General features: G+C 61.9%; 130 protein-coding genes and 3 tRNA genes (1 of these 133 running past the window's edge). 77 read left to right on the plus strand and 56 right to left on the minus strand.

Annotated features, from left to right (window positions below):
- Positions 1-354 precede the first annotated feature (354 nt).
- The 28 genes from rpsJ to J5N58_RS06440 all read left to right on the plus strand — a co-directional run bounded on the left by rpsJ (position 355) and on the right by J5N58_RS06440 (position 15,866).
- Positions 355-663 carry a 30S ribosomal protein S10 gene (gene rpsJ / locus J5N58_RS06305; RefSeq protein WP_006728688.1) on the plus strand — a complete coding sequence of 103 codons (309 nt, stop codon included), beginning with the start codon at positions 355-357 and terminating at the stop codon, positions 661-663.
- A 173-nt stretch (positions 664-836) separates the two neighbouring features.
- Entirely contained in the window at positions 837-1,475 is a 639-nt protein-coding gene (gene rplC / locus J5N58_RS06310; RefSeq protein ID WP_112830283.1) for a 50S ribosomal protein L3, read from the plus strand.
- A 12-nt stretch (positions 1,476-1,487) separates the two neighbouring features.
- Entirely contained in the window at positions 1,488-2,108 is a 621-nt protein-coding gene (rplD, locus tag J5N58_RS06315) for a 50S ribosomal protein L4 (RefSeq protein WP_112830282.1), read from the plus strand.
- On the plus strand, positions 2,105-2,398 hold the full coding sequence (locus J5N58_RS06320) for a 50S ribosomal protein L23 (RefSeq protein WP_112830281.1): 294 nt from the start codon (positions 2,105-2,107) through the stop codon (positions 2,396-2,398). The genes rplD and J5N58_RS06320 overlap by 4 nt, the downstream gene beginning before the upstream one ends.
- Positions 2,399-2,414: 16 nt before the next feature.
- A complete protein-coding gene (gene rplB / locus J5N58_RS06325) occupies positions 2,415-3,251 on the plus strand; it encodes a 50S ribosomal protein L2 (RefSeq protein ID WP_112830280.1) in 837 nt (278 codons plus the stop codon).
- Positions 3,252-3,267: 16 nt separating this feature from the next.
- On the plus strand, positions 3,268-3,546 hold the full coding sequence (rpsS, locus tag J5N58_RS06330) for a 30S ribosomal protein S19 (RefSeq protein WP_112830279.1): 279 nt from the start codon (positions 3,268-3,270) through the stop codon (positions 3,544-3,546).
- A 2-nt stretch (positions 3,547-3,548) separates the two neighbouring features.
- On the plus strand, positions 3,549-3,938 hold the full coding sequence (rplV, locus tag J5N58_RS06335; protein ID WP_112830278.1) for a 50S ribosomal protein L22: 390 nt from the start codon (positions 3,549-3,551) through the stop codon (positions 3,936-3,938).
- The gene (gene rpsC / locus J5N58_RS06340; RefSeq protein ID WP_099057561.1) at positions 3,938-4,660 is read left to right on the plus strand and encodes a 30S ribosomal protein S3; all 723 of its coding nucleotides are present in this window, start codon (positions 3,938-3,940) and stop codon (positions 4,658-4,660) included. The genes rplV and rpsC overlap by 1 nt, the downstream gene beginning before the upstream one ends.
- A 38-nt stretch (positions 4,661-4,698) precedes the next feature.
- A complete protein-coding gene (rplP, locus tag J5N58_RS06345) occupies positions 4,699-5,112 on the plus strand; it encodes a 50S ribosomal protein L16 (protein WP_009109534.1) in 414 nt (137 codons plus the stop codon).
- Between the two features lie 11 nt (positions 5,113-5,123).
- Positions 5,124-5,324 (plus strand): 50S ribosomal protein L29, encoded by a 201-nt coding sequence (rpmC, locus tag J5N58_RS06350; RefSeq protein WP_099057562.1) that lies wholly within the window; start codon positions 5,124-5,126, stop codon positions 5,322-5,324.
- Between the two features lie 13 nt (positions 5,325-5,337).
- Positions 5,338-5,574, plus strand: coding sequence for a 30S ribosomal protein S17 (rpsQ, locus tag J5N58_RS06355; protein WP_046792687.1), 237 nt, complete (start codon positions 5,338-5,340; stop codon positions 5,572-5,574).
- A 236-nt stretch (positions 5,575-5,810) separates the two neighbouring features.
- Positions 5,811-6,179, plus strand: coding sequence for a 50S ribosomal protein L14 (rplN, locus tag J5N58_RS06360; RefSeq protein WP_007770138.1), 369 nt, complete (start codon positions 5,811-5,813; stop codon positions 6,177-6,179).
- A 13-nt stretch (positions 6,180-6,192) separates the two neighbouring features.
- Positions 6,193-6,501 carry a 50S ribosomal protein L24 gene (gene rplX, locus J5N58_RS06365; protein WP_244710134.1) on the plus strand — a complete coding sequence of 103 codons (309 nt, stop codon included), beginning with the start codon at positions 6,193-6,195 and terminating at the stop codon, positions 6,499-6,501.
- Positions 6,494-7,051, plus strand: coding sequence for a 50S ribosomal protein L5 (gene rplE / locus J5N58_RS06370; protein ID WP_112830276.1), 558 nt, complete (start codon positions 6,494-6,496; stop codon positions 7,049-7,051). The genes rplX and rplE overlap by 8 nt, the downstream gene beginning before the upstream one ends.
- A gap of 33 nt (positions 7,052-7,084) precedes the next feature.
- Positions 7,085-7,390, plus strand: a complete 306-nt coding sequence (gene rpsN, locus J5N58_RS06375; protein ID WP_112830275.1) for a 30S ribosomal protein S14 — start codon at positions 7,085-7,087, stop codon at positions 7,388-7,390.
- A gap of 12 nt (positions 7,391-7,402) precedes the next feature.
- The gene (gene rpsH / locus J5N58_RS06380; protein WP_112830274.1) at positions 7,403-7,801 is read left to right on the plus strand and encodes a 30S ribosomal protein S8; all 399 of its coding nucleotides are present in this window, start codon (positions 7,403-7,405) and stop codon (positions 7,799-7,801) included.
- A 42-nt stretch (positions 7,802-7,843) separates the two neighbouring features.
- Positions 7,844-8,377, plus strand: a complete 534-nt coding sequence (gene rplF, locus J5N58_RS06385) for a 50S ribosomal protein L6 (RefSeq protein ID WP_112830273.1) — start codon at positions 7,844-7,846, stop codon at positions 8,375-8,377.
- Between the two features lie 12 nt (positions 8,378-8,389).
- The gene (rplR, locus tag J5N58_RS06390) at positions 8,390-8,752 is read left to right on the plus strand and encodes a 50S ribosomal protein L18 (RefSeq protein ID WP_112830272.1); all 363 of its coding nucleotides are present in this window, start codon (positions 8,390-8,392) and stop codon (positions 8,750-8,752) included.
- Between the two features lie 144 nt (positions 8,753-8,896).
- Positions 8,897-9,466: a 30S ribosomal protein S5 gene (gene rpsE / locus J5N58_RS06395; protein WP_112830271.1), complete on the plus strand. Its 570-nt coding sequence runs from the start codon at positions 8,897-8,899 to the stop codon at positions 9,464-9,466.
- Positions 9,467-9,480: 14 nt separating this feature from the next.
- Positions 9,481-9,684, plus strand: coding sequence for a 50S ribosomal protein L30 (gene rpmD / locus J5N58_RS06400; protein ID WP_112830270.1), 204 nt, complete (start codon positions 9,481-9,483; stop codon positions 9,682-9,684).
- A gap of 16 nt (positions 9,685-9,700) precedes the next feature.
- The gene (gene rplO, locus J5N58_RS06405) at positions 9,701-10,180 is read left to right on the plus strand and encodes a 50S ribosomal protein L15 (RefSeq protein WP_112830269.1); all 480 of its coding nucleotides are present in this window, start codon (positions 9,701-9,703) and stop codon (positions 10,178-10,180) included.
- Between the two features lie 231 nt (positions 10,181-10,411).
- Complete coding sequence (gene secY / locus J5N58_RS06410) at positions 10,412-11,752, plus strand: preprotein translocase subunit SecY (protein ID WP_112830268.1); 1,341 nt, start codon at positions 10,412-10,414, stop codon at positions 11,750-11,752.
- Complete coding sequence (locus J5N58_RS06415) at positions 11,749-12,399, plus strand: adenylate kinase (protein ID WP_112830267.1); 651 nt, start codon at positions 11,749-11,751, stop codon at positions 12,397-12,399. Before secY ends, J5N58_RS06415 begins: the two co-directional genes overlap by 4 nt.
- 228 nt (positions 12,400-12,627) lie before the next feature.
- Positions 12,628-12,996, plus strand: coding sequence for a 30S ribosomal protein S13 (gene rpsM, locus J5N58_RS06420; RefSeq protein WP_112830266.1), 369 nt, complete (start codon positions 12,628-12,630; stop codon positions 12,994-12,996).
- 135 nt (positions 12,997-13,131) lie between these two features.
- Positions 13,132-13,521 (plus strand): 30S ribosomal protein S11, encoded by a 390-nt coding sequence (gene rpsK / locus J5N58_RS06425; protein ID WP_007598338.1) that lies wholly within the window; start codon positions 13,132-13,134, stop codon positions 13,519-13,521.
- 100 nt (positions 13,522-13,621) lie between these two features.
- Positions 13,622-14,632: a DNA-directed RNA polymerase subunit alpha gene (locus tag J5N58_RS06430; protein ID WP_112830265.1), complete on the plus strand. Its 1,011-nt coding sequence runs from the start codon at positions 13,622-13,624 to the stop codon at positions 14,630-14,632.
- 125 nt (positions 14,633-14,757) lie between these two features.
- Positions 14,758-15,183 (plus strand): 50S ribosomal protein L17, encoded by a 426-nt coding sequence (rplQ, locus tag J5N58_RS06435; protein ID WP_112830264.1) that lies wholly within the window; start codon positions 14,758-14,760, stop codon positions 15,181-15,183.
- Between the two features lie 221 nt (positions 15,184-15,404).
- Positions 15,405-15,866, plus strand: a complete 462-nt coding sequence (locus J5N58_RS06440) for a GNAT family N-acetyltransferase (RefSeq protein ID WP_244710136.1) — start codon at positions 15,405-15,407, stop codon at positions 15,864-15,866.
- 124 nt (positions 15,867-15,990) lie between these two features.
- Here the strand turns inward: J5N58_RS06440 and J5N58_RS06445 are convergent, their stop codons facing one another.
- From J5N58_RS06445 to J5N58_RS06455, 3 genes are read right to left on the minus strand one after another with little or no spacing between them, the layout of a single operon-like run.
- Complete coding sequence (locus J5N58_RS06445) at positions 15,991-17,250, minus strand: RNA polymerase sigma factor (protein WP_244710139.1); 1,260 nt, start codon at positions 17,248-17,250, stop codon at positions 15,991-15,993.
- 50 nt (positions 17,251-17,300) lie between these two features.
- A complete protein-coding gene (locus tag J5N58_RS06450) occupies positions 17,301-17,723 on the minus strand; it encodes a VOC family protein (RefSeq protein ID WP_244710141.1) in 423 nt (140 codons plus the stop codon).
- A gap of 25 nt (positions 17,724-17,748) precedes the next feature.
- On the minus strand, positions 17,749-18,186 hold the full coding sequence (locus tag J5N58_RS06455) for a YciI family protein (RefSeq protein WP_113426788.1): 438 nt from the start codon (positions 18,184-18,186) through the stop codon (positions 17,749-17,751).
- 370 nt (positions 18,187-18,556) lie between these two features.
- Between J5N58_RS06455 and J5N58_RS06460 the strand changes: the two genes are divergently transcribed.
- Positions 18,557-19,129: a DoxX family protein gene (locus J5N58_RS06460; protein ID WP_113426787.1), complete on the plus strand. Its 573-nt coding sequence runs from the start codon at positions 18,557-18,559 to the stop codon at positions 19,127-19,129.
- Positions 19,130-19,188: 59 nt separating this feature from the next.
- Here the strand turns inward: J5N58_RS06460 and msrQ are convergent, their stop codons facing one another.
- The 3 genes from msrQ to J5N58_RS06475 all read right to left on the minus strand — a co-directional run bounded on the left by msrQ (position 19,189) and on the right by J5N58_RS06475 (position 21,448).
- The gene (msrQ, locus tag J5N58_RS06465; RefSeq protein WP_113426786.1) at positions 19,189-19,842 is read right to left on the minus strand and encodes a protein-methionine-sulfoxide reductase heme-binding subunit MsrQ; all 654 of its coding nucleotides are present in this window, start codon (positions 19,840-19,842) and stop codon (positions 19,189-19,191) included.
- 1 nt (position 19,843) lies between these two features.
- Positions 19,844-20,791 (minus strand): protein-methionine-sulfoxide reductase catalytic subunit MsrP, encoded by a 948-nt coding sequence (gene msrP / locus J5N58_RS06470; RefSeq protein ID WP_113426785.1) that lies wholly within the window; start codon positions 20,789-20,791, stop codon positions 19,844-19,846.
- A gap of 168 nt (positions 20,792-20,959) precedes the next feature.
- Positions 20,960-21,448, minus strand: a complete 489-nt coding sequence (locus tag J5N58_RS06475; protein ID WP_244710144.1) for an RICIN domain-containing protein — start codon at positions 21,446-21,448, stop codon at positions 20,960-20,962.
- A 226-nt stretch (positions 21,449-21,674) separates the two neighbouring features.
- On the opposite strand from J5N58_RS06475, the gene ilvD reads away from it, so the two are divergent.
- Entirely contained in the window at positions 21,675-23,510 is a 1,836-nt protein-coding gene (gene ilvD, locus J5N58_RS06480) for a dihydroxy-acid dehydratase (RefSeq protein ID WP_113442883.1), read from the plus strand.
- A 115-nt stretch (positions 23,511-23,625) separates the two neighbouring features.
- On the opposite strand, the gene J5N58_RS25925 is transcribed toward ilvD, so the two are convergent.
- Complete coding sequence (locus tag J5N58_RS25925) at positions 23,626-25,965, minus strand: calcium-binding protein (protein WP_113467245.1); 2,340 nt, start codon at positions 25,963-25,965, stop codon at positions 23,626-23,628.
- A gap of 245 nt (positions 25,966-26,210) precedes the next feature.
- Between J5N58_RS25925 and J5N58_RS06500 the strand changes: the two genes are divergently transcribed.
- Positions 26,211-26,603: a GFA family protein gene (locus J5N58_RS06500; RefSeq protein WP_112830254.1), complete on the plus strand. Its 393-nt coding sequence runs from the start codon at positions 26,211-26,213 to the stop codon at positions 26,601-26,603.
- A 42-nt stretch (positions 26,604-26,645) separates the two neighbouring features.
- Here J5N58_RS06500 and J5N58_RS06505 read toward each other — a convergent pair whose 3' ends face one another.
- A complete protein-coding gene (locus tag J5N58_RS06505; RefSeq protein ID WP_244710465.1) occupies positions 26,646-26,966 on the minus strand; it encodes a lysozyme inhibitor LprI family protein in 321 nt (106 codons plus the stop codon).
- A 200-nt stretch (positions 26,967-27,166) separates the two neighbouring features.
- Here J5N58_RS06505 and J5N58_RS06510 point away from each other — a divergent pair, with 200 nt between their 5' ends.
- Positions 27,167-28,573 carry a DegQ family serine endoprotease gene (locus J5N58_RS06510; protein ID WP_113340546.1) on the plus strand — a complete coding sequence of 469 codons (1,407 nt, stop codon included), beginning with the start codon at positions 27,167-27,169 and terminating at the stop codon, positions 28,571-28,573.
- Positions 28,570-29,880, plus strand: a complete 1,311-nt coding sequence (locus tag J5N58_RS06515; protein WP_244710146.1) for a replication-associated recombination protein A — start codon at positions 28,570-28,572, stop codon at positions 29,878-29,880. Before J5N58_RS06510 ends, J5N58_RS06515 begins: the two co-directional genes overlap by 4 nt.
- 11 nt (positions 29,881-29,891) lie before the next feature.
- On the opposite strand, the gene J5N58_RS06520 is transcribed toward J5N58_RS06515, so the two are convergent.
- Complete coding sequence (locus tag J5N58_RS06520; protein ID WP_112830250.1) at positions 29,892-30,203, minus strand: DUF1883 domain-containing protein; 312 nt, start codon at positions 30,201-30,203, stop codon at positions 29,892-29,894.
- Positions 30,204-30,385: 182 nt separating this feature from the next.
- Between J5N58_RS06520 and J5N58_RS06525 the strand changes: the two genes are divergently transcribed.
- The 3 genes from J5N58_RS06525 (at position 30,386) to J5N58_RS06535 (ending at position 32,401) form a co-directional block, all read left to right on the plus strand.
- Positions 30,386-30,640 (plus strand): hypothetical protein, encoded by a 255-nt coding sequence (locus J5N58_RS06525; RefSeq protein ID WP_112830249.1) that lies wholly within the window; start codon positions 30,386-30,388, stop codon positions 30,638-30,640.
- A 994-nt stretch (positions 30,641-31,634) separates the two neighbouring features.
- Positions 31,635-32,066, plus strand: a complete 432-nt coding sequence (locus tag J5N58_RS06530) for an OsmC family protein (protein ID WP_112830248.1) — start codon at positions 31,635-31,637, stop codon at positions 32,064-32,066.
- 131 nt (positions 32,067-32,197) lie between these two features.
- The gene (locus J5N58_RS06535) at positions 32,198-32,401 is read left to right on the plus strand and encodes a DUF1059 domain-containing protein (protein ID WP_113442880.1); all 204 of its coding nucleotides are present in this window, start codon (positions 32,198-32,200) and stop codon (positions 32,399-32,401) included.
- A gap of 404 nt (positions 32,402-32,805) precedes the next feature.
- Here the strand turns inward: J5N58_RS06535 and J5N58_RS06540 are convergent, their stop codons facing one another.
- The 3 genes from J5N58_RS06540 to J5N58_RS06550 all read right to left on the minus strand — a co-directional run bounded on the left by J5N58_RS06540 (position 32,806) and on the right by J5N58_RS06550 (position 38,069).
- Positions 32,806-33,093 carry a GIY-YIG nuclease family protein gene (locus J5N58_RS06540; RefSeq protein WP_113442898.1) on the minus strand — a complete coding sequence of 96 codons (288 nt, stop codon included), beginning with the start codon at positions 33,091-33,093 and terminating at the stop codon, positions 32,806-32,808.
- Between the two features lie 464 nt (positions 33,094-33,557).
- A complete protein-coding gene (locus J5N58_RS06545; RefSeq protein WP_244710148.1) occupies positions 33,558-37,370 on the minus strand; it encodes a vitamin B12-dependent ribonucleotide reductase in 3,813 nt (1,270 codons plus the stop codon).
- 393 nt (positions 37,371-37,763) lie between these two features.
- On the minus strand, positions 37,764-38,069 hold the full coding sequence (locus J5N58_RS06550; RefSeq protein ID WP_113425704.1) for a hypothetical protein: 306 nt from the start codon (positions 38,067-38,069) through the stop codon (positions 37,764-37,766).
- A gap of 87 nt (positions 38,070-38,156) precedes the next feature.
- Between J5N58_RS06550 and J5N58_RS06555 the strand changes: the two genes are divergently transcribed.
- The 3 genes from J5N58_RS06555 to J5N58_RS06565 all read left to right on the plus strand — a co-directional run bounded on the left by J5N58_RS06555 (position 38,157) and on the right by J5N58_RS06565 (position 41,125).
- Entirely contained in the window at positions 38,157-40,061 is a 1,905-nt protein-coding gene (locus J5N58_RS06555; RefSeq protein WP_113425705.1) for a methyl-accepting chemotaxis protein, read from the plus strand.
- Positions 40,062-40,226: 165 nt separating this feature from the next.
- Positions 40,227-40,595 (plus strand): ArsR/SmtB family transcription factor, encoded by a 369-nt coding sequence (locus J5N58_RS06560; RefSeq protein WP_113339643.1) that lies wholly within the window; start codon positions 40,227-40,229, stop codon positions 40,593-40,595.
- A complete protein-coding gene (locus J5N58_RS06565) occupies positions 40,592-41,125 on the plus strand; it encodes an SRPBCC family protein (RefSeq protein WP_113339642.1) in 534 nt (177 codons plus the stop codon). Before J5N58_RS06560 ends, J5N58_RS06565 begins: the two co-directional genes overlap by 4 nt.
- Positions 41,126-41,210: 85 nt before the next feature.
- On the opposite strand, the gene gpt is transcribed toward J5N58_RS06565, so the two are convergent.
- From gpt to J5N58_RS06580, 3 genes are all read right to left on the minus strand, one after another.
- The gene (gene gpt, locus J5N58_RS06570; protein WP_112830241.1) at positions 41,211-41,708 is read right to left on the minus strand and encodes a xanthine phosphoribosyltransferase; all 498 of its coding nucleotides are present in this window, start codon (positions 41,706-41,708) and stop codon (positions 41,211-41,213) included.
- Between the two features lie 230 nt (positions 41,709-41,938).
- Positions 41,939-42,781 carry a universal stress protein gene (locus J5N58_RS06575; protein WP_113487611.1) on the minus strand — a complete coding sequence of 281 codons (843 nt, stop codon included), beginning with the start codon at positions 42,779-42,781 and terminating at the stop codon, positions 41,939-41,941.
- Positions 42,782-42,876: 95 nt separating this feature from the next.
- Entirely contained in the window at positions 42,877-43,665 is a 789-nt protein-coding gene (locus J5N58_RS06580) for a competence/damage-inducible protein A (protein WP_244710150.1), read from the minus strand.
- Positions 43,666-43,991: 326 nt separating this feature from the next.
- Between J5N58_RS06580 and wrbA the strand changes: the two genes are divergently transcribed.
- Positions 43,992-44,588, plus strand: coding sequence for an NAD(P)H:quinone oxidoreductase type IV (gene wrbA / locus J5N58_RS06585; RefSeq protein WP_112830305.1), 597 nt, complete (start codon positions 43,992-43,994; stop codon positions 44,586-44,588).
- Positions 44,589-44,733: 145 nt separating this feature from the next.
- Positions 44,734-44,991 (plus strand): PilZ domain-containing protein, encoded by a 258-nt coding sequence (locus J5N58_RS06590; RefSeq protein WP_112830238.1) that lies wholly within the window; start codon positions 44,734-44,736, stop codon positions 44,989-44,991.
- A 94-nt stretch (positions 44,992-45,085) separates the two neighbouring features.
- Here the strand turns inward: J5N58_RS06590 and J5N58_RS06595 are convergent.
- From J5N58_RS06595 to J5N58_RS06610, 4 genes are all read right to left on the minus strand, one after another.
- Positions 45,086-45,171, minus strand: a tRNA-Leu gene (locus J5N58_RS06595).
- A gap of 88 nt (positions 45,172-45,259) precedes the next feature.
- The gene (locus tag J5N58_RS06600; RefSeq protein ID WP_244710153.1) at positions 45,260-47,476 is read right to left on the minus strand and encodes a putative bifunctional diguanylate cyclase/phosphodiesterase; all 2,217 of its coding nucleotides are present in this window, start codon (positions 47,474-47,476) and stop codon (positions 45,260-45,262) included.
- Positions 47,477-47,610: 134 nt separating this feature from the next.
- Complete coding sequence (locus tag J5N58_RS06605; RefSeq protein ID WP_113442877.1) at positions 47,611-48,207, minus strand: hypothetical protein; 597 nt, start codon at positions 48,205-48,207, stop codon at positions 47,611-47,613.
- Positions 48,208-48,292: 85 nt separating this feature from the next.
- Positions 48,293-49,747, minus strand: a complete 1,455-nt coding sequence (locus J5N58_RS06610) for a TrkH family potassium uptake protein (protein WP_113442876.1) — start codon at positions 49,745-49,747, stop codon at positions 48,293-48,295.
- 100 nt (positions 49,748-49,847) lie between these two features.
- On the opposite strand from J5N58_RS06610, the gene ilvA reads away from it, so the two are divergent.
- Positions 49,848-51,098: a threonine ammonia-lyase gene (gene ilvA, locus J5N58_RS06615; RefSeq protein WP_113339661.1), complete on the plus strand. Its 1,251-nt coding sequence runs from the start codon at positions 49,848-49,850 to the stop codon at positions 51,096-51,098.
- On the opposite strand, the gene J5N58_RS06620 is transcribed toward ilvA, so the two are convergent.
- Both J5N58_RS06620 and J5N58_RS06625 read right to left on the minus strand, forming a co-directional pair.
- Positions 51,091-52,026: an alpha/beta hydrolase gene (locus J5N58_RS06620; RefSeq protein ID WP_113467253.1), complete on the minus strand. Its 936-nt coding sequence runs from the start codon at positions 52,024-52,026 to the stop codon at positions 51,091-51,093. The genes ilvA and J5N58_RS06620 overlap by 8 nt on opposite strands.
- Before the next feature lie 68 nt (positions 52,027-52,094).
- Positions 52,095-53,105, minus strand: a complete 1,011-nt coding sequence (locus tag J5N58_RS06625) for a glycerophosphodiester phosphodiesterase family protein (protein WP_113425837.1) — start codon at positions 53,103-53,105, stop codon at positions 52,095-52,097.
- A gap of 103 nt (positions 53,106-53,208) precedes the next feature.
- Between J5N58_RS06625 and J5N58_RS06630 the strand changes: the two genes are divergently transcribed.
- The 3 genes from J5N58_RS06630 to J5N58_RS06640 all read left to right on the plus strand — a co-directional run bounded on the left by J5N58_RS06630 (position 53,209) and on the right by J5N58_RS06640 (position 58,307).
- A complete protein-coding gene (locus J5N58_RS06630) occupies positions 53,209-53,532 on the plus strand; it encodes an HlyU family transcriptional regulator (RefSeq protein ID WP_112830233.1) in 324 nt (107 codons plus the stop codon).
- 180 nt (positions 53,533-53,712) lie between these two features.
- Complete coding sequence (gene amt / locus J5N58_RS06635; RefSeq protein ID WP_244710155.1) at positions 53,713-56,907, plus strand: ammonium transporter; 3,195 nt, start codon at positions 53,713-53,715, stop codon at positions 56,905-56,907.
- A 137-nt stretch (positions 56,908-57,044) separates the two neighbouring features.
- Positions 57,045-58,307, plus strand: coding sequence for a GGDEF domain-containing protein (locus tag J5N58_RS06640; RefSeq protein WP_244710157.1), 1,263 nt, complete (start codon positions 57,045-57,047; stop codon positions 58,305-58,307).
- Here J5N58_RS06640 and J5N58_RS06645 read toward each other — a convergent pair.
- Positions 58,304-58,918, minus strand: coding sequence for an FMN-dependent NADH-azoreductase (locus tag J5N58_RS06645; protein ID WP_112830231.1), 615 nt, complete (start codon positions 58,916-58,918; stop codon positions 58,304-58,306). The two genes, J5N58_RS06640 and J5N58_RS06645, sit on opposite strands and share 4 nt — an antisense overlap.
- Positions 58,919-59,055: 137 nt before the next feature.
- Between J5N58_RS06645 and J5N58_RS06650 the strand changes: the two genes are divergently transcribed.
- Positions 59,056-60,063, plus strand: a complete 1,008-nt coding sequence (locus J5N58_RS06650; protein WP_244710159.1) for a LysR family transcriptional regulator — start codon at positions 59,056-59,058, stop codon at positions 60,061-60,063.
- Positions 60,064-60,067: 4 nt separating this feature from the next.
- Here the strand turns inward: J5N58_RS06650 and J5N58_RS06655 are convergent, their stop codons facing one another.
- On the minus strand, positions 60,068-62,056 hold the full coding sequence (locus J5N58_RS06655; RefSeq protein ID WP_244710161.1) for a bifunctional 2',3'-cyclic-nucleotide 2'-phosphodiesterase/3'-nucleotidase: 1,989 nt from the start codon (positions 62,054-62,056) through the stop codon (positions 60,068-60,070).
- A 207-nt stretch (positions 62,057-62,263) separates the two neighbouring features.
- Between J5N58_RS06655 and J5N58_RS06660 the strand changes: the two genes are divergently transcribed.
- Positions 62,264-63,034 carry a hypothetical protein gene (locus J5N58_RS06660; protein WP_244710163.1) on the plus strand — a complete coding sequence of 257 codons (771 nt, stop codon included), beginning with the start codon at positions 62,264-62,266 and terminating at the stop codon, positions 63,032-63,034.
- Between the two features lie 74 nt (positions 63,035-63,108).
- Here the strand turns inward: J5N58_RS06660 and J5N58_RS06665 are convergent, their stop codons facing one another.
- Positions 63,109-63,444, minus strand: a complete 336-nt coding sequence (locus tag J5N58_RS06665; protein ID WP_244710165.1) for a PilZ domain-containing protein — start codon at positions 63,442-63,444, stop codon at positions 63,109-63,111.
- A 104-nt stretch (positions 63,445-63,548) separates the two neighbouring features.
- On the minus strand, positions 63,549-64,010 hold the full coding sequence (locus tag J5N58_RS06670) for an Lrp/AsnC family transcriptional regulator (protein WP_113339612.1): 462 nt from the start codon (positions 64,008-64,010) through the stop codon (positions 63,549-63,551).
- A gap of 157 nt (positions 64,011-64,167) precedes the next feature.
- On the opposite strand from J5N58_RS06670, the gene ald reads away from it, so the two are divergent.
- Complete coding sequence (gene ald / locus J5N58_RS06675) at positions 64,168-65,286, plus strand: alanine dehydrogenase (protein ID WP_113425712.1); 1,119 nt, start codon at positions 64,168-64,170, stop codon at positions 65,284-65,286.
- A 103-nt stretch (positions 65,287-65,389) separates the two neighbouring features.
- On the opposite strand, the gene J5N58_RS06680 is transcribed toward ald, so the two are convergent.
- From J5N58_RS06680 to J5N58_RS06710, 7 genes are all read right to left on the minus strand, one after another.
- Positions 65,390-65,860, minus strand: a complete 471-nt coding sequence (locus J5N58_RS06680; protein ID WP_244710167.1) for a DUF1203 domain-containing protein — start codon at positions 65,858-65,860, stop codon at positions 65,390-65,392.
- Positions 65,861-66,032: 172 nt separating this feature from the next.
- Positions 66,033-67,466 carry a 3-mercaptopyruvate sulfurtransferase gene (gene sseA / locus J5N58_RS06685; protein WP_113425713.1) on the minus strand — a complete coding sequence of 478 codons (1,434 nt, stop codon included), beginning with the start codon at positions 67,464-67,466 and terminating at the stop codon, positions 66,033-66,035.
- Between the two features lie 39 nt (positions 67,467-67,505).
- The gene (locus J5N58_RS06690) at positions 67,506-68,243 is read right to left on the minus strand and encodes an alanyl-tRNA editing protein (protein WP_113425714.1); all 738 of its coding nucleotides are present in this window, start codon (positions 68,241-68,243) and stop codon (positions 67,506-67,508) included.
- Positions 68,244-68,247: 4 nt separating this feature from the next.
- Complete coding sequence (locus J5N58_RS06695) at positions 68,248-69,288, minus strand: cysteine synthase A (protein WP_112830221.1); 1,041 nt, start codon at positions 69,286-69,288, stop codon at positions 68,248-68,250.
- A 215-nt stretch (positions 69,289-69,503) separates the two neighbouring features.
- Entirely contained in the window at positions 69,504-70,946 is a 1,443-nt protein-coding gene (locus J5N58_RS06700; protein WP_113437818.1) for a cryptochrome/photolyase family protein, read from the minus strand.
- 208 nt (positions 70,947-71,154) lie between these two features.
- A complete protein-coding gene (locus tag J5N58_RS06705; protein WP_113448615.1) occupies positions 71,155-71,376 on the minus strand; it encodes a hypothetical protein in 222 nt (73 codons plus the stop codon).
- Positions 71,377-71,524: 148 nt separating this feature from the next.
- A tRNA-Asn gene (locus J5N58_RS06710) sits at positions 71,525-71,599 on the minus strand.
- A 161-nt stretch (positions 71,600-71,760) separates the two neighbouring features.
- Here J5N58_RS06710 and J5N58_RS06715 point away from each other — a divergent pair.
- Together J5N58_RS06715 and J5N58_RS06720 are read left to right on the plus strand one after the other, a co-directional pair.
- Entirely contained in the window at positions 71,761-72,045 is a 285-nt protein-coding gene (locus tag J5N58_RS06715; protein ID WP_112830218.1) for a hypothetical protein, read from the plus strand.
- Between the two features lie 177 nt (positions 72,046-72,222).
- Positions 72,223-72,296 (plus strand) — tRNA-Cys (locus J5N58_RS06720).
- Between the two features lie 31 nt (positions 72,297-72,327).
- Here the strand turns inward: J5N58_RS06720 and J5N58_RS06725 are convergent.
- From J5N58_RS06725 to J5N58_RS06820, 20 genes are read right to left on the minus strand one after another with little or no spacing between them, the layout of a single operon-like run.
- A complete protein-coding gene (locus tag J5N58_RS06725) occupies positions 72,328-72,945 on the minus strand; it encodes a hypothetical protein (RefSeq protein WP_244710169.1) in 618 nt (205 codons plus the stop codon).
- A 37-nt stretch (positions 72,946-72,982) separates the two neighbouring features.
- A complete protein-coding gene (locus tag J5N58_RS06730) occupies positions 72,983-74,116 on the minus strand; it encodes a tyrosine-type recombinase/integrase (RefSeq protein ID WP_244710171.1) in 1,134 nt (377 codons plus the stop codon).
- On the minus strand, positions 74,113-74,391 hold the full coding sequence (locus J5N58_RS06735) for a helix-turn-helix transcriptional regulator (RefSeq protein WP_244710173.1): 279 nt from the start codon (positions 74,389-74,391) through the stop codon (positions 74,113-74,115). Before J5N58_RS06735 ends, J5N58_RS06730 begins: the two co-directional genes overlap by 4 nt.
- Positions 74,375-74,584: a hypothetical protein gene (locus J5N58_RS06740; protein WP_244710175.1), complete on the minus strand. Its 210-nt coding sequence runs from the start codon at positions 74,582-74,584 to the stop codon at positions 74,375-74,377. Before J5N58_RS06740 ends, J5N58_RS06735 begins: the two co-directional genes overlap by 17 nt.
- Complete coding sequence (locus tag J5N58_RS06745) at positions 74,581-75,699, minus strand: phage Gp37/Gp68 family protein (protein ID WP_244710177.1); 1,119 nt, start codon at positions 75,697-75,699, stop codon at positions 74,581-74,583. Before J5N58_RS06745 ends, J5N58_RS06740 begins: the two co-directional genes overlap by 4 nt.
- Complete coding sequence (locus J5N58_RS06750) at positions 75,692-76,150, minus strand: ASCH domain-containing protein (protein ID WP_244710179.1); 459 nt, start codon at positions 76,148-76,150, stop codon at positions 75,692-75,694. The genes J5N58_RS06745 and J5N58_RS06750 overlap by 8 nt, the downstream gene beginning before the upstream one ends.
- Before the next feature lie 13 nt (positions 76,151-76,163).
- On the minus strand, positions 76,164-76,616 hold the full coding sequence (locus J5N58_RS06755; protein WP_244710182.1) for a nucleoside triphosphate pyrophosphohydrolase family protein: 453 nt from the start codon (positions 76,614-76,616) through the stop codon (positions 76,164-76,166).
- 11 nt (positions 76,617-76,627) lie between these two features.
- The gene (dnaN, locus tag J5N58_RS06760) at positions 76,628-77,737 is read right to left on the minus strand and encodes a DNA polymerase III subunit beta (RefSeq protein ID WP_483314051.1); all 1,110 of its coding nucleotides are present in this window, start codon (positions 77,735-77,737) and stop codon (positions 76,628-76,630) included.
- On the minus strand, positions 77,734-78,075 hold the full coding sequence (locus tag J5N58_RS06765; RefSeq protein WP_244710186.1) for a hypothetical protein: 342 nt from the start codon (positions 78,073-78,075) through the stop codon (positions 77,734-77,736). The genes dnaN and J5N58_RS06765 overlap by 4 nt, the downstream gene beginning before the upstream one ends.
- Before the next feature lie 48 nt (positions 78,076-78,123).
- A complete protein-coding gene (locus tag J5N58_RS06770; protein WP_244710188.1) occupies positions 78,124-79,041 on the minus strand; it encodes a DUF2303 family protein in 918 nt (305 codons plus the stop codon).
- A 27-nt stretch (positions 79,042-79,068) separates the two neighbouring features.
- Entirely contained in the window at positions 79,069-79,428 is a 360-nt protein-coding gene (locus tag J5N58_RS06775; protein WP_244710190.1) for a hypothetical protein, read from the minus strand.
- 53 nt (positions 79,429-79,481) lie between these two features.
- Positions 79,482-79,988, minus strand: a complete 507-nt coding sequence (gene ssb / locus J5N58_RS06780; RefSeq protein ID WP_244710192.1) for a single-stranded DNA-binding protein — start codon at positions 79,986-79,988, stop codon at positions 79,482-79,484.
- Positions 79,988-80,212, minus strand: coding sequence for a Lar family restriction alleviation protein (locus tag J5N58_RS06785; RefSeq protein ID WP_162760627.1), 225 nt, complete (start codon positions 80,210-80,212; stop codon positions 79,988-79,990). The genes ssb and J5N58_RS06785 overlap by 1 nt, the downstream gene beginning before the upstream one ends.
- Complete coding sequence (locus J5N58_RS06790) at positions 80,212-80,562, minus strand: hypothetical protein (RefSeq protein WP_244710195.1); 351 nt, start codon at positions 80,560-80,562, stop codon at positions 80,212-80,214. The genes J5N58_RS06785 and J5N58_RS06790 overlap by 1 nt, the downstream gene beginning before the upstream one ends.
- Entirely contained in the window at positions 80,559-80,714 is a 156-nt protein-coding gene (locus tag J5N58_RS06795; RefSeq protein WP_244710197.1) for a hypothetical protein, read from the minus strand. The genes J5N58_RS06790 and J5N58_RS06795 overlap by 4 nt, the downstream gene beginning before the upstream one ends.
- Positions 80,714-80,965 (minus strand): hypothetical protein, encoded by a 252-nt coding sequence (locus J5N58_RS06800; protein ID WP_244710199.1) that lies wholly within the window; start codon positions 80,963-80,965, stop codon positions 80,714-80,716. Before J5N58_RS06800 ends, J5N58_RS06795 begins: the two co-directional genes overlap by 1 nt.
- The gene (locus tag J5N58_RS06805; protein ID WP_244710201.1) at positions 80,958-81,689 is read right to left on the minus strand and encodes a hypothetical protein; all 732 of its coding nucleotides are present in this window, start codon (positions 81,687-81,689) and stop codon (positions 80,958-80,960) included. Before J5N58_RS06805 ends, J5N58_RS06800 begins: the two co-directional genes overlap by 8 nt.
- Positions 81,686-82,009, minus strand: a complete 324-nt coding sequence (locus J5N58_RS06810; protein ID WP_244710203.1) for a hypothetical protein — start codon at positions 82,007-82,009, stop codon at positions 81,686-81,688. The genes J5N58_RS06805 and J5N58_RS06810 overlap by 4 nt, the downstream gene beginning before the upstream one ends.
- Entirely contained in the window at positions 82,009-82,212 is a 204-nt protein-coding gene (locus tag J5N58_RS06815) for a hypothetical protein (protein WP_244710205.1), read from the minus strand. The genes J5N58_RS06810 and J5N58_RS06815 overlap by 1 nt, the downstream gene beginning before the upstream one ends.
- 1 nt (position 82,213) lies before the next feature.
- Entirely contained in the window at positions 82,214-82,450 is a 237-nt protein-coding gene (locus tag J5N58_RS06820; protein ID WP_244710207.1) for a hypothetical protein, read from the minus strand.
- 336 nt (positions 82,451-82,786) lie between these two features.
- Between J5N58_RS06820 and J5N58_RS06825 the strand changes: the two genes are divergently transcribed.
- Positions 82,787-83,275 carry a hypothetical protein gene (locus tag J5N58_RS06825; RefSeq protein ID WP_244710209.1) on the plus strand — a complete coding sequence of 163 codons (489 nt, stop codon included), beginning with the start codon at positions 82,787-82,789 and terminating at the stop codon, positions 83,273-83,275.
- Position 83,276: 1 nt separating this feature from the next.
- Positions 83,277-83,411 carry a hypothetical protein gene (locus tag J5N58_RS25930; protein ID WP_280520045.1) on the plus strand — a complete coding sequence of 45 codons (135 nt, stop codon included), beginning with the start codon at positions 83,277-83,279 and terminating at the stop codon, positions 83,409-83,411.
- Here J5N58_RS25930 and J5N58_RS06830 read toward each other — a convergent pair.
- Positions 83,408-84,058, minus strand: coding sequence for a LexA family protein (locus J5N58_RS06830; RefSeq protein WP_244710211.1), 651 nt, complete (start codon positions 84,056-84,058; stop codon positions 83,408-83,410). The genes J5N58_RS25930 and J5N58_RS06830 overlap by 4 nt on opposite strands.
- Before the next feature lie 85 nt (positions 84,059-84,143).
- On the opposite strand from J5N58_RS06830, the gene J5N58_RS06835 reads away from it, so the two are divergent.
- On the plus strand, positions 84,144-84,365 hold the full coding sequence (locus J5N58_RS06835; RefSeq protein WP_244710213.1) for a hypothetical protein: 222 nt from the start codon (positions 84,144-84,146) through the stop codon (positions 84,363-84,365).
- A 77-nt stretch (positions 84,366-84,442) separates the two neighbouring features.
- Here J5N58_RS06835 and J5N58_RS06840 read toward each other — a convergent pair whose 3' ends face one another.
- Positions 84,443-84,979: a hypothetical protein gene (locus J5N58_RS06840; RefSeq protein ID WP_244710215.1), complete on the minus strand. Its 537-nt coding sequence runs from the start codon at positions 84,977-84,979 to the stop codon at positions 84,443-84,445.
- Between the two features lie 269 nt (positions 84,980-85,248).
- Between J5N58_RS06840 and J5N58_RS06845 the strand changes: the two genes are divergently transcribed.
- The 7 genes from J5N58_RS06845 to J5N58_RS25935 all read left to right on the plus strand — a co-directional run bounded on the left by J5N58_RS06845 (position 85,249) and on the right by J5N58_RS25935 (position 90,129).
- Complete coding sequence (locus tag J5N58_RS06845) at positions 85,249-85,707, plus strand: phage regulatory CII family protein (RefSeq protein WP_244710217.1); 459 nt, start codon at positions 85,249-85,251, stop codon at positions 85,705-85,707.
- Positions 85,704-85,895, plus strand: coding sequence for a hypothetical protein (locus J5N58_RS06850; RefSeq protein ID WP_244710219.1), 192 nt, complete (start codon positions 85,704-85,706; stop codon positions 85,893-85,895). The genes J5N58_RS06845 and J5N58_RS06850 overlap by 4 nt, the downstream gene beginning before the upstream one ends.
- On the plus strand, positions 85,892-86,467 hold the full coding sequence (locus J5N58_RS06855) for a winged helix-turn-helix domain-containing protein (RefSeq protein ID WP_244710221.1): 576 nt from the start codon (positions 85,892-85,894) through the stop codon (positions 86,465-86,467). Before J5N58_RS06850 ends, J5N58_RS06855 begins: the two co-directional genes overlap by 4 nt.
- Positions 86,467-89,154 carry a DNA methyltransferase gene (locus J5N58_RS06860; protein ID WP_244710224.1) on the plus strand — a complete coding sequence of 896 codons (2,688 nt, stop codon included), beginning with the start codon at positions 86,467-86,469 and terminating at the stop codon, positions 89,152-89,154. The genes J5N58_RS06855 and J5N58_RS06860 overlap by 1 nt, the downstream gene beginning before the upstream one ends.
- A gap of 65 nt (positions 89,155-89,219) precedes the next feature.
- Complete coding sequence (locus J5N58_RS06865; protein WP_244710226.1) at positions 89,220-89,687, plus strand: hypothetical protein; 468 nt, start codon at positions 89,220-89,222, stop codon at positions 89,685-89,687.
- On the plus strand, positions 89,684-90,004 hold the full coding sequence (locus J5N58_RS06870; RefSeq protein WP_244710229.1) for a hypothetical protein: 321 nt from the start codon (positions 89,684-89,686) through the stop codon (positions 90,002-90,004). The genes J5N58_RS06865 and J5N58_RS06870 overlap by 4 nt, the downstream gene beginning before the upstream one ends.
- Positions 90,001-90,129 (plus strand): hypothetical protein, encoded by a 129-nt coding sequence (locus tag J5N58_RS25935; RefSeq protein WP_280520046.1) that lies wholly within the window; start codon positions 90,001-90,003, stop codon positions 90,127-90,129. Before J5N58_RS06870 ends, J5N58_RS25935 begins: the two co-directional genes overlap by 4 nt.
- A gap of 180 nt (positions 90,130-90,309) precedes the next feature.
- Here the strand turns inward: J5N58_RS25935 and J5N58_RS06875 are convergent, their stop codons facing one another.
- The gene (locus J5N58_RS06875) at positions 90,310-90,735 is read right to left on the minus strand and encodes a type II toxin-antitoxin system HicB family antitoxin (RefSeq protein ID WP_113437845.1); all 426 of its coding nucleotides are present in this window, start codon (positions 90,733-90,735) and stop codon (positions 90,310-90,312) included.
- A 57-nt stretch (positions 90,736-90,792) separates the two neighbouring features.
- Positions 90,793-90,987: a hypothetical protein gene (locus J5N58_RS06880; protein WP_113437846.1), complete on the minus strand. Its 195-nt coding sequence runs from the start codon at positions 90,985-90,987 to the stop codon at positions 90,793-90,795.
- Between the two features lie 134 nt (positions 90,988-91,121).
- On the opposite strand from J5N58_RS06880, the gene J5N58_RS06885 reads away from it, so the two are divergent.
- The 17 genes from J5N58_RS06885 to J5N58_RS06965 form a co-directional block, all read left to right on the plus strand.
- Positions 91,122-92,477 (plus strand): DUF7146 domain-containing protein, encoded by a 1,356-nt coding sequence (locus tag J5N58_RS06885; RefSeq protein WP_244710231.1) that lies wholly within the window; start codon positions 91,122-91,124, stop codon positions 92,475-92,477.
- On the plus strand, positions 92,470-92,649 hold the full coding sequence (locus tag J5N58_RS06890; RefSeq protein WP_244710233.1) for a hypothetical protein: 180 nt from the start codon (positions 92,470-92,472) through the stop codon (positions 92,647-92,649). The genes J5N58_RS06885 and J5N58_RS06890 overlap by 8 nt, the downstream gene beginning before the upstream one ends.
- On the plus strand, positions 92,646-94,448 hold the full coding sequence (locus tag J5N58_RS06895; protein ID WP_244710236.1) for a DNA primase family protein: 1,803 nt from the start codon (positions 92,646-92,648) through the stop codon (positions 94,446-94,448). The genes J5N58_RS06890 and J5N58_RS06895 overlap by 4 nt, the downstream gene beginning before the upstream one ends.
- A 313-nt stretch (positions 94,449-94,761) precedes the next feature.
- Positions 94,762-95,559 carry a hypothetical protein gene (locus tag J5N58_RS06900; protein ID WP_244710238.1) on the plus strand — a complete coding sequence of 266 codons (798 nt, stop codon included), beginning with the start codon at positions 94,762-94,764 and terminating at the stop codon, positions 95,557-95,559.
- Between the two features lie 186 nt (positions 95,560-95,745).
- Positions 95,746-96,279: a phage tail protein gene (locus J5N58_RS06905; protein ID WP_244710240.1), complete on the plus strand. Its 534-nt coding sequence runs from the start codon at positions 95,746-95,748 to the stop codon at positions 96,277-96,279.
- Positions 96,280-96,452: 173 nt separating this feature from the next.
- Positions 96,453-97,103 (plus strand): hypothetical protein, encoded by a 651-nt coding sequence (locus J5N58_RS06910; protein ID WP_244710242.1) that lies wholly within the window; start codon positions 96,453-96,455, stop codon positions 97,101-97,103.
- Complete coding sequence (locus J5N58_RS06915) at positions 97,100-99,079, plus strand: phage terminase large subunit family protein (protein WP_113450972.1); 1,980 nt, start codon at positions 97,100-97,102, stop codon at positions 99,077-99,079. Before J5N58_RS06910 ends, J5N58_RS06915 begins: the two co-directional genes overlap by 4 nt.
- Entirely contained in the window at positions 99,076-100,689 is a 1,614-nt protein-coding gene (locus J5N58_RS06920) for a phage portal protein (RefSeq protein ID WP_244710244.1), read from the plus strand. Before J5N58_RS06915 ends, J5N58_RS06920 begins: the two co-directional genes overlap by 4 nt.
- Positions 100,686-100,955, plus strand: a complete 270-nt coding sequence (locus J5N58_RS06925; RefSeq protein WP_113437855.1) for a hypothetical protein — start codon at positions 100,686-100,688, stop codon at positions 100,953-100,955. The genes J5N58_RS06920 and J5N58_RS06925 overlap by 4 nt, the downstream gene beginning before the upstream one ends.
- 10 nt (positions 100,956-100,965) lie before the next feature.
- Positions 100,966-102,051 (plus strand): head maturation protease, ClpP-related, encoded by a 1,086-nt coding sequence (locus J5N58_RS06930; protein WP_244710246.1) that lies wholly within the window; start codon positions 100,966-100,968, stop codon positions 102,049-102,051.
- Positions 102,052-102,053: 2 nt separating this feature from the next.
- Positions 102,054-102,437, plus strand: coding sequence for a head decoration protein (locus J5N58_RS06935; protein WP_244710249.1), 384 nt, complete (start codon positions 102,054-102,056; stop codon positions 102,435-102,437).
- Between the two features lie 11 nt (positions 102,438-102,448).
- Positions 102,449-103,459 (plus strand): major capsid protein, encoded by a 1,011-nt coding sequence (locus J5N58_RS06940; RefSeq protein ID WP_244710251.1) that lies wholly within the window; start codon positions 102,449-102,451, stop codon positions 103,457-103,459.
- Positions 103,460-103,558: 99 nt separating this feature from the next.
- Entirely contained in the window at positions 103,559-103,903 is a 345-nt protein-coding gene (locus J5N58_RS06945) for a hypothetical protein (RefSeq protein ID WP_244710253.1), read from the plus strand.
- A gap of 3 nt (positions 103,904-103,906) precedes the next feature.
- Positions 103,907-104,308: a hypothetical protein gene (locus tag J5N58_RS06950; RefSeq protein ID WP_244710255.1), complete on the plus strand. Its 402-nt coding sequence runs from the start codon at positions 103,907-103,909 to the stop codon at positions 104,306-104,308.
- Entirely contained in the window at positions 104,295-105,026 is a 732-nt protein-coding gene (locus J5N58_RS06955; RefSeq protein ID WP_244710257.1) for a hypothetical protein, read from the plus strand. The genes J5N58_RS06950 and J5N58_RS06955 overlap by 14 nt, the downstream gene beginning before the upstream one ends.
- 23 nt (positions 105,027-105,049) lie before the next feature.
- On the plus strand, positions 105,050-105,220 hold the full coding sequence (locus tag J5N58_RS06960; RefSeq protein WP_162760626.1) for a hypothetical protein: 171 nt from the start codon (positions 105,050-105,052) through the stop codon (positions 105,218-105,220).
- A protein-coding gene (locus J5N58_RS06965) for a phage tail sheath subtilisin-like domain-containing protein (protein ID WP_244710260.1) crosses the window boundary here: on the plus strand, positions 105,210-106,247 show its 5' portion. Its footprint extends 447 nt past the window's final position; only the first 1,038 of its 1,485 coding nucleotides appear in the window; its start codon is at positions 105,210-105,212; its stop codon lies beyond the right edge, outside the window. The genes J5N58_RS06960 and J5N58_RS06965 overlap by 11 nt, the downstream gene beginning before the upstream one ends.

A 106,247-nucleotide genomic window follows, 5' to 3' on the forward strand; every position in this document is an offset into this window, starting at 1 on the left:
ATCCGCGAAGGCGGCCGCACCGTCGGCGCCGGCATCGTCGCATCCATCATCGAGTGATTGAATGCGGAGCGGCGGGAAATCGCCGCTCCGTTTCTCAATATTCGGTTGACGAATCTCCGCTGGCATTGTATGTGCCGGCCACGAAGAAAACGGACGGTGTTATCGTCGCCCGTTTTTCGCTGCGTTGAGTCGATCTCGCGAAGATCGAGACCTGGCAGGTTTCTGAGAATAGCAAGTGACAGGGGCGCCCCCGCGGTGTCCCTGTGATTTTTGATAATCCGGGGCCGGCCAGTAATTGGTAATTCACTGTCTCTGCGTATGCGGGACGCAAGAAAACGAACAAGGACAAGTCGAATGAACGGCCAGAATATCCGCATCCGCCTGAAGGCGTTTGATCACCGGGTTCTCGATGCCTCCACGCGGGAGATTGTTTCGACCGCAAAGCGCACCGGTGCGAGCGTTCGCGGCCCGGTACCGCTTCCGACTCGCATTGAAAAATTTACTGTTAACCGTTCGCCTCACGTCGACAAGAAGAGCCGCGAACAGTTCGAGATGCGCACCCATAAGCGTCTTCTCGATATCGTTGATCCGACCCCGCAGACCGTTGACGCTCTGATGAAGCTCGACCTGGCTGCCGGCGTAGACGTCGAGATCAAGCTTTAAGAAGGAATTCCGGCGAGAGCCGAAATAACAAGGAAGGTACGTGGCAAGACCTGCCAACGACTTCTCGAAACGGGAAACCTGATGGTCCGGAAGGGCCTGAACGGAATCCTTAAACAAAGAGGCAAGGGAAGGGGCTTTCGGGCTCTGACTCGACTCTCAAGAGGAATGAACCAATGCGTTCAGGTGTGATTGCACAGAAAGTGGGAATGACCCGCGTCTACAACGACGCCGGCGAGCATATCCCGGTAACAGTTCTGCGGCTGGATAACGTACAGGTCGTTGCCCAGCGCACCGTCGAGAAGAACGGCTATACGGCCGTGCAGCTCGGCGCCGGTCAGGCGAAGGTCAAGAATACTTCGAAGGCCATGCGCGGCAACTTCGCTGCTGCCAGCGTTGAGCCGAAGGCGAAGCTCGTTGAGTTTCGCGTTTCGGAAGACAATCTGATCGATGTCGGCTCCCAGCTTACCGCAAGCCATTTTGCGGCTGGCCAGCTGGTTGACGTCACCGGCACGACGATCGGTAAGGGTTTTGCCGGTGCGATGAAGCGCCACAATTTCGGTGGTCTGCGCGCAACCCACGGCGTTTCGGTTTCGCACCGTTCGCACGGTTCGACCGGTAACAACCAGGATCCGGGTAAGGTCTGGAAGGGCAAGCGCATGGCTGGCCACATGGGCCAGACCCGCGTCACTACTCAGAATCTCGAAGTCGTTTCGACCGATGAAGATCGTGGTCTGATCCTTGTGAAGGGCGCTGTTCCCGGTTCGAAGGGTTCCTGGATCATCGTGCGCGACGCCGTGAAGTCGGCGAAGTAAGGAGCCAAACCAATGGAATTGAACGTCAAGACCCTCGAGGGCAAGGACGCCGGCAAGGTTTCTCTGTCGGATGCGATTTTCGGCCTTGAGCCGCGCGAAGACATCATTGCCCGTGTGATCCGTTGGCAGCTGGCAAACAAGCGCCAGGGCACCCACAAGATCAAGACCCGTGGCGAAGTCTCCCGCACCGGCTCCAAGATGTACAAGCAGAAGGGTACGGGCCGCGCTCGTCACCATTCGGCTCGCGCTCCGCAGTTCCGCGGCGGTGGTAAGGCTCATGGCCCGGTTGTCCGCAGCCATGCCCACGACCTGCCGAAGAAGGTTCGCGCTCTCGCTCTGCGTCACGCGCTCTCGGCCAAGCTGAAGTCTGAGGACCTCATCATCGTCGACCAGCTCGTCGCTGCTGAAGCCAAGACCAAGGCGCTGATCGGCAGCTTCGCTTCGCTCGGCCTCACCAATGCTCTCCTGATCGGCGGCGCCGAGATCGATGGCAATTTCAAGCTCGCTGCCGCAAACATCCCGAACGTCGATGTTCTGCCGGTTCAGGGCATCAACGTTTACGACATCCTGCGTCGCGGCAAGCTCGTGCTTTCCAAGGCTGCGGTTGAAGCTCTGGAGGAGCGGTTCAAATGACTGATCTTCGCCACTACGACGTGATCGTCTCTCCGTCGATCACTGAAAAGTCGACCCTGGTATCCGAACAGAACCAGGTCGTCTTCAACGTCGCCAAGGGTGCGACCAAGCCTGAAATTAAGGCTGCGGTCGAAGCGCTCTTCGGTGTCAAGGTCACCGCCGTGAACACGCTGCTGCGCAAGGGCAAGATCAAGCGTTTCCGCGGCTTCGCCGGCAAGCAGAAGGACGTCAAGAAGGCGATCGTAACGCTCGCCGAAGGTCAGTCCATCGACGTGTCGACGGGCGTCTGAGGTAGGGAACAAGAACATGGCATTGAAAAGTTTCAATCCGATCACTCCGAGCCAGCGTCAGCTCGTCATCGTCGACCGTTCGGGCCTTTACAAGGGCAAGCCGGTCAAGGCGCTGACGGAAGGTCTCTCGAAGAGCGGCGGCCGTAACAACCTCGGTCGCATCACTGCCCGCTTTATCGGCGGCGGTCACAAGCGCTCCTACCGTCTCGTTGACTTCAAGCGTCGCAAGTTCGATGTCGAAGGCACCGTTGAGCGTCTGGAATACGACCCGAACCGCACTGCCTTCATCGCGCTGGTCACCTATGCCGATGGCGAACAGGCCTACATCCTCGCTCCGCAGCGCCTCGCTGCCGGCGACAAGGTCATCGCCTCCGAAAAGGCCGTCGATGTGAAGCCCGGCAACACCATGCCGCTGCAGTACATCCCGGTCGGCTCGATCGTACACAACGTCGAGATGAAGCCGGGCAAGGGTGGTCAGATCGCCCGTTCGGCCGGTACCTACGTACAGCTCGTCGGCCGCGATGCCGGCATGGCGATCCTGCGCCTGAACTCGGGTGAACAGCGCCTCGTGCCGGGCTCCTGCCTGGCCACCGTCGGTGCCGTATCCAACCCGGATCACGCCAACATCAACGACGGCAAGGCCGGTCGTACCCGCTGGCGCGGCAAGACCCCGCATAACCGCGGCGTCGTCATGAACCCGGTCGACCACCCGCACGGCGGTGGTGAAGGCCGCACCTCCGGTGGCCGTCATCCGGTTTCCCCGTGGGGCAAGCCGACGAAGGGCAAGCGCACCCGTTCGAACAAGTCGACCGACAAGTTCATCATGCGCTCGCGCCACCTGAAGAAGAAGTAAGAGAGGTTAGTCAGAAATGGCTCGTTCAGTATGGAAAGGCCCGTTCGTCGACGGCTATCTTCTCAAGAAGGCTGAGAAGGTTCGTGAAGGCGGTCGCAACGAAGTAATCAAGATGTGGAGCCGTCGCTCCACCATCCTGCCGCAGTTCGTCGGTCTCACCTTCGGTGTCTACAACGGCAGCAAGCATGTTCCGGTCAGCGTCAACGAAGACATGGTCGGACACAAGTTCGGTGAATTCGCTCCCACCCGGACCTACTACGGTCACGGTGCGGACAAGAAGGCGAAGAGGAAGTAATCATGGGCAAGGCAAAAGCCGAACGCCGGCTGAAGGACAACGAGGCGCAGGCCGTTGCGCGCACGCTCCGCGTCAGCCCCCAGAAGCTCAACCTAGTTGCCGCGCTGATCCGCGGCAAGAAGGTCGACCGCGCTCTGGCCGATCTCGAATTCTCGCGCAAGCGCATCGCCGGCTCCGTCAAGAAGACGCTGGAATCGGCAATCGCAAACGCCGAGAACAACCACGACCTCGACGTTGACCAGCTCATCGTTGCGGAAGCCTATGTCGGCAAGTCGATCGTCATGAAGCGTTTCCACGCTCGTGGCCGCGGCCGCGCATCGCGCATCGAAAAGCCGTTCTCGCACCTCACCATCGTGGTGCGCGAAGTCGAAGCCAAAGGGGAGGCCGCATAATGGGTCAGAAAATCAATCCGATCGGTTTCCGTCTGGGCATCAACCGCACGTGGGACAGCCGCTGGTTCGCCGATAATGCCGAATACGGCAAGCTGCTTCACGAGGATCTGAAGATCCGCGCTTACCTGATGGAAGAGCTGAAGCAGGCCGGCATTGCCAAGGTGGTCATCGAGCGTCCGCACAAGAAGTGCCGCGTCACGATCCATTCGGCTCGTCCGGGTCTCATCATCGGCAAGAAGGGCGCAGACATCGAAAAGCTCCGCAAGAAGCTTTCCGAAATGACGAGCTCCGAAACGCACCTCAACATCGTTGAAGTGCGCAAGCCGGAAGTCGATGCAACCCTGGTTGCCCAGTCGATTGCCCAGCAGCTCGAGCGCCGTATCGCTTTCCGTCGTGCGATGAAGCGCGCCGTTCAGTCGGCCATGCGTCTTGGCGCCGAAGGCATCAAGATCACCTGCGCCGGCCGTCTCGGCGGTGCGGAAATCGCTCGTACCGAATGGTACCGCGAAGGCCGCGTTCCGCTGCACACGCTGCGTGCGGACATCGACTACGGTACGGCTGAAGCCGAAACCGCTTACGGTATCTGCGGCGTGAAGGTCTGGATCTTCAAGGGCGAAATCCTTGAGCACGATCCGATGGCTTCCGAGCGTCGTGCACTTGAGGGTGACGCGCAGGGTCCGGCAAGCCGTGAACGTGGCGAACGTCGCCGCGAGAACGCTTGATTGTCGCTGGCGAAAGATAAGTTCGGAGAAACAAGAAAATGTTGCAGCCAAAGCGTACAAAATACCGCAAGCAGTTCAAGGGCCGCATCAAGGGTGTTGCCAAGGGCGGTTTCGACCTGGCATTCGGTGAGTTCGGTCTTAAGTCTCTTGAGCCGAACCGCGTCAACGCTCGCGAAATCGAAGCTGCTCGTCGTGCAATCACGCGTTACATGAAGCGCGCCGGTCGCGTCTGGATCCGGGTATTCCCCGATGTTCCGGTAACGGCAAAGCCTACCGAAGTCCGTATGGGTAAGGGTAAGGGCTCCGTCGAATACTGGGCATGCAAGGTCAAGCCCGGCCGCATGATGTTCGAGATCGACGGTGTTTCCGAGGAGATCGCCCGCGAGGCGCTTCGTCTCGGCTCGGCCAAGCTCTCGGTCAAGACGCGCTTCGTACAGCGCATTGCAGAGTAAGGATCAAGCCCATGAAAGCCGCAGACGTTCGCGCCATGAGCGCCGATCAGTTGAATGACGAGCTTGCCAAGCTGAAGAAGGAGCAGTTCAACCTGCGCTTCCAGAAGGCGACCGGCCAGCTCGAGAAGTCGTCGCGAATCAACGAAGTCCGCAAGGATATCGCCCGCGTCAAAACCATCGCCCGCCAGAAGGCGGCAGAAGCCAAGGCCTAAGGACCAGAAGAACATGCCTAAACGCATTCTGCAGGGCGTTGTCGTCAGCGACAAGAACGAAAAGACTGTCGTTGTACGTGTCGAGCGCCGTTTTGCTCATCCGCTGCTTCAGAAGACCGTTCGCCGGTCGAAGAAGTACAAGGCGCACGACGAGAACAACCAGTACAAGGTAGGTGACGTGGTTTCCATCGAGGAATGCGCACCGATCTCCAAGGACAAGCGCTGGACGGTTATCGCCGCCCAGGCTTAATTTTCACAGAGTTTTGCGCGAGGGCTTGAACCTTGCGCAAAAACCTGTATGAAGCAGGCCATTGGCGCAGGAACGCTCCGGCAACGGGCGTTCTTTTGCTTTGAGCGCACGGAAGGTCCCTTGAGGGGAAACCACCCTGGCAACATCTTTCCGCGCGACAATCGAAATTTATCATAAGCCGGGATAGGGGGCCGTTGTGCCCAACCGTTCCGGTTACAACAAGAAGGCGACCTGACATGATTCAGATGCAGACTAACCTCGACGTGGCGGATAATTCCGGCGCACGTCGTGTCATGTGCATCAAGGTGCTGGGCGGCTCCAAGCGCAAGTACGCTTCGATCGGCGACATCATCGTCGTCTCGATCAAGGAAGCCATTCCGCGCGGCCGCGTCAAGAAGGGCGATGTAATGAAGGCGGTTGTTGTGCGTACCGCCAAGGACATCCGTCGTCCCGACGGCAGCGTCATCCGCTTCGATAACAACGCTGCCGTTCTTATCGACAACAAGAAAGAGCCGATCGGCACCCGTATCTTCGGACCGGTTCCGCGCGAACTTCGCGCCAAGAACCACATGAAGATCATCTCGCTGGCTCCGGAAGTTCTGTAAGGGAGCGACGACGATGCAAAAGATTCGTAAGGGCGACAAGGTCGTCGTACTGACCGGCAAGGACAAGGGTCGTTCCGGTGAAGTTATCCAGGTTATGCCGAAGGAAGGCCGTGCGGTCGTCCGTGGCATCAACGTCGTGAAGCGCCACCAGCGCCAGACGCAGAACCAGGAAGCCGGCATCATCAGCAAGGAAGCTTCGATTCATCTGTCGAACCTCGCGATTGCTGACAAGGACGGCAAGCCGACCCGCGTCGGTTTCAAGGTTGTCGATGGCAAGAAGGTTCGTGTGGCCAAGCGTTCGGGAGATGTGATCGATGGCTGAGGCAAAGTATGAGCCGCGGCTCAAGAAGGACTACGTTTCCCGGATTCGCGCCGCTATGCAGGAGAAGTTCTCCTACGCTAACGAGATGCAGATCCCGAAGCTGGAAAAGATCGTGATCAACATGGGTGTGGGCGAAGCCACCGGCGACTCGAAGAAGCCGACCGTTGCTGCCGCCGACCTGGCTGCCATTGCTGGTCAGAAGCCGGTCATCACCCGTGCGCGCAACTCCATCGCTGGCTTCAAGGTCCGCGAAGGCATGCCGATCGGTGCAAAGGTCACCCTGCGTGGCGCCCGGATGTATGAATTTCTGGATCGCCTGGTCAACATCGCGCTGCCGCGCGTTCGCGACTTCCGTGGCCTGAACCCGAAGAGCTTTGACGGCCGTGGCAACTTCGCCATGGGCATCAAGGAGCACATTGTGTTCCCTGAGATCAACTACGACAAGGTTGATCAGATGTGGGGCATGGACATCATCGTTTGCACGACGGCAAACACGGACGACGAAGCACGGGCTCTTCTGAAAGAGTTCAACTTCCCGTTCCGTCAGTAACCGTAACGACGAGCGTAGAAGAGGAACTTCGATATGGCGAAGACAAGCGCAGTTGAAAAGAACAAGCGCCGCCGCAAGACAGTTGCCCAGCAGGCCGCCAAGCGCGCCGCGCTGAAGGCAACGATCATGAACCAGTCTCTTCCGATTGAAGAGCGGTTCAAGGCAACCCTGAAGCTGGCAGACCTGCCGCGCGATGGCTCCAAGACCCGCATTCGCAACCGTTGCGAAGTGACCGGTCGTCCGCGTGCGTTCTACCGCAAGCTCAAGATGTCGCGTATCGCGCTTCGCGAGCTGGGCAACCTCGGCAAGGTGCCGGGCGTTGTGAAGTCGAGCTGGTAAGGAGACGGGCAAATGACGATGACTGATCCGTTGGGCGATATGCTCACCCGTATCCGTAACGGCGCCGCCCGCCGCAAGAGCTCGGTATCCACTCCGGCCTCCAAGCTGCGTGCACGCGTTCTCGATGTCCTGCAGGCCGAGGGTTATATCCGCGGCTACTCCCAGGTCGATTATGGCAATGGCAAGTCCGAGCTGCAGATCGAACTGAAGTACTACGAAGGTGCTTCGGTCATCCGCGAGATCGGCCGTGTCTCCAAGCCGGGCCGCCGGGTCTATGTCTCGGTGAAGTCCATCCCGCAGGTCGCGAACGGCCTCGGCATCACCATCCTTTCGACTCCGAAGGGTGTGATGGCCGATCACCAGGCTCGCGAACAGAACGTTGGTGGTGAGGTTCTCTGCTCCGTCTTCTAAGACAGGGCAGGGATCTCCAGAACGAACAGACAGGATTAAACAATGTCTCGTATCGGTAAGAAGCCCGTTCCGGTTCCTGCAGGGATCACGGCCACCGTTGATGGCCAGAAGGTTACTGCCAAGGGCCCGAAGGGCGAACTTTTCTTCGTCGCAAATGACGAGATCTCCGTGAAGCTCGAAGACAACGCCGTTGTCGTCCAGCCGCGCAACGCTACCAAGGATGCTCGTTCCAAGTGGGGCATGTCCCGCACCATGGTCGAGAACATCTTCAAGGGCGTCAAGGACGGTTACGAGCGCAAGCTCGAAATCAACGGCGTCGGTTACCGTGCCGCCATGCAGGGCAAGAACCTGCAGCTCGCGCTCGGCTTCAGCCACGACGTGGTTTATGAGCCGCCGGTCGGCATCACCATCGCCGTTCCGAAGCCGACGGAAATCGTGGTTTCCGGCATCAACAAGCAGCAGGTCGGTCAGGTCGCTGCCGAGATCCGCGAATATCGCGGCCCCGAGCCCTACAAGGGCAAGGGCGTCAAGTATGCCGAAGAGCGGATTGTCCGCAAAGAAGGCAAGAAGAAGTAAGGAACGCGCGAAATGGCAAGCAGGAAAGAAGCACTTGTACGTCGTGCCAATCGCGTACGGCGTCAGATCAAGGCGGTGGCCAATGGCCGTCCGCGTCTGTCGGTACATCGCTCGTCGAAGAACATCTACGCTCAGGTCATCGACGATGTCGCTGGTCGTACGCTCGCTGCCGCATCGACCCTCGATACGGATCTGCGTTCTTCGCTGAAGACCGGTGCGGACGTTGCAGCCGCAGCAGCCGTCGGCAAGCTCGTTGCAGAGCGCGCCGCCAAGGCTGGCGTCAAGGAAGTTGTATTCGACCGTGGCGCCTTCATCTATCACGGCCGTATCAAGGCCCTGGCGGAAGCAGCTCGCGAAGGCGGCCTGAACTTCTGATCTCGAATATCCGTCCGGGCCTGCCCGGACGGATTTCCGGCGTTTGCCGGTTTCCCGGATTTCGCTGCTGACCCCGGAAAAGGGGCAGGGCGGAATTTTTCGTAATCTGCCGATTGCACCCGGAAAAGAAAAAGGAAAAGGACAATGGCACAGGAAAAGCGTGGTTCTCGCGAAGATCGCCAGAACCGTGAAGAGCGTGACAGCGAGTTCGTCGACAAGCTGGTCGCTATCAATCGCGTCGCCAAGGTGGTGAAGGGCGGCCGTCGTTTCGGCTTTGCTGCTCTCGTCGTCGTCGGCGACCAGAAGGGTCGGGTCGGTTTCGGCCATGGCAAGGCACGCGAAGTGCCGGAAGCTATCCGCAAGGCGACTGAATCCGCCAAGCGCGACATGATCTTCGTACCGCTGCGCGACGGCCGTACGCTGCATCACGACGTCAACGGCCGCCACGGCGCCGGCAAGGTTCTGCTGCGCTCCGCCAAGGCCGGTACCGGTATCATCGCCGGCGGTCCGATGCGCGCCGTCTTCGAAACGCTCGGCATGCATGACGTTGTCGCCAAGTCGACCGGCTCGTCGAACCCTTACAACATGGTTCGCGCCACGTTCGACGCCCTGAAGCATCAGGTGCATCCGAAGGACATCGCAGCTCAGCGCGGCATCAAGTATGCAACGCTGCAGGCTCGCCGTGCCGCTTCCGGCAATGCCTCTGAAGAATAAGGAGAGCTGGAATCATGGCAAAGAAGTCTGAAGCCAAGAAGACGATCACGGTCGAGCAGATCGGTTCGCCCATTCGCCGTCCGGAAGTGCAGCGCAAGACGCTCATCGGTCTGGGCCTCAACAAGATGCACCGGGTCCGCACCCTGGAGGATACGCCTTCGGTTCGCGGCATGATCCGTGCTGTCCAGCATCTCGTTCGCGTCGTCGACGAGAAGTGAGACGGAGGAAGTCATCATGAAACTGAATGAAATCAAGGACAACGAAGGCGCCTCCAAGGACCGTATCCGCGTAGGTCGCGGTATCGGCTCCGGCAAGGGCAAGACCGGCGGCCGCGGCGTCAAGGGTCAGAAGGCTCGTTCGGGCGTTGCTGTCAACGGCTTCGAAGGCGGCCAGATGCCGATCTATCGTCGCCTGCCGAAGCGCGGCTTCAACAACATCTTCGCTTCTGAATACGTCACCGTTTCGCTCGGCCGTATCCAGACCGCGATCGATGCCGGCAAGCTCGACGCAAAGGCAACGGTCGACGCAGCTGCTCTCAAGGCAGCCGGCGTTATCCGTCGCCCGAAGGACGGCGTTCGCATCCTGTCCGACGGCGAACTGAAGGCAAAGCTTTCGATCGAAGTTGCCGGCGCCTCCAAGGCTGCCGTCGAGAAGATCGAAAAGGCCGGCGGCTCGATCAAGCTGCTCGCCGCTGCTGCGGAAACCGCTGAATAACTGACAGATCGATCGCCCGGGGTGCTTCACACCGGGCGATCTTGCTCGCATATGTGAGCCTCACTGCCCATGGGCGGGCTTTCGTCCGTCTTCCGGGACATTCTGGAAAACAAGGGTGAGGCATGCGATTGCACCGCAATCTCTCCCGCGCCCGGTTTTCTTTTAAAACAATTGGACGAATGACCTCCGGTCTGGCAAAGCTCAGCCGGATTTGGTTTTGCGGAGAATTTCATGGCTTCTGCAGCGGAACAATTGGCCTCGAACCTCAACTTCTCGACCTTCGCCAAGGCGGAGGATCTGAAGAAGCGCTTGTGGTTCACTCTGGCCGCCTTGCTGGTCTATCGCCTGGGCACCCATATTCCGCTGCCCGGCCTCAACCCGGAGGCCTATGCCGCCGCTTTCCAGGGACAGTCCGGAGGCATTCTCGGCCTGTTCAACATGTTTTCGGGCGGCGCCGTCGAGCGCATGGCGATCTTCGCCCTCGGCATCATGCCCTATATCTCGGCTTCGATCATCGTGCAGCTCATGACTTCGGTCGTTCCGGCGCTCGAGAACCTGAAGAAAGAGGGTGAGCAGGGCCGCAAGATCATCAACCAGTACACCCGTTACGGCACGGTGCTGCTCGGCACGCTGCAGGCCTATGGCATTGCGGTCGGCCTGGAAAGCGGCAACGGTCTCGTGATCGATCCGGGCTGGTTTTTCCGTATTTCGACCGTCATCACGCTGCTTGGCGGTACCATGTTTCTGATGTGGCTCGGCGAACAGATCACCTCGCGCGGCATCGGCAACGGCATTTCGCTGATTATTTTCGCAGGCATCGCCGCCGGTCTTCCGACCGCGCTTGCCCACACCCTCGACCTCGGCCGCACCGGCGCGCTGTCGACGGCACTGATTCTGACCGTTATCGTCGTTGCTATCGGCGTTATCGCCCTGATCGTCTTCGTCGAGCGTGCCCAGCGCCGGCTTCTGATCCAGTATCCGAAGCGCCAGGTGGGCAACCGCATGTTCCAGGGCGATACCTCGCACCTGCCGCTGAAGCTCAACACGTCGGGCGTTATCCCGGCGATCTTCGCGTCGTCGCTGCTGCTGCTGCCGGCCACCGCCGCGGGTTTTGCCGGAACCACCACGCTTCCGGCCTGGGCGACCTCCATCATTTCGGCGCTTGGCCACGGCCAGCCGCTCTACATGGTGCTCTACGCCGCGCTGATTGCCTTCTTTGCCTTCTTCTACACGGCGATCGTCTTCAGCCCGAAGGACACGGCCGACAATCTGAAGAAGCATGGCGGCTTCATTCCGGGCATTCGTCCGGGAGAGCGTACCGCCGAGTACATCGACTACGTGCTGACCCGTATCACGGTCATCGGCGCGATCTATCTCGTTTTCGTCTGCATCCTCCCCGAAATCCTGGTCTCCCAAACCGGTGTGCCATTATCCCTTGGTGGTACGTCGCTTTTGATTGTTGTCAGCGTCACCCTCGATACTGTAGCACAGATTCAGGGTCATCTGATCGCACAGCAGTATGAGGGCCTGATCAAGAAGTCGAAATTGCGTGGAGGAAAGAGGGGACGATGAGACTTATCCTTTTGGGTCCGCCGGGAGCGGGCAAGGGGACGCAGGCCCAGAGAATTGTTGAGAAGCATGGCATTCCGCAGCTGTCGACCGGCGACATGCTCCGTGCGGCTGTCAGCGCAGGCACGGAGGTGGGCAAGCGCGCGAAGGCCGTGATGGATGCCGGTAAGCTCGTTTCCGACGAGATCGTGATTGCCATCGTCTCCGAGCGAATCGATGCTCCGGACTGCGCGAACGGTTTCATCCTCGATGGCTTTCCGCGCACGCTCGTTCAGGCCGATGCGACCGAAAAGATGCTTTCCGACAAGGGGATCGATCTTTCGGCGGTCATCGAAATCCGTGTCGACGACGAGGTCCTCGCAGACCGAATCGCCGGTCGTTACACCTGTGCCAATTGCGGCACCGGCTATCACGACACGAATCTGAAGCCGAAGGTCGAGGGCGTGTGCGACAAGTGCGGTTCGACCCACTTCAAACGCCGTCCGGACGATAACCGGGATACGGTTCGTACCCGCCTGCAGGCCTATTACAAGGAAACCTCGCCGCTCATTGGCTACTACTATGCCAAGGGCAAGCTGCATTCCGTCGACGGCATGGGCGAGATCGACAACGTTACGGCGGATATAGAAGCCATCCTGGCCGGGCTCTGAACCCGGCGGGATACAAGAATTTTCACGGGGCCGGTTGCTTTTCGTCGCCGATTCCGTTAAACAGCGCGCCAACTCGCGACATTGAAGCGATCGGCGCGTTCTTCCATAGTGGAAGACCGGGTTCGATCGTTTTGACTTGTTGAGAACCTGATTTGTAATTGCGGCCGTGATTGGCCGTGTAACGAGACACCACTTGCCGGATGGCAACTGGAAGCAAGGAGAACAGGCGTGGCACGTATCGCTGGCGTCAACATCCCGACCGCGAAGCGCGTAGTAATTGCGCTCCGCTACATCCACGGGATCGGTCCGAAATTCGCGCAGGAAATCATCGAAAAGGTTGGTATTCCGGCCGACAAGCGCGTCCATCAGCTCACGGACGCCGAGGTTCTCGCGATCCGCGAAGCGATCGACCGTGACTATCAGGTCGAAGGCGATCTGCGTCGCGAAACCGCAATGAACATCAAGCGTCTGATGGACCTCGGCTGCTATCGCGGCCTGCGTCATCGTCGCGGTCTGCCGGTTCGCGGTCAGCGCACGCACACCAATGCCCGTACCCGCAAGGGTCCGGCCAAGGCGATCGCCGGTAAGAAGAAGTAAGTTTCCGGTTCTGTCCGGAGGGAAGGCTGGCGCGTCAGTGCCGGCCTTCTTTGAGTTTGGTAAGGGCTGTCGCTGGCCCTTCCTGGGTGTAGCCGCTGGTATTACGGCGGTGTCAAGATCAATGAAAGGGAAGTTATGGCCAAGGAAGCCACCCGCATTCGCCGTCGCGAACGCAAGAATATCTCGTCGGGCGTTGCCCACGTCAACTCGACGTTCAACAACACGATGATCACCATCACCGACGCACAGGGCAATGCCATTGCCTGGTCGTCGGCTGGCGCCAAGGGTTTCAAGGGTTCGCGCAAGTCGACCCCGTTTGCCGCCCAGATCGCTGCTGAAGACTGCGCCAAGAAGGCTCAGGAACACGGCATGAAGTCTCTCGAAGTGGAAGTTTGCGGTCCGGGTTCCGGTCGTGAATCCGCTCTCCGCGCCCTCCAGGCTGCCGGCTTCATGATCACCTCGATCCGTGACGTGACCCCGATCCCGCACAATGGCTGCCGTCCGCGCAAGAAGCGCCGCGTCTGATCATCGTTAATCACACCGATGAGCGCAGGGGCGCTCCTCTCGGTGCTTCTAAAGCTCGGTCGCCACGATTGGATGGTGGCGACGAACGGAAGGTAAAGTCATGATCCAGAAGAATTGGCAGGAACTGATTAAGCCGAACAAGGTGGAGTTCACCTCGTCGGGCCGCACCAAGGCGACGCTCGTCGCCGAACCGCTGGAACGCGGCTTCGGTCTGACCCTCGGCAACGCGCTCCGTCGCGTTCTTTTGTCGTCGCTTCGCGGTGCGGCCGTCACGGCTGTCCAGATCGACGGCGTGCTGCATGAGTTCTCGTCGATCCCGGGCGTCCGGGAAGACGTGACCGACATCGTGCTCAACATCAAGGAAATCGCCATCAAGATGGATGGCGACGACGCAAAGCGCATGGTCGTGCGCAAGCAGGGTCCGGGCGTTGTCACCGCCGGCGATATCCAGACGGTCGGCGACATCGAGATCCTGAACCCCGCTCATGTGATCTGCACCCTCGATGAGGGCGCCGAGATCCGCATGGAGTTCACGGTCAACAACGGCAAGGGCTACGTCCCGGCCGAGCGTAACCGCGCGGAAGATGCTCCGATCGGCCTTATCCCGGTCGACAGCCTCTACTCGCCGGTCAAGAAGGTGTCCTACAAGGTGGAAAACACCCGCGAAGGACAGGTTCTCGACTACGACAAGCTGACGATGACCATCGAAACCGATGGTTCTGTCACCGGTGAAGATGCGGTCGCTTTTGCTGCCCGTATCCTTCAGGACCAGCTGTCGGTCTTCGTCAACTTCGACGAACCGCAGAAGGAAGTCGAAGAAGAATCGGTCACCGAACTTGCGTTCAACCCGGCCCTCCTCAAGAAGGTCGACGAACTCGAGCTTTCGGTCCGTTCGGCAAACTGCCTGAAGAACGACAACATCGTCTATATCGGCGACCTCATTCAGAAGACGGAAGCAGAAATGCTCCGCACTCCGAACTTCGGTCGCAAGTCGCTGAACGAGATCAAGGAAGTTCTCGCTTCCATGGGCCTGCACCTCGGCATGGAAGTGCCGGCATGGCCGCCCGAGAACATCGAAGATCTCGCCAAGCGCTACGAAGACCAGTACTAAGCGTCAGAAAAAGGCAGGTTCACCTCTGCCTTTCCAGTCAAACTGCAGGCGAATGCCTGTATGTGTCAGGAAACGGCAGGGCCGCTCGAAGTGCGAAGCGAAGCCTGCATTAAAGGAGAATAGCAATGCGCCACCAGAAAGCCGGTCGCAAGCTGAACCGTACCGCCAGCCATCGCAAGGCGATGTTCGCCAACATGGCTGCTTCGCTCATCACCCATGAGCAGATCGTCACCACGCTTCCGAAGGCGAAGGAAATTCGTCCGATCGTCGAGAAGCTCGTCACCCTCGGCAAGCGCGGCGACCTGCACGCTCGTCGTCAGGCCATCTCGCAGATCCGCGATCAGGATGCCGTCAAGAAGCTCTTCGACGCCATCGCTTCGCGTTATGCCAACCGCAACGGCGGCTACCTGCGTATCATGAAGGCCGGCTTCCGCCAGGGCGACAACGCCGCTCTGGCCGTCATCGAATTCGTCGAGCGCGACGTCAATGCCAAGGGCGCAGCCGACAAGGCTCGCGTCGCCGCTGAAGCCGACGCTGCCGAAGCCGCATAAGGTTCTTCCCGCAAGGGAATGAATGAAAAAGCCGGGTGGGCGATCACCCGGCTTTTTGCGTTACCGTTGCTCCGCCGAGCGACGATTATTTCGCCTGTTGCGGGGGCTCGCCATTTGCCGGAGACCATCCTGGTTGCGAAGACTGCAGGAAACTCACAGCCAGAAGCGGTTGTGAGCATCCGTCGGTTACAACAAGGTAGAAATTGAAAAAGCGGACGCACATGCAGATTGAGATTACTTTAGCCGAGCACAGCGACATCGATCCCTGGATGTTGCTGGCTGAGCAGGTGACTCCACTGTTCGGTCCGATGCCCCACTTCGAAGCAATCCTCTTACGAAAGATCGCGCAGAAACAGGCATATTGCGCTCGGATAGGCGCAAACATCACGACGTTGATCGGCGGCGTTTTGATCGGTGGCGCGGGCCGAGAGCACTGGATACGATGGCTGGCAGTCTCGTCGGAGTACAGAAGGCTTGGTGTTGGCCGGATGCTGGTGGAGAAGGCTATTTCTGTCATCCCTGCGAACTCGTCTATCTATGTGGACACCTTCGTAGGAGGAAGCGCCGAAGCGGATGCAGCCAACCGCTTCTACCAAACTTGCGGCTTCGCACCGACGGAAGTCTGTCAAATGAATGATTTACCTCGCCAGCGATATATGCGGCCACCTTCCGTCTACGTGTGAGACGAACAACGGTTACGTCGAGGCAGAAGGTGGGGATAAACCGCAACCTCGTCGCTTGTTGTCGTGCGCTGTCGCCCCGTTTTCATCGGAAATGCTCCGGCGCATCGCGGCTTGACGGGCCGGTTCAGCCGCCGCCTGCGGCTCTTGCCAGGAGAAAGGCTCTTTCCTGTTCGTTTCCCGAGAGTGCTGCCGCCCGTTCGAAGGCGGCCTTCGCCTCCGGCCTTCTGCCGACTCGCTGCAGAAAATCCCCTCTTGCCGCATGCAGCGGAGCATAATCCTTGAGCGCCGGCTCGCTTTCCAGTTCGGCCAGAAGGACGAGCCCGGTCTCCGCTCCAAAGGCCATGGAATGGGCAATTGCCCGGTTGAGGCCGACGACGGGCGATGGCCAGGCATTGAGCAGCCGGTCGTACAGCGTGGCGATCCGCATCCAGTCGGTGTCCTCGTAGCGCGCCGCGCGGGCATGGCAGGCGGCCACCGCCGCCTGAAGCGCATAGACGCCGTTTGCGCCGCCGAGATGTTCCGCCCGTTCCAGGCTTGCCAGCCCGCGATGCAGCAGCAACCGGTCCCAGCGTGCGCGATTCTGGCGGGTGAGGGGGACCGGCATGCCATCGGCACCGATGCGAGCCGGCAGACGCGAAGCCTGGATCTCCATAAGCGCCAGCAGGCCATGCGCTTCCGGCTCGTCCGGCGCCAGCGCTGCGAGAATGCGGCCGAGCCGCATGGCCTCATGGGAAAGCTGCGGCCGGATGGCGTCCTCGCCGCTACTGGCCGCATAACCCTCGTTGAAGATGAGGTAGACCACCTCCAGGACGGAGGCGAGCCTCGATTCCCGCTGTTCGCCGCGCGGCACTTCATAGGCGATGCCGGCATTGCCCAGCGCCTTCTTTGCGCGGACGATGCGCTGGGCGATCGTCTGTTCGCTGGAAAGAAAAGCCCGGGCGATCTCACCCGTAGTCAGCCCGCCTATCAGCCGCAGCGTCAGGGCCACCCGGGCATCGGTGGAAAGCGCTGGATGGCAGGCGGTGAAGATGAGGCTCAGGCGCTCATCGCCTATGTCGTCGTCCATCTTCGCTTCGATCTCCCCGAACGCGTCAAAGCGTTCCTCCTCCAGATCGCGGCCGATCTCCGCATGCTTGCGGTCGATCATCCTTCGCCGGCGCAACTGATCGATGCCGCGCCGTTTGGCGGCCGCCATCAGCCAGGCGCCGGGATTGGCCGGAATTCCGTTCTTCGGCCAGTCGGAAAGCGCGCTGACCAGGGCATCCTGCGCCAGCTCCTCCGCGAGCCCCACGTCACGCAGCATCCGGGCGAGCCCGGCGATCAGCCGGGCGCGCTCCATGCGGTAGACGGTCTCGATCGTTCTGTGGGTGTCCGAAGCCTCCATCGGCCGCGATTATGGAGGCGGTCCCGTATCAGTCAAGGAAAGGTCGCTCGTCAGGTCGTCGGCTTTTCGCCGGATGCGACCGCCGGGTCCATCCAGAAGACCTCCCAGACATAGCCATCCGGATCCTCAATGCTGCGGCTGTACATGAAGCCGTGGTCCTGAAGGGGATTGGGGTCGGCCCTGCCTCCGGCGGAAGCGGCGCGATCGACTGTGGAATCCACATCCGCGCGGCTGTCGACGTTGATGGCCAGCAATGTCTGGGTTTCGCGGCGCGCGTCGCCGATCGGCCGGCTGGTGAACTGGCCGTAGCGCTCATGCGTGAGCAGCATCACCCCTATGGCCTCCGACAGAAGCAGGCAATTGGATTGCTCGTCGGAGAATTGCGGGTTCATCGTGCCGCCGAGCGCGATATAGAACTCCCGCGATGCCGCCAGGTTTCTGACCGGCAGATTGACGAAGATCATCCTTGTCATGGTTTTCCTCCTTCCCGTGTCGGGGTCAGTTTTTCTGGCCGTCCTGCTGCGCGAGCTTCGCGCCGGTGCGTTCATGCAGTTCCATGACCTCGGGCGTCAACGCATCGGCAAAGTCGGAAAGCTCATAGACGGGGCGGATTTCGATTTCGCTCGGGCCGGGCATCGGGTTCGGGCAGCGTTTCACCCATTCCACCGCCTCGTCCATGTCCTTGACCTCCCAGAGCCAGTAGCCGGCGACCAGTTCCCGCGTCTCGGCAAAAGGCCCGTCGATCACCCGGCGGCTTGCCCCGTCGAAGGCGACCCTCTTTCCCTTGGATGAGGGCTTCAATCCATCGCCCCCGAGCATGATACCGGCATTGACCAGTTCCTCGTTGAACTTGCCCATCGCCTCGCCGAGCTCGTTCGTGGGCATGATGCCCGCTTCGCTGTCTTCCGTGGCCTTTACGAATACAACTACACGCATTGCTCATTCTCCTCTTTATGAACCTGCGCACCGGGTTTCGATCGGGTGCGTGATTTTACGACGAACGAAAGACGCCCGAATCGACAAGGGCATGAATTTTTCCTCGCCATGCCTCCAAACAACGGGTCACAGCCGCCGCGGCTTTCCACGGCAATGCTCGCACGGCCCGGGAAGGCGCGTGTTTCGGTTCTGGAGCGCTCCCTTCCTGGGTCGGCAAAAGGCACATCACGCAGATGTGAACACTGGAAGTTGAACGGACTGTTCAACTTTAGTAGCGATTTTAGCGCTGTGAACTTGACCTGAGTCAAGCGTTTTTCGCCCGCCGGACCTACCCTCCAATCATTGCAACGCGCAAATTGTGAGGCATGAAATGTCCATTGAAGTCTTTGATAATTCGAAAGAAAGACTGCTCATCCCGGCTTTGGGGCCGTTCTATGACAAGGTTGCCCAGCCCATGGCCTGGAGCATATTCCGGCTGGCGGTCGGCGGCATGCTTGTCATCGAAGGATGGCCGAAGATCACTGCGCCGCTGGCGCAGGTCGGTTTCGTCGAAAATCTCGGTTTCTACCCCGGTTGGCTGTGGTCGCCCTTCCTTGCGATCCTCCAATTCTTCGGCGGCATGTTCATCGTCCTCGGCCTTTTCACCCGTCCGATCGCTCTCGCAAACGGCGTCATGCTGGCGATCACCCTGCTGTATCATTTCACGCATCCCTACGGAGACGCCTTCCTGACCCAGGCCGGCATCGATGCGCTGAAGGCCGGCAGTGAGTTCTTTACTCCGGAGGCCAAGGTCAGGCTGATCGACGGTGGTGCGAAATTCCTGCATCAGGTTCAGGGCAAGGCCGAACTTGCCTCGCTTTTCTGGACGGGCGGCGTCTTCCTCGCCGCGGCCTTCGGCGGCGGCTATCTCTCGCTCGACCGGTTGTTCAGGAAGCAGTTTTGATCTGCCCGCGGGCGAATGCAGGAGAGCAGGGGCCGGCGTTCGCGCCGGCCTTTCGATGTTCAGGTGCCAGCGGAGCGCTGTGGTCGCATGACTGCACCCTTTCTGCCGCGCTTCCAGTCCAGGATGCGCCGCCGGACCAACCGGTAGGCGAGCAGCAGCGTTACCGCGCCGAGATAGAAGGCGGGTTCGGCCGTTATGGCTTTCAGCGAAAGCGAATAATGCAGAACGGCGGCCGCGGCGACCGCGTAGACGAGCTTGTGCAGCGTGTTCCAGCGGCTCCCCAGCCGGCGGATCGACCATTTGTTCGAGGTCAGCGCCAGCGGGACGAGCATCAGCAGTGCCGCCATGCCGAGCATGATATAAGGTCGTTTGGCGATGTCGCCGAAGATCGAGGAAAGGATCAGTCCCCGGTCGAGCGTCAGGTAGACGGTGAAGTGGGCGAGCACATAGTAGAAGGCGAGAAGCCCCAATGCACGCCTGTAGCTAATTAGGTTAATGCCTAACAGGTCGCGAACGGGCGTGACGAGCAGGCCGAGACAGAGGAAGCGCAGGGCCCATAGACCGAGCATATGCTCGAAGGCGCGCACCGGATCGGCCCCGAGCCCGCCATAGATGCCGAGATAGAAGGCATAAAGGCCGGGAACGAGCCCGATGACATAGAGCGCCCAGATGGAGGCCGGTTTCAGCCGTGCGGAAAGTGCCGACGTTGCCATCTCAATAGAATTTCGTCAGGTCCATGCCGGAATAGAGGCCTGCGACCTCGTCGGCATATCCGTTGAAGGGCAGGGTGTTGATCCGTGCGCCGCCGAACAGGCCCTCGGCTTCGCCGATGCGCCGCTCCGTCGCCTGGCTCCAGCGTGGATGGTCGACCGCCGGGTTCACATTGGCGTAGAAACCGTATTCGTTTGGTGCCGCAATGTTCCATGTGCAGGGCGGCTGCTTTTCGGTGAGGGTGATCTTCACGATCGACTTGATGCCTTTGAAGCCGTATTTCCACGGAACCACCAGCCTGATCGGCGCGCCGTTCTGGTTCGGCAGCGTCTCGCCGTAAAGCCCTGTCGCGAGAATGGCCAGCGGATGGCGCGCCTCGTCGAGACGAAGCCCGTCGACATACGGCCAGGGCAGGGACTGGAAGAAGCCGCTCTGGCCGGGCATTTCCTCCGGCCGGACGACGGTCTCGAAGGCGACGTACTTGGCGCTGCCGAGCGGTTCCACGCGATCCAGCAGCGCGGAAAGCGGAAAGCCGATCCAGGGGATCACCATCGACCATGCCTCCACGCAGCGCATCCGGTAGATGCGCTCCTCCATGGTAAAGTCTTTCATGATGGTTTCGATGTCGATCGTCTGCGGCTTTGCGACCAGTCCGCCGATGTCGATTGTCCAGGGGCGAGGCTTGAAACGGCCGGAATTGGCGGCCGGATCGGCCTTGCCGGTGCCGAATTCGTAGAAGTTGTTATAGGTCGTGGCGTCCTGCTTGGTCGTCAGCTTCTCGCTCAGGGTATAGGGCCCCGGTTTGGCGGAAAGCGCGGCGGCATAGGCCTGAGGCGCGGAGCCGAGCGCCAGCCCGGCCGCCGCCGCCCCGAGAAAGGAGCGCCGGTTCAGGTAGAGCGCCTGCGGGGTGATTTCGTTGCCTGCAATGTGTGGCGGACGGTAGCGTGACATGGTGCGGGTCCTTCGTTTTGACCATCGGCTTTCATTTTACCAATACGCGGCATTGCAGAGCAGAGTTTCAGGCCGGTGAAAATAATCCCGCCCGCCACTTTTTCGTGTTTGCGCCGTGAGCCGGGCGGAGCAAGGACGGCCGCAGCCCGCAATATTCTTTGGGATGTTTCACCAGCTCCAGCTCTGGCCCGCGCTGGCGCGGCATGGCCACTGCACGATGGCGATGCCGACGCGCCGCACGGAGTTCGGAACATTGAGGCAGAGATTGCTCTTCATATTGGCGAGCGAGTAACCGTTGCTGGATGGCGCGATGCGCCAAAGCTGGTTGGTCGTGTCGTCGCAGTTCGACTGAACGGTCGGAGTGCCGTTCGCACGGCTGCCGCCGCGCACGTCGAGGCAGAGATTGCTCTTCTTGTTGACGATGCGATAGCCGCCATCGGCCTGCTCGATACGCCAGGCCCGGCTGTCGCCATCCTTGCATTCCGACTGCACGACGCCTGCGCCGGCTTCCTGGCTTTCGTCCATGACGTCGAGGCACAATCCGCTCGCGCCGTTCTTGATGGAAACCGGATCCTTCGGGAGATCCTCGGCGAGTGCGGCGCCTGCGCCAAGGATGGCGGCGAGGCAGAGGGCAATCGGTTTCTTGATGTTTGTCATGTCGATAACTTCTCCGGGCAAAGGATTTTTGATAACATGAATATCGGGAGGCCACGCTCCGTATGCTGGCGGATGCAGGCAGATGAAACGTGTGCGTCGACGTCTGCCGACAACCGTACCACTTTTTCGGCTTGTGATAGTGTCGATCTGCGGGAAATCGGCTAGAAGTGACGCCCAAACTCCTGCCGGTGGCAGTTTTTCATAGAAGCAAGCAAGAGATCACAAGATGCCAGCCTATCGTTCGAGAACCACGACCCATGGCCGCAACATGGCCGGTGCGCGCGGCCTTTGGCGCGCCACGGGCATGAAGGACAGCGATTTCGGCAAGCCGATCATTGCCGTGGTGAATTCGTTCACCCAGTTCGTTCCCGGTCACGTGCACCTGAAGGATCTCGGTCAGCTCGTCGCCCGCGAAATCGAGGCGGCTGGCGGCGTCGCCAAGGAATTCAATACCATCGCGGTCGACGATGGCATCGCCATGGGGCATGACGGCATGCTCTATTCGCTGCCCTCGCGTGAACTCATTGCCGATTCCGTCGAATACATGGTCAATGCCCATTGCGCCGACGCCATGGTCTGCATCTCCAACTGCGACAAGATCACGCCCGGCATGCTGATGGCGGCGCTGCGTCTCAACATCCCGGCCGTCTTCGTCTCCGGCGGCCCGATGGAAGCCGGCAAGGTCGTCCTGCATGGCAAGAAGCATGCGCTCGACCTGGTCGATGCCATGGTTGCCGCCGCCGACGACAAGGTGTCGGACGAGGACGTTCAGGCAATCGAGCGCTCGGCCTGCCCGACCTGCGGTTCCTGCTCGGGCATGTTCACCGCCAATTCCATGAACTGTCTGACCGAAGCGCTCGGTCTCTCGCTGCCGGGCAACGGCTCGACGCTTGCCACTCATGGCGACCGCAAGCGGCTGTTCGTCGAGGCCGGCCATCTGATCGTCGATCTCGCGCGTCGCTATTACGAGCAGGACGATGCGACGGCCCTGCCGCGCACCATTGCGTCCAAGGCCGCTTTCGAGAACGCCATGGCGCTCGACATCGCCATGGGCGGTTCCACTAATACCGTCCTGCATATCCTCGCTGCCGCCCACGAAGCTGACGTCGATTTCACCATGGACGATATCGACCGGCTCTCCCGCAAGGTTCCCTGCCTGTCGAAGGTCGCACCCGCCAAGAGCGACGTTCACATGGAAGACGTGCATCGTGCCGGCGGTATCATGCGCATCCTCGGCGAACTTGACCGCGGCAATCTCATCAATCGCGACTGCCCGACGGTGCACGCCACGACGCTGGGCGATGCCATCGACCGCTGGGATATCACCCGCACCAATTCGGAGGCCGTCCGCGAGTTCTTCAAGGCGGCGCCGGGCGGTATTCCGACCCAGACGGCTTTCTCTCAGAACGCCCGCTGGGACGATCTGGACATCGACGGCGAAAAGGGCGTCATCCGTTCGGTGGAGCATCCCTTCTCCAAGGATGGCGGTCTCGCAGTGCTGAGGGGCAATATTGCGCTCGATGGCTGCATCGTGAAGACGGCCGGCGTCGACGAGTCGATCCTGAAGTTCACCGGCCCGGCCGTCGTGTTCGAAAGCCAGGACGCCGCCGTCAAGGGCATCCTCAACAACGAGGTCAAGGCCGGCGACGTCGTCGTCATCCGCTACGAAGGCCCGAAGGGCGGCCCCGGCATGCAGGAAATGCTCTATCCGACGAGCTATCTGAAGTCCAAGGGCCTCGGCAAGGAATGTGCGCTGATTACCGACGGCCGCTTCTCCGGCGGCACCTCGGGTCTCTCCATCGGTCACGTCTCGCCGGAAGCCGCAAACGGCGGCACCATCGGTCTGGTGCGCCAGGGCGATACCATCGAGATCGATATCCCCAACCGCACGATCAAGCTGCTGGTGGCCGAAGACGAGCTGGCAGCCCGCCGCGCCGCCCAGGACAAGGCCGGTTGGAAGCCGGAACATCCCCGCAAGCGCAATGTCACCACTGCGCTCAAGGCCTATGCTGCCTTTGCAAGCTCGGCCGACAAGGGTGCCGTGCGCATTCTGCCGGAATAACGCCGGCTCGAGGCTAAGATACCGAACGCCGGCAACCCATGTTGCCGGCGTTCGTGTTTTCCGGATCTTGAAACCTGCGACCCGCGGATTGAGACTCGGCCGTTCCTTGCCGAACCTAAAGAAGCAGGATGTGCCCGATGTCGAAGTAGGTTTTCGCGGTCGGAAGGTTGACCACGGGTTCGGCTGCCTTCGTCCCCACCCCGTCGCTGTCGTAGTAGAGCTTGCCGTCACTGTTGTTGTAGATCATCTGCGGTCCTTCCGTCGTGGCGGCTGAGGCGACCACGAAGGCGTCGGCATCCAGAACGCCGTCGCCGTCATCGTCCAGCCCGACGAAGAATCGGCTTTCCAGAGCGATCCGGTCGTCTGCGCTGTAATCCCAGATATTGTCGGCATTTGCCTTGCCGGCTTCGGCAAAGACAAAGGTGTCGGCGCCGCCCTTGCCGTAGAGACTGTCGATGCCGAGGCCGGCGACGATGGTGTTGGACTGGCTGTTTCCGGTAATGAGGTTGGCTGCGTCGTTGCCGAAAACCGTGGCCTCGCCCGCTTCCGCCCTCAACCGGATGTTCTCGATCTCGTTATGCCCGCGCAGGTCGACGCCGAGATATGCCCAGACGGAATCCACACCGTCATCGGTTCCTCCGGCAACCTGGTCGAGGGTATTGTTGAAGACATAGGAATCGTTCCCCGCCGACCCGTGAAAGGTGTCCGCACCGGAGGAGCCGTTCAGCCAGTTATCGCCGGTGGTGCCGTAATAATGCGTCGACGAGGTCACAGGATCGGGTAGCGGTTCGGAGAGCCTGACCTGCAGATTGGCCGCGGTAAAGGAACTGGCGAGAACGTTGTCGAGCGTTGCGAGTGTCGTCCAGCCATTGTCGCCATCGCGTGCCTGAACCACGGAGTCGGTGCCGGATTGCACGACCCGGACGAGACCCTGTGCGAGATAATCGCCCTGGTCCCAGCCGAGCCTGAGGCCGAGGACGGAGACATCGATCACGTCACCGCCATCCCCGGTGGCGAAGCCGGTAATCACGTCTCCGCCTTCGTCGAGCGCATTGTAGGCGAACCGGTCGCGTCCGGCGCCGCCTTCGAGGGCGTCGGTCCCGACGCCGCCCCACAGATAATCGTTGCCGGCCCCGCCGGACAGGGCATCCAGGCCTTGTCCGCCAAGAAGCTTGTCGTCCTCGCCGGTGCCGATGAGCGTATCCGCATTGCCGACGACATTCTCCTTCACCGTTGTATTGATAAACTCGACGGCATCCGGCGAGATGCTGTAACCCTTGCCATAGCTCTCGAAGTGGCTGTCGATCACGACGTTGTCGCGGGGCTGGCCGCTGATGATGAAGCTGTAATTGGTCGTTTCGCGCAGGGTCAGATTGTCGACTGTCGAATTGCGGCCGTCGCCGTCGCCATATTCGTAAAATTGGACACCATAGGTGTTTCCGGCCCCTGCGCTGTCGGAGAACGTGTTGCCGATGCCGCGAAGGTCGCCGAACATCCGGGAATCGAAGGCGAGCACATCGGTATAAAGCCCGTCGCGGCTTTCCGAATGGAAGTCATAGGCCGCCTTTGCGGCATCGTAGACAACGGAGTTGGTGGTCACAAGCTGGATATCGGCGCCATAGTTGGAGGCGGATGCGGCATCCGGCGTGGTGCCGGTCGTATGCACCAGAACGCCGTGATTGACATGCTCGGCGAAGAGACCGTCGATCGTGGTGTTCAGCGAGGTCGCCGACTGGACGACGGAATGCAGGGTCGAGCCAGAGACGTCGGTCGCGCTGGCATTGACGTTGTTGATGAAGGCAATGCCGTTTGAAGCGTTCTGGACTGTGATATCACTGATCTCGGTATCCGTCATCGAGCGTATGCGCACGAGTGCCGGCCCGCCTTCGACGATCTCGTCGTCGTATATGCCCTCGAAATGGCCGTTGCTGAGGCTGAAGCTGCCCTCGGCATAGAGACCGGCACGGACATTGGTGGAGTAGAGTTCCTGCTCCACCAGCGAGCCATCGAGAATGACGGTATTTCCCTCGATGGCGATCACCCTGGCCGCCTGGCCGAGATTGGTGTTGAGCCCCTTGTCGCCGCCATCGATGTGATCGCCCGGCAAGGCGTCGTCCGAGACGACCTTCAGCCAGCTTCCGACCTCGATACCCGCCGGCAGGCTGTCATAGGTTATGGTCGCATTTCCAGACCCGTCAGAGCCGAGCGCCACGTCCTCGAGCGGCTTTTCCTGCCCGTAGACGTCGATGGCGCTGAAATTCCCGGTGGTCGTCAGCGTACTGCCATTCAGGTCGATTTTGATGTCCTGCGCATCTATCCGCACGACGATCGGTGCCGTGACGGTGATGTTGGCGTTCTCGGGGAGGACCACGGTTCCCCCCGAGGTCAGGCTCGCGATGGCTGTCGCGATGTCTTTGTCGGTGGCATTTTCCGGCAGATGGATCGTATCAGTCATGGTCTGGCCTCGGTGTTGCCCCAGCTCCCCCGAAACCCGCGATTGCATCAGGCTCTTCCAAACCTTAACGATGACTTAATGTTCCGTCCAGAATCTATCTATGGGATGTTGCGAGGGCATCAATATCCATATGTAGATTTTAATGTGTGTATGGATCTGTCCTGTCCGCGTCGCAAGCAGGTGTTGGCTTGAGATCTGCGCCTGGTGCAATTGCCGCGGAGGGCCGTTTTGAGGAGGAGGTAAGCATGGAGAGTTTCAGCGGCGGTTGCCTGTGCGGCAATGTCCGCCTTGTCGCGACGGGACGTCCTTACCGGGTGGGGATCTGTCACTGTCTCGACTGCCGCAAGCATCACGGGGCGCTTTTTCATGCCTCGGCGATATTTCCGCACGATGCGGTGACGGTTGACGGCGAAACGGGCGAATATGCCGGACGCCATTTCTGTCCTCGTTGCGGCTCGCCGGTTTTCGGACGCAGCGGAGACGAAGTCGAGGTGAACCTCGGATCGCTCGACGCTCCCGATCAGTTCATGCCGACCTACGAACTCTGGACCGTCCGGCGGGAGTCCTGGCTGCCGCCGTTTCCGCTCAGGAGGCATTACGAAGGCAATCGCAGCTCTTCCGGCCGTTCCGAGGAATAGCCGGCTGCGAGATGGAACGCTCCGAAACTCGGAGCCGGTATCCTAGAGCGGTTTGCCGAGATTGTTGTAGGTGTCCTCGAACTGTTTCAGCCGCTCGTCATAGACGTTGCGCAAGCAGGTCGCATCGCCGCCGCAGGCCTGTCTTTTCTTCAGCCACGCGGACTGGTCGTCCTGCAGCTTTCCGCGATTGCCCATCGGTAGCAAACCGCTGATGAGCTCGAAGGTGGTCGCCATCTTCACGTCGAGATCGTTGAGAACACGGTTGCCGCAGATCGCGCTTTCGTCGGCCGCAAGGTCTATCCGATCGCAGTCGAAGCTTGCGGCGTTGGTCGGTGTGGTGGTGATGAAGCAGGCGTATGCCATCGTCAGGATCGTGGCGGCGGTAAAAGGGCGCATTTCGTCTTCCTCGCAAAGTCTCCGACATTACCGACTTGTAACGGTCAATGCCTTGGTTTTGTTCGATTCACGTCTAAATCATCAGCGCGAGACACAAGCGGCCATATTTCCATTCCCTTCGCCCGTCGGCCGCACTAAAACACGATCGACAACAGCAGGAGACTTTCATGCAAGGCATTGTTCGGTATGCGGCGGTTACGCTGCTGGCGCTGTCTTTGGCCGCTCCCGGCATCGCATTTGCCCAGGATGCCAAGACCGTTCCGCAGTCGCAGCTCGAGATGCAGATGTCCTTTGCGCCCCTGGTCAAGCAGACCCATGGCGCCGTGGTGAACGTTTATGCCGAACGCATCGTGCAGCGGCGGCTTTCGCCCTTTGCCGGCGATCCCTTTTTCGAACAGTTCTTTGGCCAGCAGATGCCGAACCGCACCGAAAAGCAGTCGTCGCTCGGCTCCGGCGTGATCGTCGAGGAGAACGGCACGGTCGTTACCAATAACCACGTCATCGACGGTGCCGACGACATCAAGGTGGCGCTGGCCGATGGCCGCGAGTTTCCGGTCAAGGTCGTGCTGAAGGACGAGCGGCTCGATCTCGCGGTGCTGCGCATCGACGCCCACGAAAAGCTGCCGACGCTTCCGATCGGCAACTCGGATGCGATCGAGGTCGGCGATCTCGTGCTTGCGATCGGCAACCCCTTCGGCGTCGGCCAGACGGTCACCTCGGGCATCGTCTCCGCGCTGGCGCGCAATCAGGTGACCGAAGGCGATTTCGGCTTCTTCATCCAGACGGACGCCGCCATCAATCCCGGCAATTCCGGCGGCGCGCTGATGAACATGAAGGGCGAGCTGATCGGCATCAACACCGCCATATTCTCCAAGGGCGGCGGGTCGAACGGTGTCGGCTTCGCCATTCCCGCCAATCTCGTAAAAGTGTTCCTCGACGCCGCCGATCGCGGCACGACCAGCTTCGAGCGCCCCTATGTCGGCGCAAGCTTCGATCCGGTGACCTCCGACGTCGCCGAGGCGCTCGGTCTCGACAAGGCGCGCGGTGCGCTGGTTGTGCGCGTGGTGGACGGTGGGCCCGCGGCCAAGGCCGGCCTCAGGGCCGGGCAGGTGGTGGTGGCCGTCGACGGCGTTCCGGTCGAGCATCCCGATGCGCTCGGCTACCGGCTGACCACCGCCGGTCTCGGCAAGGCGGTCAAGCTCACGGTTCGCGAGAACGGCGAGGAAAAGCAGATCACCCTGACGCTTGCGGGGGCTCCGGAAACCACGCCTCGGGACGAAAGGCTGATCGAGGGCCGCAATCCCTTTGCCGGCGCCAAGGTCGCCAATCTTTCGCCCAAGCTCGCCTACGAACTGCAAATGCCGTCGGAGGTGACCGGCGTGGTGATTACCGATATCGCCCAGGGATCGCCCGCCGCCCGTCTCGGCTTCGCACCCCATGACATCATCGTCTCCGTCAACGGTGTCTCGGTCGGCTCGGCCGCCGAGATGGCGAAGATCGCCGACGGCGATCCCGGCTTCTGGCGCGTCGAGGTCGAACGCAACGGCCAGCGCATAAGACAGGTCTTCCGATGAGTGATCTCTTCGCGCCGCAGGTCCCGCAGGAAGTGGAGGCGCGGCGGCCGCTCGCCGACCGCCTGCGGCCGAAGACGCTTGCCGACGTGACCGGACAGGAGCATCTGACGGGCGAGGACGGCGTCCTTGCCCGCATGATCGCTTCCGGCTCGCTCGGCTCCATGATCTTCTGGGGCCCTCCGGGCACCGGCAAGACGACGGTCGCCCGGCTGCTTTCGGGCGAGGCCGGGCTCGCCTTCGAGCAGATCTCGGCGATTTTCTCGGGCGTCGCCGACCTCAAGAAGGTGTTCGAGGCGGCCCGCATGCGCCGCATGGAAGGCCGCCAGACGCTGCTCTTCGTCGACGAGATCCATCGTTTCAACCGCGCCCAGCAGGACAGTTTCCTTCCCGTGATGGAAGATGGCACCGTGATCCTTGTGGGCGCCACGACCGAGAACCCCTCCTTCGAACTCAACGCCGCTCTTCTCTCCCGGGCGAGGGTGCTGACCTTCAAGCCCCATGACGAGCAGAGCCTCGGTACGCTCCTGAAGCGGGCGGAGGAAACGGAACACCGGCCGCTGCCGCTCGACGAGGATGCCCGCGCCGCCCTGATCCGCATGGCCGATGGCGACGGTCGCGCGGTGCTGACGCTGGCAGAGGAGGTCTGGCGCGCCGCCCGTAAGGACGAGATCTTCGACACCGACGGCCTGACGCGGATCGTTCAGCGCCGGGCGCCGGTCTACGATAAGGGGCAGGACGGCCATTACAACCTGATCTCGGCGCTGCACAAATCGGTGCGCGGTTCCGATCCGGATGCCGCGCTCTATTATCTCTGCCGCATGTTCGACGCGGGCGAAGACCCGCTTTATCTCGGCCGCCGGCTGGTTCGGATGGCGGTCGAGGATATCGGGCTTGCCGACCCGCAGGCGCTCGTCATCTGCAATGCCGCCAAGGACGCCTATGACTATCTCGGCTCACCGGAGGGAGAGTTGGCGCTGGCCGAGGCCTGCGTCTATCTCGCCACCGCGCCGAAGTCGAACGGCGTCTATCTCGCCTACAAGGCGGCGATGCGGGCGGCGAAGGAGAATGGCTCGCTGCTGCCGCCGAAGCATATCCTGAACGCCCCGACCAAGCTGATGAAGGGCGAGGGTTATGGCGAGGGCTATCGCTACGACCACGACGAGCCGGACGCCTTTTCCGGCCAGGACTATTTCCCCGAAAAGATGGGCCGCCGGACCTTCTACGATCCGCCGGAACGGGGCTTCGAGCGGGAAATCCGCAAGCGGCTGGACTGGTGGTCCAAGCTGCGCCGCGAGCGCAACGGCTGAAGCCTGAAAGTTCAGGAGGCCTTGCTCACCCGCGGTGCCGAGGGTGCCGCGATCATCTTTACCGAGGAATCGGCAAGGCCGTGATGGCCTTCCATGTCGACGATCAGGTGCCAGTGGCCGCTTTCGGGAATGGTGAGCTTGATCGGCGACTTCTTGGCGACGCCGCCGAGATACTTGAAATCGAGCGCTTCCCTGAACCGCTGGAAATTGCCGGGCGTCATCAGCCGCACATTGGCGACCGCCGACAGCGTCACTTCGATGATGGTGCCGGCGCGCTGTTCCTTGAGGTCGTAGTGGCTAAAGCGGAAGGTCGGCCTGGACATTCGGCTCCTCGTCTCGATGTCATCAATTCAACTTCGCTAATCTACATCATCGGGGTTAAGGAAGGGTTCGTGGCGCATGGCGGTTCACGAGGTCACGACCCGGAACAAAGTCCGCCGCGGGGCGTTTTCCGGCTGAAGAAAGACTGAAGGCAAGATACACTTAAGCAGAGAAGGAGACCCCGATGAAGACCGATCTTTTCATCACCTTCGTGGTCGCCCTGATGGTCAATGCCGTTCTCTTCGGCGTAGGCGCGATCACCGTGCTTTCGGTGCCGGCGCTCGCCGAACAGGCGAAATATCTGCTGCCGGCGGTGATCGTCGCGGCCTTTGTCGCCACACCCTTCATCGCCCGGCTTCTGGCGCCGCGTCTGCGCCTGCGCTACTGGCGCGAACGCGACGAACTACCCCTTCCTGCACGGAAGGCCGGCACGCCATAACCGCAAAAAGAACAGACAACGACATTCCCCTCCGACCTCCACCTGATCCCCCGTCTTCCCTGGACGGGGGATTTTTTTCCTCGTGACGGGCAGGCATGCGTTCTCCTTCACGCGAGCCCTGCGGCCCCGCGGCTTGAGGTATTGTCTTGGTCCTCCATCGCCACCTTGCGGAGACCTCCGGCTGAAGGTCGGCCGGGACACGATCGCGTGCCGCGAATGAAATAAAAACGATGACACCCGATCGTGTCCCGTTCGGCGGTTTTTATCCGCGCGGTCGGTCCCTCTGCTCCGGCGGTTCCCGGGAGTTTCCGTCCATCGGGCTGCGGCTCTTGCCGCCGGACGCCCGGGACCACCCGACACCGCCGGTCTCTGACGCCTTGCAGGCGCGTCCGGCGCGCCGTCAGGGCCGACATGGGGTTCAGCCGTCCGAAGCCTTCCCATGTCCCCACGTCGCCGGAGGGAGACCAGTTTGCGCGGACCCGGATCGTGAGATCTTGCGTCTCTCCCTCACGACCCGCGCCGGCCCCGCCTCGCCGGCACGCCTGCCGGTGTATCCGCGACGGGACGAGGAGATTGTAGGCATGAGGCATGAGGACGGGGATTTTGCGGGAAAACGGGGAAGAGCGGATAGATTGGGGGTGAGGGGCGCTGTTTCTGCCCGCTCCGGTGATACTTCTTCATTTTTTCCCGCTGTCATCTATCTCCGAAAGCTTCCCTTGGTCCACCCAATGCCACTCATTCCCCTTTATGCCGGCCCCTTCATGCCGGGCCTGACCCGATATCCCGCCGCGGGATGTCCATCGCACGGGGACGCCGGCCTTCATCGGACCCCTTGAGAGACTGGCCCCGAGGTCAGCCCGGTTTGCGGACCCCCCGGCGGGGGCCGGAACGGGTCAGGGATAACGGAGGGCAAAATCGGGTGAACGCGGAACAGATGTCGTCTTCGCGCATTAGACTTCGGGTCGAATTCTGACTGAACCCAGGGAGAAAGAGAATGGCCATTGAAAAGCGTGGTTCCGCCCACTGGAGCGGCGGACTGAGGGACGGGCGCGGAACGGTTTCCACCGAAAGCGGCGCATTGAAAGAGCACCCCTATGGCTTCAAGACCCGTTTCGAGGGCGTTCCGGGCAGCAATCCGGAGGAACTGATCGGCGCGGCGCACGCCGCCTGCTTCACCATGGCGCTCTCCAAGGAACTCGGGGATGCCGGCTTCACCGCGGAAGCCCTCGATACGACGGCCAAGGTAACGCTCGATCAGGTCGGCGGCGGCTTTGCGATCACCGCGATCGAACTCAGCCTGCGTGGCAAGGTGCCCGGCACGGACGAGGCGACCTTCCGCGGCATTGCCGAAAAGGCCAAGGCCGGCTGCCCGGTCTCGAAGGCGCTGGCCGCCGTTCCGATCAGCCTCAATGTGACCTTCGGCTGAGGGGCTTTTCTCCCGATTGCGAAAGATTTGACGGGGCCGGCGGGCAGCGTTTGTCGTTTGCCGGTCCTCGATAATGGGCGTATGATTTCGCCTTCCGGCCGCCCCGGCCGGAGCTTCGTGAGGAGGAGAAAATGTCACGCCAATACATCGATTGCCGTGAATTCCCGAGCGAAATGAAATGCACCGTCGCCATCTCGGCAGACACCACGGAGGAACTCGTCAACGCCGCCGTGCAGCATGCCGTTGCCGTTCATGGCGAACACGACACCCCCGCATTCCGCCAGGAAATCAAGAAGGCCATCCACAAGATGGAACCATCCCGCAACGTCGCATGACGCTGGGGTGATGGGAGCCAAGCGCCACCTCCTTTGCGGAGGGGGTGGCGAGGGGGAACCCGGTAAGAACCGAGGCTGGATAGGAGTTCACGTTTCCCCGTCATCCCGGCCTTGTGCCGGGATCCAGCAGCGCGATGTCCATCGCGCGGAAGACATTTGAAGATATGGCCGGATGAAGACTATTGTCTTTTCGGCTCGCAGACGCTCGCCGGCTGGATTCCTGTGACAAGCACAGGAATGACGGCTGTGGGAACGATCTTCACACACTTGCCGCCTGCGAATTCGCGGCGAATTTCCCCGCGGAGCTCGGCGTTTAGGTAAAGGCTCTGCTATTGCCGGGCCCGCTTCGATCTCCCGAATTCCTTCATATTTTCCCGCCCGCCTGCAGCATTAAGGAAACGGGATCACAGCAGATAGTGGGAGATGTCATCCCAGTCGGGATTCACGCTCTCGATCAGATTGAGTTTCCATGCCCTTGGCCATTTCTTGATGGTCTTTTCCCGCGTCAAGGCTGATGTAATCAGGTCATGGACCTCGAACCAGACAAGCGTCTTGACGCCATATCGGCTCGTGAAGCCCGGTGTGAGGTCATGCCGGTGTTCATGGAGACGGCGCGCGAGGTCGCTCGTCACGCCCGTGTAGAGCGTGCCGTTCCGTCTGGAAGCAAGGATGTAGACATAGCCCTGACGCATGTGGGCAGGATGGCATGACCGGCCGAACAAGCAAAGGCCGTGTGATGCCGTGCCAACGTTTCTCCGTCATCCCGGCCTTGTGCCGGGATCCAGCAGCGCGATGTCCATCGCGCGGAAGACATTTGAAGACACGGCTGTATGAGACTGTTGTCTTCCCGGCTCGCAGACGCTCGCCGGCTGGATTCCTGTGACAAGCACAAGGAATGACGGAGAAATAGCGAAGCCGTCGGCGCGTTCTTACAAAGATGCAGATAGAACAAAGCCCGGAAACCATGTTTCCGGGCTTTGCCAGTCGAAATTTGCTCAATCGGGCCTAGAGATCAGCTGCACCCGCTCGTTGCGNAGGAATGACGGAGAAATAGCGAAGCCGTCGGCGCGTTCTTACAAAGATGCAGATAGAACAAAGCCCGGAAACCATGTTTCCGGGCTTTGCCAGTCGAAATTTGCTCAATCGGGCCTAGAGATCAGCTGCACCCGCTCGTTGCGCCGCAGGTGTCGCACTTCTCGCAGGTGCCGTTGCGGACCATGGTGAAGTTCTGGCACTCGGAGCACATGTTGCCGGTGTAGCCCTGGGCGATCGAGCGCATGCGGCGGTCGGCCTCGAGCTTCTTGGCTTCCGTCTTGGCGGCAGCGGCGTCGGCTGCGGCCTTGTCGGAGAAGAGCGCGGTCTTTTCCTGTGCCGGCTCGCTTGCCACTTCCTCGGCGATCTCTTCCGCCAGTTCGGCTGCGCGTTCCTCGTAGTCGCGCTTGAAGGCGACGATTTCGGAGGTCGAGATGGCGGTCGTCACTTCCAGCTTGCGGGCCGCGTTGCCGGAAAATGCCGTCACGTTGGCGCCACCGGATGCCTTGGCGGGGGCGGCGGTCGCCGCGCCCTTCGGCTCGGCGAGCGAGCGGTCGACATTGCCGCCGGAAACCAGCGTCGGCTTGTAGCCGCGGGTCCAGCCGGTGGAAATCAGGTTGGTCTTGCCTTCCTGAATACCCTTGCCGAGCGCGGTGTTGGAAAAGTCCGACGTGTCGACATGGGCGAGGTCGTGACGGCCGAGATAGGAGACGGCAAGTTCGCGGAACACGTAGTCGAGGATCGACGTGGCGTTCTTGATCGCGTCATTGCCCTGAACCATGCCGGCCGGCTCGAACTTGGTGAAGGTGAAGGCCTCCACATATTCCTCGAGCGGAACGCCGTATTGCAGGCCGAGCGAGATCGCGATGGCGAAGTTGTTCATCATCGCACGGAAGGCGGCACCTTCCTTGTGCATGTCGATGAAGATCTCGCCGAGGCGGCCGTCGCCGAATTCGCCGGTGCGGAGATAAACCTTGTGGCCGCCGACGGTGGCCTTCTGGGTGTAGCCCTGACGGCGGTTCGGAAGCTTCTCCCGCTCGCGCACGACCCGCTCGATCACCCGTTCGATGATCTTTTCGGTGACGGTGACCGCCTGTGCGGCAACCGGCTGCTGGATCAGGTCGTCGAGTGCATCCTCTTCATCCTCGTCCTCGATCAGCGCGGCGTTGAGCGGCTGCGAGAGCTTGGAGCCATCGCGATAGAGCGCGTTGGCCTTGAGCGCCAGACGCCATGACAGCATGTAGGCTGCGCCGCAATCCTCGACGGTCGCCTCGTTCGGCATGTTGATCGTCTTGGAGATCGCGCCCGAGATGAACGGCTGAGCCGCTGCCATCATGCGGATATGGCTTTCGACCGAAAGGTAGCGCTTGCCGATCTTGCCGCAGGGATTGGCGCAATCGAATACGGCCAGATGCTCGGGCTTGAGGAAGGGTGCGCCTTCCAGCGTCATCGCACCGCAGACATGGATGTTCGCGGCTTCGATTTCCTTCTTCGTGAAGCCGAGATGCTCAAGCAGGTTGAAGCTCATGTCGGAGAGCTGCTCGTCGGAAACCTTGAGCGTGCCCTTCAGGAAGTCGGCGCCGAGCGTCCACTGGTTGAAGACGAACTTGATGTCGAAGGCGGCCTTCAGCGCGCCGTTGACGGCTTCGATCTTCTCGTCGGTGAAGCCCTTGGCCTTCAGCGTCGACGGATTGATGCTAGGTGCCTGGTTCAGGTTGCCATGGCCGACGGCATAAGCGTCGATTTCGGCGATCTGGCTTTCGGTGTAGCCGAGGGTGCGCAGCGCTTCCGGAACGGCGGCGTTGATGATCTTGAAATAGCCGCCGCCGGCGAGCTTCTTGAACTTGACCAGCGCGAAATCGGGCTCGATGCCGGTCGTGTCGCAATCCATGACCAGACCGATCGTGCCGGTCGGGGCAATAACAGAGACCTGCGCATTGCGGTAGCCGTGCTGTTCGCCAAGCGCCAAGGCCTTGTCCCAGGCAGCCTTCGCATGAGCGATCAGGGCCGGGTCGGAGCAATCGGCGTGGATGAGTGCGACCGGATCAACCGACAGGCCTTCATAACCCGAGGTCTCGCCATGGGCGGCGCGGCGATGGTTGCGGATGACGCGCAGCATGTTGTCGCGGTTCGGCGCATAGCCCGGGAACGGACCGAGTTCGGAGGCGATCTCGGCCGAGGTCGCGTAGGAAACGCCGGTCATGATCGCGGTCAGCGCGCCGCAGATGGCGCGGCCTTCAGCCGAGTCGTACGGAATGCCCGAAGACATCAGCAGGCCGCCGATATTGGCATAGCCGAGGCCGAGCGTGCGGTATTCGTAGGAGAGTTCGGCGATCTGGCGCGACGGGAACTGCGCCATCATCACCGATATCTCGAGAACGACGGTCCACAGGCGAACGGCGTGTTCGTAATCGGCGATGTTGATCTTCTTCGTCGCAGCGTCCTTGAACTGCAGGAGGTTCAGCGAAGCGAGATTGCAGGCCGTGTCGTCGAGGAACATGTATTCCGAGCACGGGTTCGACGCACGGATCGGGCCGGCGGCCGGGCAGGTGTGCCAGTCGTTCATCGTCGTGTTGAAATGCAGGCCCGGATCGGCCGATGCCCAGGCGGCATAGGAGATCTTGTCCCAGAGGTCGCGCGCCTTCAGCGTCTTCATGACGCGGCCGTCCTTGCGGGCGGTCAGGTTCCAGTCGCCATCGGCCTCGACGGCGCGCAGGAAGTCATCCTTCAGCGAGACGGAGTTGTTGGAGTTCTGGCCGGAAACGGTGAGATAGGCTTCCGAATCCCAGTCCGTGTCGTAGGTCTTGAACTCCATGTCCTTGTAGCCCTGCTGGGCGAACTGGATGACCCGCTTGATGTAGTTTTCCGGAACCTGATCCTTCTTGGCGGCGCGGATTTCACGCTTCAGCGCCGGGTTCTTGGCCGGATCGAAGCATTCGTCGTTATCCGCTTCGCAGTTGACGCAGGCCTTCATGATCGCCTTGAGGTGCTTGGCAACGATCTTGGAGCCGGTGACCAGCGCTGCGACCTTCTGCTCTTCCTTCACCTTCCAGTCGATATAGGCTTCGATATCCGGATGGTCGATGTCGACCACGACCATCTTCGCCGCACGGCGGGTGGTGCCGCCCGACTTGATCGCGCCGGCGGCGCGGTCGCCGATCTTCAGGAAGCTCATCAGGCCGGAGGAGCGGCCGCCGCCCGAAAGCTTTTCGCCTTCGCCGCGCAGATAGGAGAAGTTGGAGCCGGTGCCGGAGCCGTACTTGAAGAGACGGGCTTCGCGGACCCAGAGGTCCATGATGCCGCCCTCGTTGACGAGGTCGTCCTCGACGGACTGGATGAAGCAGGCGTGCGGCTGCGGATGCTCATAGGCCGACTTGGACTTGACGAGCTTGCCGGTGAAGGGGTCGACGTAGAAATGGCCCTGGCCGGGGCCGTCGATGCCATAGGCCCAGTGCAGGCCGGTGTTGAACCACTGCGGGGAATTCGGGGCGACGCGCTGGGTGGCGAGCATATAGGCAAGCTCGTCCCGGAAGGCGAGGGCATCTTCCTCGGACGTGAAATACTTGCCCTTCCAGCCCCAGTAGGTCCAGGTGCCGGCGAGACGGTCGAAGACCTGACGGGCATCGGTTTCGGAGCCGAAGCGCTCGTTTTCGGGCAGCGCCTTCAGGGATTCGGTGTCGGGTACGGAGCGCCACAGGAAGGAGGGGACGTCATTCTCCTCGACCTTTTTCAGGGCCTTCGGCACGCCGGCCTTGCGGAAATACTTCTGGGCGAGAACGTCCGTCGCGACCTGGCTGAACTGCGCCGGCACGTCGATATCGGCCGCCCGGAAGACGATCGAACCGTCGGGGTTCTTGATCTCGCTCACAGCCTTGCGGAATTCGATCTCCGCATAGGCTGATTGGCCTGGCTTGGTAAAACGTCGTTCTATACGCATCTTCGTCCCTCGCATCTGGCGCGCCATTATAGGCGCAAAAAGCCCCGTCCGTCTGCAAGCGCTTGCCGCGCAGCCGGTTGTCATTCGTCCGTCAGTTGATTCACCCGGAGATGAGTGACGGTCTATATTGTGTTGATTACGGCTGCAAGCCTACTAGATATAGTGTTAACAAATTCTTGCTGCCAGTCCCCACTTGCGTTTTGGCGGCAGAAAATCGCACACAAGACCGGTTCGGGCAGGCCGATTCCTCATGAATCGCATCCCGTGCTCAAGCCATCGATTTTCAGAAACGAACCGGCCTCGTTATCGTCCGGTCCAGTCGCCGCCGCAACATAAGAAAGCATTAACTTTGAAACGGCCGAGTCCGTCAAGGGCTGGTTTGAGACGAAATGGTTAACACCACATCTTGTGGCTCGCATCTGTGGAAAACGGGGAAAGAGACGAGACCAAGGAAATCAGCGATTTGCCGGGAAAGCCTGAGGTGAAGCCTGTGCCGGGGCCGAATTTTTTCCACTGTTTTGCCACATTGCGGCCGAAGCAGGGAAAGGCGTGCACGGCATCCGCTTTGCGTCGTGACTGGAGGGAAAGACGGTCTGGCGATTCGCGCAGAAGCCCGTCAAAACGCCCGGATGCGGCGGTCTCGTGCGAATTATCTGTGCCGTCTGCAACCAATTTGAAACAGATTCCGGTCAAAATCATCGCAAATGGACCCCAAATGACTTGCGGGTTTTACGGGACGGGTAGCCGCCGCGCATGAGCCGGTTCGCGCCCCCACGGGATTTCCACATGAACATCGTCAACCTCTCTATCCTGAAGAAGATCAGTCTTCTGGTCGTTCTCATGGGCTGTGCCGCGGGCATCATTGCGGCTGTGGGAGCGCAGAGCCTCTTCTCCCTCGGTGCGTCCCTCAAGGACACAGGCGCGCGCGAGGAAGTGGCCCGCGAAGCCATGGACCTGCGCGTCGACATCATCGCCATCAGCCGCATGACCTACCAACTCGCGCTCGCGCCGGAAAAGGCCGCCGACTTCGCCGCCGAAACGGACAAGCGCTCCAAGGAAATGCTGGACCGCCTGCCGAAAATCGCCTCGACGGCGGACGCCAACGAACAGAAGCTGCTGGAAGACATCCGCACCACGCTGAGCGCCTATTTCGGCAAGATCCGGGAAATGGTCGCGGTCGCTGCAACCGACGCCGGCAAGGACCGGGCGATCATGGCCGCCGAACTCGACAAGGTCCTGGAAGCCCAGAAGACCGTCACCAGCACGGTCAAGCTCTACAGCACGTCGTCCGCCGAATCGCTTGCCAAGTCCCGCGCCGCTGCGCTTGCCGCCTCGAGCTTCACCGTCGTCGTGCTCTTTGCCACGGCCATTTTCTGCATCGTTGCCGGCGTCGCCGCGAGTTTCCTGCTGGCAAGCCGCGGCATCGTAAAGCCGATCCGGAACCTCACCGACGTTATGTCGAAACTTGCATCCGGCAAGCTGGGTGAAGTCATTCCCGGCACCGACCGCAAGGACGAGATCGGCGCGATGGCGCGCGCGCTGGAAGTCTTCCAGGCCAACGAGCGGCAGATGCGCGAGATGGAAGCTCAGGAAGCCGCACTGCACGCCCAGAGCAAGGACCTGCAGACCAGCATCAGCGGCATCGTCGCGGCAGCCGTTGCCGGCGATTTCAGCAAGCGTATTTCGAAGGCCTACGAAGACGAGGACCTGCAGCGTTTCGCCGCTAGCGTCAACGAACTCGTGGAAAGCGTGGACCGCGGCATCACCGAGGTCCGTCGCGTCATCGCCGCACTGTCCGACGCCGACCTGATGCAGGAAATGCAGGGTCAGTTCCAGGGCGCCTTCGCCGAGCTTCAGGCAAACGTCAATACCACCATGGGCACTCTGCGCAGCACCATGCTGAACATCCGCTCCGTGGCCGGCACGATCACCTCCAACTCCGGCGAGCTGAGCTCGGCCGCCAACCAGCTTGCCCGCCGCACCGAGCAGCAGGCGGCGGCACTTGAGGAAACCGCAGCCGCGCTCGAGGAGATCACCACGACCGTCCGCACCTCCAGCGAACGGGCGAACGAAGCGAGCCGCATGGTGCATGAGACGAAGGAAAGCGCCGGCAAGTCGGGCGCCATCGTCCGCAGCGCCATCGACGCCATGGGCCGTATCGAGCAGTCCTCGCAGAAGATCAGCCAGATCATCTCGGTGATCGACGAGATCGCGTTCCAGACCAACCTGCTGGCGCTGAATGCCGGCGTGGAAGCCGCGCGTGCAGGCGAGGCCGGGCGTGGCTTTGCCGTTGTCGCCCAGGAAGTGCGCGAACTCGCCCAGCGTTCCGCCAATGCCGCCAAGGAAATCAAGACGCTGATTACGGCGTCGGCCGAGGAGGTGAACGGCGGCGTCTCGCTGGTGCTGTCGACCGGCAAGGCACTGACCGAGATCGAGGAACTGGTCAACCGCGTCAACGACCATGTGGCGAGCATCGCCCTTGCGGCTCAGGAACAATCCTCGGCGCTCGGCGAGATCAACACCTCGGTCAACCATATGGACCAGATGACCCAGCAGAATGCCGCCATGGTGGAAGAAACCACTGCGTCCAGCGAGATTCTGGCCGGCGAAGCCCGTCAGTTGCAGGAACAGCTCGGCCGCTTCCGCCTGGAAGGCAGCGCCTATGCCGGCCAGTCGCGCTACGCGGCATAACCCGGCTATCCGACTCCCGATCAGAAAAAGGCGCCGCAGCGATGCGGCGTCTTTTGTTTTAGATGTCCTCTTCTTCGCGAGTCGGAGCGGTGGCACCGCGCCGAAGGTCTGTTTTTATTTAACCGTTCGGTTGACTATTGACTCGGATGCCGTATATTCAACTTTATGGTTGAATATCTTGAGCAGTCTCTGGACAATGTTTTTCACGCGCTCGGCGACGCAACGCGCCGGCGCATGCTACGCGAGTTGACCTCCGGTGAACGCACCGTCGGCCAGCTTGCCGAACCCTTCGACATGTCGCTTGCGGCAGTCTCCAAGCATATCAAGGTGCTGGAAGCCGCCGGTCTGCTCCGGCGGGAGGTGCGCGGCCGCACCCATTTTTGCCGGATCGAGCCGGGACCGCTCGCCAGCGCCCATGAATGGCTCGAATTCTACGAACGCTTCTGGACCAGCCGTCTGGATACGCTCGAACGCCTGCTTCGTGAGGAGGATGGGCGGCAAACCCGAACCAGTGAAAGAGGAGAAGAGCAATGACCGAACTTGCAGGCATGCACACCTTTGGCGAACTGATCGAGCCCGCCACGCTGAAGATCGAACGAATTCTGCCTGGATCGGCAGAACGTGTCTGGTCCTATCTGACCGATGGCGAGTTGCGCAGAAAATGGCTCGCTGCGGGAACCATGCAAATGAATGCGGGCACGCCTTTCGAACTTGTCTGGCGTAACGACGAATTGACCGATCCGCCGGGAAAGCGCCCGGACGCCTTTCCTGAGGAACAGCGGATGCAGAGCCGGATCATCGAGGTCGATCCGCCGCGGCGCCTGGTGTTTTCCTGGGGCGAACGGGGCGAGGTGTCCTTCACCCTGGAACCGAAGGGAAGCGAGGTGCTGCTCACCGTCATCCACCGCCGCATCAGCGACCGGACCAACGAGATCATGATCGGCGCCGGCTGGCACATGCATCTCGAAGTGCTCGCCGCGGTACTTTCCGGTGGCCGCAGCGAGCCCTTCTGGGATGGATGGGCCCGGCTGTGCCGGGAATACGAGCGCCGGCTGCCGGGCTGAATAGCCGGATGCAATCCCCGCTGTCGACGAAAAAGCCCGCCGGATGGCGGGCTTGGAAGATGCGACCGTATATCGTTGAGGTGGATCAGCCCTTGCTGCCCTTGGCGATCGGCTCCTGATAGGTGAAGCCCATGTCCCAGGGGAAGTAGATCCAGGTATCCTGCGAGACCTCGGTGATGAAGGTGTCGATGGTCGGGACGCCCTTCGGCTTGGCATAGACGCAGGCGAAGTGTGCCTTCGGCAGCATTTCGCGGACTTCAAGCGCCGTCTTGCCGGTGTCGGTGAGGTCGTCGACCACGAGGACGCCCGCACCGCCATCGGTGGCAAGATCGGGCACGATGCCCTTCAAAAGCTGCGTCTCTCCCTGATTGACATAGTCGTGACGGGTCGCGATGCAGACGGTGTCGATCAGGCGGATGTTGAGTTCCCGCGAAATGATCGCTGCCGGCACGAGGCCGCCGCGGGTGATGCAGACGATGCCGCGGAATTCCTGATTGAGGCTGGCCAGCCGCCAGGCAAGGGCGCGCGCATCGCGGTGGAACTGATCCCAGGAAACGGGAAAGGCTTTATCGGGCAGGGACATCAGACTAAGAGCTCCGCAAGGGCGAGGGTTTCGTGTTCGCCGGCCGGCCGGCATCCTTTGAAGACCGGTCCGTTGCGGAACGGCGCGTCGCATGCGGCGCGCCGATGCCAAAAACGGCAAACGCGCGGACATGCCGCGCGAGTGTCGCCCGCAAGGGGCTCTGGTCTCTGGCCGCTGCTATTAGCGGCATTTCGGGGCCGAGCGCAAGAGCTTGTCGGCCCCTCGTATTTTCAGCGGGACAACAGCGTCAGTGCTGTCATCGAATCGAGCACGGTGCGGGTTACGCCGCCGAACAGGGCTTCCCACCAGCGCTTGTGGCCGTAGGCTCCCATGACGAGCAGGTCGATGGAACTGTCCGAGAGACGGTTCTCGATTGCCGCGGAAGCCGGAAGATTGTCCGATTCCTGAAGCACCACGGTGACGTTGACGCCGTGACGGGCAAGCGTTGCCGCGATCTCGGCACCCGCCATCGAGGCGGACTGGCTGACAGTCTCCGGCGGATCGACCGAAAAGACCTCGACCGCCTCGGCGGCCTTCAGGAAGGGCAGGGCGTCGAACGTGGCGCGGGCGGCTTCCCGCGAACCGTTCCAGGCAATCAGGACCCGCCTGATCGGCTTTGGCTGTTTCAGGATATAAGGCACGAGCAGCACGGGGCGTCCGCTTTCGAACAGGAAATTCTCAAGATCGGCGCGGCTTTCCGAAAGCAGCCCGCTCTCGCCCTGGCCGGCCACCACCAGATCGACCGACCGGGCGCTGTCGATCAGCGAGGCGGCGCTGTAGCCGGCGGAAGACACGAAGCTTCGCCATTCGTGAGAGGTCCCGTTCCGCTCGGCTGCGGCGCGAAAGACCTGCTCCACTGCGAGGGTTTCCTTGTGGGCCATGTCCTGCAGCGCCTGAACGGTGGCGGGATCCGGAATTTCCATCGGCGCGACCAGCGGCACGGCGGCAAGCGCCTCGGCGTGCAGTCCGACGATGTGGGACCCGAATTTTTCGGCAAGGAAAATAGAAAAATCAGTGATTTGTTGCGCGTCTTTCTGCGTGTCCAGGACGGCAAGAAGTGTCTTGTAACCCATGGTGGTCTCCTCGGCGGTGTTTAAATCGGTCCCGCTTCAACATACTGCCGCCGGAGACTGGTCCCTTCCTTGACTTCGGTCAATAGCGTGCAGCATCAGGCGAGTTCACCGGTGCCGAGATCCTTCCGGCGGTCGGCATTCTTCTCGGCGGTGATCGCCGCGATCATGGCCAGGATGTCGGCCGCCGCCGCGTCGACGGCTGCCGCATCGCGGGCGCGCACCACGAGTTCCGTCGAAAAACGCTGTCCGTCGAACTGCGGATAGGAGCCGATCGAGGTATCGGGATGCACCTTCTGTACGCCGGCGAGAAGTGTTCCGATATCGCCCTCGCCGAAGGGGCAGGCGATGGAGCGGGAAATGACCCTCGCGCCGGCTGGAAGGGCTGAAATCACGGCGTCCAGCATCGCCTGGAAGACCTGCGGAACACCGGCCATGACATGCACGTTGCCGATGATGAAGCCCGGCGCGGTCGACATCGGATTGGGAATGTGGCGCGCCCCCCGCGGCATGCGCGCCATGCGCTGGCGCGCCTCGGTAAATTCGAGGCCGCGGCGCTGATACATCTCGCCGAGCAGGCGCATCGCGTCGGCATCGTGTTCGCAGGGCACCCCGAACGCCTTCGACACCGCATCGGCGGTGATGTCGTCGTGAGTAGGCCCGATGCCGCCCGACGTGAAGACATAGTCATAACGGCTGCGCAGCGCATCCAGCGCCGAAACGATCGCATCCTCCTCGTCGCCGACAATGCGCACTTCCTTGAGATCTATGCCTGCGACCGTCAGCATGTCGGCGAGGTGGCCGATATTCTTGTCCTTGGTGCGGCCCGAAAGCAGTTCATCGCCGATGGCGAGCATCGCCGCGGTCTTGATGGCTTGTTGTGTCATGAAATCCTGAGGTCCCGATTGTCCGCGGCGAAGGTAGTCCGCCGCCCGTCGAAAGCAAGAGGCAATCGAAAACCGGAGGCCAATCGACAGTGGCAGGATAGTGGAGGCGTCGCACGGCGATGTGCAACGGAATTGCGAATGCAAGGGAAAAACGTTCACCTGGAATGAACACTGCGTATCAGTGTCGTCATCTGGTGAACGACCGACCGCCGCTATAGATTACCTCCATCGATCACGACGGAACATCGGGCATGATCCTCGACTTTATCAAACGGCTTTTCGGCGACCAGCCGCAAACGGCCATCCCAACCAAGGAAAGCAAACCAATGGCAAAGGTACTCGTTCTCTACTACTCCTCCTACGGGCACATCGAAACCATGGCTTATGCCGTGGCGGAAGGCGCAAAATCGGCCGGTGCCGACGTCACCGTCAAGCGTGTTCCGGAACTCGTTCCGGAAGAGGTCGCCAAGAGCTCGCACTTCAAGCTTGACCAGAAGGCCGAGATCGCAACCCCGGCAGAACTCGAAAACTACGATGCCATCATCGTTGGCGCCGGCACGCGCTTCGGCACGGTCGCCTCGCAGATGCGCAACTTCTGGGACCAGACCGGCGGTCTGTGGTTCGCCGGCAAGCTGGTCGGCAAGGTCGGCTCCGTCTTCACTTCGTCCGCAACCCAGCACGGCGGCCAGGAATCCACCATCCTCGGCTTCATTCCGACCCTGCTGCACCACGGCATGGTCGTCGCCGGTCTGCCCTATGCTTTCCAGGGCCAGATGGGCGTCGAAGCGGTCAAGGGCGGCTCGCCCTACGGCGCATCGACCATCACCGACGGCGACGGTTCGCGCCAGCCTTCCGAAGTCGAACTGGAAGCAGCCCGTTTCCAGGGCGCCCACGTCGCCAAGCTTGCCGCAAAGCTCGCCTGATCGGTCTTTTTATCTCAATGAACGGATGGGGCGGAGGATTTTCCTCCGCCCTTTTCGCTGGCGTGGCCAGTATTCGCCTCTTACGGCAATGAAACCTTAGGGATTTTCCGTATTCAATTCTGTCGAATGGACAGGATCGACGGCCATGGAAGAGAAAAGGGCACAACCAAGGGCGCGGGCGCTGAAGGCGGCTCGGATCATCCTGCCGGGCGGGTATTCCACCTTCGACTGCATGGTCCGCAACCTTTCGGCGGGCGGAGCCAAGCTGGTGATGGAAACGACCGTCGGCGTGCCGGATGAATTCAGCCTGAGATTCGAGGACGGAAGCATTCGTCCCTGCCAGGCGAAATGGCGCAACGCCAAGGAACTCGGCGTCGCCTTCGTCGCCACGAACGCTGCCTGACAGGCGCGACAATCATACGAAACCGGGGCGGACCAAGCGCCACCGCGTTGTGGCATGTCATATTCCCCTGACAGATTGAAACGCAGCGTCGGAGTGGTGCGGACGACGGGGGTCGAACCCGTATAGCCTAAGGCTGAGGGATTTTAAGTCCCTTGCGTCTACCAGTTTCGCCACGTCCGCGCGGGCTTCTATGTCCAGCACTTGGCGGATTCGGTCAAGGGCCGATGCCGGGGAATGTGTTCGCCGGGTGAATTCGGCGCCGGCGGCCTCATACAGCCTTGCGGAGCGGCCCCTGCGGCGAATGCTGGAGCATGCGCCAGATGTCTTCGCCGGGAACGGCCTGGGAATAGAGATAGCCCTGCAATTCGTCGCATCCGCTGGCAACCAGGAAATCCCGCTGTGCCGCCGTTTCGACGCCTTCGGCGGTGATCGAGAGGCCGCGGGCATGGCCGAGCTGGGTGATGGCGCGGATGATCGCCTCGTCGCCCGTCGACTTGCCGACGCCGGCGACGAACATCGCGTCGATCTTGATGCGGTCGGCGCCGATCTCCTGCAGGCGTCCGAGCGAGGAAAAGCCGATGCCGAAATCGTCCAAGGCGATCCTGACACCCAGTGTGCGCAGCGCCGCGATCGCCTTTGCGCAGGATTCGCGATCCTGCATGACGGCGGACTCCGTGATCTCGAGTTCCAGTTTCGAGGGAGGCAGCCCGGTTTTGTCGAGAATGCCGGCAACCTTGAGCGGGAAGGCGGGATCGCGCAACTGGGAAGGCGACACGTTGACCGCAATGGTGTCTATCGGCCAGTCCCGCGCGTCGCAGCAGGCCCGTTCGAGAACGAAGAAGCCTATCGATGCAATAAGATCGGAGTCTTCCGCAATCGCGATGAACAGGTCCGGCGACAACAGGCCGCGGTCCGGATGATGCCAGCGCACAAGCGCCTCCACGCCGACCATCCTGCCGGTATCGCCCTCCACCTTGGGCTGATAATACACCTTCAGGTTCTCGCACGTATCCAGTTCCACACGGAGATCCTTTTCCAGCCGGGCTGTGTCCGCGATCAGCGCGTCCATGTGCTGGCTGTAGAAGGCATGCTGGCTGCGGCCGAGCGCCTTGGCGTGATAAAGTGCCAGATCCGCCTTGCGCACGAGGGCAGGGCGGTTGTCGGCATGTTCCGGCGCAAAGGCGATCCCGATCGATACCCCGATATGGGCGGTGTTGTGGCCGAGTTCGAAGGGGTTCTGGATGGCCGCCACGATTGCTGTCGCAAGAGCCTGCGCCGCGCCGTGATCGACGCTGCGCGCGATGATGACGAATTCGTCGCCGCCGATACGATAGAGCTTGTCGCCCTCGCCAAGCAATGTCCGCACGCGCCTCGTTGCTTCCAGGATGACCTTGTCGCCTTCGCCGTGCCCGAGCGTGTCGTTCACCTTCTTGAAGCGGTCGAGATCCAGATACATGACCGCCAGCGGTATCGGCCGTTTCTCATCGCCGGCAAGGGCCCTGTCGAGATCCAGTTCGAAGCTGTAGCGGTTGGGGAGCGACGTCAGGGGGTCGTGATGGGCAAGGAAGCGGATGCGGTCCCGGTGTTCGGCGGCGTTCACCGATTTCCGATGGAGCGCGACAAGCGCCGTCACCACGGCGACGGCCAGAAGTCCGGCGGCGCCCGCGACGAGCGGCCAGATGGAATTCAGGAACTGCGAACCCGGCGCATCGGACCGCCACTGGATATAGCCGATGGTGTCGCCCGCGCCGCTGGTAAGGTCTGCATGGCCGAAACCCGCTCCGGCTGCGAACTGGCGAACGAAGGCGGGCGCGGCGAACTGATAAACGCTGGCAAGTTCGGAAAGAGAGCTTCCGTCCATGTAACGCACGGAAATGTGCAGGAATTCCTCTCCCGGCGCCTGCTCGATGTCGCCGCTGTCGGAAACGATCGGCTTGAGGCTGACGATCGCCGGATGCCCGTTGACAAAGGCATAGTCCTGTTTGCCCACGGTTTGTTCCCGCCGGTCCTTGTCGGGCTCCATGCCCTGTCGCAACATGGTCCTGAGGTTTTCGGCAAGGGGAACGGCGACGGATGCCACGGTCTCGAAATAGGTGGGCTTCTGGCGGATTTCACGGGCGAAGGCATAGACCGGAGCGTTCCGTGTATCGACGATGTAGAGTTCGTCATGGCCGAAATAATCGTGCATCCAGCGGCCCAGATTGCCGTCGATCCACCCGGCATCATATTCGATGCTCGTCTTGCGGACGGCTTCGTCCCATACCGTGACGCTCTCCTGATTGTGGGAGATCTCCTTGCGCATACGGTCGAGCGCCACCCGTGCAACGATGTCCTGCCGTTCGGCGGTGGCGCGGTCGATGTTGGAGGAGGCCCATACCAGGGTGTAGACCGCAATCAGTATGGCGCAGATCGTGCCGAGCGCTGCCGGCAGCGCGACCGCGAACAAGAAGCCGATGCTTGTCCGCCGCTCATGAATCTCTGTCACGCATGTCCCCCTGTCCCGATACAATCTCTATGACAGGGGAATATGTATGCTTGCTTAAACTCTGAATTCGAATTTAGCGATATATCACAAGTCGCGGTGCCTGTCCGTCCGGCTGGAAAACGACTACGGAGGGATCAGTTGCGCGCTGCGACGGTGAAGGGCTGCTCGAAGCTGGTCGATCGCCGGCCGAGCGTGTCGTTGACCGTATACCGCAGGCGATAGGCTCCCGGAGCGGCGCCGTCGACGTCGAGCGTCAGATGCGTATAGATTTCCTGGTTGCGGACAAAGCCGGCGAAAGAAAAGGTGCCGAAATTCTTCTGGCCGGCCAGGATTTCACCCTTGCTGTCGATCAGTTCGAAATCGACCGTGAAGGCGGAATGCTGCAGGCCGTCCTCCTGCCGCTGCCAGGTAAGGCCGATAAGCTCGATATAGGTAATCAGCGGTTCGCCGGCTTCGAAGACAGGTTCCGCTTTCGGCCGGTAGGAGCCGTAGGCCTTCGGCTTTTCCGTCACGAAGGCGGCCTTGCCGATGGTTAGGGGCATCATGGCGGTAAAATCGCCGAGCGCGTCGCGCATGGTCTCGAAGGCCCGGATGAAATCGCCCTTGTCCGCCGTCTTCTCGGCCTCTGCCGCGGCCGTGGCGAGCATGCCGGCCAGAGCGCCCGACGCGGCGAGGCTGAGACACGCGGCAATCGCCAGCCGCTTCAGCCCGTTGTGAATGATCTTCCCCATGTGCACGACATCCCCGCCTGCGAGTCACCGGTACCCAGTCTGGAAAAAAGCGGCGTGCCGTCAAGCGGGCGTGATTGCGTTTCCGTCAGTTGCGCCAGAAGAGCGGCATCAGCAGGACGAGGACCGTCAGAACTTCCAAGCGACCGAGCAGCATCAGAAGGGACAGGAGATACAGTTCAGGATCGTTGAGGCTCGCGAAATTGCCCACCGGGCCGATAAGCGGGCTGACGCCGGGACCGACATTCGAAAGCGCGGTGATGACGGCGGAAACCGATGTCGCCATGTCGTGGCCGAGGGCTGCCATGGCGAGGCTCCCAACGACCCAGAGGAAGATATAGGCGCTGAAGAAAAGGAAGATCGTCCGTTGGGTTTCGGCATCGACCGTCTGGTTGCCGTAGCGCACCGAGTAGACTGCGTTCGGATAGATGAGCTTCTTGAGGCCGGTTGTGACGATATTGAACAGGATGACGAATCGATATGCCTTGATGCCGCCCGCCGTTGACCCTGAGCATCCCCCCATGAAGGTGGCGAAAAACGCCGCCATGACGGTGAATGGCCCCCAGCCGAGATAGTCCTGGCTGGAAAAGCCGGTCGTCGACAGGAGAGAGGAGAAGTTGAAGAAGCCGTGGGTTATGGCGTCCCGCAGCGGCTCGCCGTTGCGCAGGTGGTTGTAGAGCGACGTGGAAAGGGAAAAGGCGCAGAGATAGCCGAGAAACACGCCGATCTGCGGGTCGCGAAGCGCGTCGAGGCGACCGCGGACCACGAAGACGATGAGAATGGAGAAGGGCAGGCTCGAGATTGCCATGAAGAAGGTCGAAACCCACAAAACGGCATCGCTCTTGAAATAGTCGAACGAGGCGTCGTGCGTGGAAAAGCCGGCGGTGGCAACCGTGGTGAAGGCGTGGTTGATCGCATCGAAGCGGCTCATGCCGGCGAGTGCGTAAGAGATGGCGCAGGCGAGCGTAATGCCGACATAGATGGCCATGAAGGCGCGGGTGAAGGTTGCCAGCCGGGCGAACGGCTTGTCGCCGGTATCGGAGGATTCCATCTTGAAGAAGGACATGCCGCCGACCCTGAGGAAAGGCAGCACGAACAGCCCGAGTGCGACGATGCCGATGCCGCCGAGCCAGGCGAGCAGCGAGCGCCACATCAAAAGCCCCGGCGGCATCGAATCCAGCCCGACGATCACCGTCGAGCCGGTGGTGGTGATGCCGGAGATGGATTCGAACAGCGCCTGCGCGAAATCGAGCCGCGGGCCGGAGAACATGAGCGGTATCGCGCCGACCAGCGAGAAGACGGCCCACAAGACGTTGACCAGAAGAAAGCCGAGCCGCTTGGTAAACGTGGGCGGGGCGCCGCGCGTTGCCATCGCCGCGAGCAGGGACAGTCCGCCGACCATGAAGGCGCAGGTGGTGAAAACCCGCCAGTCCGGATGGCCGTAATAGAGATCGACCATCGCCGGAACCAGCATAGCCGTCGAAAGATAGAGCCCGCAAAGGGAGGCGATATAGACAACGGATCGCAGAGTGCTGGCGTTCAAGGATCGAAGCTTCCATTTCGTCGTCGGACAAACAGGCTTTGTCTCCGCCGCCTGTCTATGCCATAGCGAGACGGACCTGAAAATTCAACGGATGGAAAACGTGACGCACAAGGACGTCGATGCAGCGCTCGAAGCCATGCGGGGCCTCTTTCCCGCCACGCCGCTGCAGTTCAACGAGCATCTGAGCGCCCGGCACGGGGCGAATGTCTACTTGAAGCGGGAGGATCTGACGCCGGTGCGGTCCTACAAGATCCGCGGCGCCTTCAACTTCCTGCGCAAGATCGTGGCGGACGGCGCCGGGGGCAAGACCTTCGTTTGCGCCTCCGCTGGCAATCATGCCCAGGGCTTTGCCTTCGTCTGCCGGCATTTCGGCGTGCCGGGCATCGTCTTCATGCCGGTCACGACACCGCAGCAGAAGATCGACAAGACCCGCATGTTCGGCGGCGAATTCATTACGATCCGGCTGTTCGGCGACATTTTCGACCAGTGCTACGCCGCAGCCCGCGAACATGTCGAGGCAATCGGCGGCTTCATGGTGCCCCCGTTCGACGACAGCGACATCATCGAGGGGCAGGCGACGGTGGCGGCCGAAATCGCCGAGCAGTTGCCGGAGGGCGTGACGCCTGACCTCGTCGTCGTGCCGGTCGGCGGCGGTGGCCTTTCCGCCGGGATGACCGGTTATCTGGCCGACCGTCTGGAGCCCGGAACCTTCCTCTTTGCCGAACCGGCCGGCGCGCCGAGCCTGAGGACGAGTCTCGAGGCAGGAGAGATCGTTACCCTGTCGAAGGTTGACAACTTCGTCGATGGTGCGGCCGTCGCCCGTATCGGCGACCTGAATTTCGCCGCGCTCAAGGGGTTTTCGCCCCAGCAGGTGATGATCGTGCCGGAGAACGCGATCTGCGTGACCATCACCGACATGCTCAATGTCGAGGGGGTCGTGCTGGAGCCGGCGGGCGCGCTGTCGATCGCCGCGCTTGACCTTCTGCCGCGTGAGCGGCTCGAAGGCAGGACGGTTGTCGCCGTGGTTTCCGGCGGCAATTTCGACTTCGAACGCCTGCCGGACGTCAAGGAACGGGCCATGCGCTATGCGGGACTGAAGAAATACTTCATCCTGCGCCTGCCGCAGCGGCCGGGCGCGCTCCGCGATTTCCTCAATCTGCTTGGGCCGGACGACGATATCGCCCGCTTCGAATATCTGAAGAAATCCGCCCGCAACTTCGGCTCGATCCTGATCGGCATCGAGACGAGCCGGCGCGAGAATTTCGCCGAACTGGCGGTCCGTTTCGAAAAAGCCGGCCTCGGCTACGAGGACATCACCGAAAACGACATCCTCGCCAACCTCATCATCTGAGCGCCGGCAGTCCGCCGAGCCAGTCGACGATGGCGCGGGCAAGCGGCGCGGTCGTTGCCGGCGACAGCGCATCGCCGGCGACCACGTGCCGTTCCGGGTCTTCGACCGGGCCGGGGTCGAGAAGCCGGTGGGGGGCGCCCCAGCGGCTTGCGACAGCCACGGTCTTGTCGAAGCGGACGACGCGGTCGAACGGCGACTGGATGAAGAGGGCCGGCACCGCGATGCTTTCTACCGGGCAACGGACGGCAAGCTGCACGATACGCGCCATCGGCAGCAGCGCTTCGACCGGGTAGACCGTCGTCCAGAGCGCTGCGTGGGCAGCATTGACCGGTTCGAACCGCCGGTGCGATCCGAGCAGCAGACGAGCAATCCCACGGGCGAAGGGGAGCGTCAGCAGGAAGGCTCCGCGATTGGCGATGCCGTAGTTCGGGGACAAAAAAACCGCCGCCGCAACGCGCCCGGAAAATCGCGGCAGCGTCATGGCGTAGGTGGCAAGCGAGGCGCCGGTCGAGCAGGCGATCAACACGACCTTCTCCCCAAGACTTTCTCCGATCGCCAGCGCTTCCGCATAGTCGTCCAGCCATGCTTCGACGCTGGCATCCGCCATGGCGTCGCCCGAGCGTCCATGACCGGTGAGCCGGGTAAGGAAGAGATTGGCGCCAAGCGAAGTGGCGATCAGGTCGGGCAGGGGACGCAGTTCGCCGGCCGTCGCGGAGAAGCCGTGGATATAGACAATGGAGATCCCCGTTCGCGTCCGGTTTGCCGGGTCCGCTCGGACGATCTGTTTCATCGCATGCGGCCGGATATCCGCAAAACGCGCCTCGGACGATGCGAGATAGGCCTCGGGATCGCCGCCGATTGCCGCCGGATCGAAATGCTGCGCGAAATCGCCGGATGGGCGGGAAATCGGCGGGAGAAGCTTCGGCATGGGGTAGCCCGTTCCGCTTGCTGGACACGCTCGACGGTAGCCCAGCGGCGCAGAAAGACAAGACCGTGTCAGCGGTTGCACAGCCGCGATGCCGGGCTTCTGTCGCAATAGCCGCTTTCCCGCGCGAGCGCCGCCGTCTTTTCGATACGGTTGGTCCATACATAGCCGGCAAAGCCTGCGGGTACGCTTTTCCATTGTGCGATATCGTCGATGCCGCTGGAGCCGGGATCGCCGGCAGCGATCGGCCCGAGCAGCAGGACTTCGGAACCCGCCGCGGCCATGCGGTTGTAGAAGCGTTCCGGCCATCCCCACAGGAACGGTGCATAGTTGACCGGTACCGGCACCAGCGCATTGCGGCAGGCCTCCGGCACATACCCGCTCCAGCCCGTCGCCAGGTAGCCGAGCAGGCAGGACTTGGCGGAGGACTTGCCGTAGCCTCTGAGTCCGGCGACGCTGGCGACCGCTTCATTCGTCGGTTCCTCGCCGCCATAGACGCCGAAAATCCTTTCGCGCAGCGCCGGGTCACCGAGCAGCCGCGCCAGTTCCGCACCTTCTTCCGTGCGGCGGCTTTTGAAGTTGATGAGAAAACGGCCCTGCGGCAATGTCGTCAACACCTCGTCGAGCGTCGGCATCAGGCCGATACCGGTGCCGCGAAACGGAAAAGTCCGGCCTCCGTCGAAGGTGTAGCCGTAGCCGATATCCAGCGTTTTCAGGAGGCTCATCGGCGTCTCTTCCGTGATGCCCGAGCCGTTCGTCCGGCAGTCGAGCGTCCAGTCGTGGAACACCGCGAATTCGCCATCCGGCGTCAGGTGCACGTCGAGTTCCACCACATCGGCACCCGAAGCGAAGGCAGCCTGCATGGAGGGCAGGGTGTTTTCGAGAAGCGGATGCTCCGGCTTGTAGATCCGGCTCGCCGTGCAGCTTTCGCCATCGAGGCCGGTGCGGTCGAAAAGCTGGTGTTGGCCGCGATGGGCGATCAGTCTCGGGCCGTCTCCCGCGGGGAAATGGCTGAACAGGCTGGTATTGCCGACGAAAAGGCCGATGACGAGAAGAAATATCGCGAAGATGAAATAGCGCATGTCCATGCCTTTGAGACCGAAAGCGCGAAGGCTTCATTCGCTTTCCGGCGAATCCATGGCCGCGGGACTTTTTCTCCGGCGAGCGATGTGATAGCCAATCGCCATGGCTTCCTTTCTTTCCAGCATCCTGTCCGTTTTCACCGGTGGCTCCAAGGGACCGGCACCTGTCGCTCCGGCCGCCGAGCCTCAATCCTATCAGGACTGCCTGATCCACGCGGCTCCAATCCGTGAAGGCAGCCAGTACCGGCTGGCCGGACGGATTGAAAAACAGGTGAACGGCGAGACGCTGGAACGTTCCTTCATTCGCGCCGACATCTTCACCTCGCTCGACGACGCGCTCGAATGCACCTTCCGCAAGGCGCGCCAGATCATCGACCAGAACGGCGCGTCCCTTTTTTCCGACGGCGAGAAGTCGCGTTCGGTCTGAACCGGAAATGCCCCGCCCGCCTGGGGGCGAAACGCCTGTCCTGATTGCGTTTTGATCCTGGACCGCCCGGTGCGCCGGCAGCGCGTCCTTATCCTGAAAAAACATTAAGATCGATCACGCATTTTTAAGTGATTGCCGCTTGTATTGACCGATCAGGATACTTTCGAATCGGTTCGCGCCTTGCGATTTTCGCCTTTTTTCCGCCCGCTGTTTCGTCTCGTGACGGCGCTTCCCGTCGTTGTCATGACGCCCGGAGCGGTGTTTGCGGGCGATGCCGGCGCCGGAATGGATTTCCCGGCGGCCGATCTTGCCTGGATGATGGCGGCGGCCGGCATGGTGATGATGATGCAGGTGGGCTTCCTTCTGCTCGAAGCCGGCATGGTTCGTTCCAAGAATTCGATCAACGTCGCGCAGAAGAACCTTCTCGACTTCGTCTTCGGCGCGGTCGCCTTTGCCGCGGTCGGTTTCATGTTCGCGTTCGGGCGCTCGGCATGGCTGCCGATCGGCATTGAAGACAGTTTCTTTTTCCTGCGGAGCCTCGATAGCCGAGAGGCTGCCTTCTTTGTGTTCCAGGTGATGTTCTGCGGCACGGCCGCAACCATCGTCTCCGGCGCCGTCGCCGAGCGCATGAAGCTTGCCGCCTATGTCCTTGGCTCCATTTTCCTGTCGGCTTTCATCTACCCGGTCTTCGTGCATTGGGTTTGGGGCGCCGCCATGGCTCCCAATTCCGGGGCGTTCCTCGCCAATCTCGGTTTCATCGATTTTGCCGGCTCGACGGTGGTTCATGCGACCGGCGGCTGGATATCGCTTGCCGCCTGTATCGTGATTGGTGCGAGACATGGCCGTTACGATGACGCGGGGAGGCCGGTGCGCATCGCAGGACACAGTCCTGTTCTGTCGACGACCGGGGCTCTCATCCTGTTCTTCGGCTGGATCGGCTTCAATGGCGGCTCGACGCTGTCGGCCAATGCGGACGTCGCGCCGATCGTCCTGAATACGGTGCTTGCCGGCGGCATGGCCTGCTGCGTCGGCTATGTGCTCGGCTATATGCAGGATCGCATCGTGCTTCCCGAGAAATCGCTCTGCGGCATGCTGGGCGGCCTTGTGGCCGTTACTGCCGGCTGCCATGTGCTCGAACCCGGCGGCGCGTTGATCGTCGGCGCTCTGGGCGCGGTGGTCGCGATCCTCGGCAATGACTTCCTCGAGCGCAGACTGGGCGTCGACGATGCCGTCGGTGCTGTCGGCGTTCACGCCTTCGCCGGGGTCGCGGGCACGATTGCGCTGGCCTTTCTGGCTCCGGTCGAGCGTCTGCCGGCCGGAGGCCGTTTCGATCAGTTCTACGTCCAGGCCTTCGGCGCCGCGCTGAATTTCTACTGGGCATTCGGTTTCGGCTGGCTCTTCTTCAAGCTCCTCGACCTCACGATGGGGATCCGCGTGTCGGGCGAGGTCGAGGAAATCGGCCTCAATGTTGCCGAACACGGCAGCCGTCTGGGCGTCGGGCATGTCGAACAGGCGCTATCCGATCTCGTCACCGGTACGGCGGATCTCAGCCACAGGTTGCCGGTGGAGGCGGGTGACGAGGCGGAAAAGCTGACGGCACTCTTCAACCGGCTGATGGACAAGATAGAGGTCGGCGAGCGGGCGCGGGAAGAGGCGCAGGCCCTGAAGCGCGACGATGAGGAGGCCGAAAGGGTGACCGCGCTCGCCAACGCCACGTTCGAGGCGATCGTCATTCACTGCGACGGCGTGGTGGTCGACGGCAACGACCAGCTTGCGGAACTGGTGGGATCGCCGCTGCAGGATCTCCTCGGATACCCCATCGACCGCCTGCTCATAGTGCGCGGTCCCGATGACGCCGGCGAGATCGCCCGTGATGGAAGCGACTTCGACGGGGAGATCGGACTGCTTCGCGTCGACGGCGAACTCGTGCCGGTCGAGGCCAAGGGGCGCGAGATCGTCTATCGCGGCCAGACGATGCGGATCGTCTGCCTGATCGATCTTCGCGAGCGCAAGCGCGTCGAGAACCAGATCCGCTATCTCGCCCAGCACGACCCGTTGACGTCCCTGCCAAACCGGGCGCTGTTCAACCAGAAACTTGCCGAGAGCGTTGCCGACGTCAGGCGGCTCGGCGGATGCGCCGTCCTCATGATCGACCTCGATCATTTCAAGGACATCAACGACATTCATGGTCACCCGGCCGGCGATGCCGTGATCCGCGAAACGGCCGACCGGCTGCAAAGGCTTCTGGGACGCAATGACATAGCGGCGCGTCTCGGCGGCGACGAATTCGCCATCATCCTTTCCCGGGTGAATTTCGTGGCGCAGGTGGAGGATTTCTGTCACCGGCTGGCGCAGTCCTTCCGCAAGCCGTTCGATATCGGCGCGGGCGACCTGGTCAAATGCGGCGCGAGCATCGGTGCAGCCATGTGCCCGGACCATGCCGAAACCGTTGAAGAACTGGTCGGCCGGGCGGATGTCGCGCTCTATCACGCGAAAAACGCCGGTCGCAACATCTGGCAGATTTTCAAGCCGGGCATGAACGCGCTGATCGAGAAACGTCGCGCGCTGGAAGTCGATCTCGACGCAGGCATTGCGAAGGGTGAATTCGAACTCTTCCTGCAGCCGCGTGTCGACGTCGTTTCCGCGGAGGTTACCTCCTATGAGGCGTTGCTGCGGTGGCATCATCCCGAACGCGGCATCGTCAGCCCGGTGGATTTCATCCCCGTGGCCGAGGCATCCGGTAATATCATCGCCCTGGGCGAATGGGTGATCCATGAAGCCTGCCGCATTCTGGCGCTGGAGGAGAACGTCGAGAAACTTTCGATCAATGTCAGCCCGATCCAGTTCCGTCATACGGATTTCCATCGCCGTCTCGACGATATCGTGCGCAGGGCCGGAGTCGACCCGCGGCGGCTGGAACTGGAAATCACCGAGAGCGTGCTGATCGACGACGACAAGCGGGCGCTGAAGATCCTCAAGGAACTCAAGACGAGCGGCTATGCGATTGCGCTCGACGATTTTGGAACCGGCTATTCCTCGCTGAGTTATCTCAGCCGCTACCCCTTCGACACGATCAAGATCGACCGCGGTTTTGTCGCCAATCTCGGGGATGAGGGCAGCGCCGAAGCGATCGTCCATTCGATCATCGATCTCGGCGGACGGCTGGGCATGACGGTGGTGGCCGAGGGGGTAGAGACGCTGGAACAGGCCTCGTTCCTCGCGCGATCGGGTTGCGACGAACTGCAGGGCTACCTGCTCGGCCAGCCGCAGCCGTTGGAGCGGATCGCGGTTTCCGTTCCGGCCGAGGTGGTTGCCGGCCTTGCGCGCGAAAAGCGCAACGGGGGTGGAAGGCCGTCGGTCCTGGCGTCGTCGTGACGTCTCGACGTCCGACGGATGTCGAAGCTTGGCCCGGCGGACATGCCGGACCGGATCTCGGCAGATCTTGTTGAAGTGCCGAAATGCCTGATAATACAAAGCTGCAGCATCGTCCCCATGAATGAGGAACCGTGAGTATGGAGACGTGGAACCTGGCATTGTTCGTCAGTGAAGCCGTGCTCTATTTCGTGTTGATGACGGCCCTTCTCCATTTCCGTCACAGGATCGGGCTTGGCGTGTTTCTGACAGCGCTCGGCGTCATGCATTTCGTCGAGACGTATCTCGCAGCCGTTTTCTACATCGCGCTCCCCTTCGGCGTGGTATCGCCGGGCTCCTCCGTATTCTTCGCTGGCAAGCTGATGATGATCCTGATGCTCTACATCAAGGAGGACGCCTCGACGGTACGCCAGCCGATATACGGGCTCTTCCTCGGCAATCTGGTGACGGTTGCGGTGGCGCAGCTTCTCCTGTTGCACCAGACGATCGAGCCGACGCCCGCCCAGGCTGCCGACATGCAGTTCCTGCGGGATATGGGCCTGCTGATGATCTGGGGAACGACACTGCTCTACCTCGATTCGCTCGGCATCATCCTGCTCTACGAGCGGCTCGGGCGACCGATGTCGCGTCTGCCGGTGATACGGTTCTGGCTCTGCGGCGCCGTGGTGCTCACCTTCGACCAGGCGGGTTTCTTCTTGCTGCTGAGCTATCTCTTCAACGCACCGATGGAGGTCTTCTGGGGCGGCTGGAAGGCGAAAATGGTTTCCGTCGCGCTTTATGCGGCGATGTTTGCGCTTTACCACCGGCTGTTGCGCGGCGTCGGCGCGACGCAGGCGAGGCGTCCGATCCGCGATATTTTCAGCGACCTGACATTCCGGGAGCGCTACGAGGATCTGCTGGCGCGGACCGGACGCGACGTGCTGACCGGTGTCTTCGATCGGGGCCGCATGGAGATCGAGGGCCCGCACATGCTGCGCGATTCGCTCAAGGAGGGCGCGCCGGCCAGTCTGATAATTCTCGATGTGGACTATTTCAAATCGATCAACGACCGTTTCGGCCATCTGCGCGGCGACGATCTGTTGAAAACCATCGCGGGCTGCCTTCAGTCCGAGATAAGGCAGCAGGATCATCTCTTCCGCTTCGGCGGCGAGGAATTTGTGGTGATGTGCCCGCGCACGGGTTATGCGGAGGCCATGGTTATAGGCGAGCGGCTGTGCGCGATCATCCGCGACACGGTGCGCAATCCCTCTGGTGAGACGGTGACCGTCAGCCTCGGCATTGCTGCCGCCCCGGAGGACGGCAACAGTTTCAACGGCCTGCTATCGACCGCTGACGAGCGGCTCTATCGGGCCAAGGGCGAGGGCCGGAACCGGATCGTGGGCCGGCCGGCCGCCGAGGCTTAGGCAGCCTGCGCCAGTTCCTGGGCGCGGGCCTTTGCAGCGCCGATCGCCTTTTCGGCCGCTTCCGGACCGTAGGCGACACCTTCGATGCGAATCGCTTCGATGTCGGTGATGCCGATGAAGTTCAGCACGCGACGGAGATAGGGTTCGGCGAAATCGAAGGCGGCTGCGTCGCCGGAGTAGATGCCGCCGGACGCGATGACGAGATAGGCCTTTTTGCCGGAGAGGAGGCCGACCGGGCCGTTCTCGGTATAGCGGAAGGTGCGGCCAGCGCGGGCGACATGGTCGATCCACGATTTCAGAATCGAGGAAATCCCGAAATTGATGAAGCCGGTGGAGATCACGATCGTGTCGGCATCGAGCAGTTCATCGACCGCAGCATCGGAAACGGCGATGACTTCGGCCTGGGCCGGAGTGCGGTCTTCGGGTGTCAAACGGATCGCGGCCGAGAAATCGGCGCCGATATGGGGCAGGGGAGCAAGCGAGAGATCGCGGTCGACAACGGTCATGTCCGGCGTCTTGCGGCGCAGTTCGTCAACAAGCTGCAGCGCGATCTTGGTGGAGAGAGAATCGTCGCCGCGGGTGCTGCCGCGGACAAGAAGGAGATTCGACATTGTTTGCCTCTTGATCTGGAATGGTTAGCCGCAGGTCCAGGGAGGAGACGTGTGCGGTGCAAGACAGATAAGTCGCGCGACCAATCGAAAAAACTGTGATAATATCGATCCGTTCAATCGATGAATTGGATGGAGTTATGCTGCCGAATCCCACGCTCGACCAGTTGCAGGTCTTTGTCGCCATTGCCGAAACCGGTAGCTTTTCCGCTGCCGCCAGACATCTCAACAGGGCGCAATCCGTCATCAGTTACACGATCGGCAATCTGGAGGCGCAACTACAGTTGACGCTTTTCGAGCGCAGCGGCGTACGCCAGCCGGTACTGACGGAGGCCGGCAGGGCGGTGCTGGAAGATGCCAGGCGCATCATTGCGGATCTCGACGGGCTGCGCGCCCGCACCAAGGCGCTGACCGAGGGGCTGGAGCCGCAATTGTCCGTGGCCGTCAGCGTCATGGTGCCGGAATTCACGGTGCTCGAGGTGCTGACCCTGTTCCAGCGGCAGTTTGCCACCGTGCCGTTGCACCTGACGGTCGGCTCGCCCTTCCTCGTTGCCCGGATGGTGGAGGACGGGACGGCCGACATCGGCATCGGCGGTGCCACCAAGGAGGCCGTGAGCGGCGTTTCGGAACTCAAGATCGGCCATTCCTTCATCGTACCGGTCGCCGCCCCGAAGCATCGGTTGGCGACGCTGCGCAGGCGCCTGACGCTCGCCGACGTTCAGGAAGACGTTCAGATCATCGTTTCCGACACAACACGTCCGCTCGACAACAGCGGCTTCAACATCATCTCGCGGCGCAGATGGCGCGTGAGCGACATGGGCACCAAGCATCGACTGGTGCTGGCCGGTCTCGGCTGGGGTGGGGTGCCGCTTCCGATGGTACGCGACGATCTTGTCGAGGGGAGGCTGGTCAGGCTCGACGTCGAGCCCTACGAGCACTTCGAATATCCCCTGGCCGCGCTGTGGCGGGTCGCCACCCCGCCCGGCCCGGCGGGGCGATGGCTGGTCGACCGCATGGCAGAGCGACTGTCGAACTGCCCCAACAACATGGCTGACGCCATGGCCCGCCTGGTGGACGGCAATGAAACGGCGCCTGCCGCACCCATGGGCAGGCCCGCTGCGGCGTCGCTGCGCGAAGTGGCCTGCTGAGCGGTCAGAGAATGAGCCGGAACCTGGCGAAGCCATCGGCGCCGTTGCCGGCATCCTCGATCCTTGCGCCCTTTACGGCAGCGGCATAGTCGCGGCCTTTCGGACCTGTCTCGAAGACCGCCGTCGTTCCTTCCATCGGTGCGAAGGTCCAGTTGCCGTCGGCGGAGGGATTGATCGTGCCCTGTTCGACGATGTAGCGCACGACGACGTCGCGGTTGGTGTCCGGCGCGACGAGGATCACCTTGTCGGCGGCGATTTCCGGGAACTTTCCGCCGCCTCCAGCGCGATAGTTGTTGGTGGCGACCACGAACTCCTGGCCGGGATCGATCGGTTTTCCGTCGTACATCAGATTGACGATACGGCTCGTTTCCGGATGCACCGGCTTGCCGTCCTTGTCGAAGCGGGCGGGCTTCGACAGGTCGATCTGGTAGGAAACGCCGTCGATCACGTCGAAGTTGTAGGACGGGAAATCCGGATTGATTAGCGGCTGATCCTTCTCACCGGGCTTCAGCTGGTTGAATATGCCAGCCGACATTTCCAGCCAGTTCTTCACCTGCTCGCCCGTCACCTTCACCGCCTGTACGGTGTTGGGATAGAGATAGAGATCGGCGACGTTCTTGATGGCGATATCGCCGGCGGCGACGTCGGTATAATAATCGGCGCCGCCGCGTCCGCCCGCCTTGAAGGGAGCTGCGGCCGAAAGCAGAGGCAGATCCTTGAAGGCGCTCTCCTTCAGCATGTCCTTCACATACCAGGTCTGGGCATTCGAGACGATCTGCACGGAGGGATCGTCCGCCACCAGCGCGAAGTAGGAATAGAGCGGCGCCGAGGTCTTGCCGACCGGCGTGCGCACATATTCGAGCGTTGCCTGATGCTCGGCCGCGACGCTGGCCTCCACCTCCGCCTTGTCGGTGACGTTGGCGACGATCTTGCGGCTTTCGTCGCGATGGTAGATCGGGCGCGCCTCCGAGGTGAAGTCGATGATCTTCCAGCCGTTGCCGTCCTTTTCGAGGAGCAGGTCGATGAGGCCCATATGCGATCCCCAGAAGCCCGCCATCACCGCGGGCTTGCCGAGCAGCGAACCCTTGACCGGGTCGGCGCCCGGCACATCGGTGAAATCCTTCGGCCCCGGGAAAACGAGGTGCTGGTGTCCGGTGAAGACCGCATCGATGCCCTCGACGCCGGCGAGATAGAGCGAGGCGTTTTCCATCCGCTCCGTCTGTCCGTGTCCGTCGATGCCCGAATGGGAAAGCGCAACGACGATGTCGGCGCCTTCCTCCTTCATCACCGGCACCCATGCCCGTGCGGCCTCGACGATGTCGCGCGTCTGGCCCTTGCCCTCGAGGTTCTTGGCGTCCCATACCATGATCTGCGGCGGCACGAAGCCGATGAAGCCGATCTTGATCGGGCTCGTCTGCCCGGCGCCGTCGCGGATCGATTTCTCGAGGATCACATAGGGTTTGAAATGCAGCTCGTCCTGTTTCGGATCGCTGGCGAGCTGGCCCTTGGTGAAATTCGCGCAGACGATCGGAAAGTTCGCCCCCGCCAGGGTGTTGACCATGAAGTCCAGCCCGTAGTTGAACTCGTGATTGCCGAGCGTGCCGCAATCATAGCCGAGTACGTTCATCGCCTTGATGACCGGGTGGAGGTCGCCCGCCTTCATGCCCTTCTTGTAGGCCATGTAGTCGCCCATCGGATTGCCCTGGAGCAGGTCGCCATTGTCGACAAGGATCGAGTTGCCAGCTTCGGCCCGGATCGAATCGATCAGCGTTGCCGTGCGCGCCAGCCCCATCGTGTCGTTCGGCTTGTCGGCATAGTAGTCGTACGGCATCACGTTGACGTGGATGTCGGTGGTTTCCATGAGGCGCAGATGCGCCTGATTGCCGTTGGCCCGAGCTGCGAAGGGGTGCAGCGCGATCAGCGCGGTGGAGGCTGCGATGCCGCCCATGAACGAGCGGCGGGAGATCGGATGGAGGTCGATCAAAGACGGCATGGGGGGCTCCTTCATGAAAATCCTCTCGGGCCGGGAGAGTATGTCTGTTTTGCGAGAAGTGCATCCCGAAAATGACAGGGATGTGATGCCTTTGCGATCCCCACCGACATATGCGATCGGTCACATTTATCTTTGGTTGTCTTTAAGAATAAAAGCAATTATAAGGTGAGTAATGGAGTGTAGGACAACTGCTTATAGGGGGACAGGATGCAGTGGTGGAGTTCCATCTTTGTGGCTGGAGCCGTCGGGGGAATGTCGCCGGAACTGGCGCGTATGGCCGTTCGGGCGCAATCAGGCGAATTCGCATTATGGTTGGCGAAGCTGGTTAACGAGCCGTCCTTTTCCATAGCCGTTCCGGTGATCGCTTCGCTCGGCATTCTGTTGTTGCTTGCCCTGATCGGCGGGCTCGTTGCGCACTACGTGCGCGAGGAAAGCAACGGCAAGGCCTTTCTGCTCGGTATCGGGGCTCCCGCCTTTGTCCTCTCCACCCTGGGTGCTGCGTCTTCGAACGATGATGTGACCAAGTTCACTTCTGTCATCCCCGCCGGGACGGCGATGAACGGCAGTTCCTTCCCGTTTTCCAGCGCTTTCGCCCAGTCAAAAACCGAGGCGCCGCCGGCCACGGTCCTGCTCGATGTCGGGGCGATCTCGGGTCCATGCGTTGAATGTCGCGTTGTCCTGCAGGACGCAGCCGGCCAGCAGCTGGCCACCCAGCCCATCGGCGCCGGTGAGAAACAGGTCGAGCTGGTCGTTCCCTCCGGTGCGGCGACCGCGACGATCGAGGGCGTCGGCGATACCAACAATGCGCAGTTTTCGCTGAGCGGCCTTGCGGAGAACCAGCCTGGAGCGGGCGGCACCGTCGACATCGAGGTTTCCCGCTCACGTAACTATCTGAACGATTTCCGCTATCTGCTCGGCAATGCGAGCATACAGCCGTTCGACATCGAATTGAAGCAATCCGCCCCCGCGACGCAATAGAGCGGGGGCGATTCCTCTCGCAGAGCACGGCGAACTCCCCGTCGCCAACAGGATTTTTCGCCGCCGTCGCTGGCTCAGCGGGTGAGAACCGGCCTAACTTCCTGGTGGAAATTGCGGAAATAGGCCGATATCTGTGCCAGCGAATTGGAATTCTGTTGGATCTGCACACCGAGATAACCGCCATAAGCCCAGCGGACGGTCCCCTCGATCAGGCCGATGTCATCGGTCTGGATAATGACGTTGCTGCCCTTTGCCACGTGCAGGCGCCCCATCAGTTCGAGCCCTATCCCGGTCCGGGAGATGTTGTAGATACGTCCCTCGGCTTCCTGATTGAGATGCCTGACCTTGCCCCTCATCCGCACGCGGCTGCGGTTGGCCTTGCGCCCTTCGACGTGAAGTCTGTGCTCCATCGCATACCCCCTTGATGTTCGGTTTCGGGGCAGAATGCAGGCAAGGCGTCGCCACCGGTTGAAAACGATCGCTAAAATCCGATCCGTTCTGCATTTTTCCCGCATCAGAGACCGACATTCGGGCGGTCCATGACCTCGCGCAGCGCAAAGCTGGAATTGATCTTGACCACATGCGGCAGGGCCGAGAGCCAGTCCCGGTGAATCCGTTCGTAATCCTCCAGATCCTTGGCCGCGACCCTGAGGATATAGTCGTATTCGCCGGACATCAGGTAGCAGACGAGCACGTTGGGGCAGCGTTTGACCGCCGCCTCGAACTCGTTGAGCGTCTTGGCGAACTGTCCCGACAGTGAGATATGGACGATCACCATCATCCTGTACTCGATCGCCTTGTTCGACAGCCGCGCGTGATAGCCGCTGATGACACCCGTCTTTTCGAGAATATCGTGCCGCCGAGAACAGGCCGAGGGACTGAGCCCCACCTTCTCGGCGAGTTCGGCATTGGTGATGCGGCCGTTTTTCTGAAGCTCCTTCAGAATGGCAAGATCGATGCTGTCGAGTTCACTCATTCGTGTAACCTTCGAACTTCATAGGTATCTACGCAATTTTCTGCGAATAAGCCCTTCTTGGCAATCCGATTTTGCAAGGACATTCCACCCGTTCGATGCTTCAATTTCTCGCCTTCAACCACAGACCGGCGCGAGGCCGGCAAGAAGAGAGGAACCCATGCGCGTAGGCTGCCCCAAGGAAATCAAGAACCATGAATACCGGGTCGGACTGACGCCCGGCGCCGTACGGGAATACGTGGCCCATGGTCACGATGTTCTGATCGAAACGGGGGCGGGGGCCGGCATCGGCGCCGACGACGGCGCCTATATGGCAGCCGGCGCCAGGATCGCGGCAAGTGCGAAGGACGTGTTCGACAAGTCCGACATGATCGTCAAGGTCAAGGAGCCGCAACCCTCCGAATGGGTGCAACTGCGCGAAGGCCAGATCCTCTATACCTATCTGCACCTCGCGCCCGATCCGGAGCAGACAAAGGGGCTTTTGGAGAGCGGCGTGACGGCGGTCGCCTACGAGACCGTCACCGACGATCGCGGCGGCCTGCCGTTGCTCGCGCCTATGTCGGAAGTGGCGGGACGTCTCGCTATCCAGGCAGGCGCGACGGCGTTGCAGAAGGCGAATGGCGGTCGCGGCATCCTGCTCGGCGGCGTCCCGGGTGTCCTGCCGGCGAAAGTGACCGTGATCGGTGGCGGCGTGGTCGGCCTGCATGCCGCCCGCATGGCCGCCGGCCTCGGTGCGGACGTGAGCATTCTCGACCGTTCGCTACCGCGCCTTCGCGTGCTCGACGAACTTTTCGCCGGTCGGGTGCACACCATCTATTCGACGATCGACGCGCTGGAACAGGAAGTCTTTTCTGCCGATCTCGTGATCGGCGCAGTGCTGATCCCCGGAGCGGCCGCGCCGAAGCTCGTGACCCGCGAGATGCTGTCCGGCATGAAGAAGGGAGCGGTTATCGTCGACGTGGCGATCGACCAGGGCGGCTGCTTCGAAACGTCCCACGCCACCACGCACTCCGATCCGACCTATGAGATCGACGGCGTCGTACATTACTGCGTCGCGAACATGCCGGGCGCCGTTCCCGTGACATCCGCCCATGCGCTCAATAATGCCACGCTGGCGCATGGTCTTGCTCTCGCCGACAAGGGCCTGCGCGCGATTGCCGAAGACCGGCACCTGCGCAATGGCCTCAATGTGCACAGGGGTCGTGTCACCAACAGGCCCGTCGCGGAAGCGCTCGGCTACGATCTTCAGGCGCCGGAGCTGGCGTTGAACGTCGCCTGAGAAAAGACTGCCACGGCAAGCGCGATGTCAGGTCCGCTTCTTCGGCGTGGCCGTGGCCGAAAGGGCCGGCTCTTCCATCGGCCGGCCCTTTTTTCGTTCCCGCTCAGGCCCGGTCGATGCGGCACTGATAACAATTGTTACGGGCGGAGCGGACATGCACATAGGCAATGTCCGGCCGTGCCAGAAGTTCGGCGGCGCGTGCGCTGACGTTCTCGCGAAGGGTGACGGCGCCCGTGCCGTAAACGATGCGGTCGTCATGACCGTAGCCGCGCAGGATGTAATCCGGACTGCTTTCGAGAATTGGCGGTACGTCTTCCCCGGCATGGCGAGGGCATTCCTCGGCATGCAGGAAAATCGGCCCGGTCTCGGCATAGGGCTGGAGAGCAGGGAAGGGGCGATAGGCAAGCGTGAGGTAGGGCTCGCCGTCCGCGATCTCGTCGAGGCAATGGCGGCAGGGATAGCCGGAGCCGGTCGTCATGCGCCGCTCGGGCGCAAGACCGTAGGCATCCGCTTCCCCGCGTCGGTAGGACGAGGCCTGATCGCTTGGCATGGCGGTGAACGTGATGGTCGTCATGAGTGTGCTTCCTTGTGATGGAACCCCATTGTCCCGTTCGCAAGGAACCTCGCCCACCCGATTCTTGCCGTGCTGGCCGATATCCGCCAGGATTTCGCGGCTCTCCCTCTCTGCCCGCCCTCCTGGTTTCGACAACTCCGTCCGTCGCGGCTTTTTCGCGTTCAGGCCTGGATCAGAGCGCGGTGTTGTCGCGCTTGAGGAGCTGCAGGAGTTCGGTTTCGCTGATCGGGTCGACCAGCGCGCTGGAGGTCTCGACCGGAGAGAAGCCGAACTGCTGGTAAAGCTGCAGGGCGCGCGGATGATCCAGCGAGTTGGTGGTCACGACCACTTTCTTCGGGTTGGCCTGCCAGGCGGAATAAAGCGCCTGCAGGAGGAACCACTTGCCGAGCCCGAGCCCGAGCGCATGTTCGATCAGCCCGAAATAGGAAAGCTCCACGAGTTCCTCGGTCTGCTGGGAAAGCTCGAAAAAGCCGGCCGGCGCTCCGTTGACGTAAAGCACGGATATGCTGACCCGGGGATCGTGGATCGTCGCTTTGAGTTCGGCGTCGGTCATCCTGAGCCGGGTATACCAGTGCCACCGGGCTCCGACCTGACGATGCAGGAAACGGTAGAAGGGCAGCGGAATCTCGTGCGTCCGCATGATGGCGGTCTGGATGTTGACCGGAACCGGCAGGCTGGCCTTCGGCGGCGCCGTCATTTCCAGCTTGGTCACGTGTGCGGTGAGGGGGCCGTGGGCCGAGGCGGCGATCGGCTCGGCGGGACCGGTGACGACAGGCGTTTCCTCCTTCGAGCCCCACTCCGACCATGAGCCGTCATAGAGCGTATTGTCGGTATGGCCGAGCGATTCCAGCGCCAGCGTGATGACCGCCGCCGTGACGCCCGATCCGCAGCTCGTGACCACGGGCGCGGAAAGATCGACGCCAGCGGTGGCGAAGATCGAGCGCAGGGTCGCCAGATCCTTCAGATGGCCGTTTTCCGACAGCACCGAGGAGGGAATGCTGCGGGCGCCCGGCATGTGGCCGGAGCGCATTCCGGCGCGGGGTTCCGCTTCCTGTCCGGTGAAGCGGCCGGCCGAGCGGGCGTCCGCGATCTGCCGCGAGCCGGTCTCGACGATATCCTGCATCTGCTGGAACGAGGTTACGCGCTTGCGGTCGAAGCTGATCTCGAAAGTGGCGGGTTTCGGTTCCGGCAGGTCGGTTTCAAGCGGCCGGCCGCTCGCCTTCCAGCCGTCGAGGCCTCCGTCGAGGACATAGACGTTCTTCGCGCCCATGACGCGGAACATCCACCAGGCCCGCGGGGCAGCAAGGAAGCCGGGACCGTCGTAGACGACGATGGTGTCGCTGGCGGAAATGCCGAGCTTGCCGACTTCCTCGGCAAAATAGGACGGTGTGGGCAGAGTATGGGGCAGCTTGCTCGACTGGTCGGCTATCGCATCCTGGTCGAAGAACACGGCGCCCGGAATATGACCGGCGGCATATTCCGCCGCGCCGTTGCGATTATGGGCGGGCAGATACCAGGAGGCATCGACAATTCGGAATTCCGGCGCGCCGAGTTGTTTTTCCACCCAGTCGGCGGACACGACGAAACGGCTTTTCTCCGCGGGCATGCTCTTCTCCCAATGTTGAATGAGTCTCGACCCTTTGTGTCAGGCGGAAGCGTCCGGAGTGCCGAAGCGGATACGGAACCGCCGGTTTTCCCTGCCCTTTTTCTCGATCTTGGCGATATGAATCGCCCCGACCTCCTGGGTCTCCGAAACATGTGTGCCGCCGCAGGGCTGGCTGTCAACGCTCGAATTCTCGCCGATGCAGACAAGGCTGACGCGCCCCATGCCGACAGGCGGGCGAACATTCTTCGACTTGACGATGCCGGGATTGGCGATCAGTTCCTCGTCGGTGATCCACTGCACGTAGATAGGGTGGTTTTCCGAAACGAGCCGCATCAACTCTGCGGTTACCTGATCCTTGTCGATCGTCTCCGTCATGTCGAAGTCGACCCGGCTCTCGTCTTCGCCGACCGCCGCGCCGGTGATCGGATAGGGGCAGACGACGGAGAGAAGATGGCAGGCGGCATGCATGCGCATCAGCTTGTAGCGCCGTGGCCAGTCGATATGCAGCACCAGCTTTTCTCCGACCGATGGCAGGGCCTCCCCCTCGGCGACCTGATGCAGAATGATGTCCTTGGTCTCGCCGTGGCGGGTGAGGGCGACGGCGATCTTCGAGCCGTCGGCGCGCTCGAACATACCGCTATCCCCGGGCTGGCCGCCCGAGGTCGCGTAGAAGCAGGTCTGATCGAGTTCGACCGCCCCACCTTCATGAACCGCCGTCACCACCGCTTCGCATGTCGAGAGATAGAAGTCGTCGCGGTAAAGAGCGGTGGTCGGCATGAGGTCACTCTGGAGATTCGAAGGGCAACGGGAACTGTGCCTTGTGCCCGATCCAGCCCGGTGCCGGCAGGTTCTTGGAACGCAGGAAATCCGGGTTGAAGAGCTTCGACTGATAGCGGGTGCCATAGTCGCAAAGCACGGTCACAATGGTATGGCCCGGACCGAGGTCGCGCGCAAGCCTGATTGCGCCGGCAATATTGATGCCGGAGGAGCCGCCGAGGCACAGCCCCTCGTTCTCGACGAGGTCGAAAATGATCGGAAGCGCCTCTGAATCCGGGATCTGGTAGGCGAAATCGGGGGTGAAGCCCTCCAGATTGGCGGTGATGCGACCCTGGCCGATGCCCTCGGTGATCGACGAACCCGACGACTTCAGTTCGCCGTTCTTGTAGTATTCGTAAAGTGCCGCTCCCTCCGGATCGGCAATGCCGATCTTCACCTCCGGCTTGAGGTTGCGAAGGCCGGCGCCGGTTCCGGCAAGCGTGCCGCCGGAGCCGACGGCGCAGATGAAGCCGTCCACCTCGCCGTTGGTCTGCTCGTAGATCTCGCGGGCCGTGGTGGCGATATGCGCGTCGCGGTTTACGGTGTTGTCGAACTGGTTCGCCCAGATCGCGCCGTTCGGCTCGCTCTTGGCGAGCTGTGCGGCGAGCCGTCCCGAAAGCTTCACATAGTTGTTGGGGTTCTTGTAGGGGACAGCCGGAACCTCGACCAGTTCGGCGCCGAGCAGCCTCAGCGCGTCCTTCTTTTCCTGGCTCTGGGTTTCCGGGATCACGATCACGGTGCGATAGCCGAGCGCCCTGGCGACCAGCGTCAGGCCGATACCGGTATTGCCGGCCGTACCCTCGACGATCACCCCACCCGGACGAAGCAGGCCGCGGCGCTCCGCATCGCGGATAATGAAGAGCGCGGCGCGATCCTTCACCGACTGGCCCGGATTGAGGAACTCGGCCTTGCCCAGAATGGTGCAGCCGGTCGCCTGCGAAGCAGCCTTCAGGCGGATAAGCGGCGTATTGCCGATGGCTTCGATGACGGATGGATGAAATGCCATGGAGGATCTGCCTTCTCTTGCACGGAAGATAGGGCCAAAACCCTGATCGAATTTTTGACCCTAAGGGGGGACTTTTCCGGCCACAAGCGCACGATGGCAAGAAAACGCATTTCAACGCGGTCCCTGCTTCTGAAAAACCATGCCAAGCCGGAGGCGGTTTTGCCGGGGGCTCGATTGACGGCCCTCAAGGACCGAAATTATCGAAGGAGGTATTCTTAAGGCAGGGATTGATAGGCGGCCATCGCGATCTCCCGCGCCTTCCGGTGATCGACGATCGGAAGCGGGTAGCTCTCACCGAGCCTGATGCCCGCCTCGACAAGTACGGCCTGCGGTGCCTCGAACGGTTTGTGGATGTATCTGGCGTCGAGGCCGGCGAGTTCCGGCACGAAGCGGCGCACGTAATCGCCGTCCGGATCGAATTTTTCGCCTTGGGTGATCGGGTTGAAGATACGGAAGAACGGGGCCGCATCGGCGCCCGAGCCCGCAACCCATTGCCAGCTCGCCGCATTGGAGGCGGGATCGGCATCGACAAGTGTGTCGCGGAACCAGCGTTCGCCCTCCCGCCAGTCGATCAGCAGGTCCTTGATGAGGAAGGAAGCCGCAATCATCCGCACACGGTTATGCATTGTGCCGTGCCGCCAGAGTTCGCGCATTCCGGCATCGACGATCGGATAGCCGGTCCGACCCTCGGTCCATCGCCGGAAGAAATCCGGCGAGCCCGACCAGTAAAAGCGATCGAATCGTGGATTCCAGTTTCTCGTCGAGAGATGCGGGAAATGGAAAAGCAGGTGATAGGAGAAGTCGCGCCAGGCGAGTTCCTTGCGGAAATGAACGACGTCCTCCGCATCGATGCGTCCGCCAAGCCCCCGCGTGGCATGCCAGACCTCCGCCGGCGAGATTTCGCCGAACGCCAGATGGGGTGAAAGCTTCGAGGTGTGCGGCCGTGCCGGAAAGTCGCGTCCGTGACGGTAACCCGCAAGCCCCTGCTCGATGAAAGAGGCCAGTCGCTTGCGCGCGCCGGGTTCGCCGGGCTGCCAGACGTCGGAAAATTCCGCCGCCCAGTCGGGCTGCCTGGGCAGCAGCGTCCAGCACGCGATATCCTCGCTCCGCGGCCACACGGTCGGCCCCGCCAGGGAGATTGGCGCCGAAAGGGGCTCAGGCGGTTCGCCGGAGGCATCGAGTGCTTTCCAGAACGGCGTGTATACGCGGTAAGGCGTTCCGCCGCCGGTCCGCATTCTGGATGGCTCGTGCAGCAGCTGACCGGAGAAGCTGCGCACCGTCAGCCCATGCGTGGTCAGCGTTTCCTTGAGCGCGGTATCGATAGCGACGCCCGGCGGGTCGTAGCGGCGGTTCCAATAGACTGCGGTCGCGCCGGTTTCCGCAATCAGCGATCCCAGCACGGCCTCGGCTGAACCGTGGCGAAAGGTGAGCCGGCTGCCGATCTCCTCGAGCGAGGTTGAAAGAGACACCAGGGAATGATGGAGCCACCAGGCCTGGGCCGCTCCGAGCGGCCCGGTTCCGGCCGCTTTGGGTTCCAGAATATAGACGGGAATGACCGGCCGGCCGCTTTCCCGCGCGGTGGCCAGTGCTAGATTGTCATGGAGCCGGAGATCCTTGCGGAACCAGACAAGGATCGGCGCCTGGCTGCGGGAAGTCATGAGGTATTGCCCGAATCTGCTGCGTCTCCATGAGTCTACGCAGTCGCGCGGCAGTGGATCAGAGCCATATGCAATTTTCCGCCTGCAACGCCGTCGGCGACCGCCAGGGCGATCCGCACGAGGGTTGCCGAGGCGCAAACAGCAAAGCGGGCGGACCGGCTCCGGCTCCGCCCGCAATGTTTTATCTCCGAAATGACGAAGGGTTTCGTCAGGCAGCCGTAAGGCGCGCCCTCCGCACCTGCTGCTCGCTAATCATTTTCATGATTTCTGCCGCACTTTCCCGGACATAGAGCCGATGAAGCTTTTCCGCGACCGGCGCGGTCGTCAGGAGGCAGGTGTATTTTTCCCGTTCGTACCAGCGGAAGTCCACCACATTGTCCATGTTCACGAAGAAGGGGAAGCCATCCCCGTCATGAAGCTGGAGCCACATATGTCTTTTCTCCTAATCAGAATATTATGGCTGTTTTGATATCAGGCAAAAATGAAGAGGGGGTTTCGCACTGCCAAAAAGAGATGCCGCCAGCGGTCGGGGCGAAACGAAAAAGGCCCGCGCATCTCTGCGCAGGCCTTGAATTCTTTGGCTCCCCGGGTCGGATTCGAACCGACGACCTATCGATTAACAGTCGAGTGCTCTACCGCTGAGCTACCAGGGAACAACCGCTTGCCGCGGCGTGAGCGGGGTAATACAAATGCGCGTTCGATTTGCCAAGCGCTTTTTTGAAAAAAAATGTGACAGCTTGCATAATTTCTTCCGCTACCCATTTCTTGCGGGACGCCTTCCGGTGCGTTTTTCGATGAATCCAAAGGGTTTCGAATGGCTGGCAAAGGGAATTACCGTATCGATGGCGAGCGTGGAAAACTTGTGCTCGGCCGTTTCGAACTGCCGTTTCCCCGCTCTCGGGCCGGTCGCATCGCAACCGGGTCCCTGCTGATCGGCGGTGGCATACTGGGCTTCCTGCCGGTGCTCGGATTCTGGATGGTGCCTCTCGGTCTTCTCGTGCTTTCGCACGATCTTCCCGCCGTCCGCCGGAAAAGACGCCGGATGGCGATCTGGTGGCGCAAACGTTATCCACAGGTGAACCGGGCCGGGCGGGGTTGAGGACCGCTGCATGCGGCTCGCCGCTTGCTCGGGGAGCCTTCTCCCGCTGTTACATCGGTCATCTCGACGTGAGCGTAGTTTCGAACAATTAAAAGGTAGAATTTCGGAAAATCCCTCTTGCGGTTTCCCGGTATCCCGTCTAAATCCGCGCCACCACACGCTTTTAAGTTTGGAAATGGCCTCGTGGCGGAGTGGTTACGCAGAGGACTGCAAATCCTTGCACCCCGGTTCGATTCCGGGCGAGGCCTCCAACCATACACACAGCATCTTCTATGCCTTTGATTATTCTGCAAAATAATCTAGGTGTGGCAGATTGGAACCGGACCCTTTTGGTGGTGTGGCAGCAGTCTGTTCCTGCACCGTTCTCGTCGCGATCTCACGAAAGACTTTTTCCCCCCAAGTATTCATCGCTAAATTGACCGCCAAAATCACAAGGCGGCAGTTTGATGGTTCATATCCCCGATTATGGTCGATGCGATCCACGCTCACCTGATAGGGCGACTTAGGTCCTTTGTCCGCTTTGAGGGTCATCGGTATCCCACTAACGGCGCGTTTCCCTTCCTGCTTCTCCAGTGTCTTCCGAAACCAATGGGCCGAAAGGTGAAAAGGAATGCCTTTCCTCTGCGCTCTTTGCTTGCAGTAGGAGGCGTATTGGGGAAACGGGTTCAAGGGGAAGGGGCGAGCGCGTCGCTTTTTCTCGGGCTTGCCGAAGACGCGCTGCTGTTCCGCCTTTAGCTGCCGCAAACATTTTTTGTATATCGGCAGAAAATGGTCATGGTCCGAGTATGGATCTGGAAGCCTGATGCGGCCAATGAGAGGATGTCTAAAGTAATACCTAACACTTTCGTGTCTGTTGATGTTTCTCTCAATGTATTTGAGCTTTTTGCTTTCAGTTTCCACCGTCATATCCTTGATTTAGTGGAAAATATAGCGCCTCTCATCCATCCGAGGCTAGCAGTTTCGCGCCAATGCCATCCCAGTTGATCTTTGACACGGCGAGGCGGGCGAGGCGGGCGCGTTCGGCGTTGCGGGTGTAGATCTTCGAGGTCTTTCCGTCGCGCCAGCCGAACATCGCTTCGAGCATCGAATCGGTTGCTTCGTTGTGGGCCTGATCGGTCGCAAGCCCCTTGCGAACGGAATGGGCGGTGCAGTGGGGCAGGCCTGCCTGCTCGAACCATGCCGAGATGCGATTTCCGAGACCCTTGACGGAGAACGGTTTGCCGTATTCCGTCTGGAGATAGGTCAGGCCCTTGACCTTGTGGCTGTCGAGGACCGCCTCGAGGATCGGATGCAGCGCGATCTCGATATCGACGGGCGTGCGGTTGCGATTCTTGAACAGGCGTAGCCTGAACATGTCGTTGCGGCGATGCTGCGGACCGATGACGGCCAGATCCGACACGCGGAAACCGGTGAACATCATCAGAGCCATGGCCAGAACCGCTTTCGATTGTGGCCCATGGCGGGCGATGTACTGTGCAATCTCGTCTGACGTGATGGTGTGGTGGCCGTCGGAATGGACGCGGAACGAATCGACCAGGCGGGCCGTGTTCTCGACATAGGGTTTCCCGTCCGGTCCCGTGGTATCCATCACCTGCCGCAGGATCTTGAGGCGTTCGTCGGCGGCGAACGGTGTATCGCGCTTCCTGTCGCGCAGGACTTCGATGTTTCCGCGGTCGAGCCTAATCATCGGCATATCCGCGAACTTCGCGCCGTCCGGCTTTGACCGGTCGAGAGGTTCGTCCCACATCGATTCGATGATAGCCCGCCGCTTCGCCTGGGTCGTTTCGTCCAGCATGGTGAAGGCGGATGCCTTCATATAGGCCATGGTGAGCCATTTGAAGCTTTCCGGCCTGACGGTCACGGATATCGGCCGAGGGCGCGAAACGCTCTCAGCGGGCTTCCCTGCTGCCTTTCTGGCCGCCCAATAGGCGCTGGAGAACTCCTCGCTATTGATATCGTCGGGCAGACGGCAGATGCGCTTGCCGGCGATGCGCAGGAAATAGCGCACCTTGCCGTGACGGCTCGGGTTTTTCTCCACATAGGGAAGGTCGATATTGGCCACGTCCATCATGGGGTGGCCCGCCACTCATCGACGTGTCCGCCCCCATCTCCCTTGGTCACCGTCGCCTTGCGGCCGGTCTCATCCTCGGGCCAAGCCTGCATTGCGGCGGCGATGTCGGCGACCAGCCAGACCTTGCGCCGGTGGAAGCGACGCGGTTGGGGCAGGAAACCCTCCTCAACCATCTGGTCGACCGTATTGCCGCAAACGCCGATCGCAATCGCAACCTCGGCCCTGCTCAAGGCAAGGCGCGGCACGGGTCGCTGCATGTCAATGCTGGTCGACATGATGTCCTTCCTTTTCCCCGCAATCCACAGAGACGGCGCGGTTTCGCATCAGCGCATTCCGGCTGGTGACCATGGTGTAGCCATCGGCGAAGCGGACGCAGCACGAATTCATCGTTCCGCGTGCCAGCACGTCACAGGGCTGGCCTTTGCGGCCCTGCCGGTTCCAGCGATAGATATAGGGCAGGGCCGTCATCGTCCGGTCACCGGGAAGGCGTTGTGCTCGACGCCGTCGAGAAGGCGGCCGGTGGCGCGCTTGCCGATACGGCTCATCAGGCGACCGAGAGTGTCTTCCGGAAGTGTCTCCGGCGTAAAGCGTCGGCCGTCGTGGGTTATGAGGCAGTCGAAGTGTTCGTCCCACAACTCCGAGGCTTCGTGACTGTCTGCGTCTACAACGAGGTGGTTGCCGTTCTCGTCTCGCATTTCGGACCAGACTTCCCACCACTCTCCCCATTGCTTGAACAGGAACGGTACCGCGGCCGCCTTGCACTGGTCCCGCAGGGATCTCACCCAGTCCGGATGCATCGGCCGAGCGCCGGGGCCGCTCTCGCCGCCGGCGACGACCCAGTCGATATGGTTCCGTGGCGGGTTGAAGAAGAGCGGCTTGTTGTCGTCGGAAAGCAGTAGTGCAGCCCTCAGGTCCACCGGCCCGAGCAGCGGCTCGGCGCTGATCCAGCGGATTGCGGCCGGGGTGTCGAGCAGGATCGGGATGCGTTCGTCGGCGCGCTTCTGGTCTTCGACGGAGACGCCGAGCCAGACGTTGGGAAGAGGCCAGCCTGCGCGCAGGCGTCTTGCTACCGGCGCAGGAATGAACGCCTCGATTTTGCACTCCGGCCACTGGCGATAGAACTCCTCCCGTGAATTGGGCTCATCGCGCGTGGCCAGAATGGCAACAGCGTTATGGATTCGAGAGATTGGCCGGCGCAGATAGTCCCGCATCCGCTCCGGCCGCTTGGTCAGCACCTGAAACGTGTGCTGCGGGGCGAGCGCCATGACGGCGAAGACCTGGTCGATCCATTCGTCCGGCACGCCCTCGGCGAACAGGTCGCCGTGGGCGCAGACGAAGATCATGCGGGGTTTCGTCCAGCGCAGCGGTTGCTCCAGCCATTGCTCGTTGAAGCGTACCTCGCCGGTCCAGACGGGGCCGGCCTTCGATTCCTTCGTGAGGCCAGCGCGGCTCTCATGGTGCTTCAGGCGCGTGCCGGCGAGCTTCATGGCGTAGCAATTGGTGCAGCCGGGCGAGACGACGGAACAGCCGGTGATCGGGTTCCATGTCGCATCGGTCCATTCGATCCTGGTTCCGTCAGACATCGAAGAGGCCTTTCCCATCACGAGATTTGGAGGTGGCGTCGCGGATCGCGCGCGGGCGCCACTCGAAGAAGCCGAGCGCGCCGACGACGGGGATGAAATCGACCGGGTGGCTATCCTCGAGGACGAGGCCGACGGGGCCGAAGAACCAGTCGCTGTCATGGGCCGTCACGACATCGACGATGTTGGTGGCGCCGACGATGCCGCCGCGCTGGAGATCCTCGAAGGCGGGAACATCGGCAATACCGATCGACAGGATGAAGTGACGGGCATCGGCATATTCGGCCCGCGTCATCCCGGCCGAGGCATGCAGGCAGACGGGGCCGCGAAATTTCAGGCCGGGATTGCCGCGCTTCCAGTCACGGTTCTCGATCGACTTGCCGGCGTGGACGATAGCCCATGTCCAGGGCTGGCGAACGGAGAGGGCGAGTTTGGGAAGGGTGGGGTCGGTCATGCTTCGCCGCCCCCTATCGCTCGTCACCGGAGCCGGAGAGGGCGTTGCGTTGCCCGCGGTCGTAGAGCTTCTCGATGTTCATCTGCGCAACTTCAGAGAGGTTGACGCAAAGTTCGTTGCAGGCGGCGGAGAGATACCAGAGGACATCTCCGATTTCCTTGATGATGAGGGTGCGACGGGCTTCGGTGAGATTTTCGAATTCGACGCCATTGCCGAAACCGATGGGCGCGGTTAGGCCGTCGTCGCGCATGGCCTTGCCGACATGTTCGGCAAGCTCGCCGGCCTCGCCGTTCATTTTCAACGCCACGTAGACGAGGCCGAGCGGCGTTCCCTGGCCGGGATAGATGGCGCTACGGGTGGCGATCTGCTGATAGACGTCGAGCGCATTCTGTGGATGGTCTGCCTTTTGTTTCATCCTCAGAACGTGGTCCGCGCTAATCCGATTGATTGCTTTGTCGTTTTCCATAGCTCTTCTCCTCAAATCCGCATCGGCATCAGGACGATCAGGTTTTCGGCATGATCGCCGTCGGCGCGCAGGACGGCGGGGGAGCCGGGGTCGCCGAGATAGAGATTGACCGTCTGTTCCGAGAGGTTGGCCAATGCGTCGTTGACGTATTTGGCGTTGAAGCCGACCTCGAGTTCGGCCTCGCCCCCATAGGGGACATCGTCCTCGGCATGGCCGGCGTCTGGGTTGTTGACCGTGAGTTTCAGCCGGCCTTCGGAAAAGGTCATCTTCACGCCGCGGCCGCGGTCGCTGGAGACGGTCGAAACGCGGTCGATTGCGGCCGAGAGCGCCTCGCCCTCGACTTCGACGAAATTGGTGCAGACGGGGATGACGCGGCGGTAATCCGGAAACATGCCGTCGATCAGCTTCGATATCAGCACCATATCGCCGATCATCAGGCGGATCTTGGCGTCGGAAACCTGCAGGGTAATGTCTTCCTTCGGCAGATGCTTCAGCAGGACCTCGACGGTCTTCTTCGGCACGATGACGCCCGGCATGTCCTGCGGCACGCCTTCGAGCGGGATGAAGCGTTTCGACAGGCGGTGTCCATCGGTTGCGACCAGCGTCAGGCCGCCCTCGGAGGGGTGGAGATAGATGCCGTTGAGGTAGTAGCGGGTCTCCTCCGTCGAGATGGCGAAGCGGACTGCGCCGATGGCGCGCTCCAGGGCGGTGCCCGGAACGGCCAGCGCAAACGGCATTTCCGCGCCGTCGAGCGAGGGGAAATCGGTCGGCGGCAGAACCTGAAGGCTGAAACGGCTGCGCCCGGATTTGAGGGTGACGCCCGACAGGCTGGCATCGGTGGCCTCGACGCGGATCTCGGCGCCTTCAGGCAGCTTTTTCACGATATCCATCAGCAGATGCGCCGGCACGGTGAAGCCGCGAAAATCGGTATCGACGGCGGCGCTGAACGGAACCGTCGCCTCGATGTCGAGGTCTGTCACTTTCGCGATCAGCTTGCCGGTGGCGCCCAGCCTGTCGAACAGCACGTTCTGCAGGACGGGAATGGTGCTGCGGCGCTCGACGATCCCTCCCACCAGCTTCAGGGCGTCGAGCAGGGCGGATTTGCTTGCGGTAAACATCAGGGCTTCGCCTCCTCGTCTCGGAGGCTGGTCGTGATGGCCGTGGATATTTCCGCCTTGGCCTTTTCGGTGAGGATTTCGATGGCCGCCCGCTGCGTGGCAATGTGGGCCTTGATGATCGGTTCCGCCAAATTCCAAGGTACGTTGAACAACCGGCGGCCTCCGCCGGTAGATGGCACTCCAAGCTCCAAGCCGGCGACCTGGCGACCGAAGGCGTCGCGAATATCGGGAACTGTTCCGCGTGATACCTCTTTGGTAACCTGCTCCAGAAGCTCTTCGGCTATTTCGATCTCACGATACGCCAGGGCAATATCCGTTGCAGTGTCCCTGCTGATTGGCATGGCTCTCTCCTTTGAGTGGTGGCGGCGCGCGAGGCGCCGCCTGATGGATCAGGCCGACATTTCCGGCGCGCCGACGAACTTCGGCAGCTCGGTCTCGGCCGCGGCGGTCTGGAGGTTGCGCAGCACTTCCTGGGTGATGAACACGTCGGGGCGGTAGAGCAGCACGGTCCAGCTCAATGCGCCGGCGCGGACGCGGTAGCGCAGGCGCACGGGGATGCGCATGGTCTCGCCCATGTGGAAGGCCGGGATAGACAGGATGAACATGCCAGGCACGGTCAGCTTGTTGCCGCTCGCGTCCTTGTGCTCTTCGTCCCAGGTGATTTCGCCTTCGCCGGACTGCAGCACGAGATTGGATTTCACCCGCGTCTCGGTGTGGACGGCGAGGCCGCGCGACAGCGCCACCAGCTCGTTGGGATAGGCGACCTTGAAGCCGAACTTGGTGCGGAAATCCTCCTCCTCCATCGTATCCGGCGCGGAGAGATCGGCGATGTGATCCTCGATGAACTCGGCGAAGGTCGCCTGGTCGAGCGGCTGGCCATGGATGCCGGACCACGCATCCCATTCCTGCGAGCGCGGGAACTCGTAGAGAACCCGGTGCCTGCCGTTGTCCGCCTGTCCGCCAGACAGGTTTTCGTGATAGTCGATGACGGCGGTGAGCGAGGGGTTCTGCCAGTCGGTTTCGGCGAAAATGACGCTTTCCGGCGTCTTGTGGCGGTTGACGAGGTCGACGAAGCTTTCGAGCGTGGTCACCCTCGCCGTGCCGGACTTGCGCAGCGGGGCCACGCGCCATTCCTCGATGAGGCCCTTCATGCTCTTGGCTGAGCCCGTCTTCGGATCGAGGATCACGGGGACAGTGCCGGGCAGGCCGGGAATTTCGGCTGGCGGGTTGACGGCGTAGACGGTCGTGCCGGCGTCGCGCGTGAGGTCGGCAATCGCCTTGACCGCGGTTTCGGAGAGCTGGTCCATGGGAATGGTTCCTTTTGCTTGAGGGGATTACTGGCTGGTGAGGGGATTGCGGCTGCGGTCGATTTCGCGCGGGCCGGGGAACATGTCGTGCTGCTGGGGATGCTCGGTCGAAAGGCGACCGCCCTCGACCACCCAGTACATCGAGGACTTGCGCGGCAGCTTGGGCAGCTTCGGCGGCGGGATCTCGGCATTGATCTCGACCATGCCGTTCTTGACGGCGAGGCTGAGTTTCAGGGCGACCTCGCCCTTGTAGGTGATGTTGGGCCGCTCGTTGGAAAGATCGAGCAGCTTTTCCAGCACGGTCTGGAGCGTCTCGGTCACCTCGTTGTTGAGGTCGCCGCTCTCCAGCATGCCGAGCAGGGATTGCGCATCGCGAATGAGTTGCATGGGGTTTCTCCGTTAAAGGGTCGTCAGAAGGGCCAAGCGCCTGCGGCTATCTCCTAGAAGGGAATGTCGTCGTCCATGTCGCGGGAGAAGGAACTCCCGCCCTGGCTGCCGGACTGGGTTCGCGAGCCGGACGTGGTTCCCGAGGCGCGCTCGCCGTCGAAGCCGTAATCGCCGGGGTCGTCGCTGCCGGCGCGGTAGCCGGAGCCCTCGGCGCGATCGAGCAGGAGCAGGTGTGCGTTGAAGCCCTGCAGTACGATCTCGGTCGACCAGCGGTCCTGCCCTTTATTGTCCTGCCACTTGCGGGTGGCGATCTGGCCCTCGACCATGACCTTCGAGCCCTTCCTGAGGTGTTGCTCGGCGATTTTGGCCAGCGCCTCGTTGAAGATGACGACGGTGTGCCACTCGGTCTTTTCCCGACGCTCTCCGCTGTTGCGGTCGCGCCAGGTCTCTGAGGTGGCGAGCCGGATATTGGCGATCGGGCGGCCATCCTGCGTGCGGCGGATTTCCGGATCGGCGCCGAGATGGCCTATGAGTTGCGCCCTGTTGAGAGAACCGGCCATTACACAGCCTCCTTGTTTTTCGAGGCGCGCTTGCGCTTGTTCCATGCGTGGATGGCCGCCCGCTCGCCGGGCGTTTCCTCATAGTCACTCTCCTGACACTCGGTGGGGCCTTTGCCGCTGCAGCTGTTGCAGAAGACATAGGCGCTGCTGAAATCGGCGCGCTCGACGAACGCATCGCGCTCGCCGCAGAACGGGCAGGGTTTCAGTTTCGGAAGGCGCGCCATTACACGGCCTCCGCGACTGCCGGCAGGGGCGCTGTGGGCAGCGGCCATGCCATGGATGCGCCGATGAGCGCCGTGGCGAGCAGCAGGACGCAGCCCGGCTCGGTGATGGCGCGCTGGTCGCCCTCGACGATGCGCTCGGCGAACTCGACCGCGGCCCAGAAATCCACCGGGCCGGCAGCGCAGCTTCCGTCGCTGTTTTGCAGCGCGACCGCGCCGTCGGAGAAGCTGCGGGTCAGCGGCGCGCCATCCTTGTGGACGCCGCCGGTGAGGCTGCCGGCCTCGTCCGTCAGGCAGAGGCTGCGGCCGGAAACCGGGAACGTCTTGATCACGGTGACGACGATCTTACTCATGCCGCCTCGCTTTCGCGGACCAGCTTCACCTTGCGGATGATGCCGTCATAGGCGGCCTTGGCCTTGTCGGTCGCTGACTTGGCGTTTGCGGCGGAAATATCGAGCTTGTGGCCGTCCTCGAAATGGACACGGAAGGGGAGAGGCTTTTCCATCAGGTGGTCCTTTCTGTGGGTGCCTGTTCCGCCCCGATAGGGAGGTCGGCGCTGGAATTGACGATGTTCATGAGGAGGAGGGCGATCGCTTCGACATCGCTGTCGGGGCGAGCGGCATTGACGTCGATGGTCAGGATGTCCCGGCCATCGGCATCGACCAGCGTGGCGGAGCACTCGGCGCAGCGGCGAAGCGGCAGCGTCACGTCGTGCGCGCTGAAGGCGAGGACAATATTCGTGCAAGGGTCAGCCATGTTTGTCTCCGTTCGCGGTTGCAACATGGGCCGCATGCAGCGCGCGGGCGCCGGTGCGGCGCTCGATGCCGATCAGGCGGTCGAACAGCTCGAGGAACCGGAACTCCGCATCGGCCGGGCCCCACGGCTTGGCCGGCGAGCCCTTGAGCTTCGGCAGGGCGCGGCGCGGCTGGCTCTTTACCCAGTCGATAGCCTTGCCCCCGAAGAGCGCCAGCGCCTCCGCATGCAGCATGCGTTCGTCCATGCCGGAGACACTGGAGCGCATGCGATTGGTCCAGGCGGAAGGGGCGGGCAGGCCGGCGGCGGCATAGATCGCCTCGTCCCATCTGCCCTTGATCTCTGCGATGACGCTGCGGATCGTGAGGCCGGTTCCCGGCCCGAAGCGGGCGTTCATCATTTCGGCCAGCAGCATTTGGAACGGGCGCGTCTTGTCGCCGATCAGGTATTCATGGCCGTCATGCAGCAGGAAGAGCGCCGCGATCAGGCTATCCTCGCCCTCGGCAAGCAGGGCCTCCGCGCCCATGACGGAATGCTGGGCCACGGAAAACGCGCCGGCCAGCGGCGCGCCGTTGAAACGGGCGATGCGCGAGAGACGGCCGGCCATGTCGCAGAAATCGATTTCCTCGACCATGGGTCGGGCGAGATCCATCAGGCTGCCATCGGCGCGAAAGCTCTCGACGACCTTGTGGCAGAGCGGCGGGAACGACTGGGGCGCGGCCTTCATGCGATCTCCCCGGTCAGTTCGAGGATCTTGCGCCGACGATAGGCGGGCCAGTCGGGCCAGCGCCTGGCGAGTTCGTCGCTGTTGCAGACGAAAAAGTCGACGAGGAACGAGTCGTCCTTGCGTGAGACGGGATGCTCGACCGAGAACTTCACGGCTGCCCGCCTTTCGGCGAGGTGGAATTCCAGATGCTGCGACAGTTTCAGCAGCGCGCGCACCCAGAGCGTGAAGAAAATGGCGGCGGTCCACCAGCCGGAGAGAAGAACGATCTGGTCGGTCATCGCAGCCCACCAGCCGGAGAGGAGAATGAATTGGTCGGTCATCACAGCCTCACATCCATTGCGATGCGGCGGTCGATATCCGCCACGCCTCGATGCGCCGTCATCGCCTGCACCGAGAGGAGAGCGGCGACCGCAAGCAGCGCCATGCCGGCGGCAAGGCCGAAAACGACCAGATTGAAGACACGCGGCGAGGCGGCGCGGGAGGGGTAAGCGGGAAAGGGTTCGATTTGCGGCTCGTGGGTCATGTCAGGCCCTCGCGGTCTGGGTCACGGCCTTGCGCCGTGCAATCTCGCGGGCTTCCGGCGCGAGACGCTTCACCGTGTCCGGCGTCCAGCCGCGCTCGACCAGGGTTTCGAGGCTGACATCGCGCCCGGCGAAAGCCAGTTCGCGCATGTCGTCCGCCATCCTCTCCTGCAGGGAGCGGATGCAGCGCGGCGGTTGGGGAACCGGCGGTGTGGTGGCTACTGGTTGAAAGCGGATCATGGCTCGTCCTCGCTGCCTGCCTCCTTCGGGCGCGGCCGCGATCCAAGGGGTGATGGATGAAGCGGCCGCGCCCGATATCCCGCGGGCTGGGAGGAGGCGGATCGTGCGGGATGAGATTATGGGTACAATATATACCAATATCGCGTCAAGTAGAATTGGTGCAAAAAATACCTATCATAATCCACCCAGGAGAAATTGGTGGAAATCATCACCGCTGCAGGCTTTGCGATTCGGGGCGTGGTGTCGGCAGGCCGCATTGTCCGGGTTGACCTGCTGTAAGGCGAAGGTAATCTGAGGTTGAGGGCTTGAAAGGGGACTATGATGTTTCGGATATTGATGACGCTTGTTTCGCTGGCGGCGTTTTCGTCTGCCGCGTGGGCCGGGTTCGACAGCTGGACGGCTGAGGTGGAGAACGACCCTTTCTCGGGCGGGCAGCGGGTGACGGTCGGAATCTCCACCTCGATGAGATCCGGTGTCGTCATCATCTGCGACAGCGCCGAGAAGGGTTTGATGGTGCGGGCCGTTCCCGGCTTTGCCTTTGACAGCGACCTGGCGGGATTCGAGCCGGAAGTGGAATTCGCGATCGATGGAGAGAGATTGCTGGGACAGGCTGGCGAGACTGGCGCGGTCGGCGACAATCTTGCGGCATCGCAGGTGATGCTTTCGCCGGAGAATGCCAAGCGTTTCGTGGATGCGTTCGCGGCAGCCAAGAAGCAGATCGCCATCAAGGACGGCATCAGCGACCGTCCGCATCTGATGCCTGCGCGCGGTACAACGAAGTCAGGTCAGGCGCTGTTGACCTGCATGGGCAAGCAGGCTCCGTGACATGGCATTTTCCGGCAAGGAAGACGCTCTTTGTGCGCGGTTCATCGAGCAACTGCTCGCCTGCCAGCCGGAGGACGTTGCAAGAAAGGTCGCCGGGCGCGCGAAAAGGCTCGGCTATGCCTTGGAGAATGGCTAAAAATCGATGATGGAGCGGCGCACACGGCCGATGACCGTCACGGCGCCATCGAAGTCGGGAGCCGGTATTTCCTTGTAGGATGCGGGCTGGAAGGGCGGCTGGTCGTCCGGCCGATAGCGCTTGTAGGTCGCGCGTCCGTGCTCGTCGGCAACGACATAGCAGCCGTTCGGGACAAGCCGCCTGTCTCGCCGGTTGACGAATATGATGGAGCCGGGCGGGGAGATCTTGTTCATCGAATCGCCCTCGACGCGCAAGGCGATCCAGTCGCCGTCCGGAAGATCGAGAACGGAGACGGTCGGGAAATCGGACAGGCTGGTCACCGACGCCTGTTCGCCCAATGCGCCGGCGCTGACCCATGAGATCAGCGGGACGTCGACGGCGACAGTAGGCTCTGCGGTATCGTTGTCCCCCGGGTGGCCTATGCCGAGATAGAGCCACTGATAGGAAACGCCAAACGCCTTTGCATATACGCGCGCGTCTGCCGTGCCGAAACCGTTGCGGCCGCTCTCGTGCGCCTTGTACGTGTTTTCGTTCCAGCCGAACCGGGCGCAGACCTTCCGGACGCCGCCGATACCGGTTTTCTTTCGTGCTTCGAGCAGGCGCGCCGCGCGTGCCTCCCTGTCGATCTGTTCCTGTCTGTCACTCATGGTGCGATTTGTACCTTTAATCATGGGTACAAATCACAACGAATGCTGTTGACAGAATGTTGGTATATATTGTACCCATATCGACATGACCCATGCTGGCATCATCAATTTCTGGCCGTCGCTGGCGGCATTCGCTGCCGATATCGGCGTAACCTACGAGACCGCGAAGGCGATGCGTCGGCGCGGTTCCATTCCTTCGGGGTATTGGGTTCGCGTCGTGTCCGCAGCGTCCCGCCGCGAAATTGATGGTGTCTCGTTTGAGCGACTGGCGGAGCTGGTCGCAGTCGGTCAGGAGGCTGCCGAATGATCGCCTCACCAATCCTGTCACGAAAAGGGCATCTCTATGGAAACGACATACGTCTTGGGCCTCTCTCAGGCCATCATTCAGCTTGCAACGGCACTGATACTGTATCGCGTGGTCAGGGGTTTCTGACGGCGCTTGTCGTTCCACGAAAGAGAGATCCGGATATCGATCGGGGTGGTTCTGTTGCCGGCGCCCGACGTGGCGCCGAGAAAGGCGTAGACCTCGATCATGCCCGTTCCGTTCATACGCGTTGCAGTGGAGACGGGGTTGATGATCCTCTGTGTGGCAATCTCCTCCGGCAGGAGATCCTTCAGCAGCCACGGGTGATTGGAGCTGGGACGCGTCTGGAAAGCATCTTCCTGGGTGAGCATCCGTGCGCCAACGGGCTTTTCGATTTCGATCCAGTTGATCGTGTAGGGATGGCTGGCACGAGAGTGTTCCGTGATCGTCATCTCTACCCATCCCGGATGATCCTTTACCGCTTTCGTTCGGATGCTGAAATGCGGCGGCGTGCGGGCCAGCGACTGGCGCCACAGCGCGACGCTGGTCCATGCTGCAATAACGCTGGCGATCGCGGCGAGCAGGTTCACGACATTGTTGAGCAGCCATTCCGTCATGGCTCGTTCTCCGTGTTGAGGTTGGCGCGTCACAACCGAGCATGGCCATGGCCGCCTGTCCAGCGCAGCCGAGGCGTTGTCCCCGCCGCGATGAACTTGTCGAGGCGGTTTTCCACTCTGCATTCATGTTGCGGTCCCCCGTGAGATTGATGCTGTGCGTTAGAACTTTCTAACAAGCACTTGGAACACCACGATTTCTATCTGTTGCCGCGCCCGGGGTCAGCGAAATTCCGGGGCAAGGAATTTCGTTGACTTTTCGAGGAGGTGGCATGCGCCCCAGCACCGAACATGACCGCGCCAGACTGAAGGCCTCGACCCGTGCGGCGATCATTGCCGCCGGCAAGGCCAAGCAGCTTGCCGCCTGTTCCCGCGTGAACGAACCGCAGATCAGCCGCTATATCGGCGGCGACTATCCGGATTTCATGCCGCTCGACGTGATCCTCGATTGCGAGTTGCTGGCGGGACAGCCGGTGATGACCGCGGCGCTGGCCGACATGCTGGGCTACCGGCTGGTGCCGATTGCCGGCGGCGACGAGACCAGTCTCACCCTGGATCATGTTCTCGACGCGGTTAACGCGGTGGGCGAGCTGCTGAGAGCGTTCCGGGACGCGCATGCCGACGGTCATCTCGACGAGGCCGAAAGACGCGAAATCACCAACTGCTTCAACGAAAGCATGAAAAGCCTGCAGGACGGCCTCAGGGCTCATACCGGAGGGACGTTCCGATGAGCGAGCGTCCCGATCAGCACTTCGTCGAGGGATGGACGCCGGTGGAAATCGGCCTTCTTTCCGTCTCGATCATCGGCCGTGGCCATCCGCTCGACCTCGCAGCACAGATGAACGTCGAGCGGGGCGGAGACTGGCGAAAGCCGGGCAGCAAGCGCTGGCCGCGACCGGCCGGGGAGGGCGCCCGATGAACGAGAACCTTCTAGCCGCCGCGCCCAATGCGCTGATTTGCCCCTGCTGCCAGCAGACCGTCGAGGGCCGGGAATTTCTCGCGGACCCTTCGACATCGACGATCACCAACGGCGCGATCACCGTGCGGTTCACGCCGCGCGGCTTTGGCGTGGCGAAGCACCTGATCGACGCGTTCCCGCGCATGGCGATGAAAGACGCCATCTATGACGCCATCTTCTGCGATGCCGTCGGCGACGGCCCGGAGATGAAGATCATCGACGTCTACATCTGCAAGATCCGCCCGGCCATGGCCGAGCTTGGCCTGGTAATCGAAACGGTCTGGGGCAAGGGCTGGCGGCTGGTCGAGGCCGACGCGACGCAGGCGAACGCGATTCGCGACGCAGGCATTCATTCGCTGCGCGGCCGCGTGCAGCGCTGGACGGCGGAAGACGACAGCACCCTGCTCGACCTGATCTCCCGCAAGATGAAACCTGCCCAGTGCGCCACCATCATGCGCAAGCCCTACATGAGCGTGGAGCGGCGCTACAAGCGGCTGGCTGCCTCGGTGCGGTCCGGCGGGGAGGTGGCGTGATGGATTACCAGAGCTTTCTCGAAGCAAAGGTTCCCGCCGCCCGTGTCCTCGGGTTCGAGGTCGAGGCCTCCTCGGTCAATCCGCTGCTGAAGCCGATGACGCAGGCGATCGTGCCGTGGGCCTGCAAGGGCGGGCGGCGCGCGCTCTTCTTGCGGTTCGGCCTGCACAAGACCTCGACGCAGATCGAGATCGGTCGGCAATGTATGATGCAGGCCGGCGGGCATGGCCTGATTGTCGCGCCGCTCGGCGTGAAACACGAATTCTTCCTGGAGCAGGAGCGCTACCATCCCGGCGTCAGGCTGAAGTTCATCCGCCGCACGGAAGAGATGGATGCGCCGAACGAAACCGGTCCCGGCGAGAAGCTTGTCCACGTCACGAACTACGAGAGCATCCGCGACGGCAAGATCGACTGCGCGAAGCTGACCTTCGTCACGCTCGACGAGGCGGCGGCCCTACGCGGGTTCGGCGGCACGAAGACGTTTCGCAGCTTCATGGCCCATGTGGCCGGCGACAACCGCGAGACCGGCGAAAAGACCGACGGCGTGCCCTATCGTTTCGTCGCGACCGCCATTCCGGACCCGAACGAATATATCGAGCTGCTCGCCTATGCCGCCTTTCTCGGCGTCATGGATGTCGGCGAGGCGAAGACGCGCTTCTTCAAGCGGGACTCGACCAAGGCCGACCGGCTGACCATTCATCCCCACAAGGAGGAGGAATTCTGGCTGTGGGTGGCGAGCTGGGCGCTGTTCGTGCAGAATCCCTCCGATCTCGGCTTTTCCGACGATGGTTACGACCTGCCGCCGCTCGACATCCGCTGGCACGAAATCCCGGCCGACCACAGCCAGGCCGGACACGAGCGCAGCGGGCAGGGCAGGCTCATCGCCAATTCCTCCCATGGCGTGGTCGAGGCGAGCCGAGAGAAGAAGCGCTCTCTCGATGCGCGGATTGCGAAGATGCTGGAGATCCGCGCCGAGGAGCCGGAGGCACACCGGATCGTCTGGCACGACCTGGAAGACGAGCGCCGCGCGATCGAGGCGGCGATCCCGACGATCAAGTCCGTCTGGGGCTCGCAGGACCTCGACGAGCGGGAGCATCGCGTCGTCGGCTTCGCCAATGGCGAATTCGCCGAACTGGCGACCAAGCCGGTGCTCAACGGCTCCGGCTGCAATTTCCAGCATCATTGCTGGAACAACATTTATCTGGGCATCGGCTTCAAGTTCCACGATTTCTACCAGTCGCTGTTCCGCACCCAGCGTTTCGGCCAGACGCATCAGGTGCGCGCCGACCTGATCTATACCGAGGCCGAGCGCGAAACCCGCCGCGAGCTGGAACGCAAGTGGCGCGAGTTCGAAGCGCAGGCCGAGAAGATGGCGGCGATCATCCGTCGCTACGGTCTCGGTCATGAAGAGATTGCTGCTGCCTTCGGTCGCCAGATGGGTGTGACGCGCCGCGAGGTGACCTATGGCGATGACGGCAAGGGCGGCCCGCTCTGCCGTCTCGTGCACAACGATACCGTTCTCGAGACCCGCGACATGGCGGCCGACAGCGTCGACCTGATCGTGACATCGATCCCGTTCTCGACCCAGTACGAATACACGCCCTCCTACCACGATTTCGGCCATACCGATGACGACCGGCACTTCTGGAGCCAGATGGATTTCCTCACCGGCGAATTGCTCCGGGTGCTGAAGCCCGGCCGCCGCGCCGTGATCCATGTGAAGGATCGCATCGTGCCGGGCGGCATCAACGGCTTCGGCTTCCAGACGGTCTCGCCGTTTTCGGACGATTGCGTCGCCCATTTCCGCCGGCACGGCTTTGCCTTCCTGTCGCGTGTGACCGTGGCGACCGATGTCGTGAGGGAAAACAACCAGACCTACAGGTTCGGCTGGTCCGAGCAATGCAAGGACGGCACCCGCATGGGCCACGGCATGCCGGAATATCTGCTGGAGTTCCGCAAGCCCCAGACCGACCGGTCGCGCGGCTATGCCGACGATCCCGTCGTGAAAGACAAGCCGGATTTCGTCACCGTGATCGACGGCCGGCCGGTCGCGCCGGGCGATGACGATTTCGATGAAAAACGCATCCGGCCCGTCGCCGGCACAGGCTATTCCCGCGGCCGCTGGCAACTCGATGCCCATGGCGTGTGGCGATCCTCGGGAAACCGGCTCGTGCTGCCGGAGGAGCTGGCGCAACTGGTGAGGTCCGATCCGAAATCGGTCTATCGCGGCTGGAAGAAGTGGTGCCTGGAAAACGTCTACGATTTCGAGACCCACGTCGCTTTCTGCGAGGCATTGGACGAGGCGGGGCGACTGCCGCCGACCTTCATGATCGCGCCGCCGCATGTCGATCATCCAGAGGTTTCGACGGACGTGGCGCGCATGCGCACGCTCAACATGCTGCAGGCGAAGAAGGGGCGTGAAATGCATCTCTGCCCGCTGCAATTCGACATCGTCGAGCGGGCGGTTCGCGCCTACACCAACCCGGACGAAGTGGTCTTCGATCCCTTCGGCGGGATCATGACCGTTCCCTATATCGCTCTCAAGCTCGGTCGCCGTGCGGTCGCGACCGAACTCAACCCGGACTATTTCCGCGACGGCTGCACCTATGCGCAGGAAGCGGCCGAGGGTCGAAGCGGACCGGACCTGTTCGACCTTCTCGCGGCGGAGATGCAGGAGGCCGCGGAATGAGCGTTCCTTCCCGGCATCGAAATGGAGCTGAGCCTATGGAACTGTATGCGTTCGGGTATTTTACCATGCCGGATCAGAGATTCTCTGCGCTGCTGCCGCACGAGAAAACGGAAATGGCCTTGCTCCTGCAGGAGCGATTGACCGTGGAAGGGGCGAGGAGGGTTTATGGCGAGGCTATCGCCGCCCATGCCGGGAAAACCCATGCATATGTCCTGCCGTTTGCAGACGGCGGCGCGCAGGTGCTGGAAGATGTCGCGGCCAAGGTGACGGGCGAGGCCGGGTGCAAGGGCGTCTGGACCAGGCTCGCATCGTCCGTGCTGCTGGCCATCCATGAGGCGCATGACGGCGTGCTGAAGGCGAACAAGAGCGAGATCGCCGCGCGCTTCGGCGCCAGCGCGACCGCGGTCGAGCGGACCATGGGTGGGCTGATCCGCGACGGCCTGGTGCGCCGCTGGGGAAAATCCTCCCATTGGGCGCTGACAGACCTCGGCCGCAAGCTGGTCGCGGAACTGGAAGCGAGGGCGGCCCAATGAAGGACAAATCCCGCATCCTGCTGGTCATCGCACCGTCGTTCAACGAATGCCGCCATACGGCCATCGCGTTCGATCTGGATTTCGACAAGGCGGAGCATTTCCGCTTTCTGCACCGCGTGCCGCAGTTGCGCGGCTGGTCGCAAGGGACGCCCTTCATCGCGTTGCGTCGCGACCGCTGGCCGGAGGAGCTGGATAACACGCTGCACGCCCTGCAGGTGAAAGGCCAATTGCGCATCGCCACCGACAAGGATCTGGCGGAGCTGGTGAAGGCCGGTCCGGCGCTGCCGGCGGCGGCCATGGCGAGGAGGGGTGCATGATCCTCACCTGCTATGACTGCCCGAAGCAGCTCTCCTTCTCCGGCTCCAATCGCGACCGTTTCGTTTCCCTGTTCGGCTGGTCCGTCCGGGGGGGCGCTATCGCTGTGTTTCGTGCACGGAGGTGAGTAACGATGTTTCGTGAAACCCTCTTCGCCGGGACCATGCTCGCGGGCGCGATGCTGCCTGCCGGCGAGCCCATCATCATCGACAGTTTCGCCGGTGGCGGCGGTGAGGAGGGCAGCGGCGTGATGGGGGGAATGTCACGGATGGAAAGCGGGGCGCAGTTTCCCGCGCCCCGTTTCGTTTCAGGCGGCCTTTCGGACCGTCACGACGATTTCCTGCCCGAGCGCGAGAAGCGCTTCCTGCAGGAGCCCGATCTTCGTCCCGTGGTCGGGGTCGAGGATACGGCGGGCTTCCGTCTCGGTCTTGCCGAGCCTGCGGGCAAGCTCAGACTTGGAAATCCCGGCCTGTCGAAAGGCCTGGATAACCGCGAGCTTGGCCGCTTCGTCCGCGGCGACCGCGACCGGTACCCCGTCATGGGCCGCCGGTTGCGGGAGGTCGCGGCCGTCCTGGAGGATGCCCCGAAGGGCGAGACCAAGCGCTTCCCGAGCGTTGGTCATCGCCTCCTCGAAGGTATCGCCGGCGGTGATTGCCTCCGGGACGTCGGCAAAAGTGACGATGAACCCGCCATCGGGATCTTCCTCGACTGTTGCCTGATAGGTGTATTGCATGGTCGTCCTCTTATTTCCCTTTCGTTTTTTGTTCCTGGCGACCGGGAGGGCTTGGCATCATTCGATGCCAAGCTGTTTCCTGACCAGTCGCACGTAGTTTGGATTGAGTTCGCCGGATTTGATCGTGGAGATCTTGCCGTCGTACTTGACCCGGTAGTGCGAACCTTTCCCTTTCCCTTCGAAGACCTCCAGAACCTTGTTCTGTTCCTTTGCGATCCGGCGAAGTTCCCGAAGAAACTGTTCGCGTTTCAAGCCCTTTCACCTCCTTCCTCTTGTTCGCGTTTCCTTGGGATTATGTTTCGCACATTTTTGTGCGAATTGCAAGAGGCATCGCACAAAAATGTGCGGAATATAGGTGTCGGTTTGGCCGCTGCGTGAGGGGCACAATGAACGCCGCAATCGAAGAATTCGTCACCAATGCCCGCGCCGTCCCCTTCGATGCGGCGGCTGACCGGCTGAAGGTGCCCGAAGCGCCGAAGGGCAGGCCGGAATATCAGGGTCCGTGCCCGCGCTGCGGCGGCCATGACCGTTTCGCGGTCAATCGCAAGAAAGGTGTCTGGGTCTGCCGCGGAGCCGACGGCGGCCGCGACGGGATCGGTCTTGCCGCCCATCTCCTGCATCTCGACCTGCGCCGCCGCGAGGAATTCCTCAAGGCCTGCGCCGCCGTGCTCGGCGAAGAGGTGCCGGAAGGGGCCGAGCGGGAAAGCGACGAGGAGCGGGAAGCCCGCCTGAAGCGGATCGCCGAGGCGAAGGTCAAGGCGGATGCCGACAGGCAGGACAGGGAAAAGAAACAGGCCGATTTCCGGGAAAGGGAGATCGGCAAGGGCCGCGGCATCTACCTCAACGCCACGGATTGCCGCAGGGACGAACCGGACGCTCTGGAGGGCGCGCGGATCGTCTCCTCCTACCTGCAGGCGCGCACGGGTTTCGTGCCCGCCGGCGGCGTGTTCGTCCACCTCAGGTTCGTCCCGCGTTGCACCTACTGGCACGGGCAGGACGATTTCGACCGGCCGCTGGCGCTGTATGACGGGCCGGCGATGATCGCGCCTTTCATGGATTGCGAAGGCCGGATTATCGGCTGCCACCAGACATGGATCGACCTGTCGCAGATACCGAAGCGCCGGCCGATGCTTTGGGGTGTGACCAAGGCCGGAGCTGAAGCGGGGATGCGCGACGAACCAGGTGTCGGTGCTCAGAGGCCCATCCAGAAATGGCTGGATGCCGAATACTTTGAGCCGCTTGCCACCAAGAAGATGCGCGGCGCGAAAAAGGGTGGGTTCATCCCGGTCTATGGCGATCCCTCTTCCGCAAGGTGGATGGGCGGCGAGGGGATCGAGACCGTCTGCGCCGTCGCGGCTCCCGAAGGCTGGCGCGACGACACGTTCTATTTCGCGGCCGGCGATATCGGCAATCTCGCCGGCCCGGCCGACCCGAAATCGGCGTTCAATCATCCGACCCTGAAGAAGGAGGATGCGGCCGGGCGCCTTCGGGCGATCCGGGTACAAGGCCCGGTTCCGCGCCCAAATGCCGAGACCGGCGACGCTCTACATGTTCCGGGCCATGTCACCGAACTCGTCCTGCTCGCCGATGGCGACAGCGAGCCCGTCGCGACCGCCTCGGCCATGGCCCGGGCGGAAGCCCGCCATGCGCGGGAAGGACGGCAGGTTTCTATCTGGTGGCCGCCCGAGGGGCTGGATTTCGCCGAAGCGATGGCGGCGGCGATGGGAGGCGGCGATGCGTAAACCTGCGTTCCGTCTGTTCCTTGTCGCGTGGACGGGTGGCGCTTTCGCGGCCTCGTTCCGGGTCGACTGGCTGGGGCTTTGGCCCGGCCTCATCGCCCTTTTCCTCATCGGCGGTCTCACCCGCTTCGTCTTCGATCTGATCCTCTCCCGATACTGGCTGCCAAAAGAATGACCGATACCAAAAAGCCGAATATTCCTGACGCCGTCGCGAGGATACTCGCCGAGGCGCAGGCGCAGCGGGCGGGCTATGCGCAAAACCCCGGAACCCCTGAAGGCCCTGCGGGCGAGCCGGTGGCGGCGATTGCCGGCGACAGCGATGCCGATCCGGCTGTCGTCGCGTTCTGCGCCGAGTTCGATCATTCCGATACGGACAACGGCAAGCGGTTGAGGCTGCATTTCGGCGACGACCTGCTCGTTGTCGCGCAGGAGAAGGGCAAGACGCCGACATTCGCGGTCTGGACCGGCTCCCATTGGGACGTGGCGAATGGCGGACAGAAGGCAAAGGCGATCGCGCAGCGTCTCGGAGACCGGATCGCGGCCGAGACGGCGTTCATCGTGCCGAACGCCTATGAGCAGATGGTGCTCGACCTGGCCGAGGAGGCGCGCAAGAAGCCGGAAAGCGAGCGCACGGCGCAGGAAAAGAAACTGGTCGCTGAAGCCGACAAGGCCGATGAGGGGCATGGAAAGCGGATCAAGCGCCGGCTCGACCATGCGGTGACCTCGAAAAACGTGGCGAAGATCAACGCCATGCTGGAGAGCCTTGCGCCGCACATCATGCGCAGCCCGGACGATTTCAACGCCGACAAGTGGATGGTGGCGGTCAAGAACGCCACGCTGAAATTCGAGCGCACCATGGCCAAGCGGAGAAACCCGCGCCATGTGAGCCTCGAGGAGACGCCGGATGCCCCTGAATTCATCGATGTCTGCACCGATTTCCGCCTGAAGGTGATCGAAGGCCACCGGCGCAAGGATCTGATTACCAGCGTCGTGCCGGTGGCCTATGACAAAAAGGCGGTCTGCCCGCGATGGAATGCATTCATCTCCAGCAAGCTGCCGGACGAATCGGTCCGGAGGCTGGTGCAGGTGAGTTCCGGCCTCAGCATGCTGGGGATCACCGTGCAATACCTGTTCTTCCATTACGGGAATGGGGCGAACGGAAAGTCCGTCTACATGGAAACGCTGTGCCGCGTCCTGGGCGAGGCTGCCGTGACGCTGCCATCGACCAGTATCATCGGCGAGGGCGGCTCGTCGGGCAGCGCAAGCCCCGATCTGGCCCGCCTCTACGGCAAGCGCATGCTGCGCGTCAAGGAGTTGCCGGAAGGCGAGGATCTCAGGGAAAACCTCGTCAAGGAGCTGACGGGCGGCGAGACGGTGACGGCGCGTGACCTCTTCTCCGGCTACATGGATTTCGAGCCGAAATTCATCGCCATGATGAGCGGCAACGGCTATCCGCGCATCAGCGGCACGGATGACGGTATCTGGCGGCGCATGGCGGTCATTCACTGGCCGCGACAGATCGCCAAGGAGGACCGTCGGGAGTTTCAGGATGTGATCGCGTCCTTCGAGCCGGAATATCCGGGCATCCTCAACTGGCTGGTGGAAGGCGTCGAGATATACCTGCGCGAGGGGCTGGTGATCCCGGAGGCCGTCGTGGAGGCGACGCAGGCCTATCGCGACGACATGGACCGTACGGCGGCTTTCGTTGCCCGCTGCATCCAGCGCGACGATGGCGCCCCGCCAGTCGAGGGCAAGGTGCTCTATCAGGCCTATTGCGATTTCACCGTCGACCAGGGCGGCCGGCCGATGAACAACACCGCATTCGGGCGCGACATGGGCAAGAAATTCCAGAAGGACCGATCGACGGGCGTGGTGCTCTATCGCGGCATCCGCCTGGTCAATGTGCCCTACATGGATCGCGGCCCCGAACCGCCGCCCGGCCGCTTCGATGAGCCCTTCCCGGAGAATTTCTGACGATGGAGACCCCGCAACCCCCTCGCGGCTCGGCTCGAACCGTCAGAAATTGCGAAATCTGTCTGACAGTTCTGACAGTTGACCGGATAGTTCAACGGATAGTTTGAGGCGAAAAATGCGAATGAAAACAATGGATGCTGACAGTTCGGATAGTTTTCCCGCGCCTATACGTAAAGGGTGTGGGGAGGTTCGGAGAATGCCATGCGTAATGCGGGAATAACTGTCAGAACTGTCTAACCTGTTGAAATATAATAAATAAACTATCTGAAAACTGTCAGGTAAACTGTCAGAACTGTCAGAAAGGGTTTTGACCATGAAGACCGTGAGCATTGAGAAGCTTTTGAACTGGGCTTTCACCCAGGAATTGCCCAAGGTAGGAAGCGGGGATCTGAGCGTCGGCATCGGTCTCAGCAGCGCCTGGGCGATGACGCGGGATTTCGCGGTGCTCGGAACGCTGATCGATCGTTCGCCCAATATCTATGGCGTTGTGCCGGATTTCCTCGAATATGCCGAGCCGCATCCGGATGCGCTGGCGGTCGGGGCGGCCGTACGGGCGCTGGCGGACATGTCCTTCTCGATCCCGGACGGGTGGCATCCATTCCCGGAATGGCCGGACGAGCATGGTCTGATCGCCGCAGAGGTCGCCCGCGTTGTCGAGGAACAGCGCTTGAAGGGTGACCGGCTGTCCGGTCGTTACGTCGTGGCACTCGTCACCGGCTCCGCCATCCTCGGCTTCGGCCCGGACTGGCGGGCCGATAAGCCGCGCGTGAGGGAAGTCGAGCGCGCCGGAAAACCGGCATGGTTCGTCAGCCGCAAGAGCCGCGATGCATTCGGGCGCGTCTATGAATACGAAACGGACGGGTTTGATCGTCGCAAGCAAAGGCCGGTCAAGGGCGCCTATCGCAAGTATGTGCTGTCCGATCCGATCCGCGGTGCGATCCTGTCGCGGCTGGAGTGGGAACTCTGGCAGGACGCGCTTGCATACCTCGCAGGATCGCTTGCAGGCCGCCTCGAAGGCCACGCGATTGCGTCATTCATTCCCGACCGTCATCCGTGGAGACGGCGGGTGCGTTCTGAAAATTCCTCGCAAGATGTTGATCTGGCTGGATAAGTTTTTCAGGAAACGGTCTTGAGATGCGGCAGTTGGTTGACATAGTATAAGCACACTGAAAAAGGTAGGAAAAACCCGCTAGGCCATCGCCCGGCGGGTTTTGCTTTTCCGGGCCTGATGTCGAGCCGATGGAGGCTGTCATGAACCCCGCCGCTGTAATGGCGGCATTCTCGAAAGGTGCATGCGGTGTCTGACGTCAGGTTCGATGCGTCCGAGATCGAGCAGCTGGGCAGGGCGATTGCCAATCTGCCGGGCGAGATCAAGGGCAAGGCCATGGCGCGGGCGATGAGCCGCATGCGCGACATGGCTCGCACCCGGATCGTCAGGCGAAGCGCCGAGCGTGTCGACATGACGCCCGGCAAGATCCGGCAATTGACGACCGCGTATTTCAACGCGGGCAGCGCGACGATCGAAGTCGTCGAGAAATCGGGATGGATACCGCTCTATCAGTTGGGCGCACGCCAGACGAGATCGGGTGTATCGGTCAGGCTTCGAGGGTCTTATCGCTCCGCATTCATCGCTGAGATGAAGTCGGGTCACCGCGGCGTAATGAAGCGGGAGGGCAAGGGCAGGCTCCCGATCCGTGAACTGTTCGGCCCGAACCCGGCGCACGACGTCACCAACAACCCGGAAGTGTTCCTCAAGGTGCTGGCGGAACTGATCGAGGACCATCTGGCGCCTCGCATCCTCCACGAACTCGACCGCCTCCTCCCCCGATAGGGCTGGTCTGCCGTCGAGGGCCGGGCACCACACCCCCCTGGGTCAAGGGACCGTATAAAGTTTCCCCCCGCAGCGGGCCGGGGCGACCCCGAAATCTCGCCAGTCTGACCCTAAATTCGAAGCCTAAACTTCTAAAGAACGGCTAAAGAGCTAAAGAACGCGGTAAAGTCGGAATGGAAGCCTCTGTCACCAAAGGCGAATTCGCGGCGCTGATCGGCGTTTCTCCGGGTCGGGTCAGTCAATACCTGACTGAGGGCAAGATTTCCCAGGCCGCGCTGGTAGGGTCTGGGCGAAACGCGAAGATCCGCGTCGAGCAGGCGAAAGCCGATCTTCGGCTTACGTTGGATGTTTCACAGCGGCTCGGCAATGGTATCGACACGCAGATCGATGCTGGCGGCCAGCCGGTTATCGTTGATGGCAACGCTGCCGGGACCGTCGTCCCGCCGCCGCTCCAGCAGAGCGGCATCGACTATGAGATCAAGCAGCAGAAGCTCGAAGCTGCTCGTCGGGCAAACAGGAACGCAGCCATCAACGAGGCGCGTGAGCGCGGCCAGCTGATGGATACGGATGCTGGGCGTGCCGAGATGACGCGCGTCGCGTCCGCCCTGATGGATGTCTTCGATGGCGGGCTGAGCGACATGGCCACGGCCATTGCAGCCGAATTCCAGCTTCCGCAGCGCGATGTGAAACACATCTTGCGGAAGGAGTTCCGGAAGCTGCGGGAGACCGCGGCGAAACAGATGAAGACGAAGGCAGTCAGCGTCCCCGAGTATAGTGAGGTCGTCATCGAGGCCGAGGAGGCCGACCCGGCGGAACTGGCATGAACCAGATCGTCGTGGAAACAGCCAATGCAGAGCGTATCGCCTACGACGTGCTGCATGACGTCCTCAAGCCGGCCGACGATGTCGACTACCTGAAATGGGCCGAAGACAACATCGTCTTCTCGGAACTGGAGAGCCCGGACTATCCGGGGCCATATAACCGGCGGCTGTTCCGTTATTTCGATGAGGTGCTGCGGGCGCTTTCGCCTGACGATCTATGCCGCATCGTGACGCTTGCAAAGTCGGCGCAGATCGGCGGGACGGTCATCGCCAACATCTATACCGGCGGTTCGATGGACATGGACCCTTCGTGGTTCTTGTATGTCCATCCGACGGAGAACAATGCCGAGCGCTGGAGCAAGATGAAGCTCGCGCCGATGCTGAGAAGCACGACGGCGCTCGCAACTCTTTTTCCGAAGAAGAGTCGCGACGGCCTAGACTCTCTGCTCTACAAGGAGCGGGCGGACGGACGTGGAGCCATCCAGATATCCGGTGCCAACTCAGCGGCCTCGCTGAGCCAGGTCACCATGAAGCGGCAGGTTCAGGACGACCTGTCGAAATGGGAGAACAATTCCGGCGGCGATCCGGAAACACAGGCCGACAGCCGTTCCCGTGGCGTCGAAGAGGCGAAGATCTTCAAGATCTCGACGCCGCTGGTCATGCCGGGATGCCGTATCACCTCGAATTTCGAGGCGGGCAGCCAGGAATATCCTTACGTCCCGTGCCCGCACTGCGATCACATGCAGGTGCTGGAATGGGAAAACATGCTGGCCAACCTCAACGAGGAGAAGCCGGAAGACGCCCATTTCACTTGCATCGAGTGCGGTTGCGAGATCCGCGAATATCATCGCCAGGCGATGGTCGATCGGATCGAGTGGCGCGCCCGCAATCCAGCGCAGAAGCGGTTCCACCGCTCATTCTACATCTGGTCGGCATACAGCCCGCTGCAGAGTTGGGAGCGCATCGCCCGCGAGTGGTTGAGCGCAAAAGGCGACCCCGCTTCCGAGCAGACATTCCTGAACGACACGGTCGGCAGGGCGTATGTGACCGCCGGCGAGGCTCCGCCTTGGGAGACACTGCGGGACCGAGGGGCAAATGCGGCTTACGACAGAGGGCGAATTCATCCCGGCGGTCTGATCCTGACGATCGGCATCGACTGTCAGGACGATCGTGTCGAGTGGCAGTGCGTCGCGTGGGGAACCGATTTCCGCCGATGGGTCGTCGATTATGGCGTCATACCCGGTCATATTTCGGAAGCGAAGTGCCAGGAACGGCTCAACGGTCTGATGCTCCAGACATGGGCGAACGCATACGGCCACCGCATAGCTGCCGACATGGTTGCCATCGACGGCAATGCCTATACCGAGGATGTCTGGGAGTGGGCGAGGCGGCATCCTTCGGGACGCCTGATTATGATGCGAGGCGATAACCGGGACTCCGCACCGCTCATCCAGAGGGTGAAGAAGGAGCGAAACCAAAAGACCGGCAAGCTCCTGAAGTACTCGAGGCGCTTCTACAACATCAACGTTTCGGTCCTGAAGATGGCGCTCTATCGCAACGTGGCAAAGACCGACCCGCTGGAGCGTGGTTTCGTTGGTTTCCCGCGGGGCATGGATGATGAGTATTACCGGCAACTGACGGCCGAGCGGCGTGTTCCGAAAAAGCGCAAGGACGGCTTCACGGAATACAAATGGGAGAAGGATCAGGCTCAAGCCAACGAGGGCCTCGACACCATGAACCAGGCCGAAGCTGCTGCGATCAAGTTTGGCGTCAGAAGCCTGCCGGACGTGATCTGGAAAAGGCTTGAGGCCGAGCGTGAAACCCCTGTGCAGGACGCCCAGCTCGACTTCGAGGAAGGGCTCTTCGCGCGAGGCCTGGAGCCGCAGACAGACGAAGATCCGGCCAAGGGTCGGCCCGATCCGACATCGTCGAAAAAGACCGGCTCTTCGTGGGCCGACAAGTGGAAGAAGCGGAAATGACGACAGCGGAGAAGCCTCGGTTTCGCGTCCGGGCGGGCAGCAGTGCGGTTCCCGCACCGCAGGCCGCACCGCGGGTCCGGGCGAGCTATATGCGCGACACGCCGTCGGGCGTGATCGCCTCGCGGCCGGCGTCGCTTCGCGAGCATCGTGACGAAATCCGTCGTGTTTGGTGGCGTGCGGCCGCGCTCGCCATGGACATGCTGCAGAATTCCGGGCGCCTGCGCGGTGCCGCGGACCAGATCATTGCCGACACGGTCGGCGTCGAGCTTCAGCTCAACCCGCGTCCTGATCTTTCGGCCTTCGGCTACGACCAGAAGGAGGCGATCGAGTGGACACGCCTGGTCAAGTCGCGGTTCAAGGTCTGGGCGTGGTCGCCACAGGAATGCGATTTTCGCGCCAAGTTCACGCTTCCGCAACAGACGGATGTCGGCGTCCGGCATTGGCTCGCCTTCGGCGAGAGCGTCGGCATTGTTGAGTATCTTCCGATTTCCCAGCGCCTGCCGGGAACAAAGACCGGGACCAAGTTCCTGCTTCTGTCTCCGCAGAAGCTGGTGCAGGAAACCAACGAGGCAGTCGGTCTCTATCAGGGTATCATGCACGACGCTTATGGACGCCCGACACACTACCGCTTCGAGGAGAGGCGAGACGGGATCACTGTGAAGACCGATTACGCGGCGCGTGATGCCGATGGCCGGCAGCTCGTCATGCATGCCTTCGATCCATTCTCGTCCGATGATGTTCGCGGTCTGTCGCCGTTGGCGACGACGTTCCGGAAATACCTGATGGCGGAGAATACCGAGGACGCCATAGCGGCCGTGCATTTTCTGCAGACGATCTATGCTCCGATCCTGAAAAGCAGCAAGCCGTCGGCAGAGGCCTTCGAGGCCTTGAGCGCGCTGAGCGATAGCAGCTTCGAAGGCGCCCAGGATGTCGCCAACGGTCTCATGGCTTATTACGGTCACAAACTGGAAAAGGCGGCGGAATCTGAGATACGCTACGGCGAAGGCGCCGGAGTTTCCCATCTCGCTCCTGATGAGGATCTTGAATTCAAGACGGTCTCGACGCCGGGTGGGCAGTCCATGCCGTTCATCGCCTCGCTGCATCGCGAGCAGGCCCGGGCGCTCGGCATTTCCTATGGTGGCTACACCATGGACTACACGGCTTCGACCTATGCCTCGACCAACATGGAGAACTCGGCGCTCTGGCCGCTGGCGCAGCGCCGGACCGACCGTATCGCCGCACCGCATGTGCTCGTGCCATACGCTTCGTGGCTCGACGAGGAGATCGGCGAGAAACGCATTCCGTTCAAGGGCGGCTACGAGGTGTTTCTCGCGAACCGTGAGGCGATCCTCTGGGCGCTTTGTCAGGGACCGAGCAAGCCGACGGCGGACGACGAGAAGCGGGCCAAGGCGTCGAGCGAGCGTATCGCAAACGGGACCGGAACACTCGAGCGGGAATGCGGCGAGCTGGGCGACGATCCGGAAGAAGTCTTCGAAAGCCGGTTGATGTGGCATCAGCGCTATGTCGATTCCGGCATGCGGAGCCCGTTCGAGCGCGGCTACGGCTCGAAGTCCTCGACCGAGGCGCAGCAGCAGGGTGCTTCGGCATGACGAACCCGGTCAAGATCGGCGGCGTCACCGTCGACGTCGACGACCCGTGCGCGCTCTATGCCGCGCTCGCCGCCGCAAAGGCCAAGCGTCTGGCCGGCGAGCAGGTCGAGGAAACCGAGATCCGCTCGCCGGTGATGCATCAGCGTCTCAAGGTGGCATCGTCGAGCATGGCGGACATCGACGCCGAACTGGTGCGCCTACAGGCGGCCTGCATGGCGAAGACCAATGGCTGCCGCCCATCGCGGCGGTGGAAATTTCGCTTCTGAGGAGGCCAACATGTCTGTTCTGTTGAACGGTGAACTCGTGCTTTACGGGTTCGTCGGGGAAAACTTCTGGGGCGAAGGTTTCACCTCTTTCGAGGTGCTGGAGGCGCTCACCGAGCTTGGAAGGGAGGCGGACATCACTGTCCGCATCAACTCCGGCGGTGGTTATGTCGATGATGGCATTGCCATCTTCAACGCCCTGAAGGCCCACAAGGGAAAGGTGACCGTCATCGTTGACGCTATGGCCGCGTCCAGCGCCTCCGTCATTGCCATGGCCGGCGACGACAGGATCATGCGCACCGGCGCGATGATGATGATCCACGAGCCATCCTCGTCGATCTGGGGCACGGCTGCCGACATCGAGCAGTTTGCCAAGGTGGTCGAGAAACAGGCCGAAAATCTCGCATCCATCTATGCGGAAGTGACCGGCGACGACATTGCCGACGTCCGCGCCGACATGAAATCCGAACTCTGGCTGAACGCCGATGAGGCTGTCGAGCGCGGTTATGCAACGGCGATCGAGAACAAAAAGGCCCGGGTCGCCGCTGCGCATGACTATAGCATCTATGCCCATGCGCCGGAGCGGTTTGTTGCCCTCTCTGCACGCAAGCTCTGGAACTGCACGCAACTATCGAAATCCGCAGCGGCGATCGCTTCTGCCAAACCCAGCATCGAAAAGGATAAACCTGCGATGACCACACAGCCTGTGGCGGAACCCGTTGCCGCCGATACGAACAAGCTGGTCGCGGACGCCGTTGCGAAGGCGCTCGCGGACAGCAAGGCCCGCCTCAAGGCGATCATGACCAACGATGAAGCCAAGGGCCGCGAGGCCCTGGCGGAACACTTTGCGCATGAAACCGACATGCCGGTTGAGGCCGTCATCGCTGCGCTCAAGGTGGCACCGAAGACGGAAGCGTCTGATCCGGCCCAGCCTTCACCGGCACCCGCCCCTGCGCCTGCCGCCACCTACGAACAGCAGCGCGTTGCTGCGGCCAATCTGGCGATGCCGGGTGGTGGGCCGACCGCGGCCGCCGGTGCTCCGAAGATCAACCGTGACGCCATCTTTGCGGCGCGTCGCAACACTCAGAAGGGGGCATGATCATGCCGACCAGTTTCACTGAAACTCCCCGCGATCTCGCCTTCGTACTGTCGGAGGCAAACGGAATGCTCTCGCGCGAGCCGATCACTGTCGCCTCCGGCTCCGGCATCGTCAAAGCAGGCACGGTGCTCGGCAAGGTCACCGCCAGCGGCAAGTACGCGCCGTCGCCCAATGCCAGCACAGCCGGCAAGGAAGGGGCCGAAACGGCCACCGCGATCGCGGCTTACGAGGTTGATGCGACCTCGGCTGATGTGGCGACCGTCGGCATCACCAACGATGCCGAGGTGAAGAAGCCGATGCTGATCTACGACAGCACGGTCGATGACGACACCAAGAAGGCGGCGAAGCTCACCCAGCTCCGCGCCGTCACGATCAAGGCACGATAAGGAGAACGACCGTGACCTCACAGAATGTCCATACCTCCGACCCGTTCAGCCTTGAAAGCCTGACGGCGGCCGTCAATGCCGTGCCCTACCGGCCCGGCCAGGTCAGCGCTTCCGGCATCTTCGACGAAGACAGCGTGTCGACCACGATGATTTCCATCGAACGCCGCAACGGAAAACTCGGGCTGGTCGAGCCTAGCGCCCGCGGTGGCCCTGGCGAGACGACCGGTGACGAAGATCGAAACAAGGTGCCCGTCATCGTTCCGCACTATCAGCGCGACGACAGCATTCTTGCCGACGAGGTTCAGAATGTCCGCGAGTTCGGCACCGAGAGTTCGCTGGAAACCGTGGAGGGGCGCGTCAACCGCAAGGCGCAGCGCCATGCGGCGGACCTCACCATGACACTGGAGCATCAGCGGGTCGGTGCTATCAAGGGCATCGTGACGTCGAAATCCGGCGGGGTTCTCGTCAACCTCTACAATACGTTCGGTATCGCCGTGCCGGCAGATGTCTCGCTTGAACTGGACGTAGACACAACGCTGGTTACGAGCCTTTGGCAGGATGTCATTTACTCGATCGAAGATTCCCTCGACGAACCCTACGGCGGCATCCACGTATTCACTGGTCGCAGCTTCCACAAGGCGTTGTGGCAGCACAAGTCGGTGCGCGATACCTTCCTTTACAACAACGGTGCTTCCGTGCTGAGGCAGGATGTTCCCGATGTCTTCGAGTGGGGCGGGGCCACATGGGAACGCTACAAGACCGGCGCCAAGGCGACGGCGGATATCGGGTCCCCGTATATCGCCGCGAACGAAGCTCGCGTTACGATCAAAGGCGTGCCGGACCTGTTCATCACCCGCTTCGCGCCTGCGGACTACAATGAAACGGTCAATACGCCTGGACTGCCCTTCTACAGCCGCGCTCCGGAAAAATCCAACAAGAAGGGCTATGACCTTGAAGTGCAGATGAACGCAATCTCCATCTGCACTCGTCCTGAAGTCCTGCGCAAGCTGACACTCACCTGACGCTCGTCGTCACAATTAACTTAGGAGGCCGGTTCTCCCGGCCTCCTGTTTTCAAGCGCCGTCGTCGTGATGGCGCTCGACAACAGGAGAGATACTTCCATGAGCAAGATCACCATTGCATTCCCGCAGGGTGGCATCATCCCCGGCGAGGTTCTCGGCAAGTCTGAGGACGTGCATATCGAGGCGCTGGCGCCGATCACGGTTCCCGAGCGTTACGGCCGTCACCTGATCGCAGACCGGTTCGCTATCGAGGTCGCTGCTCCGGAGAAGCCGAAGAAGAAGGCCAAGGCTCCAGCCGGTGAAAACGCTGATGCTGTCGATCAGGCATCGCTGCTTGGCACCATCTTGCAGGAAGATGACATCGACGGCAGTGACGCTGACGAAGCCGAAGGCGCGGATGGTGATGATGATGCCGAAGCGTCGTCGGCGGCGGCGCAGGCCTGACCGATGGTCGACTGGGCATCGGCTCGGGCGATGCTCGAGGATAAGGTGGCAGGCGTGTTCGACGTCACGCCCTGCCAGCTTGTCGGTTACAGAACGGGGCAATCGGTCAATCACGGGATACAGGTCGACGACAGCCGGCCGGCATTCGATTTTCTCGGGACCATCGACCTCCAGCCTCCCGCTGACCGGCTCACCCGCCATCCACCCGGCGATCCCGGCACGCCGGGCGCGACAGTCTCCTATGCGGCGGTATTGACGGCGCATGTGGGCGAATGGCCGTGGCGGCCGCGAAACGGTGACCGGGTCGTCAGCGGGGGTCGCACATGGCGGATCGAGGCCTCGGAGCGGGATGGTTCGTCGAGGCCCGCCTGGTATCTCTCGGAGGTGAAACATGCTGGCGGCTGAGGCTGTGCGGCTCGTCGCCATGGAGATCCTGCTGCCAACATCGGCCCAGACCAGTGGCGGACCCTATCCGACACTGGCCGGGGCGCGGGTGTTCGACAGCCGGGCGCCGTCGATCTCCGATATCGACGAGGAGGCGGAATACACGCCCATCCTCTCGCTCTATACGCCGGAAAGCGGCGTCGCCCTTCGCGGTCCCATGACGGATGCCGGTGATACCGGGGCTGACGCCGTGCTCGACGTGGTGGCGGAACTCTGCATCGTTGCTCGCGATGGCGATGGCCCCGCCTTTGCCGACGCCATGGCCGATGGCGATCCATCGGCTCGTCTGGTTCTGGCGGCACTGGCGTCGCGGGTCCGCTACCTGCTCGAATTCAGCCATGCCGGAGTGGCCTGGAGGCGGCTTGTGCGGCAGGTGACCCGGGTGGAAAACAAGACGTTCGCCGTCCCGGAATACGGGCTTCGCTGGCACCGGATGACGACGCGGTTTCACCTGTCGATCCGTGACGACGATTTCGATGTGGCGACCGGCGGCCTGCCGGAGCCGATCCGTACCGTCTGCGATGCCCTGCCTGAGGGCAGTTATGCCAAGGCCCAGTTGCAGGCGCTCGGCGCGCACTTCGCCGGGGAGCCGCCGACCGCGCTTGCCGGCATGGACTTTACCGCCCGGATTGCGGGCGGAACCGAAATCGACGGCGTGGTGGGCACGCCGAAACCCTGAGGCCCACATCACCGGAGGCATCCATGACAGTGCTCTATGTGGCGGCTCCCGGCCGCACGATTCCGAACGGCTGGCCGGAAGACGGCCGACCGATCGATCCGCTTTCCCAGTTTCATCGCCGGATGGTCAAGGACGGCGATCTCGTCGTGAAGCCGGAAGGCTCGAAGAAGAAGGACGACGCCGATGGCAAGTAATATTCCGAGCGGTATCATCGCCCCGCTGCTGGCGTTCGACGTCGAAAGCGGCGGCCAGTTTTCTTCCGAAAATCGCGCGATCCTGCTCGGCCATGGCCTCGATGCCGGCGCGCTCGCCGTCTCCGGCATCGCGCTTTGCGGCAGTGTCGAGGAGGCACGCTACCTCGCCGGCCGAGGCTCGATGCTGGAGGCGATGTTCATCCGCATGCGGCGCAACGCCGCCGCGCAGGAAATCTGGCTCGGCCGTGTCGAAGAGGCGACCACGGCGGAGGCGAGGACCATTACGGTCGGCGTAGTTCCGGCCGCCGGCGGGCAGGGCGTCTTGCAGATCGCCGGCGAAAGCGTGGCGATCAACATCGCGGCCGGAGACAGCGCCAATGCGGTGGCGACCGCGCTTGCCGCCGCGATCAACGCCTATATCAATCCGGTCACCAAGATCTCGCTGCCGTTCACCGCGACGGCGGCGACCAATGTCGTGACGATCACGGCACGGCATAAGGGCACATACGCCTCCGGGATCGACGTCTATATCCCGGTGCTGGACGGCGCCAATGCGTTTTCCGGCATCCTGACATTCGCGGTCTCGATTGCGGGGGCAGGCACGCCCGATGTCTCCGCCGTGCTGGCGGCGATGGGCGACGATCCGTTCGAGGTCGTCGTTTCGGCCTTCGGCGACGATGCGAACGGCACGCGCCTCGACGATTTCCACAGCAACGTGTCGGGTCGTTGGTCCTATCTCCAGCAGCTCTACGGCCATGTCTTCTATCCGAAATCCGGCACCACGGCGACGCTTGCCACCTCGGCGCTGGCCAAGGACAGCTGGCATCTCTCGATGATCCCGGTGTTTTCCAATGGCGGCATGGCGCGACCGGATTACGAATTCGTCGCCGCCGTGGTCGGGCGCATCGCCTCGTTCCTCGATGGCGGCTCGGACGGGCGCGTTTCGGTCAACCAGTCCGGTCTCGTGGTCTCCGACATGATCGCGCCGCGCGATCGCGATTACTGGCCCAACTATGCGACGCGCAAC

This window comes from Paenirhizobium cremeum, from assembly GCF_022884085.1.
GTDB lineage: Bacteria > Pseudomonadota > Alphaproteobacteria > Rhizobiales > Rhizobiaceae > Allorhizobium > Allorhizobium cremeum.

Excerpts from the sequence above, each read along its gene's own strand:
- J5N58_RS25925 (WP_113467245.1), bottom strand. The coding sequence starts at position 25,965 with ATGACTGATACGATCCATCTGCCGGAAAATGCCACCGACAAAGACATC.
- J5N58_RS06665 (WP_244710165.1), bottom strand. The coding sequence starts at position 63,444 with ATGGAGCACAGACTTCACGTCGAAGGGCGCAAGGCCAACCGCAGCCGC.
- J5N58_RS06790 (WP_244710195.1), bottom strand. The coding sequence starts at position 80,562 with ATGAGTAAGATCGTCGTCACCGTGATCAAGACGTTCCCGGTTTCCGGC.
- msrQ (WP_113426786.1), bottom strand. The coding sequence starts at position 19,842 with ATGGCAACGTCGGCACTTTCCGCACGGCTGAAACCGGCCTCCATCTGG.
- J5N58_RS06540 (WP_113442898.1), bottom strand. The coding sequence starts at position 33,093 with ATGCGTCAGGGCTATGTCTACATCCTTGCTTCCAGACGGAACGGCACG.
- secY (WP_112830268.1), top strand. The coding sequence starts at position 10,412 with ATGGCTTCTGCAGCGGAACAATTGGCCTCGAACCTCAACTTCTCGACC.
- J5N58_RS06625 (WP_113425837.1), bottom strand. The coding sequence starts at position 53,105 with ATGCGCTATTTCATCTTCGCGATATTTCTTCTCGTCATCGGCCTTTTC.
- J5N58_RS06830 (WP_244710211.1), bottom strand. The coding sequence starts at position 84,058 with ATGAGTGACAGACAGGAACAGATCGACAGGGAGGCACGCGCGGCGCGC.
- J5N58_RS06960 (WP_162760626.1), top strand. The coding sequence starts at position 105,050 with ATGACAGTGCTCTATGTGGCGGCTCCCGGCCGCACGATTCCGAACGGC.
- J5N58_RS06645 (WP_112830231.1), bottom strand. The coding sequence starts at position 58,918 with ATGTCGAATCTCCTTCTTGTCCGCGGCAGCACCCGCGGCGACGATTCT.
- J5N58_RS06895 (WP_244710236.1), top strand. The coding sequence starts at position 92,646 with ATGACCGATACCAAAAAGCCGAATATTCCTGACGCCGTCGCGAGGATA.
- rpsN (WP_112830275.1), top strand. The coding sequence starts at position 7,085 with ATGGCGAAGACAAGCGCAGTTGAAAAGAACAAGCGCCGCCGCAAGACA.
- J5N58_RS06545 (WP_244710148.1), bottom strand. The coding sequence starts at position 37,370 with ATGCGTATAGAACGACGTTTTACCAAGCCAGGCCAATCAGCCTATGCG.
- J5N58_RS06730 (WP_244710171.1), bottom strand. The coding sequence starts at position 74,116 with ATGATGGACGTGGCCAATATCGACCTTCCCTATGTGGAGAAAAACCCG.
- J5N58_RS06920 (WP_244710244.1), top strand. The coding sequence starts at position 99,076 with ATGACGACAGCGGAGAAGCCTCGGTTTCGCGTCCGGGCGGGCAGCAGT.
- J5N58_RS06875 (WP_113437845.1), bottom strand. The coding sequence starts at position 90,735 with ATGCAATACACCTATCAGGCAACAGTCGAGGAAGATCCCGATGGCGGG.
- J5N58_RS06865 (WP_244710226.1), top strand. The coding sequence starts at position 89,220 with ATGCCGGATCAGAGATTCTCTGCGCTGCTGCCGCACGAGAAAACGGAA.
- J5N58_RS06695 (WP_112830221.1), bottom strand. The coding sequence starts at position 69,288 with ATGGCATTTCATCCATCCGTCATCGAAGCCATCGGCAATACGCCGCTT.
- rplQ (WP_112830264.1), top strand. The coding sequence starts at position 14,758 with ATGCGCCACCAGAAAGCCGGTCGCAAGCTGAACCGTACCGCCAGCCAT.
- J5N58_RS06560 (WP_113339643.1), top strand. The coding sequence starts at position 40,227 with ATGGTTGAATATCTTGAGCAGTCTCTGGACAATGTTTTTCACGCGCTC.
- rpmC (WP_099057562.1), top strand. The coding sequence starts at position 5,124 with ATGAAAGCCGCAGACGTTCGCGCCATGAGCGCCGATCAGTTGAATGAC.
- J5N58_RS06565 (WP_113339642.1), top strand. The coding sequence starts at position 40,592 with ATGACCGAACTTGCAGGCATGCACACCTTTGGCGAACTGATCGAGCCC.
- J5N58_RS06860 (WP_244710224.1), top strand. The coding sequence starts at position 86,467 with ATGGATTACCAGAGCTTTCTCGAAGCAAAGGTTCCCGCCGCCCGTGTC.
- rpsC (WP_099057561.1), top strand. The coding sequence starts at position 3,938 with ATGGGTCAGAAAATCAATCCGATCGGTTTCCGTCTGGGCATCAACCGC.
- sseA (WP_113425713.1), bottom strand. The coding sequence starts at position 67,466 with ATGCCCGCGGAGAAAAGCCGTTTCGTCGTGTCCGCCGACTGGGTGGAA.
- J5N58_RS06950 (WP_244710255.1), top strand. The coding sequence starts at position 103,907 with ATGGTCGACTGGGCATCGGCTCGGGCGATGCTCGAGGATAAGGTGGCA.
- J5N58_RS06745 (WP_244710177.1), bottom strand. The coding sequence starts at position 75,699 with ATGTCTGACGGAACCAGGATCGAATGGACCGATGCGACATGGAACCCG.
- J5N58_RS06430 (WP_112830265.1), top strand. The coding sequence starts at position 13,622 with ATGATCCAGAAGAATTGGCAGGAACTGATTAAGCCGAACAAGGTGGAG.
- J5N58_RS06500 (WP_112830254.1), top strand. The coding sequence starts at position 26,211 with ATGGAGAGTTTCAGCGGCGGTTGCCTGTGCGGCAATGTCCGCCTTGTC.
- J5N58_RS06800 (WP_244710199.1), bottom strand. The coding sequence starts at position 80,965 with ATGGCTGACCCTTGCACGAATATTGTCCTCGCCTTCAGCGCGCACGAC.
- rplC (WP_112830283.1), top strand. The coding sequence starts at position 837 with ATGCGTTCAGGTGTGATTGCACAGAAAGTGGGAATGACCCGCGTCTAC.
- J5N58_RS06825 (WP_244710209.1), top strand. The coding sequence starts at position 82,787 with ATGACGCTTGTTTCGCTGGCGGCGTTTTCGTCTGCCGCGTGGGCCGGG.
- J5N58_RS06320 (WP_112830281.1), top strand. The coding sequence starts at position 2,105 with ATGACTGATCTTCGCCACTACGACGTGATCGTCTCTCCGTCGATCACT.
- gpt (WP_112830241.1), bottom strand. The coding sequence starts at position 41,708 with ATGTCCCTGCCCGATAAAGCCTTTCCCGTTTCCTGGGATCAGTTCCAC.
- ald (WP_113425712.1), top strand. The coding sequence starts at position 64,168 with ATGCGCGTAGGCTGCCCCAAGGAAATCAAGAACCATGAATACCGGGTC.
- J5N58_RS06945 (WP_244710253.1), top strand. The coding sequence starts at position 103,559 with ATGAGCAAGATCACCATTGCATTCCCGCAGGGTGGCATCATCCCCGGC.
- J5N58_RS06805 (WP_244710201.1), bottom strand. The coding sequence starts at position 81,689 with ATGAAGGCCGCGCCCCAGTCGTTCCCGCCGCTCTGCCACAAGGTCGTC.
- J5N58_RS06445 (WP_244710139.1), bottom strand. The coding sequence starts at position 17,250 with ATGGAGGCTTCGGACACCCACAGAACGATCGAGACCGTCTACCGCATG.
- J5N58_RS06690 (WP_113425714.1), bottom strand. The coding sequence starts at position 68,243 with ATGCCGACCACCGCTCTTTACCGCGACGACTTCTATCTCTCGACATGC.
- ssb (WP_244710192.1), bottom strand. The coding sequence starts at position 79,988 with ATGGCCGGTTCTCTCAACAGGGCGCAACTCATAGGCCATCTCGGCGCC.
- rplN (WP_007770138.1), top strand. The coding sequence starts at position 5,811 with ATGATTCAGATGCAGACTAACCTCGACGTGGCGGATAATTCCGGCGCA.
- J5N58_RS06810 (WP_244710203.1), bottom strand. The coding sequence starts at position 82,009 with ATGACCGACCAATTCATTCTCCTCTCCGGCTGGTGGGCTGCGATGACC.
- msrP (WP_113426785.1), bottom strand. The coding sequence starts at position 20,791 with ATGTCACGCTACCGTCCGCCACACATTGCAGGCAACGAAATCACCCCG.
- J5N58_RS06630 (WP_112830233.1), top strand. The coding sequence starts at position 53,209 with ATGGCTTCCTTTCTTTCCAGCATCCTGTCCGTTTTCACCGGTGGCTCC.
- J5N58_RS06815 (WP_244710205.1), bottom strand. The coding sequence starts at position 82,212 with ATGACCCACGAGCCGCAAATCGAACCCTTTCCCGCTTACCCCTCCCGC.
- J5N58_RS06655 (WP_244710161.1), bottom strand. The coding sequence starts at position 62,056 with ATGCCGTCTTTGATCGACCTCCATCCGATCTCCCGCCGCTCGTTCATG.
- J5N58_RS06735 (WP_244710173.1), bottom strand. The coding sequence starts at position 74,391 with ATGTCGACCAGCATTGACATGCAGCGACCCGTGCCGCGCCTTGCCTTG.
- J5N58_RS06415 (WP_112830267.1), top strand. The coding sequence starts at position 11,749 with ATGAGACTTATCCTTTTGGGTCCGCCGGGAGCGGGCAAGGGGACGCAG.
- J5N58_RS06510 (WP_113340546.1), top strand. The coding sequence starts at position 27,167 with ATGCAAGGCATTGTTCGGTATGCGGCGGTTACGCTGCTGGCGCTGTCT.
- J5N58_RS06550 (WP_113425704.1), bottom strand. The coding sequence starts at position 38,069 with ATGATTTTGACCGGAATCTGTTTCAAATTGGTTGCAGACGGCACAGAT.
- wrbA (WP_112830305.1), top strand. The coding sequence starts at position 43,992 with ATGGCAAAGGTACTCGTTCTCTACTACTCCTCCTACGGGCACATCGAA.
- J5N58_RS06915 (WP_113450972.1), top strand. The coding sequence starts at position 97,100 with ATGAACCAGATCGTCGTGGAAACAGCCAATGCAGAGCGTATCGCCTAC.
- rpsE (WP_112830271.1), top strand. The coding sequence starts at position 8,897 with ATGGCACAGGAAAAGCGTGGTTCTCGCGAAGATCGCCAGAACCGTGAA.
- J5N58_RS06670 (WP_113339612.1), bottom strand. The coding sequence starts at position 64,010 with ATGAGTGAACTCGACAGCATCGATCTTGCCATTCTGAAGGAGCTTCAG.
- J5N58_RS06515 (WP_244710146.1), top strand. The coding sequence starts at position 28,570 with ATGAGTGATCTCTTCGCGCCGCAGGTCCCGCAGGAAGTGGAGGCGCGG.
- J5N58_RS06525 (WP_112830249.1), top strand. The coding sequence starts at position 30,386 with ATGAAGACCGATCTTTTCATCACCTTCGTGGTCGCCCTGATGGTCAAT.
- J5N58_RS06925 (WP_113437855.1), top strand. The coding sequence starts at position 100,686 with ATGACGAACCCGGTCAAGATCGGCGGCGTCACCGTCGACGTCGACGAC.
- J5N58_RS06930 (WP_244710246.1), top strand. The coding sequence starts at position 100,966 with ATGTCTGTTCTGTTGAACGGTGAACTCGTGCTTTACGGGTTCGTCGGG.
- J5N58_RS06530 (WP_112830248.1), top strand. The coding sequence starts at position 31,635 with ATGGCCATTGAAAAGCGTGGTTCCGCCCACTGGAGCGGCGGACTGAGG.
- J5N58_RS06590 (WP_112830238.1), top strand. The coding sequence starts at position 44,734 with ATGGAAGAGAAAAGGGCACAACCAAGGGCGCGGGCGCTGAAGGCGGCT.
- J5N58_RS06910 (WP_244710242.1), top strand. The coding sequence starts at position 96,453 with ATGGAAGCCTCTGTCACCAAAGGCGAATTCGCGGCGCTGATCGGCGTT.
- J5N58_RS06775 (WP_244710190.1), bottom strand. The coding sequence starts at position 79,428 with ATGCAACTCATTCGCGATGCGCAATCCCTGCTCGGCATGCTGGAGAGC.
- J5N58_RS06640 (WP_244710157.1), top strand. The coding sequence starts at position 57,045 with ATGGAGACGTGGAACCTGGCATTGTTCGTCAGTGAAGCCGTGCTCTAT.
- rplO (WP_112830269.1), top strand. The coding sequence starts at position 9,701 with ATGAAACTGAATGAAATCAAGGACAACGAAGGCGCCTCCAAGGACCGT.
- J5N58_RS06740 (WP_244710175.1), bottom strand. The coding sequence starts at position 74,584 with ATGACGGCCCTGCCCTATATCTATCGCTGGAACCGGCAGGGCCGCAAA.
- J5N58_RS06475 (WP_244710144.1), bottom strand. The coding sequence starts at position 21,448 with ATGACAAACATCAAGAAACCGATTGCCCTCTGCCTCGCCGCCATCCTT.
- J5N58_RS06750 (WP_244710179.1), bottom strand. The coding sequence starts at position 76,150 with ATGACCGACCCCACCCTTCCCAAACTCGCCCTCTCCGTTCGCCAGCCC.
- rplB (WP_112830280.1), top strand. The coding sequence starts at position 2,415 with ATGGCATTGAAAAGTTTCAATCCGATCACTCCGAGCCAGCGTCAGCTC.
- J5N58_RS06795 (WP_244710197.1), bottom strand. The coding sequence starts at position 80,714 with ATGGAAAAGCCTCTCCCCTTCCGTGTCCATTTCGAGGACGGCCACAAG.
- ilvD (WP_113442883.1), top strand. The coding sequence starts at position 21,675 with ATGCCAGCCTATCGTTCGAGAACCACGACCCATGGCCGCAACATGGCC.
- rpmD (WP_112830270.1), top strand. The coding sequence starts at position 9,481 with ATGGCAAAGAAGTCTGAAGCCAAGAAGACGATCACGGTCGAGCAGATC.
- J5N58_RS06450 (WP_244710141.1), bottom strand. The coding sequence starts at position 17,723 with ATGACAAGGATGATCTTCGTCAATCTGCCGGTCAGAAACCTGGCGGCA.
- J5N58_RS06555 (WP_113425705.1), top strand. The coding sequence starts at position 38,157 with ATGAACATCGTCAACCTCTCTATCCTGAAGAAGATCAGTCTTCTGGTC.
- J5N58_RS06660 (WP_244710163.1), top strand. The coding sequence starts at position 62,264 with ATGCAGTGGTGGAGTTCCATCTTTGTGGCTGGAGCCGTCGGGGGAATG.
- J5N58_RS25930 (WP_280520045.1), top strand. The coding sequence starts at position 83,277 with ATGGCATTTTCCGGCAAGGAAGACGCTCTTTGTGCGCGGTTCATCGAG.
- J5N58_RS06505 (WP_244710465.1), bottom strand. The coding sequence starts at position 26,966 with ATGGCATACGCCTGCTTCATCACCACCACACCGACCAACGCCGCAAGC.
- rplR (WP_112830272.1), top strand. The coding sequence starts at position 8,390 with ATGGCAAGCAGGAAAGAAGCACTTGTACGTCGTGCCAATCGCGTACGG.
- rplV (WP_112830278.1), top strand. The coding sequence starts at position 3,549 with ATGGGCAAGGCAAAAGCCGAACGCCGGCTGAAGGACAACGAGGCGCAG.
- rplP (WP_009109534.1), top strand. The coding sequence starts at position 4,699 with ATGTTGCAGCCAAAGCGTACAAAATACCGCAAGCAGTTCAAGGGCCGC.
- J5N58_RS06440 (WP_244710136.1), top strand. The coding sequence starts at position 15,405 with ATGCAGATTGAGATTACTTTAGCCGAGCACAGCGACATCGATCCCTGG.
- rpsJ (WP_006728688.1), top strand. The coding sequence starts at position 355 with ATGAACGGCCAGAATATCCGCATCCGCCTGAAGGCGTTTGATCACCGG.
- J5N58_RS06870 (WP_244710229.1), top strand. The coding sequence starts at position 89,684 with ATGAAGGACAAATCCCGCATCCTGCTGGTCATCGCACCGTCGTTCAAC.
- J5N58_RS06705 (WP_113448615.1), bottom strand. The coding sequence starts at position 71,376 with ATGTGGCTCCAGCTTCATGACGGGGATGGCTTCCCCTTCTTCGTGAAC.
- J5N58_RS06855 (WP_244710221.1), top strand. The coding sequence starts at position 85,892 with ATGAACGAGAACCTTCTAGCCGCCGCGCCCAATGCGCTGATTTGCCCC.
- J5N58_RS06755 (WP_244710182.1), bottom strand. The coding sequence starts at position 76,616 with ATGGAAAACGACAAAGCAATCAATCGGATTAGCGCGGACCACGTTCTG.
- J5N58_RS06455 (WP_113426788.1), bottom strand. The coding sequence starts at position 18,186 with ATGCGTGTAGTTGTATTCGTAAAGGCCACGGAAGACAGCGAAGCGGGC.
- J5N58_RS06605 (WP_113442877.1), bottom strand. The coding sequence starts at position 48,207 with ATGGGGAAGATCATTCACAACGGGCTGAAGCGGCTGGCGATTGCCGCG.
- J5N58_RS06715 (WP_112830218.1), top strand. The coding sequence starts at position 71,761 with ATGGCTGGCAAAGGGAATTACCGTATCGATGGCGAGCGTGGAAAACTT.
- J5N58_RS06535 (WP_113442880.1), top strand. The coding sequence starts at position 32,198 with ATGTCACGCCAATACATCGATTGCCGTGAATTCCCGAGCGAAATGAAA.
- J5N58_RS06840 (WP_244710215.1), bottom strand. The coding sequence starts at position 84,979 with ATGACGGAATGGCTGCTCAACAATGTCGTGAACCTGCTCGCCGCGATC.
- J5N58_RS25935 (WP_280520046.1), top strand. The coding sequence starts at position 90,001 with ATGATCCTCACCTGCTATGACTGCCCGAAGCAGCTCTCCTTCTCCGGC.
- J5N58_RS06575 (WP_113487611.1), bottom strand. The coding sequence starts at position 42,781 with ATGGGTTACAAGACACTTCTTGCCGTCCTGGACACGCAGAAAGACGCG.
- rpsH (WP_112830274.1), top strand. The coding sequence starts at position 7,403 with ATGACGATGACTGATCCGTTGGGCGATATGCTCACCCGTATCCGTAAC.
- J5N58_RS06650 (WP_244710159.1), top strand. The coding sequence starts at position 59,056 with ATGCTGCCGAATCCCACGCTCGACCAGTTGCAGGTCTTTGTCGCCATT.
- J5N58_RS06620 (WP_113467253.1), bottom strand. The coding sequence starts at position 52,026 with ATGCCGAAGCTTCTCCCGCCGATTTCCCGCCCATCCGGCGATTTCGCG.
- rpsK (WP_007598338.1), top strand. The coding sequence starts at position 13,132 with ATGGCCAAGGAAGCCACCCGCATTCGCCGTCGCGAACGCAAGAATATC.
- J5N58_RS06785 (WP_162760627.1), bottom strand. The coding sequence starts at position 80,212 with ATGGCGCGCCTTCCGAAACTGAAACCCTGCCCGTTCTGCGGCGAGCGC.
- J5N58_RS06770 (WP_244710188.1), bottom strand. The coding sequence starts at position 79,041 with ATGGACCAGCTCTCCGAAACCGCGGTCAAGGCGATTGCCGACCTCACG.
- J5N58_RS06765 (WP_244710186.1), bottom strand. The coding sequence starts at position 78,075 with ATGCCAATCAGCAGGGACACTGCAACGGATATTGCCCTGGCGTATCGT.
- J5N58_RS06835 (WP_244710213.1), top strand. The coding sequence starts at position 84,144 with ATGACCCATGCTGGCATCATCAATTTCTGGCCGTCGCTGGCGGCATTC.
- rplE (WP_112830276.1), top strand. The coding sequence starts at position 6,494 with ATGGCTGAGGCAAAGTATGAGCCGCGGCTCAAGAAGGACTACGTTTCC.
- J5N58_RS06460 (WP_113426787.1), top strand. The coding sequence starts at position 18,557 with ATGTCCATTGAAGTCTTTGATAATTCGAAAGAAAGACTGCTCATCCCG.
- rpsQ (WP_046792687.1), top strand. The coding sequence starts at position 5,338 with ATGCCTAAACGCATTCTGCAGGGCGTTGTCGTCAGCGACAAGAACGAA.
- J5N58_RS06900 (WP_244710238.1), top strand. The coding sequence starts at position 94,762 with ATGAAGACCGTGAGCATTGAGAAGCTTTTGAACTGGGCTTTCACCCAG.
- J5N58_RS06955 (WP_244710257.1), top strand. The coding sequence starts at position 104,295 with ATGCTGGCGGCTGAGGCTGTGCGGCTCGTCGCCATGGAGATCCTGCTG.
- J5N58_RS06580 (WP_244710150.1), bottom strand. The coding sequence starts at position 43,665 with ATGACACAACAAGCCATCAAGACCGCGGCGATGCTCGCCATCGGCGAT.
- rplF (WP_112830273.1), top strand. The coding sequence starts at position 7,844 with ATGTCTCGTATCGGTAAGAAGCCCGTTCCGGTTCCTGCAGGGATCACG.
- rplD (WP_112830282.1), top strand. The coding sequence starts at position 1,488 with ATGGAATTGAACGTCAAGACCCTCGAGGGCAAGGACGCCGGCAAGGTT.
- J5N58_RS06935 (WP_244710249.1), top strand. The coding sequence starts at position 102,054 with ATGCCGACCAGTTTCACTGAAACTCCCCGCGATCTCGCCTTCGTACTG.
- J5N58_RS06820 (WP_244710207.1), bottom strand. The coding sequence starts at position 82,450 with ATGATCCGCTTTCAACCAGTAGCCACCACACCGCCGGTTCCCCAACCG.
- J5N58_RS06520 (WP_112830250.1), bottom strand. The coding sequence starts at position 30,203 with ATGTCCAGGCCGACCTTCCGCTTTAGCCACTACGACCTCAAGGAACAG.
- J5N58_RS06680 (WP_244710167.1), bottom strand. The coding sequence starts at position 65,860 with ATGACGACCATCACGTTCACCGCCATGCCAAGCGATCAGGCCTCGTCC.
- J5N58_RS06845 (WP_244710217.1), top strand. The coding sequence starts at position 85,249 with ATGCGCCCCAGCACCGAACATGACCGCGCCAGACTGAAGGCCTCGACC.
- rpsS (WP_112830279.1), top strand. The coding sequence starts at position 3,268 with ATGGCTCGTTCAGTATGGAAAGGCCCGTTCGTCGACGGCTATCTTCTC.
- J5N58_RS06850 (WP_244710219.1), top strand. The coding sequence starts at position 85,704 with ATGAGCGAGCGTCCCGATCAGCACTTCGTCGAGGGATGGACGCCGGTG.
- J5N58_RS06890 (WP_244710233.1), top strand. The coding sequence starts at position 92,470 with ATGCGTAAACCTGCGTTCCGTCTGTTCCTTGTCGCGTGGACGGGTGGC.
- rplX (WP_244710134.1), top strand. The coding sequence starts at position 6,193 with ATGCAAAAGATTCGTAAGGGCGACAAGGTCGTCGTACTGACCGGCAAG.
- J5N58_RS06885 (WP_244710231.1), top strand. The coding sequence starts at position 91,122 with ATGAACGCCGCAATCGAAGAATTCGTCACCAATGCCCGCGCCGTCCCC.
- J5N58_RS06700 (WP_113437818.1), bottom strand. The coding sequence starts at position 70,946 with ATGACTTCCCGCAGCCAGGCGCCGATCCTTGTCTGGTTCCGCAAGGAT.